Origin of the sequence: Dawidia soli (assembly GCF_018598185.1) — a bacterium.
GTDB lineage: Bacteria > Bacteroidota > Bacteroidia > Cytophagales > Cyclobacteriaceae > Ohtaekwangia > Ohtaekwangia soli.
The window spans coordinates 1-115,343 of sequence record NZ_JAHESC010000021.1 but is presented as its reverse complement, the minus strand read 5'-3'; the positions used below and the strand labels follow the sequence as shown (position 1 = coordinate 115,343).

Below are 115,343 nucleotides of genomic sequence, written 5' to 3'. Positions count from 1 at the left end.
ACCAGACGCCACACGGGCTTATCAAACAATATAGATTGCGGAAAGCAGCGGATCTCTTGAAGGATGGAAGTATGAGCGTGTCGGAAGTGATCTATGAGACCGGTTTTAACAGCCGGTCGTATTTCTATAAGTCGTTCAATGAGATGTTTCATTGTCATCCCAAGGATTTTGGCAGGACGACGTCGGCTTGATGTTTTGAGGAGAAGAGTGAGAGTGAGAACGAAGAAAAAACAGAGCGAGTGTGTTCGCACCCGCTCTGTTTTAAAACCGCCCCCCATGCGGGTCAATGCACGTGGGCAGATGCAACTTAATCCTCAACCTAACATGATATGAGGCTCTTAGTTTGTCAGGTAGCCGGAGAAGTAGAACTCGGGGTTTCCCTGACTGAAGAAGCCGCCGGTGAGAGCCTCGGTGCCACCGACAAATTCCACTTTGAAACTGCTGTTGTCGATGTAGGTGAACAGGTCGGCCATGAGCGGGGCAATGGCCTTGGCATTGTCCTCGGCCGCGGTGTTCGTGCCGAAACCGTAGATGCCGTCGGCCGACAAAGTATATTTGTAGTTGTACTGACACCAGAATACATTGTTGTTCTGGATCACCCGTACCACCAGGTACATGGTGTTTGTGCTGACGTCAAAGCCCACGAACATGTCGTACAGCTCGATCGGTACTTCCCACGTCTGCAGCTCGGCGGCGAGCGCCTGGTAGAGCTCCGTAAAGCGTGGCGACTGTCCGCGAAGCGGCTTCTGGGCAGAACCCGGGGGCACCAGCACGGCAAAATAGTCCGCGCCCAGCATGTCCTGGATGGGGATGCTCGGATGGAAGAAGTATAGATCGGGGTTTTGGATGACCGGCGTGGAGGTACTGCCCGTTTTTACATAATAGCGCTTGCCGGTGTCATCCCACAACAGCTCCTGGATGGTCTGGCCATAGGCGCGAATGGGGGTGTTCAGCAAGATACCTTGCATCGACACCGAGTATGCCCGAGGCGTTACTTCTACCCGGGTGCCATCGTCGGAGATGTATTGGGCGGTAAGCCTCTTCGCGTCGGGGTTCAGGGCGAAGGTAATGGTGCGATCGTCACCGAGGGTCAGCTGCAGGCCGTCACCGCTGAGGCCATACGCGAGGATGTCTTTGATCCGCCCCTTGAGCACGAGCTCCTGCTCTTCGGCGGTAGCCTGTACCAGCGTCATCCGCGCACCGCGTTGCAGCCCCTCCAGCAGAATGCTGTCGGCGGTGGTCCGGGCAAAGGCAAATTCAAAATCCGACTGTTGCCCCACGCCGTCGGGGCCTCCGTTTACGCCACCTTTGGGATCGGCCGGCAGGTGAATATACGAGTATGTGGGAAAGCTCAGCGTAGCGGTCTGCAAAGCCTTCAGCTCCCACGTGGCGCTTTGTACGGTACCCGCGGTGCCGGGGTTGAAGTCCGACAGCATGCTGACACGGCCGTCGGCAGCAAAGTCGAGGTAATAGAAATACTCGATGCCCGAGCCGGTGATCAGCGACGCCTTCCAGCCGTGCGGCGCGCTCTGGAGCTGGGCGTTGTATTCGTCGAGTGCTTTTTGCAGACGCGCTTCGGCGGTCTCGCTAAAAACGCGGTCGTAGTCCTTCTCGCAGGAGAAGAGTGCCGCGGCCGTTACCAGCAGCGACAAGGTATATTTTTTAAATATAGTGAAGTTCATACGTTCGGCTACGGGGTTAGGGTTTTAATACACCGAGGCAATATGCGTTCGGTGCGTAGACGGGGTACAGGGCGGCATAGCGATAACCGGCGCAGGTCTCGGCCCAGTCGAAGAAGAATGGACCGACGAAATAACCCGGCACCCAGACGACACCATACTTCTCGACCAGCTCCCTGGCAGCGGCGTCCATGATCGGGCCCGACAGGCCGTATTCCCCCACGGCGTCGTCTACCGGATCTTCTACAAGCTCGTAGATAAAGTTGGCGGCTTTGTATTCCCGCACTTCGGTGTTGGTGTTATAATAATACAAGGTCAGCATGACTTTGTTTGCTTCGAAGAACGTGAGGCGGTAGTTGTAGTCCAGCGCCATGTCGTACGCGTGCAGCGTATTGTTATCGGCGGCATAGCGGCTGGTGACTTCCGACGACTCGATCATCGTCATAAGGTCGATGGAAAAGGTCTGGTACTGCTTACCATAACCCCACACGTCCAACAACGGCGGCGGTTGCTCGCCCCCACCGTTGCCGTTGTCGGGCGCCATGGCGGTGATGGCTTCCTGTACTTTTGCCTGCAGCGCGTAGAAGTCGATCTTAAAGGCCTTCTGAAAATATTCCACCACCAGCTTCTCTTTGCGGCGCAGCGCCTCATATGACGCCGCCGTTGTTTCGCAGCTCAGGATGTCTTCGTAAGCGGCACGACCTTCGATGAGCATCATGGAGGTCATCTCGGCAAAGTCTTCGTCGGGCGATGCCATGGCATAACTCGTGATAAAGCCCGCGGCGCGGGCGTCGGCCAGCGGGATCGTCGTCCACGCGGCGGTATAGGCGCCAGGGGTAACTTCCTTAAACTCCGGCTGGAACGAGACGTTCTGGTTGAGAATGTGCGTAAACTCGTGCTCGATGGTGTGCATCATCTGTTTCACTTCAAAGGCATCGGTCTTTACGAAGTCGTTGATGACGTAGAGTACCACTTTGCGACCTCCTTCCGCCGTACCCAGCGTGATCGACCCATCGAAGTTATACCGGGCGCTGCCCACCAGCACAAATTGCTTAGGGCAGAGCTTCTTGATGAAGTTGGCGCCGGCGATGTCCACAAAGGGATCGATCCATACCTTGTCCACTACCTCCATCACTTCCTGCACTTTGCTCTCGCGCGGGGGTACGAGGGTTTTATAGATATCGGACTCGGATGCATCCCATTTATATTTTACTTCAATATTGTATGGGCCTGTAAAGTTATCGAACAGCCAGTGGTCGAGCGCAGTCTTATCGGCAGGGTCGCCGTCGACCAGCTCAGGCTCGCGCAGCTGATCGTTGTAGGGATCGTTGCAGGACACTGCCGTGAGCAGGGCGACGATGGCGGTGAAAATGATTTTTGTATAGCGCATAAGCGTATTGTCTGTCGTGAATAATGTTTACCGGGCGTTGGGCGGCAGGCCACCCGTGGTGACGGCTTCGCGCGGCAGCTGCAGCACGCGGCGCGGGTCGTTGGGTTTAAGCTCCAGCACCTCGCCCTGGTAGGTATTGTGCTTCACCGGCAGGTTGTGGCGTAGGATATCGAACCACCGCATGCCTTCGTGCAGGAACTCTACCCGGCGGAATGCCAGGATGGCTTTGACGACAGCATCCTGGTTGCTGGTGGCATAGCCGTAGTAATAGTCGGCGATCCACTCCGGTGCCATCTGGTTGCGGGCGCTGTAGTCTACGATGCGCGTGCTGGCCCAGATATCGAGCTCTTGCACGGCCGTGCCCAGGTTCTTTTGCATGGCATAGGCCTCGGCGCGGTTGAACAATACTTCCTCGGCGGTGAACAACGGCATGATGGTATACACATAGCCGGTGTTGGCGTTGAGGCCCACCTGCACGAAGTGCTCGCGGAACTTGTTGACGAAGTATACATTGAAGGAACGATAGAACACCGAGTACGCAAACTCGCCGCCGGCGGGGTTCTCGTTGAAGATCTCCTGGTACCGCAAGGCTCCGGTGGCATAGCGCTGGGCCGAGAATGTACGTGTCCAGTCGGACAGCGTCTCGCACAACAGGATATTGGCGGTTTCGGTAGCCTTGGTGTAGTGGATCAACAGTTCGGTAGCGGAATAGCTTTTATAGGTCGTATTCCAGGGACGCAGGTACCCACGGATCTCGCCGGAAGGAATGGCGGCGTTGCAGTGCTCAAGCACCTTGGCATAGTCCCGCTTGAACAGGTAGAAGCGCGAGGCAAAGGTGTGCGCCGCCATCTGTGTGAAGTGATATTTCACCACTCCCGTGGAACTCTCGCCTTTCATGTAGGCCTTGTCGTCGATAAGCGGCAGGCCTTCGGTAAGGTCTTGCTCGATCATGCTGTATACATACTCGACCGTTTTGCGCTCGTAGTTTTTAAACGATTGCTCTTCAGGGTCGGTAACGTACGGTATGCCGGGATCGGCCCCGGCCGTGTTAGGATTATAGGTTTTGGCAAACAGCGTTACCAGCATGAAGTGCGCGTACGCACGGGCGACGAGAGCTTCTCCTTTCTGTGGCGCGAATAGCTCGGGCGTACCGCTGTTGTTGATGTACTCCAGCGCGTGGTTGGCGGCCGCAATGGCCTTGTAGCAGCCGTTCCAATAATCTTCAGGTGTATCTTGCGCGGTAGAGGTGCCGTCGCGCCAAAAGTACGGGTCCGCGTTACGCGGGTCTTGCGGCGCCGCAGGGTTGTCTTCGACGTTGTCGGACATCGCCTCGCAGAACATGGCGTAGTTCGTTTCGGGATAGGCGGTGACAAGCAGCTCCGCCAGTTTCTCCTGGGAATCGAGCGTGGCGCGGTTATCGGGCGACTCGGACAGGAAATCGCCGCAGCCGCTGAGCAGGCCCAACACGACGAGCCATGCAGCCGGCCGGAGAATAATAGTATAGTTCATGATGTTCATGGCAAAGATTTAAAAACTCAGTTTGACAGAGGCGGTGATCTGTTTGGCTACGGGCATGGCCACACCGCCGGAGCCAAAGAACTCGGGGTCTTGCCCGTACAGGTCACGATCGGCATAGAGCAGCCAGAGGTTGGTGCCCGTAAGCGTGAGCGAGGCCGTTTCAAAGCCGGTGCCGGTAAGCATACGCGACGGCAGGTTGTACCCCAGCAACACCGTGCGCAGGCGTACGAAAGAGCCGTCCGCTACACGCGCCGTGGAGTAATTGTAGCTGTTATAGGGATAAACCGAGCCGAGTGAGCCCAGCGTGATCCCGTCCGGTATCGAGGGAATGTCGGTATACCGCTCGTCGCCGCGCATCACCCAACGGTCGAGGAACTCGCGGGGCATGGCGTCGAGGTCGCTGTAGGAGCTCTGGAAGGCCGGGTTGAGACGGATCTTGTTCCCGGCCTGGTACGTCAGGAAGACGTTCAGCGTAAAATTCTTATACCGTACGGCATTCGACCAGCCGCCGGTTATGGTCGGATCGATCGATCCCTCGTACTTCAGGTGTTTTGTCTCCAGGCTCTGCATGTATACATCGGAGCTGACTTCGCCGTCGTGGTTGATAAACAGCGGCACGCCCGTTTTGGGATCGAGCCCCTGAAAGTCGATGGAGAAGAGGCCCCGCACGGGGTATCCCTCCAGCGCACCACCGTCAGGAAACACCAGGTCGATGATGCGCGGCTGGTTCTTGAGGTTGGTGATCTCGCTCTTGTTGTGACTGAAGATAAACGAAGTTGACCAGTTCCAGTTGCCGCGGATGTATACCGGCGCTCCCAACGAGAGGTCTATACCGTGTGACTTCATGTCGGCATAGTTCACGGCTTTGTAAGCCTCGCCGCCGACGCCGGGCGTTTTGATGACGCCGATCAGGTCGAAGTGGTTCCGACGGTAATAATCCAGCGTGACGGTGTATTTGTTCAGGAAGCCGGTATTTACGCCGACGTTCACCTCATACTGTTTCTCCCAGGTGAGGTCAGAGTTCTCGAGTCCCTCGATGATGATCTGCGACTCGTTCTCGTCCAGGGACGGCCGCGGCGTGGTGCCACTGCGGTACACCACCGACGAGTTGGTGGCATTGCCCGCGTTGGCCGTAAGGCCATAACCCGCGCGCAGCGTGAGGAAGTCTATAAAGCGTGTGGTTTCCATAAAACGCTCGGAGTCGATGTTCCAGGCGCCGCTCACGTTCCAGGTAGGCAGCCAGCGCGCCGTGGTGGATTCGCCCAGGCGATTGGAACCGTCCATGCGGCCCGTAGCATTGAAGATGTATTTACCTTTGTAAGCGTAGTTGCCGGAAGCATAGAAGCTGGCGTAGCGATCGTGCGTATTGCCCATGCCGAAGTAGCTGAAGTTACCTTCCAGCAGCTGTTTAATGATGCGGTAGTCGGTAAACGCCACACCGCCCTTGCTGAACTGGTAGCCATAGCCGTTGTTAAACGAGTTCTGCCGGTCTACCTGGCGCACCTCCTGGCCGGCCACGGCGTGGATGACGTGGTTGGTGTTGAGCGTATAGTTCCAGCTCAGCTGGTTCTTGAAGTAGTAGCTCACCATCTGATCGTCGGAGCGGTTGTAGAAACCGCCTTCCGGCAGCACGATGACCGGGTCCGCATTGGGGAAGTCGGGGTTGTAGTACAGGAACTTGTTGCCCTGGCGTACAACCTGGGAGTTGGCGGCGCGGTAGGCTTCCGCCATGTTCGACCCTTCGGCCACGTTGTGCTCCGTGCTCGTGCGCACCTGCCGGTACGCGCCGGTGAAGTCATACTTGAGGTTGGACAGGATGGCGTAGCTGGCCTCGCCCTGTAGCTTGAGGTCGAGCTGTTTGAGGTTGATGTAGTTGTTGTCGATCTCGTTGAGGATGTTGAAGGGCGCGTAGTTGCGTGTGAAATATTCACGGCGGCCCTGCTCGTCGAACGCGGTCAGCGTGCGGCTGGTGTTGAGCGCATAGCTGAACGGGTTGATGTCGAAGTCGCGGTTAAAGCTGCCCTGCACGGCGTCGGTTTGCCGCGCAATGGTGCCGGGTACACGCTGGTCGCGCACCGCACCGGCCGCCTGGATGCCCAGGCTGAGCTTGTCGGAGAGCTTGAAGGTGCCGCGGGCGTTGACGGTATAGCGTTTAACGTTGTCGGCAAGCGTCCAGCCGTTGTCGTTGTAAAAGCTCGTGGACACGTACAGCTGCGACGTTTCGGTACCGGAAGATACACCGACCGAGTGCTCTTGCACAAAGGAGTTCTTAAACAGCAGGTCGAACCAGTCGGTATTGGCCATGGCATACCGGCGCAGGAATGCATTGCGTGCTTCGGGCGTATTGGGCAGCGCGAACGTGCCGTCGTCTTCGTCGAAGTCGGTGTTGATCATATCATACATCTTGCGAAAGACACCGCCGTTAGCGCCGCGGGAGGCATCGGAGTGGTTGAGCAGGCCCTTGCGGTCGAGCTCGCGATAGACCGCCATCTGATCGGACGAGTTCAGGATGTTATACGAATCGTACGTCGGCTTGAGATACGTGGAGAAATTGCCGGTATAGGTCACGACAGGTTTGCCCACCCTACCCTTCTTGGTCTTGATCACAATGACACCGTCTTTGGCACGAGCGCCGTACAACGCCGTGGCAGAAGCATCCTTGAGGATGGTAAAGCTCTCGATGTCGTCGCTGTTGAGGCCGGCCACCGAGGAACCGATAAGGGTGTTCGGGTCGCCGGTGGTCAGTTGATCGGCAGAGACGTTTACGACGTCTTCGAGCACCGCCCCATCGACCACCCAAAGGGGCTTGTTGTCGCCCGTGATCGACGTGGCGCCGCGGACACGGATCTTCGGTGCTGCCCCAAAGGTGCCGGACACGTTTTGCACCGATACCCCGGCCGCTTTTCCTTGCAGCATGCGGCTGACGTCCGTGGTGCCGTCGGTCTTCACATCGTTGGCAGACAGGTTCACCACCGAGCCGGTGAACAGCCGTTTGTCCACTTCCTGGTAGCCGGTAGAGACGACCGTCACTTCGTTGAGATGCGTAATGTCTTCTTCTAACGTAATGTCGATGGCGCTGCGATTGGACGCCGGTACTTCCAGGGGTTTATAGCCGATGAAAGAGAACACGAGGATCGCGTCGGGCGCGGCTTGCAGCTGATACTTGCCGTCGACGTCGGTAATGGTGCCGACGGTCGTGCCCTTGACGGATACACTTACGCCGGGCAACCCTTGTTTGTCGGTGCCGGAGGTCACCCGCCCCTTGATGGGCGTGCCTTGTACCAGGGGGTGACTATATACGGCTGCCTGTGTGCCTGGGGTCACGGCGAGGGACAAGAGCCCAAGTACAAACGTTCCCCGGACGGCACCCTGGGCCAGGCGCCAAAAGGCCTGCCCGCATGCTGTTTTTTTCATGTTGTAAAAAGATTTGATAATAGGGTAATGAGTACTTCCCCTGCACGTGGCAGGGGAAGCGGTGAGTGGTTACAGAATATAGTCGCGTGGATTAATCGGCCTTGAGCACAAAGACCCACGGGCCTTCGGCCGATCCTGTTTTAGCGTTGTCTTTGTCGCACGTGGCGCACGTAAACGTCAGCGTAAGGGTGCTGCCGTCGAGACTATAGGCCACGTTGACGCCGTCGTCGCGCACCAGTGTTTTCGTGGCGTCAGGGCCGAAGCTCCACGTGCCGCTGGCGGCCCAGGGCCTGAGGCCCGGCTGCGTGCCCGCCACGGTATACGTGTACGGCCCCGCGGGATTGTCGGCGCGAAAGGCTCCGCCCAGGGTGAGCGTGAAATCGGGGTTCTGGAACTCCGCGGTGCGGTTGTCGTCTTGCGTGACGCGCTCGACAGTCCAGGTATGCGTGAGCAGCTCGAGCTTTCCCTTTTCCACAGCGCCGGCATCACCGGAGTCGTCACCGCCACAGGCGCCGAGAATGGCGGCTGCCAGCAGGGTCAGGATATATACGTTATTAAGAAGTTTCATGATGTTTCGTTTTGAGGGTTGGTGTTATTGACGCACGACACGCGTCTTTACCGAGCTGCCGTTTTTCAGCACAACGTCCACGATGTATACGCCGGCCGGGCTGGCGGTCAGGTCAAGCTGACCGTCCTCCCCTGCTACAGCAGCGTGCCGTACGGCAATGCCCTGTGCGTTGTATACCTTCACCTGTTGTACCTCTTGCGGATGCAGGCCGTGCAACGTGATGCGGCCGGTGGTCGGGTTGGGATAGGCCCGCACCTTACCCGCCAGCTCGCCGGGCTCGAGGCCCGTGATCGCTGAAGAGTACGGCGGCGAAGTGCGGGTACACGCGGTGGGGTTGGTGATCTCTACCACGAGGGTGTGATCGCCGGGCGGCAGGGCACCTTTATAAATGAACGCCTGCTGTCCTTCGGGAATAGTATACAGTTCGTCGTCTACAAACCAGCGAATGTCATAGATCTCGCCGGCAAAGCCTTCGACACCGGGCAGGTAAGCCGTATCGGTCTCGATCACGTGGGGCGCAGGCATCGTGCGGATCCGCGCCGGGGTGCCGGAGTTGTAGCCGATAGTAGGACACTCTTCGGGGAAACCGGTAACATTATATCCACCCGGCTCTTTTACCCAGATGGTGTCGTTGTCGGAGTTCGGCACCAGCTCACCGTCTCTGTACCATTCATAACGCACCCAGTTGCCCTGAAAGGCATTGGCCAGCCATACAGAATCGCCTTCGGCACAGAACTCGCCGTTGCCCTGCTCGGCTACGGCCGGAGAAGCATGGGTATAAGTATCGATGAGCAGCGGCACGGAATAGCCCACACAGCCGTGGGCATCTACCACGCGCGCGGTAAGCCAGTTGACAACCGGCAGATAGCTGATCTTGTTAGTGGTTTCGCCGGCCACTTCCTCGCCCAGCACATAGTTACCGCTGCCGTCGTACGGACCTCTGAACCACCTGTAGGAAGTATACCCAGCGGGGGCGGTGACGGTGATGTCGGAATTACCGCAGAAAATTACATCGGCGATCGAATCATACGGTGCCAACACCCAACGGTGGATATTCATGGTGGGCGTTACGGTAAGCTTTGGATTCACCGTCGGCTTGATCTGGATCGGAGCGCTGACGGCTTTCACCCCCGTTGTACACGACTCGTGATGCGCGCGTACCTGATACGTGGTGAACCTGGTCACTTGCACCGTGAGGGTAGATCCCGCACCGGAGAGCGGCACGTATACTTCGTGATGGCCGGTGGGGCCCGAGTTGGCAATGGTCTTCTCAAACCACTGGACGTTGCGCCACTCGCCGGAGATCGAGAGTGTCGCCTTTTCGCCTTCACAGAGGGTATTCTTATCGGTTTCGACAAGCAGCGCGCGGGATGAGCCGTCGCGGATCTCTACCGGGAACGACTCTATATACAGGTTGGCATCGTCGCAGGCGATGGGATGCGCCCGGAGCACATAGGTACCGGCCGCGTTGACGGTAATGCGTTGATTGGTCTTGCCGCTCAGGGATTTATAGACACCGTTGGTGACCGTATACCACTGGAAATGGTCGTGGGTCTCGCGCATATCTTCATACGGGTAGATCTCCTGGGTTTGCCCGCCGCAGAGATATTCTATGGATTCGTTGCCCAGCGCCAGCGGGAACTGCTGGCCGGCATAAGACTGCAGGTATACCCGGGTGGTGGACTCGCAGCCGAGGGCTTCGGCTTTTACCACGATCTCCATTTCGCCTTCGAACGAAAAGTTATAGGTAAACCCTTCGGGTGTCACCGTTACCGGCTCGTGTCCGAAGACATGCTTGGTCCAGGTATAGGGATACCCCTCGTCGGTGATCGTGAGCGACAGCGGTTCGCCCGGGCAATGAGAAGAGTACGGCGCTACACCGGTGAGCACGGGCGTGATCGGTGCAAAAAAGAACACGTCCTGTGTGTCAGACGCGCGCCAGATCTCGGGCCATTCGGGAATGGACACTTCTACATAATACGTCTTGGTTTCGGTGACATGGATCTCGTTCGGACCTTCATACCAGAATTCTCCGTCGGAATACCATTTGTAACCGGCATACTTGTCTCCGGCCGTCAGCCTGACCGATGCTCCCAGACAGATAACGTCGTTGTCATTCTCCAGTTCTTCGGCGTTGCTCGTCAGCACGGGTGCCGCGAAGATGGCTGTACTGGCGGGGCGGGCGGCAGACTGCACCGTGCAACCCGCTTGTACGGCGCGCACGGCATAGTATGTTTTCGCGGCATTTACCGTTACCTGCTGGCTGCGGCTCGTCGCCGCGCCAAGCGGCGTCAGCGCGGCTTCGCTGGTGCCGCTCAGCCACTGATAGGAAGTCATGCCCTCTGTTGCGGTCATGGTCAGCTTGCTGCCGGCCAGCACACCGGTGACGGCGACAGCGGCTTCGCGTACGCGCACGGAATTCGAGAAGACCAGGTTGCCGTTTAACGGCACCTGTACTTTATATTGTCCGGGATCATCAGCGTCATAGCTGGCGCTCGTGGCGTTGGGGATGGCTTCGCCGTCGCGGTACCACTGGTAGCTGGCGTACGTGCCGGTGATCTGCAACCGCTCAGTGCTGGCCACCTCGGGACACACCCAGCCGTCGGCGGCGGTGATCGTTACGCCGGAAGCAATTTCCAGGTGGTAAACCGGGGAATAATGCCAGTACAAGAAGCCGCTGCCACCGCCGGTGGAGTAGCCGCCCCACACATACAGAGGCTTGTCTACTTTGATCTTAAAGTCGTAAGAGCCATCGCCGTTGGGCGTGGACGGCGGATTGTAGGATGTCCACTCGGGGTTGGGTTGGAAGTTCCATTCTCCAAAATCGGGTTCCTGGGCAAAGCTGAAGAATTTGAGGGGCGCATCCTGGGTTGGAGTCGACCACCGCAGGGTCACCTCCGTACCCACCGGCACCTCGTAGGGCGGCTCGATCAGCCCCGACGGCGACACAATGGAAAGGTTCGGCTGGGCCTGCAACAGCGATAAGCCGGATAGGCTTACCAGGACCATCAGTAGAAGTTTCTTCATTAGGTTTTCGGTTAAAGTGATAAACTAGGATTTGACTTAGGCTCTTGGCCAAAAGTACCCTATGATCCCCCAAACCGGTGGAAAAGGGGCGTGACAAAGAGTGACACACGCCATAAAAAACAATAATCGGGAGGTTCCCCGGGCGATTTCGGGAAGATTGTGCGGTTTGATGCGTGACGAAGGTAATTTTCTACCGTTCCTGACTGAAAAACGAAATTGGATGGCAGTCCCTTTGCCAGCCCGTGCAATAAGCACGGAGTCATTTTACCGGGCATTGCCCGCCCTGCTCGGTTCTTACTGCTTTTTGTACCGGCTCAGCAAGATCTTAATATCCTCCTCCTTTTCAAGATTGAGCTTTTCGCGGAGGCGTTGCTTTTTCTTTCGCACGGACTCGGGCGAGATGTTGAAAATCTGCGCGATCTCTTTGGAGTTCAGGTCGATCAATAAATACGCGCTAAGGCGCAGGTCGTTGGCGGACAGATCCGGATAGGCCTCCAGCAGCTGATGAAAGAATTGGGGGTGCACCTCTTCAAAGTGAAGCTTGAAGGCCTCCCATTCCTGGTCGCTGTTGTCGTTGCCGCGGATGATCTTTTTGGCCTTGTCGAGTTGGGTCTTCGCTCCCGGGGCATCTTTGAGGTCGATGGTGGCGAGCAGCTTGTGGATGGAAGCGAAGGTTTCGTTCTTGTTCACCAGGTGCAGGGCTTTGGTGGCAAGCTCGCGGTCCTTAAAGGTGAGCTCCTGGCGGAGACGTTCCTGTTCCAGGGCATTGAGGCGCTCGGTGGCAATCATGTCACGCTCCAACTGATCGCGCTCGACGCGATTCTTTTCAAGGGTAAGACGGTCGACTTCCTGCTCCTGTTGTAAGATCACGTTGCGCTGCTGGAGGTTGATGTATTTGGTTCGTAAAATACTGATGACCAACACCCCGATGACGATGCCGATCAACGTTACGCCAATCCAGAACTGGCGTTGGCGGCTGGCTTCCTGCTGGAGAAGCTCTACCGCCGTCTCCATTTTACCATACTCGTATTTCATCTGCGCTTCCGAGGTCCACTTGGTGGTCTTCTCTTCCGACAGCGTGTCTTTCCAGGCCAGCGTGAGGTTAGAGAAATGCAAAGCACGCTCCATGTTGCCGCGGGCGGCATATATTTTCGAAAGCCACCGGTAGCTATCGATGGTGTTCTCGGTGTCTTTCATGCGCTCGAAGCCTTCGATGCTCCGTGCTACATAAGCCGCGGCGGAATCGTACTGGCCGAAGTGATAGTAGGTCCGGCCGAGCGACAGCAAGTAACCCGACTGGTAGAACTGGTTGCGAATGCCGACGGACATGTCGTGGGCTTGCCGGTAACGCAGCAGCGCACTGTCGTAGTTTTTGGCCGTGTAGGCTATGTCGCCGATGTTATTGACGGTAACCGCTACGTTGGCCGTGTCGCGGTTTTCGCGGAACATTTGCTCGGCTTTATGCAGATTTTGCAATGCGCCGCGGTCGTCGCCGAGCTTGTGCATTTCTGTGCCGAGGTTGAGCGAGTTCAGGGCGATGCGGTGGCGGTTGCCCTGCTTTTCGCTGATGGCCAGCGCCTTCTTATAATATTCAACGGCTTGCGCCGTGGCATCGTTGGTGGAGTAGACCACGCCTATGTCATTGTAGATCGTGTTGAGGATCTCTTCGCGTTTGTATTGCCGGGCGAGCTCCAACGATTGAAAGAGGTAGCGCAGGGCTTCGTCGTGCTCGTTGTACTTTAAATACAGGATGCCCATGTTGATGAGGGCCTGTATTTCTTTGAGCTGGTCGTGGCGTTCGCGCGCCAGGGCCATCAGCTCGGTCAGCTCGGCGTGCGCCGTTTCAAACTTGAGCTCTTCTGTTTTTCGGACGGCGTCGATCAACAGCGAATCGAGGTTCACGTCCGCGGATGCTTGATCGGCCGAAGGTGTACAACGGGCCAGGGAGATGCACAGCCCGAGCACGGCCAGTACACGTCCGAGGGACAAACGATTGCAGTTCATTCCTGTTATGTGATGATACGCATCACAAACGTTTTTTTATCAGTACGTATGGGTGGCTCCGGGAATGTCTACAGCACAACAGTGGCGCAATCTAATCAATTTATAGGAATTGTATGGACTATACTTTTTGTGGTATCGTTTCAAAGATTTCAAACGTTCTACGCATCTTTGCTGCCTCTTTATACGTACCTCTATGGCAAAGACCCCCAATGCCCTGTAGGTAACTATAACAAAAACAAACACCGCGAAGAACGGTGAGGAGGAGAACTGTGTATGCGATATTTTTATGGTGGGGTTTTGGCACTCCTGTTTGCCGGGTGCGACCTTTTTGAATACCACCCCTATGAAGTCAGGATCCCTGACGACGAAACGGATCTGAACGCAAAGGCCATTGCACGGCTGCAGCAAACCACCCCGACGACAGACACGCTCACGCTCATCCTGATGGGCGACACACAGCGTTTTTATGACGACGTGGAGGACTTTGTGTCGAGCGCGAACAAGCAGCGCGCCGACTTTGTAATGCTGGACGGCGACATCACCGACTTTGGTATCCGCGACGAGTTCGAGTGGATCCACGACATCATGCGCAAGCTGAACAAACCCTACCTGACGGTGATCGGCAACCACGACTTGTCAGGCAACGGCGAGAAGGTATACCGCGAGATGTATGGCGACCTCAATCTGTCATTCTTATACCGCGGCTTTAAGTTCGTGCTGTTGAACACCAACTCGCGCGAGTATGCGTTCAGCGGCAAAGTGCCCGACCTGGACTGGCTGCGCACTCAGCTACAGGGCGACGACTTCGACCGGGCTGTGGTGGTTTCGCACGTACCGCCGTTTGACGGCGACTTTGACGTTAAACTGGCCGCCGCCTACAATGAAACGTTGTACAGCTCGGGAAAAGTGAACTTGTCCCTGCACGGCCATCAGCATGCATTCCGCGATACGACGTACAACGAGGGGCATATCCGTTATCTGGTATCGACCAGCATGAACGAGCGCATGTACCTGCTGGTAAAATTGTGGGACGACCGGGTGGATTTTAAGAAGATATTCTATTAATGACGCGCTTTTTCACATTATGCTTTGCCGTATTCATCCTGGTGGTGGGGCCGGCGGCTTCCGCGCAGGACAGCACACAACAATCTTCCCGTAAGTGGTATGTGCCCGATGTGGCCGTGGCGCAGTATGCCGGGAGTATCGGCTTTCTTTCGGTAGGCGCGGGGTACTCGGTGTTTCAGGACAAGGCGTATGTAGACCTGCTCTTTGGGTATGTGCTGCCTTCGCAGGCGGGCGGCGAAAGTCTCGAAACACTCACGCTTAAATTTACGGCCGCCCCGTGGAAGGTGCGGTTGAACGACCGCACAGAAGTGCGTCCACTCACGATCGGGACCTTCTTTAACTATACGATGGGACGGCAATATTCATCAGACCTGCCCGGCTGGTACCCCAGCGGCTATTACTGGTGGAGCGAGGCGGTACGGGTGAACATCTTTATCGGCGGCAACATCAGCCGCACCACACCCAAGTGGAAGAACATCAAGCGGGCAGCGATCTACTACGAGCTTGGCACGAACGAAATCAAGCTGGTAAGCTACGTACAGAACACAGGCTACCTCAACATCTGGCAAATTCTGCACGCCGGCATCGGGGTACGAGCGCATTTTTAAACCAGTGTGCGTGTGGAGTGTGAGAGCGATGAGTGACGCCTACGCTGTTTTCCTTCGCTCTCACACTCCACACGCACACTGTCTCTACGCTGCCGCTTCCTTCTTGCGCATAGCCAGATAGTAAACCGGAATGCCCAGGAGGATTACGAGTAGCCCCGGCAGGGTATATTGGCTTTCAAACAGCAGCAGCAAGACAGCGAGCGCAGAGGCGATGACAATGTAGATCGCCGGCAACACCGGATAGCCAAAGGCCTTGTACGGCCGGGGCATATCCGGGCGGCGGTGACGTAGGATGTAGATCCCCAGAATTGTCAACACATAAAAGATCAAGACGCCAAAGATCACCAAAGCAAGCAAATCATTGTATTTACCGGTAAGACACAACAGCGACGCCCACGTGCACTGCATCCAGAGACTGTTGGCCGGGACGCTGGCTTTGTTGAGTACGCCTGCCTTCTTAAAGAATAATTGGTCGGTCGCCATGGTGTAGAATACACGGGCGCCCGACAGGATCAGGCCGTTGTTACAGCCGAAGGTCGAGATCATGATCATCACGGCGATAATACTGGTGCCGGCGGTGCCAAAGATATACTCCGCGGCCACCACCCCTACCCGATCGCTTTTGGCGAACGCAATATCCTGTAACGGTATTACGGCCAGGTACATCAGGTTGGTCAGCACATAGATCACGGTGACGATAAGCGTTCCGAGCAGCAGGCTGAGGCCGATGTTCCGTTGCGGATTTTTTACTTCACCGGCAATAGACGTAATAGAGTGCCAGGAGTCGCTGGAGAACAGGGCTCCTTTCATCGCCACGGCCATAGCGCCAAAGAAAGCCAGGCCGCCGAGGGCCGTTGTCACGAGTTGGCCCGAGTCGCCAAGGGTCAGGCTGTTCAGCGACCAGGCATCTTGCCAGTTGGCGTTCCACACGGCGCTGTCGGCGCCCCAGACCAAACCGCAAATGATCAGGCCGGCCAGGGACAGGATCTTGACCAGGGTGAGGAAGGTTTGGAGAAAGGCACCTTCTTTTACGCCACGGCTATTGATATAGGTAAGGAGTACGATCACACCGATGGCCACGAGTTGCGAGGCTTTTAGCTGGAAGTCACCGAGCGTGAACAGTATGTTCTCCTCGCCCACCAGGGGCAACAGATAGGCGGTGAACTTGGCGAACGCTACGCCAACGGCTGCGATAGTGCCGGTGTGGATGATCGTGAAGAATGTCCATCCGTATAAAAAGCCGATGAGGGGGCCGTAAGCTTCGCGCAGGTATACATACATGCCACCGGCGCGGGGGAACATGGCCGACAGCTCGCCATAGCTGACGGCGGCGATGACGGTGATCACACCGGTGAGCACCCACATCCCGACCAGGTAGCCGGCCCCGCCGACGCTGCGGGCGATCTCTGAGCTTACAATAAAAATACCCGAGCCGATCATCGACCCGGCCACGATCATCGTGGCATCCAATAACCCCAGGCGGGGCTTGAACTCCTGTTTTGTTTCTTCCATGCGGTTAGGTTCGGTAAACTGGAGACGCCAGCCCGCGCACTGACGGTGCCCGGCATTTCCTTCCCTAATAATAAGATGGTTTGACCGCTCAACCAAATACCTGTTCGGGAAAACCGTGTAAGCGGTACTTTTACTATATTAACCCCATGATGAGACCTTACTATATTGTATGCCTGCTGTTGCTGCTTTCGTGCGGCAAAAAGGAGGCGGAGGTGATCACCCCGGCCACCGTGCGGGAGGTGCTGACGCGCTACGGCAAGGAGAACCCCGAGACGGAAGTCCTGATCGAAACGAAGTATGGCAACATGCGCCTGAAGCTGTATGAGGACACCCCCCTGCACCGCGCGAATTTCATCAAGCTGATCAAGGAGGGGTATTATGAGGACGCGGACTTTTACCGCATCGCATATGAATTTATGATCCAGGGCGGCGACCTGAAAAAGAGCCTGGGCTACCGCATCCCGTCGGAGTTCAACCCGAAGTATATCCACAAGAAGGGCGCACTATCGATGGCCCGCGTGGACGAGAACAACCCCAACCTGGAGTCATCGGCGGCGGAATTCTTTATCGTACACGGCGGCCGTTACCTGCCGGAGGACGTAGACATGGAGGCCCGCAACCTGGGGCTTACGCTCACCGACCAGCAAAAGGAAACCTATGCCGCCAACGGCGGCTACATGACATTGGACCAGAAGTACACGGTGTTCGGTGAGCTGACCGAGGGCATCGAAGTGGTGGACAAGATCGCAAGCGAAAAAGTGTACAGTACCGACAAGCCGCTGCGCGAGATCCCCTTCAAGATCAGCGTCGTCCGGTAGACAATGCAAAGATTTTAGAAGAAAAACAATAATCGGGTGAGTGTGGCGTTGGCACACGCGCCCAGTGACCGGTTTTCTGTTTTATCGACCCTGTTTAGCGTTAAACGACCGGATTTACAGCTTAAAAAAATGTAGTAGCAAAAAAAAGACGAGTGTTGTATGTTGCGCCTCGATCAACCGAAAAGACCGCTTATGAAAAATTTTGTAGCCCTGGTAGCGTGCGTGCTGGCCTTGCAGTGTGCTTTTGCGCAGGACACTCCTGCCACCACCGAACAAACTCCGCCGGCCACCACCACCCCGGCCCAACAAACCCCTGCCCAACAAACCCCGGCTCCCGCCACGACGGCCGCCCCCAAAGTGACCAAGCCTCGCCAGGCTCCTGTAGTGGAACCTACCGAGGACGAGCAGGCCAGCTACACGCTGCGCGAGCGCTTCAATATTATGAAGTCGAAGTCGCAATCCTACCGCGAATACAAGGTCGTAAAGGAAAGTGTGCTGGACGGCGTATGGAAGATCATTCGTGACTCGATCGCCGCAAAGGACGCCGCCCTTCGCAAAGCGAAACAAGACATCGCGGCCCTGAACGGTCAGTTAGGGGGCGTACAAAATAACCTGAAGCAAAAAGAGGCTTCGATGACGGAGATCCTCTATGACAGTACCCACATCAGCGTGCTGGGCATCGATATGGAGAAGGGTACTTTCCTGACGGTAATTGCGGTGCTGCTCGGCGCCCTGGCCGCTGTGGTCGCCACGGTGATCGGCCGGATGAAGCTCATGACGAAAACCCTACAGGAAAAGAAGCTGGCCGTGAACATGGTCACCAACGAGTACGAAGAATACAAACGCAAGGCGATGGACAAACAAACCAAGCTTTCACGTGAATTGCAGGACGAGCGGAACAAGCTCGCGGCGATCAACCGTTCTTAATTCTATACAACATCGTATATAAAAAGAGCCAGGTTTCCCTGGCTCTTTTTTTTGGGTATTGGGTTATTAATAGGTGATTAATGAGAGGCTTGTTGTTCTCCATGGGTTGCCTGCTTCGCTTCCAGGCCACGCTGTGCCCGTTGCTCGGGTTCGGATTGGTAGACCCGAACGTAATCGACTTCCATGCGTTGGGGCCAGATCGTCGTATCGATGCCATGCTTGCCGCCCCAGTTGCCACCTACGGCCAGGTTGAGCAGCAGGTGGAATTTCTGGTCGAACGGCCAGCCTTTGAAGTCTTCTTTCGGATCGCGCGCGATGGTGTGGTACAACGAGTCGTCTACGTAGAACTCCATCTTGTCCGCCTGCCAGTCGATGGCATAGCGATGAAAGGCTTCCTGCGCATCGGCTACGGTGATCAACGCCTCCTTCTGTGTTTGCTTGGCGTGGTTGTACGTCTCGGTGTGGATCGTACCGTGCACGATGCCGGGGTCATACCCTACGTGCTCCATGATATCGATCTCGCCACTGGCAGGCCACCCGCCGTACGCCCAGTCGGTGGACAACATCCAGATGGCGGGCCAGGTGCCGCGGCCGCGGGGCAGGCGGGCGCTGACCTCGATGCGGCCATACCGCCAGTCGCCCTTCTTTTTCGAAATGACCCGTGCCGACGAGTACGGCTGGCCACCGATGGAGTCCTGGTGGGCTTCGATGATGAGCTTGCCGTTCTCTACCCGCACATTGCGGGCATCGTGCGTATAATATTGCTTTTCGTTGTTGCCCCAGCCGTTGTTATTGCCCAGGTCGTAGCCCCATCGGGCGGTGTCGGGTACGCCGGCGGTGTCGAACTCGTCCGACCACACCAGGGACCGGGTTGTTTTCTCCCTGCACGCGCCTGCTAACAGCAGGGTGCAGAGCATGATCCTCCAGGTAAAATACATAGTCTTTTTTACAGGTTATGCCCCACGCGGGGCGTCAGGGCTTTTGTTGAAATACACGCACGTAATCTACGATCATGCGCTGCGGAAAAATGGTTGTACCGTCGGGGCTACCGGGCCAACGCCCGCCAACCGCCACGTTGAAGATAAGAAAGAACTCTTGTTGGAATTCGCTCAGGCCTTCGGGTGTCGTATCGATCACGTTGAACTGCTTATCGTCTACGTACCACGTGATCGCCTGCGGTGTCCACACCAGCGAGTACACATGAAACTCGTCGGCATACGTACCGTTTGCCAGGGTCGTATGACCGGTGTGGCTGGCGTAGTTGCCGTTGGCGCCTTCCCAATGCACGGTGCCGTGTACGGTATTCTCACGGCCGCTGCCGCCGACCATTTCCATAATGTCGATCTCGCCGCACTTCGGCCAGATGTCAGTCTGGTAGTTTGCACCGAGCATCCACAGGGCCGGCCAGAGTCCCTGCCCTTTCGGCAATACGGCGCGAATGTCTACACGCCCGTAGCGGAACTGGTGCTTGCCGGCAGTGATGATCCGCGACGAGGTATACTGGCTGCCCTGGTAGGCTTCTTTCCGGGCGGTGATGATAAGCTTGCCGTCTGTCAGCGACGTGTTTTCAGAGCGATAGAACTGCAACTCGTTGTTACCCCAGCCGTCCTGCCCGGTGCCGGTCTCGAAGGTCCAGTCGGCTGCGTTCAGCGCGGTGCCGGCGAACTCGTCCTGCCACACCAGGTCCATGCCTGCATAGCTTGTCGGCGTTTCATAGCCGGCGGTGGGAATGACCAGGTCGCCGCTGAGGGTGACGGATACACCCCTGGTTTCGGTCGTAAACGCCTGATCGGTTGTATGAGCCTGCACTTTTATCGTATAGGTACCCGATTTTGCATAGGTATGTGTAGCCTTTCCGTCGGTACTTCTGACAGGACTTTCATTGGCTGTTTCACCAAAATAGATGTTGTAAAAATTGACGGCGGAGGCTTTGGCCAGCACGCTTACCTCGGCAGGATTTGTCTGGCTTATGGTGACGTCTACCGACAGGATCTCCGGATACACGACGCAACAATCCTTACCGTTGTCGCTGCAACCCAGTATGCCGAGCAGGGCCAGGTATATACACGCAAAAAACATGGTGTGCTTATTCTTCATACAAATTAGGTATTTAAATCAAAACTACGCCGGAGGATGTTTATGGCCAACACCCCCCGGTGTAGTTTGTGCTATCGTCTATTGAGCGGCCGGTAACAGTTCTAAATCGTCGATAAAGAAGATGCCGCCGGTATAGATACCCTCCCCGCCAAGCTGGATGACGATGGTATTATAGGTCTCGTTAGCCGCCGCGCTGCTGAAATCGAAGGTCAGCTCGACCCATTCGTTCAGCGGCAGATCCTTGTGCAGCACTTCGGTTTGAGTTCTGAACGGTTCTGCCTCGTCGCGGTTCTGCAGTTTCAGCGATGCATAGCGCTGCAGTGTTTTATACGTCTGCCACGACTCGCCGCCTTCGGTGGTATAGTCGTTGTAGCTGGGGATAAACACTTTCATCTTGAACACGTGGCGCTCACGCAAGTCCATTTTATAGGGCAGCTGGATCTGTACGTTTGAAAAGGCACCGCCGCCTCCGGGAGCTTTTACATACTTGCCTACTTTGGCCGACGTGTTGATCGGCACCGGCGCCGGGTTATCGTAAGAAGCGATCGAGCCATTCGAGTTGGGGGTGAAGGTCACGTTGCCGGCACCGTCGAAGTCCGTATAAATGTCTTCGATCTTATACGGCGGCGGGGGTGGCGGATTGCGCACAAAGCCCTTGCGAATAAAGCGCTGATACCAGGCATTACCGGCCTCTCCTTCCTGTATCGAACGTATATAGAGCTCATCCGGTGTGATCGACAGGATCTCGTATACAGGAGCCCTGCCGGAGTAGTAGCCGATAAACCCACCGTTGCCGATGGTCAGGTACCACTTGCCATTGCTCTCCGACAATGACCACGTCTGCGGCGCCGGAGCGTACGGTGCGATGAAGTCGTTGCCATTCGGTTCCTTCACGGCGCCGGCAAAGGCAGACCCAAAGGCCGCGTTGACATATACGTCGCCGTTGGTATGATAGATCAACTGCGAACCCTGGAGCTTGAACGTGATCGAGTCGTCGTACATACCGAGACCCTCTTTGGCATTGGCCGGTGCCGAATACCACTCGGGCCAGGTACCGGCGGCAGGACCGATGCCCATGTGGCCGGCGGTGCCTTTGTCCATCACCCAGGTTTTGCCGTCGATGTCGTTAACACCGCCGGTCAGAAAGTTATACTGGTCGAGGTCCAGTAAGGTCGGATCATCTTGTGCGATGTCGATCGTTTGTGTTGTCGTATAGCTTCCGCCTCCGACATACGCCGTCATGGTCACTTCATAGGTTCCCTTGAAGGGATAGCTGGCGGTGGGCGCATCGCCTTCTGCCGTAGCGCCGTTGCCGAAGTTCCAGCGTTTCAGGAAAGCCGACGATTCGCTTGAAAAGTTGATGACATTGGGCTTGTCAGCCTTTGGCGTATAGGTAAAAGTAGCGTCCTCTACCGTGGCGACTCCACCCAGTTCGGGGTCGTCGTCTTCACACGCACTGAGTATCACCGCCAGGCTGAAGCACAGCCAGGCGAAGGGTAAAAATCTCTTGAGCATATCCATAGTTGTCAGGATGTAGATGATTTAATATTTGGGATTTTGCTGCCAATCGGCACCGGCCAGGTCGATCTCGTCCTGAGGAATCGGAAACACCTCGTGTTTGCCTGCTTCAAAACCGTCGATCTCTTCTGCCGCTTTCCCTGTGCGAACCAGGTCGAAGAAGCGCAGGCCTTCACCGGCCAGCTCGACGCGACGCTCGCGGTAGATCGCCTCCGTCAACGCCGTGCCGGTGAGATTCAACGCCGCCATGCCGACGCTGGGGCGCGTGCGCACACGGTTGAGGTATTGCAGGGCCAGGTTGTCATTAGCCGACGGCTTGCGGTTGTGTGCTTCGGCAGCCATCAACAGCACGTCGGCAAAGCGTATAACCTTGTGGTTGACGGGACTGGTCAGGTCGTTGTCGCCCAGGCCCAGCTCATCGGAACGCTTGAGGTACTTTTTGTTGTAGTACCCGGTGTGGCCTCCGGCGCCTGTTACATATTTGATCTTGCCAGGCTCTTCCTGCGCGGCGATGAAGGCCTCGATGTCCAGGATGGATGCATCGCGACGAGGGTCGCCCGACTCGAAGGCGTCGTACAGGTCTTTTGTGGGCAGGTTGTAGCTGTTGCCGTCGGCGTATACCGGACCATCGTAGCCGCGGATGCCGTGGAACCCTACCGCTGCAAAACCTTCCAGACACACAAAGCATCCGTAACTCCCGCCTTCCACGCCGACATACTCGATATCAAACACGGTCTCTTTGCTCCCTTCGTTGACGACACGAAACATAGTTTCGAAATTATTGAACAGGTCGTAGCCTCCTTCGTTAATGACCTGGTCCAGCACAGTGGCGGCTTCGGTAAACTTGTTTTGATAGAGGTATGCTTTTCCCAGCAGGGCCAGGGCGGCACCCTTGGTGATGCGGCCCTTTACCGGCGTGGTCCACTCGAGTGCATCCGCGGCTGCCTGCAGATCTTTTTCGATCTGGGCATATACTTCCGTAGCCGGGGTGCGCACCTGCGACGACACTTCGCCGGGGGGCAGCTGCCGGTCTACGATCAGCGGCACGGCGCCAAAGAATTTTACCAGTTCGAAGTAATAGTATCCCCGCAGGAACGATGCCTCGCCCATGATGCGGGCCTTGTCGTCGAACTCGAGCTTGTCGCGATTCTCGAAGATGTAGTTAGTGCGGGTTACACCGGCGTACATCCAGCGCCACAGACTGCGCAACTCGTTGTTGACACCACCGTGGGTCATGGCGTCGATCTGGTGGAGACCTTCGGTGTCGGTCACGCCTTCGCCGCCGGCGATGGAGTTGTCGGATGCGATCTCGCCGATCCACAGGTCGAGATACGACGTTTGCATGGGGTCATAGGCACCGGTCAGCGCCTGCTGATAGTCGGTGGGCGTGCGAAAGAAATTATCGGCACTCCGGGTATATAAAGGGTCTACGTTTACGAAGTCGTCGCAGCTTACGGCCGCCATCAACCCGCAGATAAACAGTGTCCCTGCTTTCAGTGTCTTCTTCATACAATTAAAAGGTTAGGTTTAGGCCACCCATGATGCTCTTCGCCTGCGGATAAAATCCATAGTCGATGCCACTCACGTTGGGGTCGTAATTCGAGAAGTCGGGGTCGAAGCCTTTGTACTTGGTGAATGTCAACAAATTATTAGCCGCTACATAGATGCGCAGGCGGCTGGCGCCGATGCGATTGACGATCGCCCGCGGCAGCGTGTAGCCCAGTTGAACATTCTTCAGACGTACGAACGAGCCGTCTTCGATATAGAAGTCAGACAACACGTTGTTGCGTGTAGCCTCGGTGGTTAGGCGTGGATATTCGTCGGTGCTGCCGGGTCCGGTCCAGCGGCCGCGGTTGTACGTAAGCATGTTCGACATCGGCAACTGACGCTCGTAGTTGCGCAGAATTTCGTTGCCCACCGATGCATAGAACGTAGCCGAGAAATCGATGCCTTTGAAGTTCATGCCTACGTTGAGGCCCATGATGGCGTCAGGTATCGGCGAGCCGATGCGGGTCTTGTCGGTGTCGCCGCTGAAGTCGATGGTCTTCGAACCGTCCTGGTCTACAAACCGCAGATCGCCCGGAGAAGTGGTAGCGGGATCCTGGGTCACACCGCGTTCGTCGATCTCGGCCTGGGTTTGATAGATGCCGTCGGTCTCGTAGCCCAGGAAATAGCCCATGGGATGGCCTACCTGCATGCGGGTGGCGGTACCACCGCCTACACTGAACGAGCCGAACTCGAAGAAGTCTACGCCCGGCGGTAACGCGATCACCTCGTTGTGGATGGTGGTGATGTTATAGCCGATGTTGACGCGCAGGTTTTCTGCCAGCTGCGTATGGTAATCGATGCGGAGCTCGAGACCGCGGTTGCGCACGGTGCCCCCGTTGATGATGGGCGTCGAGCTGCCGGCGCCGTAAGCACCGACGATGGCGGAAATGTCGGGCTGGAAGAGCAGGTCTTTGGTGGTCTTGACGTAATAGTCGGCGGTGATGCTGACTTTATCTTGCAGGATGTTGAGGTCTACGCCGAAGTTGGCCTGACGTGTTGTTTCCCACTTCAGGTCGGGGTTACCGATCCGGCCAATGGCTACGCCGTTGGCAAGTATGTTGTCAAAGGGGTATACGCCTTCGCCGTCGAGCAGCGACAGGAAGCCGTTGGGCCTGATCTTGTCGTTACCCGACACGCCATAGCTGGCACGCAATTTCATGAACTGTATGGCGCTGGTCTGGAAGAAGGATTCTTCTGACAGTACCCAGGCGCCCGATACGGCGGGGAAATACCCGAAGCGATTGTTGGCCCCAAAGGCGGTCGAACCGTCGCGACGGACAGACGCCGACAGCATGTACTTGCTGCCGTAGCCGTACTCGGCCCGCACGAACTGCGACAACAGGCGCGTACGATCCTGCCAGGACGACGTGTTGTTGAGGTAGTTGTTGCTTTCGGTGGCCGAGATATCGGCGAAGTCGTTGGAGTTATAGGGCACATTGTAACCGGTGCCGGTCAGGCTGCGGTTGTCATACCCCAGCATCGAAGTACCCAGCGTAGCTTTGATCTTGTGCACGCCGAAGGTGCGGTTGTAGTTCAGGAACGCTTCGAAGTTGTAGTTGAAATACGTCGTGCGCGTCTCGCGGATGTTATTATATACCGGAATGGACAGGTCGTCCGAGACCTTTGTCAGGTTCGGCTCCAGCGCGGCGTTGGCGGCAGTGTTCTGCGCTTTGTTCGCACCATAGTACACCAGCGGATTGAATTGCTTTTCGTCTACCAGCGCGTAGTTATAGCCCGCGCGGCCGGTCACTTCGAAGTTGTCGTTGATCTTATAGTTGATCTCCTGCTTACCGACGACTTTGTTGACCGTGTTGCGATTGAACGTGTTGGCCATCTGCGCCAGCGGGTTGATGACTTCCGATACGTCTTCGAGGAAGGCATAGCTGCCGTCTTCCTTCCACGGGCTGGCCGCCGGGTTGGCGTTGATGGTATTGAAGAGCACGGAACCGATGCCCATTTCCGGCAGCATGTCGCGGCGCTCGTTGGTATACAACAGCACGTTTTCCCAGGTAAGCTTGGGCAGGATGTCTACGGTAAAGTTTACGCGCGCATTGTACCGGCGGTAGCCGGACTTGTCGCCGCCCACGATGCCTTGCTGGTTCATGTATGAACCGCCGATGGCGTAGCGGCTTTTTTCCGAGCCACCGGAAATCGTGATATTATAGTTTTGGATAGGCGCGTCTTCAAACACTTCGTCTTGCCAGTCAGTGCCCTTGCCCAGGTTGGGATTGGCAAAGGGTGGTGTACCACCACCGGAGGCGTAAGTTTCGTTTTTCAATACAGCGTACTCATGGGCATCGAGCAGGTCCATTCTTTTGGTGGTTTGCTGCACACCATAGTAGCCTGAAAAATCGATCGTAGGTTTTGCGTTCTTCTTGCCTTTCTTGGTCGTGATCAGGATGACGCCGTTGGCCGCGCGGACACCGTAGATGCCGGCGGTACCGTCTTTCAGGACGTTAATGGTCTCAATATCCGACGGATTGAGTGCCGCCAGGCCATCCTCGTCATACGGTACGTCGTCCACCAGGATCAGCGGAGTGTTGTCGCCGTTGGTGGTAAAGCCACGGATGCGGATGTTGAGACCCGCACCGGGCGAGCCCGACGCAGCAGAGATCTGTACGCCGGCAGCTTGTCCCTGCAGGGCCTGCTCCACCCGCACGGGGTTGAGGGCCGTGAGATCATTGCCGTTCACAACGGCAACCGAGCCGGTGAGCTCCTTGACGGTGGTGGTACCATAACCGATGACGACAACCTCGTCAAGGCTGGTGACATCGGGCAGGAGCTTTACCGCAACGTTCGACTGACCGTTGACAGCAAGCTCCTGGGACGTGTACCCGATAAAGCTTATTTGCAGCGTGGCATCGGCCGGGACATTGTCGATGCGAAATTCGCCGCTTGCGTCCGTGACCGTACCCAGGGTCGTACCCTTAATAAGGACGTTTACGCCGGGCAGGGGCTGGTCGTTTTCATCTGTCACCCGGCCTCGTACGGGGCTCTGCCCGTATCCGACCAGCGACAGCATCAGTAAGATCGCCAGTAATTTTGCTTTCATGCGTTAATTGTTGTTTGGTTTAGACTAGGTGCACCGCCGCCGGCTGGTATGGACCGGAAACGTTTGAGTGCGCGATACAAACATTGGAAAAACAACCGTTTGCGCGCTACTCCGCCACCCCAACATAACTACATCACAAGCTCTTTTCGACTACATCAAAACTACATCAAGACGTTAGAAACATTAATTTTTGATGGATTTCAAACGTTTTTGGAAGTAGCTTTGACCACTACACCTATGAGCTCCTACCTCATCAGCACGGAAAAACGTACCGCAATGGCCTGCTGGAAAGCCGTCGTCGCGCTGCTCCTGATAGTGTCGGTACACACAGCACATCCGCAGGCGCAGTCACCGTTCTCGGGACTGCCGTTTACCCGCAATTTTCAGCCGGGGGATTATAAAGGGGGAATCCAGAACTGGGCGATTGCCCAAAACCGGCTGGGCCTCATCTACATTGCCAACAACTTCGGCCTTTTGGAATTTGACGGCGACCAATGGCAGACCTATGGCGTGCGCAACGGCACCAAGGTCCGAAGCGTGGCGATCGACGCCCGCGGCCGCATCTATGTGGGCGGTCAAGGCGACTTTGGCTTTTTCTTTCCCGACCAGCAGGGCCGGCTGGTATACACATCCCTGGCGGACAGCCTGGCGCCGGAGTACCGCAATTTTGACGAGGCGTGGAGCGTGTATCTGGACAACGAAAAAGTTTACTTCTGCACCTTCTCAAACATCTATTGTTACGATCAGCACACCTTTCAGGTGATCCGTCCCGGTGGCCGGGCGGGGATGGACCATTCCTTCCTGCTCAACCGACAGCTCTATGTCAATCAGCCGGACATTGGTCTGGGCATGCTGGAAAACAAGAGCATCCGGATGGTGAAGGGCGGCGAGTTCTTTCGCGACAAGAGTGTTGCCGCGGTGCTGCCGCTGCACGACAGCCATGTGCTGGTCACGACGTTTCAGCACGGCATCTACCGGCTGGCCGATGGGATCGTCACGCCCTGGAATACGCCGTTGCAGGCATACCTGCGGGAGTCGATCGTCAACTGCATGATCCGGCTCCGCAACGGCAATTTTGCAGTCGGTACACAAAACAATGGGTTGCTGGTGCTGGATGCTGACGGCGACCTGATCATGCAGCTCACCACGGGGCGGGGCATTGAAAATCCAACGGTACTCAGCATCTACGAAGACGATCTGAGCAACTTGTGGATCGGCCAGAACAACGGGCTGGCGTATGTGGAGCTGGGATCACCCTTTACGCTCATTAACAACCAAACAGGTTTACCCGGTTCGGGCTATGCCGCATACCTGCACGACAACGCGCTGTATGCGGGTACCAGCACCGGTGTGTACCAACGCGGGCCGGAGAAAGGCAGCGGCTTTCGGTTAGTCGGTGGCTCGCGTGGGCAGGTATACCACCTGGGCGAATACGGCGGGGAGCTGCTGGTCGGCCACCACAACGGGGCTATGCGCATTAGCGGCAACCGCTGTACGCCGCTGTCCGGCGAGCCGGGATCGTGGGTGTTCCTGGGGATGAAAGAGCATCCTACGACGCTGATCGAAGGAGTCTACGCGGGCTTACAGGTATACGACCGCACAAACGGCCACTGGGCATGGCGGAAAAAAATTCCAGGCTTCGGAGAATCGTCGCGGGTGATGGCCGAAGACCCGTCCGGAGACCTGTGGGTGACGCACGGATATAAAGGTGCTTACCGCATCACCTTCTCCCCTTCCCTGGACAGCATCCGCCGCGTGGCCTTTTACGGTGCCGACAAAGGGTTTCCTTCCAATCTGCTGATCAACGTATACAACGTGCGCAACGAGCTGTTGTTTACGAGCACCCGGGGCGTATACCGGTTTGACGCCAGTGCTGACCGGTTTGTGCCGGACGACTTTTTTTCCAGCCGGCTGGGTGATACCGACCAGTTGTGGTTTGTACGCGAGGACGCACTCGGCAATATATACTTTGTGAGCCGAGACCACATCGGCGTGTTTCGCAAGAATTCGTTGGGCGAGTATACGTTGGAGGAAAACCTCTTTCGCAAGATCCGTAAATACCTGAACGACGACCTGGTCAACATCGCCATTCTCCGAAACAACGAAGTATTGTTCGGCGCAAAAGACGGTTTTATTCACTACGACCCCACCATGAAGCCGGCAAAGGCACCCGTGTTCCAGACGCTGATCCGCCAGGTGTCGGCTACGACAGCGCATGGCGACTCGGTGCTCTTCTTTGGCAATCACAGCGTGCGCGACTCGATATCGGATCAGCAGCAAAAAGCCTGGTGGCCAGAGCTGCCCTACCGCAGTAACGCACTGCATTTTACATATGCCGCTACTTCGTACGAGGGCAATGCAAACCTGGTCTTTCAATATTACCTGGAGAACTTTGAAAAGGATTGGTCGGAATGGAGCACCAAAACACAAAAGGAATATACTAACCTGAAGGAAGGCAGCTATACGTTTCACGTGCGGGCGCGTAATGTGAACGGGGAGCTGAGCCGCGAGGCCCTTTATACCTTTGTGATCCGGCCGCCGTGGTACCGTTCGGTGTGGGCATACTCGATCTACGGAGTGTCCGTGCTGGCATTGTTGTTTACGGGCTTTAATATACTCGACCGGAAGTATCAGCGGGAGCAACAGCGCATGGCGCGGGAGCAGGAAAAAGAGTTGAGCGCGCGGGATAACGAGCTGGTGAAACTGTCGCGGCAGTCGCAGGAGGAGATCAACCGCCTACAGCACGAGAAGCTGGAGTCTGAATTGCGCCACATGAACAATGAGTTGGGTACGGCCACAATGCACCTGCTGAATAAAAATGAGTTTATTACTTCCATCAAGAGCAACCTCACGTCTATTATCAAAAAGAACCCGCAGGACGATGTGAAGAAGGAGCTGGTACAGATCACGCGCGACATCGAGCAGAATATTTCGGCAGACAGCGACTGGGAGCATTTCCAATTCCACTTTGACCGGGTGCACGGAGATTTTACAACGCGGTTCAAAGCCGCTTTCCCAGGATTAAGTCCCCAGGAGATAAAACTGAGTGCATACCTACGCATGAATTTATCCACGAAGGAGATTGCCCAACTGCTGAACATTTCCGTCCGGGGGGTAGAGATCAGCCGGTACAGGCTGCGAAAGAAGCTGCTGTTAGACAGGAACCAGAACTTACAGGATTTCATTTTGAATTTTTAGGTTTTACGTCCGGCACGAGGCACTGTCATAAACACCAAAGCCTGCCATAAACCATCAACTGCCATCGCTGGCTGGCGTCCGCCACCGCACATCCCGCCCCTTCCCCATTTCACACTTTTTGTAGAATTTTAAGAAACTTTCCACCGACGTGTAACCATTGCAGCGAGGGTGGGTTATCCTTTTCAGAAAACGCTTATCCGGATTTGAATGCATTAACCGACAATGCCCTGATGTCGAAAGTCAGGGACGGCGATCTTGACAAGATGAGCCTGCTGTTCGAGCGGTATAAGAGGCCCTTGTATGGCTTCTTTTACCACCTTACAAAGGACCAGGACCTGAGCGAGGACCTGGTGCAGACCGTCTTTTACCGGATCCTGAAGTATCGCGCGCGGTTTCGCGGCGATGGGGATTTTCGAAGCTGGATGTTTCACATTGCGCGCAATGTGCGCCATGACCACTACCGGAAAAACAAGCTGAAGAAGGACGACCCGCTGGAGGCCTGGCAGGATCGTCTGGAAGACAGCGACAACCCGTCCGCGGCATGGCATCTGCACGAAGAAAAGGAGCTGCTGTCCAGGGCCCTGGATCAGCTGCCCGAAGACAAGCGCGAGGTGCTGCTGCTGAGCAAGTTTCAGGAAAAGAAGTATAAAGAGATCGGCGATATCCTGGGCTGTACCGAAGGGGCTGTAAAAGTAAAAGTGTTCCGGGCATTACAAGAATTGAAGGAAGTGTATCAAAAACTGGAGATGCGTTATTGATTTTGCGTATGACACGAGCGGAAATAGACGATTTACTCGCACGGCATAATGCCGGCACGACGACACCGGCCGAGCAACGGCAACTGGAGGGGTTGCTGGAGAGCGGTGCCATTGGACTGGAGGACCTCGAGACCCTGCACCCGTGGCAGGAGGCCCTCGACCAACTGCCCGCGCCCACTCCTTCCATGAACCTGGACGATGCGTTCTACCAGCTACTGACGGAAGAAAAGCGCAACGCCCGCCCGGCTGCCTCCGATTCATTTACCTGGTCCTGGTTGTGGCCGCGATTGGCGTTTACGGCGGCGGTATTGGTGGCCGGGATGGCGGCAGGCTACTTCCTGCGGACACCCCCGCCGGGACCGGCTTCGTCGGACCAGCTGGCGGCGCTTAGCCAGGAGGTGACCGACCTGCGCGAAACGATGATGCTGACGCTGCTGGAAAAGGAGTCCGCGGCAGAACGCCTGAAGGCCGTGAGCCTGACGCAGGAAATGGACCAGGCAAGCCAGAAGGTAACGCAGGCACTGCTGCAAACGCTGAACACGGACGACAACGTAAACGTGCGCCTGGCAGCGCTCGACGCGCTGCGGCCGTATGCGGGACAGCCGTCGGTACGCGAAGCGTTGATCCACGCCATCGCAAAGCAGGATTCGCCGCTGGTACAGGTGGCACTGGCCGAGCTGATGCAGTCTATTCAGGCAAAGTCGTCGGTCAGGGAGCTGCAAAAGCTGCTGGACAGCGACAAAACGCCGGGCGATGTCAAAAAGAAGATCGAGGAGACTATTCAGATATTGATCTGATCATTATCAACCAAACAAAAAACATCATGCATAAGATATTCATCACGCTGCTCCTGCTGCTGCCCGGCACGCTGTTACAGGCGCAGGCGTTTACCGAAAAGATCACCCGCGAGCTGACGTTTGAAAAACAAAGCGCGGCCAACACGCTGATCGTCGACAACATCAACGGGTCGATACACGTCGAAGCCTATACTGGTGACAAGATCCTCGTAACCGTTACCAGGTCCATTCGGGCCAAGACCGCTGAGCGGCTGGAAGAAGGTAAGAAAAAGATCCAGTTAGGCGTCATCAACGACGTGGATACACTCATTCTCTACACCGATGGCACCTGCGCCGGCTACGGACGCACGGCCAACAATCACACCGAGGCGTCCGGCTCCTGGGGTTACACCACGTGCCGCGAATGTAACGAACGATATGAATATCAGCTCGACTTCAGCCTTCGCGTGCCCGCAGGCATCCACGTCGCAGTGAGCACGGTCAACAACGGCGACATCGTCATCGAAAACATCGGCAACGCCCTGGCGGCCAACAACGTAAACGGCAGCATCCGGCTGGTCAACCTGACCCGCGAGGCCCGCGCCCACACGATCAACGGCAACGTCGATATTACCTATGCCCGTAATCCCGATCGCGAGTGTCGCTTTTATACACTCAACGGCGACATCCACGCGAGCTTTCAGAAAGGATTGGCAGCCAATATGAGCTTTGAGAGCTTTAACGGCGAGCTGTTCACCAACATCGATAAGATCGAGGCCCTGCCGGCCGCCGTGCAGCAGGTAGCGCGCAAGGACGGCATGAAGTTCAAGGTAGGCGACAACTTCTATAAGATTGGCGCCGGCGGCTCGCTGCTTGCTTTTGAAACCTTTAACGGGAACGTATATATCAAAGAACAGTAACATTCCTCTTACATCCGTATTTACATCTTATTTCTATTGACTTGACTACCATGAAAAAGTATATCCAGACTTTTGCACTCACACTCGTTTACGTCACCGTAAGCCTACTGGCGCATGCGCAGAACGAGTTCACCATACCGCTGAGCGACCCGGGCAAGCGCGGGAAGTTGAAGGTCCACATCAACTATGGTTCTATTACGGTAAAGGGCACGGCGCGCAAGGACGTACTGGTGAAGTATACCAGCGAAACCGACGGCGAGGATGAAGGCGACAACCGCAAGAACGCCGACGGTATGCGCCGCGTGGGCGGCGGGGGCACGAGCATTGAAGCCACGGAAACCAACAACCAGGTAAAAGTTCAGTCGGATTCGTGGAGCCACAAGCAAAACTTTTCGATCGAAGTGCCGAGCGGGTTTGATCTCGATCTACATACGTACAACGACGGCGACCTGATCGTAAACAACATTCAGGGCGAGCTGGAGCTTACCAATTACAACGGCCCGATCACGGCGCTGAATGTGGCCGGCTCTGCGATTGCGACGACGTATAACGGTGAGATCAAGGTGACGTTCGACAAGGTCAACGAAGGTGTGCCGATGTCGTTTACGACGTACAACGGCGACATCGATATTTCCTTTCCGGCCACGATAAAGGGTAGCATGAAAGTTAGGACCGATCAGGGTGAGATCCTGACTAACTTCGACATAACGTTCAAGACCAGCGGACCGGTGCAGAAAAAAGATAGTCAGTCGGGTGTATACAAGGTGATCGTAGATGAATGGAAACGCTGCGATATCAACGGAGGCGGGCCCGAGTTTACGATGCGTAACTATCACGGTGACATCTTTATCCGTAAAAAATAAACGCTCATTACGGTCGGTCGTCCCGGCCGGGGGTTGACTCATCTCCCGTTGCAGCTCCTGCGGCGGGAGATGAGATCCATCTTACGGGGCTATGTCGTATGTTGTGTGAACGATCTACCACTATGCCACTCGCCGCCGGCCAAAAGGCCCCCGATTTTATCCTCCCTTCCACATCCGGCAGGGACTTTTCACTTTACCAGACTATGAAAGGCAAGCCCTGTATCCTGTACTTCTACCCAAAGGATTTCTCCATGGGATGTACCAACGAGGCGTGCAGCTTTCGCGATACGTTTGAAGTATTCCTGGAGTTAAAGATCACCCTGCTGGGCATCAGCCGCGACTCGATCGAGAGTCACCAGCGGTTTAAGAAAACACTGGGATTGCCTTTCGACCTGCTTTCAGACGACGGCGGTAAGGTGTGCGCCTTGTATGAAACACAACTGCCCTTTGTGCCGCTGTTCACCAAACGCACTACGTACCTGCTGGACAAAGACCAAAAGATCATGGCAGTATACGAGAATATCTTCTCATCGCGCAAGCATATCAAAACGATGGTCGAAGAGGTTACAGTAAAACGGGCGGGCGCGCTGTGAGGCGACCCGATAACCATCGGGTGTGTTCGCTTTCGCGCTCAAGCTCGCGCTGTTTTTACCCGCCGCTGTCTTCGATCTCCAGGGTACGCAGGGCGGCGCTGTCGCGTGCCTGGCTGGCCTGACGCATTTTGAGCTTGCGTTTGTAGAGCTTTTCCATGTAACTCTCTTTGGGGCCCTGGTTGAGCGTGTCGGCCGCGCGCAGCGAGTCTTGCTTAAACGTTAGCTGTTCTAATTGCGTCCATAAGTTGTCGTCGAGCTCGTACAGGTCGCAGGACAGCTTTTGTTGGGCCGCACGCGACGGCGCCGGGAAGGTGGCCTTGGATATGCTTTTAAATGCCGGATCTTCGTTTACCTGCTGCAGGAAGTAGCCTACCATGGGCAAGGCGGTGTTCGACCCCTGCCCCAGCTCGGTGCTGCGGAAGTGGATGCGCGGGTCGTCAGCCCCTACCCATGAGCCCATCACCAGTTCGGGTGTCATGCCCATGAACCAGCCATCGGCATTCGCTTGGGTGGTGCCGGTTTTGCCGGCTACGTCGTTGTTGTGCGCGAAGTACTTCCAGCGCAGACGCGAAGCGGTTCCTTCGTGTACCACGGTGCGCAGCAGACCGACGATCAGCTCGGCGGTCTCGGACTTCAGCACGCGTTTGCCTTTCTCTTTGGGTTGGAAGTCGGTATAGCGGGTGCCGGTGCGGTCCTGGATGCCGGCAATGTAATACGGCTGCACAGCCACGCCGTTGTTGGCAAAACAGGAATAGGCAGTGGTCATTTCCATGAGCGAGATCGACGATGAGCCGAGCGCGATAGAGGGCACATCGGGCAGCTCGCTGGTGATGCCCATGTTGCGGGCTGTCTCCATGGTGTTGAGTACGCCGGCTTGCTGGATCATTTTGACGGCTACGGTATTGATGGAGTATGCCAGCGCGCCGCGCATGGTATATTTCACCTGGTAGTCGTTCTGCATGTTGCGAGGGGTCCACTTCTCGCCTTCTTTGTCGATGTAGGTCTCCTGCGCGGCAGAGATGAGGTCGCACGGCTGTGCACCGCGCTCGATGGCCGTAGCGTAGACGATGGGTTTAAAGATCGAGCCCACTTGCCGTTTGGTGGAAACTTTCACGTGGTCGTATTGGTAGAAGTCGTGTTCGATCCCCCCTACCCACGCGCGCACACGGCCGGTCTTCGGCTCGATGGCCAGAAAGCCTGCATTGAGGAACTGAATGTGGTGCTTAATGGAATCGATCGGACTCATCTTGACCACTTTCTCGCCGTCCCACGAGAACATGCGCATGGGCAATGGCTTTTGCAGCTCGTCGAGGATCTCTTCTTCAGACTTGCCTTTCTCGGCCAGCGCCTTGTAGCGCGAGCAGCGACGTATCGCGTCCTGGATGACCTCTTCATGATCCTGCCAGGGGTTCTCTTTACGCCAGTGGTCGGTGAACTGCTTTTGTACTTCCTTCATCTGCCGCGCGACGGCATTCTCGGCGTATTCCTGCAGGTGCGAGTCGAGCGTGGTATAGATCTTCAGCCCGTCTGTGTAGAGGTTGTAGGGTGTGCCGTCGGGGCGGGTGTTGTTGCGGCACCACTCCAGCAGCTCTCCTTTGAGATACTCGCGGAAGTAGGGCGCCAGGCCCTGGTGGTGTGACACCATGTTGTATTTCAATTCCAGCGGTTTGGCCTGCAACGAATCGAGCGCGCCTTTCGTCAGGAATTTATATTTCTCCATCTGCGCCAATACGACGTTGCGTCGCGTGCGCGCCCGCTCCGGGAACAGTCGCGGGTTATAGGAGTGCGTGGCTTTGAGCATGCCGATGAGCACCGCCGCCTGGTCGGCGGTGAGGTCTTTTGCGCGGACCGAAAAGAACCGCTTGGCGGCGGCTTCGATGCCAAAGCTCTGGTCCCCAAAGGGGATCGTATTGAGGTACAGCCGGATCAGCTCTTTCTTGCTGTAGAGGTCTTCAAGGCGCTGCGCTGTAATGAGCTCACGCATTTTGTTGATCAGCATGGACAATACCCAATAGCGCTTGCGCGGGTATAGATTCTTGGAGAGCTGTTGCGACAGGGTACTGCCGCCTCCGGCAGACTCTTCCTGCAACAGGATGGATTTGATAAACACACGGCCCAGACTTTCGTAGTCTACGCCGCCGTGCTCGTAAAAGCGGACGTCTTCGGTGGCGATCAGCGCATCGATGACGACCGGAGCGATCTCTTCATACCGTATTTCGGTGCGGTCTTGCAGGTAATAGCGGCCCAGCAGCACGCTGTCGGCACTGTAGACTTCCGACGCCACCTGGTTCTGGATGTTGCGCAAAGCGCGTTTGCCGGGTACTTCGATCCATACGACAAGCAGGAGCAGCAGCGGGGGGCCCATGACGATAAGCCCGGCGAGGGTCCATTTGCGTGCTTTGGGGTGCGTGCGGTAATACTCCCGCACCCGGGCATAGCGCACGGCCAGGTAGTGCAGCAGGGGGCGGGCTTTGCGATACGCCCAGACATAACCATATCGGACCTGCCGTTTAACTCTCTTCAAAAACTCTTGCATAGGACAATAATAGACCCCTCACTCGCGGTAAGTTAACACCCCGGAAATTATGGAACAAAAGCCCCGAAAATGGGATGATGTAATAAAATCGGGCCAATGGTGCTCCCTTTGCGGCGTCTCCCCACAGGTGTTTCACACCGGGCAAACCGCCGGGCGAAACATTCCGCGTATAAACGGCGGGTTGTAATCTTCGCGTTCAGCATGTTGATCTGTACCGGCCACCATAACCATGTAGGGAAGATGTATACCTATGCTCTTTGCACACGTACACGAGACACCTATGACACGGTTTTTTCTCCTTCCTTCCGGTAAAAAGATCGCACGAAAGAAAAAACGCACGATGCGTTAGGTAAGCCTCCGGGAAAAGGCTATTTTTAGAATGAAATACGGAAATAGTCCAAAGGAACAATGCCTCCCCTTACGCAAACGAAAGATGAACAGATTCGCGCCGAAGTCGTAACGGCGGCGCGGGGTCTTTTTCAGCGTTTTGGTCTTTTCAAGACCACGATGGAGGACATCGCCAAGGCGACCGGGAAAGGCAAAAGTACCTTGTATTATTACTACGCCAGCAAAGACGAGATCTTTGATGCCGTGATCAAGGAAGACATGGAAGAGGTGATGAGCCAGGTGAAAGCTGCCGTGAGCAAAGCCGGCACCGCCGAAGAAAAGCTCAAAACGTTCAGTCTTACCAAGCTGAAGATCCTGGCGCAGAAAGCCACGCTCAACAGCGTCGTTTTTGGTGAGATCTCGGAAAACCCGCAGCTCATTAAAAAGCTCAAGAAAGACTACGAAGCGCAGGAATTAGAACTGTTGAAGAATATCCTCGCGTTTGGCGTGGCCGAAGGAGAATTTAAGAAGGTTAGCGATGAAGACCTGGATAGCATGAGCTATATCATGCTGAGTGCGTCCCGCGGGATCGAGCTGGCCACGTTGGAAGATTGCCGGATCAAAAAGATGGGCGACAGGCTCGATTTTATTCTGCATTTGTTGTGTCACGGGATTAAGAATTAACACCCTCCTACCGATTTTACAGGCCTTCGGCGGGCAGACACGACTCAAGCCGATTTCCGAAAACTATACTATTCAGCCGCAGGCGCCCTGATAAGACCAGGCCATAACGCTTTTCACTATAGGCGCCTCGTACGTCACGAGATCAGCTGTGTGTAACGCTGAACGAAGCTGCGGAAGTAAGGTTGTTTTTGCAGGAGCTGCTGGAAAAGAGTGATGCCGGCGGCGGCAGTAGCGATGCCGGCCAGGACATCGAGGATGTAGTGGTGGCTGGTGTAAACGGCGGCGAACCAGATGCCGACAGTGATAATGCCAAACACGACAGTACCGGCGCGCAGGCGGGCCTTCCAGGCAGTATAAAACACGATCAGCGGATAAGCAGAGTGCAGCGAGGGCATCGCGGCAAACACGTTGGAGCCCTTTTGATACAGCGACTGGAAGATGGTGACGCCAAAGAACTGGTCGAACCGGATCAGCCCGGCAGTATTGCCACGGGTACCGGCGATGAAATCAAAGCCGTGCAGCTGTACGTACCACGGCGGGGCTGCGGGATACAAATAATATACCACAAAGCCCAGGAGGTTCACCAGGAGGAACGTCAGTAAGAACTGCAGGAAACGAGGCCGGTCTTTGAAGAACAGATAAGCGGCAAAGCCGAGCGGCACGGGAATCCAGCACAGGTAGAAGAAACCCGCCAGCACATCCGCCCACGCGGCGCTGTGCAACTGAAAGTACTCGTTGGGTGTGACCCGTTTACCGTCTTGTACCAGGCCGAAAATGCCACGTTCGGCTTCGTAGAGATCCTGGATGTGGACGGCATTGTATACGTAGTTGGGGAAAGCCTTCATATAGTCGTACAAGATCCAGAAGACGATGAAGACGGAGAAGCCCAGGATAAATTTGCGCGTGATGCGCGACGCCAGGTACAACGTGTCGAATATCAGCACCAGGAAAAGTTGGTCGGTTTTAAAACCGATGAGCAACGCGGACACCACCAGGTATGTGACGGACACTGCGGCGGCGATGAGCACGTCGCGCCAGGAGATCCAGCGGGCCGCGGGAAGCACAGGCAGGTCTAAGCTATTTTTCAAAGTCGGAACGGAATATTTTGTCCCACAGGGCGGAGCTTACACCATAACCTTTCGTAGGGTCGGCGTAGTGGTGCTGCATGTGGTGGTGTTTCAGCTGTTTCCAGAAGCGGTTGTTAAACTTGCTATGGTGTAGTGCATAGTGCGATATGTCGTACACGAGGTAGCCTGCGAGAAAAGTTGCAAAGAACCCATCCATGTAGGCCGCGGGAAGCAACGCATGGAACAGGAAGTAAAAACCAGTGGCAAGGGGAATGCTGACAGAAGGCGGCAATACCAGGCGCATGGCGTCGTTGGGATAATCGTGGTGTACACCGTGGAAGAGGAAGTGTAATCTTTTTCCCACGGCCGATTTGGGTTCAAAATGAAAAACGAACCGGTGCATCACATACTCTGTCAGCGTCCAGACCAGCAGGCCGGCGATACAGCTCGCGATAAAGGTGAACACATTTGTATACGTAACGGTCAACGCCCGGTATACAAACCAGGTTATGATCGGAATAAAGATTATCAACGGCACGCTATAATGCACCTTTGAAAGGCTCTCCAGAAATCCATTTTTAAAGATACGCGTCGATTCAGTACTGTTTGAAACAAAGTTCTTTTTCATAACACTACGGTTTAAAATTCTGTATTACCTCCTGCCCGGTCACCGGATCCGTTCCCTTTACTTCTGCACACACGACGTTCGGAAGCCAGAAGCTCCCCCCTTCGATCTGTAAGAACACGCGCGATACATGGATGCTGCGACCGTTGATCGTTGCCAGCACATGATACCGGCTGTCGGCTGCCTTTACGAGATAAAACGGCAACTTTTTATACGACACGAAGCGCAGCTCGTATTTGTCAGCAGAAAGTTTTTTGGTCTTCAGTCCATACGCGTAATTGCGCTGAATGAACGACAAGTCCTCTTGCTGGCCTTCTTCCTGGTAGCGGATCCAATAGGCATGCACCGGATCTTCTTCATCCGGAACACCTTTATCCAGGTTCAAATCGTACAGGATGGTATTGGTGTTGGGTGTGCGCTGAATGTAAAACAACGTGGACTTGCTGGCCGGTGGCACGGGGAATGTCTCCTGTCCCTTGCATGTACAAGGTTGCTCCGCTCCCGCGTCGCCGGTAGTGAAACCGGCTGTCAGCCAGACCAGGAAGTGCAACATGATCGTCATGACTCCTTAGGATTGTTTTTCCAGTTCTTTCTTAGACTCCCGCAGGCGGTTGATGGCGGTGATATTGGTCAGCACAGCCATGACCGTCAGCGGTATGGTAAAGATGGAGATGGTCTCGAATACCTGGAACGGTATGCCCGGTATAAAGAGCTTGTAGTCTCCACCGATGTAATGCGCGGTGATGCCACAGAGTATGGCCGCCACGCCTACCGTCACGACGCGCTCCGGTCGTTGCATCAACCCTCCTTTGCAGTCGATGCCCAAGCCTTCGGCGCGCGCCCGTACGTAGCTCACCATCATCGAGCCGATCAGCGCAATGAAAGCGAACAATGAGCTGAGGAAATAATGATGCCCGATGAGGTAATAACAAATGCCGAAGAACATGATCAGCTCGCTGTAGCGATCCAATACAGAGTCGTATAACGCGCCGAATTTCGAGCTCATGTTGCCCAGGCGGGCCACCTGACCGTCGAGCATATCGAACAACCCCGCAAACAACACCAGCGCGCCGGCCCATCCCACGTAGCGCAGGTCACCACGATTACCTTCTTCCGCCCCCATGACAAAGATGACGGCCACGCCGACGTTTAATAGCAGGCCGGTAGTGGTGACCGCATTGGGTGTGAACCCGATCTTGATCAGGAACTTTACAAAGGGATTGATGATCTTGTAAATGAGCTGCTGCAGCACGATCCGCAGGGGCGTCTTTTCCATGGCCCGGTTGTTTAAAGGTTTTTCGATAACACTATTCATACGTCAGAAATCAAATTTAAAGCGTGCGCGAATGCCCCATTGCGATACTTCGGGATGGTCCAGGTAGGAAAGGCGCTTTACTACGTCAACCCGGATCAGCTTAAAAATGTTCGCGATCCCGGCACTGGCCTCCATGTACGGCTCGGGACGCAACGAATATGTCGTCTCGACACCCTGATCGTTTGTCGGGAAAGCGAACACGGCAGAATTATAGCGCGGGTCGTTCTCCTGACGGATGCTGCCATAGAGCAACTTGAAGGTAGCCACTTCGCGCCACTTGAGCTTTTTCAAGAGGGGGATCTTGTTGAAGATAAACCCATTGAAATAATGATCGAAGCTCAGACTTACATACTTATCGCTGACAAACTCGAGGAAGTTCATCAGGTTATACGACTGTAATTGATACGAATACGTTTGGTTGGCGCGGTGGATGGCCAGCAACGGGAACGGTACAGTACCAAAGATGTAGCCGCCCTCCAGCACCACGTCCGTATAGCCGAACTGCGACAGGTACACACGTTTGTAGATGTTCAACGCCACGTTTTGATAGTTATACTGGCTATTGAACAAATTCTTTATACCGCCCACGAAGCGCGCCGTAAAGATGGGATAACGGTTCGGTATCGGTATCCGATAGAGCTTGCCCTGGTAAAACTGTTCACCGGGTGCCCAGCGGAACTCCAGGTTTATTTCAGAGGTAACGACATTGGGCACGGGCTGCAGCAGATCTTCGCTTTCGCGCTCATAGCGCAAGCCACCGGCAGGCATCTGTTTCCAATTCTTAAAGCCTACGCGATAGGAAATGTGATTATCGAACTCGTGCAGGTAGTCTACGACCCAGATGTCGTTGTAGAGCCACTTGTCGTTTACACCGCGCTTGAATGAAAGCAGGAAGTTGTCTTCTTGTATGAACTGCAGCTCCTGGCCGGGGATCTTCATGTCGTGCTGATAGCTGACCCGCAACGTACGCACGGGAAACTGCCAGATAGACTTGCCGGTAAACGAGTACGTGGCGCTGAGGAAGTATTTCCATTTTTCGTCTTTGAAGCCGTAGGCGCCGTAGGTCTCGAAATACAGGCGTTCATTGAACTTAGGGGTGGTCCGCCCCCCTACCCGCAGGCGAAAGCCCTCGACAGGGTTGAAGCTATAGAATGTATTGACGGGGCCCAGCTCCCACCAGCCAAAGCTTTTGTACCCCGCCAGCAGCAGCGTGGCAATGTCCATGGTGCGCCGGAAGGACGGTACTTTTTGCAGGCTGTCGATATTCTGATATACTTTCGATTCGGCATGGCTGAGGGAGTCGTGCCGGTTGGCGAGCCAGTATTCTTCGGTATGTCCTTCGGCCTCCTTCTCCTGCTGCTTTTTCTCGCCGTCAAAAAAGCCCTCCGGGCGGGGTTGGTTGATAACAAAGTTCTTATACGACACCACGCGTTCGCCATACAGGCCCCCGCGACCCTGCGTTATGCCGAAGTCGGCGCGCATGCGGCTCTTCACGACCTGGAACTTGCCGTCTTCCATCTGCTCGAACTCCTGGTTGATGAAAAGCTCGCGCACCCAGTTGAGGTTGATATTTTTGTTTACCGTCATGTCCACCCGCTGCACGGCATAGTTGCTGTCGAGCGTGACGTAAAGCCTGCCCTGAAAGAGGAAGCCCCCGGCATCGCGCGGGGCAAAAGACAGTTCGACGAGCTTGGGCGTTTGGTCTTTGAGGGTGTCTGTTATATAAAACTTATAGAACGTCGGCGCGCTGTTGGCAATGGGGCTGAGGAACTGGTTTGTCAGCAGCGTGATGTTGTTCTCGTAGATGTCGATGTCGTTGTAAAGGTAGTTCAGATAAGTACTGACACCCTGGTTATCGATGTAATCGTCGAAACTCACCTTCTGGTGGGCCTTCACAACCGATTTGTTTTGTTCGGGCGAACGTTGGTAGTATTTATCCGTCAGGTTTTCCTGCAGGTAAATGGGTAACAGCGCTTTGCCTTTGATGGTGGTGGTGTCGACATTCTCGAACATCCACTTGTACTTGCGGAACAGCTTGCGTTCCTTGAATTTATCAGACAGGTTGCTGAGCGACATTTGCAGTTTTTCATACTGCTCGTATTCGACATAGTCGTAATGCGTCATGCGGTTCTGCTCCTTGTGCTCGATCATTTCGCGCACAAGATCTACGGCCGGGTTGTTTTTATTGCGATAGCGCTCGCGACCCTGCGTAGTGACAGTCACCTCCTGCAGCACTTGTGCGTCGGACGTGAGCCGAACGTTCATTTCTTGGGTCTCGCCGACCTTTACTTTACGGATGACGGTTTTATAACCCAGAAAGGAAAAATGCAGTTCTTCGTTGGTGGTATGGGTGGTGATGGTATACCGGCCGTTTATATCGGTCGTGCTCCCGATGGTAGTTCCCTTGAAGACTATATTCACAAAGGGCAAGGGTTCTTTTGTATCGGCGTCGGCGACGACGCCGCGCACGGTGGTCTGCGCGGATGCCTGCCAGGCTCCGGTCAACACGCCGATCACTATCCATATTCCGTAAACAACCGCTCTCACGCAAATATCTATTTAAATACAAATCTTTTCTGCAACACGTAGTTATAGCTGACACTTAACACGATCGCAACCCCTATCTTGACCACAACATAATGAACCTCCACATAGCGCGTAGTACTCACGAACAGCGCAAAGCTCAGCGCGATATAGCCCAGCCATACAACGCCATAGCGCCACAGCTGGTGACCCTGCGGCACATGCGTTGCCGCGAATACCCAGTGACGGCTGACCGTAAAGTTCACCACGGCCCCCACGACATTGCCCAACACGCTGCCAAAAGCATCCCACACGTGAAACACCTGCACAAGCAGAATGGTGGCGCCGAAGTCGGCACCGGTGGCGATGAGCGAGGCTGCTTGTGATTTGACGAAGGTGAACATGGCGGTCAGAAAGGAAAAAGCCGTACAGCTACCTGCAGGATAACGTTAGCATAGATCCCGGCGAGCAGATCGTCGGCCATGACACCCCAGCCCCCGGATATGCTCTCCGCCCGGCGTATATAGAGCGGCTTGGCGATATCGAAGAACCGGAACAACACGAACGCCGCCAGCACGGTTGCCGGCGTGACCGGCAGGAACAGCAAACTGATGCACATGCCTGCGATCTCGTCTATCACAACGCGTGGACTGTCTTCGCCCCACAGCGGCTCGACGCCGTCGGCAGCCCACACGCCCAGGTCTGTAATGATGATCGTGACCAGCAGGGCCACGAGCGGATCTACTCCGCCGGAAAATGCCAGGTACCAGCCCAGGCAGCAGGCAGCGGCGGCCACTGTGCCGCCGCCCCTGCCGATATAGCCTATGCTGAGCCCTGTAGCAATGATCCGATGCATAATCTTACAGTACCTCTACCAGATCCTGGTAATAATCCAGGCCCAGGTGTGTGATCAGGTCTTCACCCATCATGTGGCGCAGCGTGTTCTGCAGCTTGATGAGTTGTTTGAAGATGTCGTGCTCGGGACGCAGGCCCGGTGCTGTCTGCGGCGACTTGAAGTAGAACGACAGCCACTCCTGGATACCGCTCATGTTCGCGCGCTTGGCAAGGTCCATGAACAACGCCAGGTCGAGTACGATAGGCGCTGCCAGGATCGAGTCGCGGCACAGGAAATTGATCTTGATCTGCATGGGGTAACCCAGCCAACCGAAAATGTCGATGTTGTCCCAGCTCTCTTTGTTATCGCCGTGGGGCGGGTAATAGTTGATGCGGATCTTGTGGTACAGCTCGCCGTACAGTTCGGGATTCTTCTCGGGTTGTAAGATGTCTTCGAGTACGCCGAGCTTCGATACTTCCTTGGTTTTGAAGTTATCGGGATCGTCCAGCACCCATCCGTCGCGGTTACCGAGGATGTTGGTGGAGAACCAACCGCGGATACCCAGTGAGCGGGCATGCAGACCGGGTGCCAGGATGGTCTTCATCAGGGTCTGGCCGGTCTTGAAGTCTTTACCGCCTACGGGTACGCCGTGCTCGCGCGCCAGCTCTACCAGCGCGGGAATGTCGCACGTGAGGTTGGGGGCGCCGTTGGCATACGGTACGCCTTTCTTGATCGCGGCATAGGCATAGATCATGCTGGGCGAGATCATCGGGTCGTTGTTGCGCAGGCCGGCCTCGAAAGCGTAGATGTTCTGGTGTACGTCGGTCTCTTCGATATACTTCTCGGTAGAGCCGCACCACACCATGACAAGACGGTCGCAGTGGTTGGCTTCTTTGAAATTGTCGATGTCTTCCATCACCGCCAGGGCAAGGTCATACTTCGTAGCAGCCTGCTTGACGTTGGTGCCGTCGAGGTTTTTAATGTAGTCCTTATCGAACACCGCCTTCATGGGCTTGATCTTCTCAAGCTCCGCTTTAATGGGCTCGAGCAGAGAAGTCTCCAACACCTTGGCGTGCACGGCCGCCTGATACACGTTGTCTTCGTATACGTCCCAACCACCGAACACAATATCTTCCAGCGTCGCCAGGGGCACAAAGTCTTTAATTTTCGGGAAACGGTTTTCCGTGCGTTTACCCAAGCGTATATTTCCAGTCTGTGTAAGCGAACCTACCGGCTGTGCCAACCCTTTCTTCACTGCTTCCACACCCGCGATCATGGTCGTGGCCACGGCACCGAGTCCGGGAATGAGGATCCCCAGCTTGCCATTGGCTTGTTCAATTTGTTCTTTCATAAAGGTTATAGTTATGTATGTACAGGTTTTGTGTTTATAGCCAGCGGTTCTCCTGATACCACTGTATGGTTTCGGCAAGGCCGGTCTCTAACGTATATTTCGGTACATAGCCCAGCTCGCGTTGCAGGCGCGTCACGTTGCAGGTCCAGTTGGTCGCCGTCAGCTCGGCGAGCTTGTCGCGGTTGAGTGCGGGCGCCTGGCCCCGGATAGTGCCCAGTGTTTCCTGGACAAATGCGAGCGCTTTGACCACGCCCAACGGCAGGTGTACGCGTATGGTTTTTCGGTTTAGGATGCGCTTGGTTATATCGGCCAGCGCATAGCGGCCGTAGTCCTTGCCGTCGGCAACCAGGTAGGTACCGGTAACACCGTCAGCGAGCGCGGCGATGGTGGCTGCCGCCAGGTCCTTGACATATATAAAGCTCAGTTGCTGGTCCCCGCGGCCGATGTACGGCTCGAGGCCCTGGGCAAACGTCTTGATCAATATAAAAATGTCGCGGTCGCGCGGTCCATACACGGCGGTGGGTCGCAGCGTGACCACCGGCAGGCCGGGTATGGCCCCAAGGTATTGCTCAGCCAGCAATTTACTCTTGCCGTAGGGCGACACCGGGTGGGCGACATCGTCTTCGCGGATGGATTCGCCGTTGGCTCCGGGCCCCTGCGCGGCAAGGCTGCTGAGGAAGACCAGCTTCCGGAAAGGCAGCGTTGCCTGGGTAATGGCCACGGCGAGGTTACGCGTTATGTCGGCATTTGCAGCGGTATAGGCCCGTTCGTCTTTGGCCTTTACCGTGCCCGCGGCGTGTATGACGTATTGATACTGTCCCGCCTCCAGCGCGGCGCGCAACGACGCTACGCTCGTGAAGTCCGGCGTAATGAACTGTACAGGCCACTGCCGCAGGTGGTCGATCTTACTGGAAGACCGCACGGCCGCGGTTACTTCCAGGCCTTTGGCCAGCGCGGCTTCAATGAGGTGATATCCCACAAAGCCGCTCGCGCCTGTGATCAGTACCCGTTCTTTCATAACGCCTTCTCGAATATTCTGTACTTCTTGTACGGAACACCCTTGATATTCAGCAATGCGTTGTTCATCGCGGCGTTGTCTTCCAGCACCCACGACGCCTCCGCCCGCGTCAGTTTCTTTTTTCGATAGGCCTCGATGATGCTGGCATAAAAACAGGCTTCGATGCCGAGCTTACGAAAGCCTTCCTCCACCCCCAGTGTAATGACCCGGATGCCTTTCACTTTCTTCAACCCGAACAGCAACTTGAAGAGCCCCAGGGGCAGCAGACGGCCTCTTTTTACGTTGATCAACACTTCGTTGATGTCGGGTATGGCCAGGGCAAAGCCGATGGCCCGACCGTCTTTTTCGGCTACCAGGCAGAAGTCCGTGTCGAGGATCATTTTCATGTCCTTGGCCATGTAGTCGAACTCGGCTTCCGTCATCGGCACAAACCCGAGATTTTTGTCCCACGCGTTGTTGTATACATTCCGGATCTGTCGCACCTCTTCTTTGAAGTTTTTGACATTGACCGGGCGGATCGTGATACCTTTTTGTTTGAGACGACTCAGCATCGTGTCTTTTACCCGCACCGAACGGTCGTCGTAACCGTCGGCGCCAAAGCGATAGGCGAGGATATCAACCTTTTTGCCAAACCCCGCCGCTTCGATAAGCGCGCTGTAATAAGGTTTATTATAGGTCATCATCGCCGCGGGCGGCGTGTCGAACCCTTCCACTAGCAGGCCGCACGTTTCATTGGTAGAGAAGTTTGCGGGGCCAATAGCCGCCGTAACGCCTTGCTGGCGCAGCCAGCCGTCGGCTTGCTCGAACAGCATGCGCGCTACCTCGGCGTCGTTTATGACATCGAAAAAGCCGAAGAAACCGTCGCGGGTATTGTTGAAGGTATTGTGATTTTTATTGAGGATGGCGGCAATCCGTCCGACAATCTTGTTGCCGTCGTACGCCAGGTACAACTGTATGGTAGAGTGCTCGTGAAAGGGGTGCTTACCCGGGGTGAGCAGGTCGCGCTGGGCGATGAACAGCTCGGGAACATAACACGGATCGTCTTTATACAGGTCGTGCGGGAAGTCAATGAACGCCTTCAGCTGGTCTTTGCCGCTGACGTTTACGATACGTTTCATTTAATGCGTTCTTTTAGTTCCAGCACGCCCACCTGACGGAATACGCGTGCTATTTTTTCAACCGCCTCTTCGATCTGACTGAAGCTGTGGGTGGCCATGAGCGAAAAACGCAGCAAGGAAGAATCAGACGGTACCGCCGGCGATACGACCGGGTTTACAAAGACTCCTTCTTGTTGCAGCAGGCTGGTGACGGCAAATGTCTTGGCATTGTCCCGCACATAAATAGGCAGGATGGGACTTTCGGTGGCACCGATATCGAAACCTTCTTCTTGTAAAAGATTCATCGCGTACCGTGTGTTCCGCCATAAGTTTTCCATATGCTCGGGCTCCGTCTCGATAATGTCGAGTGCTGCGAGTGTACTGGCAGCCGAGGCAGGTGTCATGCTGGCGCTAAAGATGAGCGAGCGCGCATGGTGCTTGAGATAGTCTATGGTGTCCGCATCGCTGGCCACAAAGCCGCCGAGAGAGGCGAGCGATTTGCTGAAGGTGCCGGTAATGATGTCTACTTTGTCATCGAGGCCAAAATGTGAGGCGGTGCCGGCCCCCTTCACACCTATTACGCCCAGGCTGTGCGCATCGTCTACGACGACGGTGGCACCAAACTGGTCGGCGATGGCAATGATCTCGGGAAGCTTGGCAATGTCGCCCTCCATACTGAAGATCCCGTCTACAGCGATGACCTTGATAGACTCCTCGGGCAGAACGCTGAGGCGTCGCGCAAGGTCGGCCATGTCGTTGTGTGCGTACTTAATGACCCGCGAAAAGGAAAGGCGTGTGCCGTCGTAGATCGATGCGTGGTCGTATTCGTCGAGTATGAGATAATCGTTGCGGCCTGTAAAACTGGACATTACGCCCAGGTTCACCTGAAAGCCGGTGCTGAAAATAAGGGCGGCTTGTTTGCCCGTGAAGGCAGCGATGCGCTCTTCGAGCTCGACGTGTATGTCGAGCGTGCCGTTGAGGAACCGCGAACCGGCACAGCCTGTTCCATACTTTTCGACAGCTTTATAGGCAGCTTCTTTGATCCGGGGATGATTGGTAAGGCCCAGGTACGAATTGGACCCGAACATCAGCACGCGCTTGCCTTGGATCACCACCTCTGTATCCTGGGCTGACTCGATGGGCCTGAAATAGGGATATATGCCCTGCGCCCGGGCTTCCTTTGCCGCAGTATAGGCCGCAATTCGCGCTTGTAGTGGTTTACTCATAGTGTCGCAATCAAGGATGGTTCCTGCATGTGAGGAGTTGGTTGATGCCTATTGGATGATAGTCGAAATAATATCACGTTTAGTGTAAACTTATTCGAATAAATTTCTGTTTTGTTCCCTAGCCGACCCCGCAAGCCACCCCGGATTTATCTGGTTTACTCGAACAAAACCGTTTTCTAGTCCAATCTCTTTAGAACGATTTCGTTTTTCGGTCTAAAAGTAGCGTATCTTTTCATAATTTTGATTTAAAGCAGTTAAAAAAAAATTAATACCCGGAAGGCCACTGAAGACGTTTATCAATACGAAAAGCGCATCCTTTTGGTTCGGCATAACGTTTATTTAATATTGTTTAAAACACAAACAATCGTTTGATCTGCTCTCAATAACATTGTTTTCATTCCTTTCTTTTTCGCGTTTAAAACAGACGGTCACCGTCTGTCTCCTTCCATGTGACGTTTAACAGGCGAAGTATACCGCTCATGTCCGAGGTATAGCACGACGATATATACTCCATTTCGTCGCAGCCATACAATCTATACCGTCCACGGCCGTACCGCTGCATTATGTTAAACATGTCATAATCCTGGCAGGCTGCCTTCGCACGGCGTATACTCACAGCCATGCTGGTGCCGCTCCTCCCCGATCATATGCCCGGACAGATAAACCACATGCATAGTCACAGCCCCGGTGGGCCTTTTTGCTACAGGTGTGGCTAGGACAACTCAAAGGCTCGTTACCCTTGCTTTTACCCCGATTTTTTTTTAAACTTTGTATAAATCAAACAAATACTTATATGAGCGTTATCACTGATGTAGAAAGTTGGGGTAACAATCACCGCCCTGGCTTTCTGGATGTGTTTCGCATCCTCCTCGGACTATTTCTGACCTATAAGGGTCTTTATTTCATCACGCATATGAATGAACTGCTGCAAACGACGGCTGGCTTAAGCGTCTATTTCGCCGGCCTGGCAGTAGGTCATTACGTTGCCTTTGCTCACATTCTGGGCGGGCCGCTGATCGCTGTCGGGCTGTTTACGCGCATCGTCAGCGTCATCCAGATGCCCATACTGCTCGGAGCCGTATTCCTGGTGAACTATCCCAAGGGCTTTCTGTCTGTGGCACAACATATGGAACTATGGGCATCCCTCGTCGTATTGGTTGGCTTGGTTGTGTTTATGGTATTCGGTGCAGGGCGTTATTCCATCGATGCTAAACGTAGAAAAGAAATGATGGCAGCAAATCCTTGACTCTACCGGTATTTTTTTTCTTTCTACCTCCACCTGAACCTGGGGCATTCGTTACGGAACGGATGCCCTTTTTTATGTTCATATCCCGTAGGATTATGTACTTTGGGGGATCGATCCATTTGCACATGACCTACATCCTTGGCATTGACATCGGCACCGGCAGCACAAAAGCCGTGGCCATAGACCCAACGGGCGACGTACTGCACGCCGAACAGGTGGCATACCCAACGCATCACCCTCAGCCCGATGCCAGCGAACAAGACCCCGACGTGATCTGGCAGGCGTGTGTTCAAAGCATCCGGCAAACCCTGACCCATCTGAAACAGGCCCCGGCCGGCGTAAGCTTTAGCAGTGCCATGCACAGCGTACTGCCCGTCGACGCCGGGGGCAGGCCGCTGCGGCCGCTGATGACGTGGGCCGACAACCGCAGCGCAACCGTAGCCACACGCATCCATCACAGCGCAGCCGCGCAGGATCTATACCGCCACACCGGCACGCCGATACATGCCATGTCGCCCCTGGCCAAGATCGCCTGGCTGCAGGCCCACGAACCGGACATCATGGCCAGGGCCGCCCGTTTTATTTCCATCAAAGAATATATCTGGTACAACCTTTTTGGCGTATACGAGATCGACTATTCGCTGGCCTCGGCCTGCGGCCTGTTCGACATCATCGCGCACCACTGGTACGCGCCCGCGCTGGCGTTGGCGGGCATCACCGCCGACCACCTGTCTACGCCCGTGCCGACGCAATACGTTCGTACCGCGCTCTTACCAGCCGCCGCGCAGCAGACGGGCCTGCCGGCAGCCACCCCCTGTTGTATCGGCGCGAGCGACGGCTGCCTGGCCAACCTGGGCAGCTTTGCGATCACCCCGGGGGTTGCTGCATTGACGATCGGCACCAGTGGCGCCATTCGCGTGGCGAGCCACCAGCCCGTGTACAACTTCGAGGCCATGACGTTTAATTACATTCTCACGAACGATATTTTTATTTCGGGCGGGCCGGTAAACAATGGTGGCGCCGCGTTGAAGTGGTACGCGCAAGATCTGTTGAAGCTCGACCTGTCATCGCCCCAAAGCTATGAAACGTTGCTGGGCGAGATCGGGCGCATCCCCGCGGGTGCGGAAGGGCTCGTATTCCTCCCCTACCTCGCCGGCGAGCGTGCACCCCTGTGGAACAGCGATGCCTGCGGCGTATTCTTTGGCTTAACCGGCCGGCACACACAGGCCCACTTCACACGCGCCGTGCTGGAAGGTATTTCGATGGCACTGTATCACATCGCCACCAGGCTGGAAGAGTCCGGCCTGTCCATTGCGCAGGTGAATGTAAGCGGGGGTTTTGTGCGTTCGGAAGAATGGCTGCAGCTGATGGCCGATATCTTTGGCAAACCCATCGGCCTGGTAAATGTGCAGGATGCTTCCGCCATCGGCGCGGCATACCTGGCGCTACATGCCCTGAAGATGATACCGGCCCTGGACACGTTGAAGCCCAGGACGTTTCACACATACTTCCCACGGCCGGCGCATCACGCCGTATACCGCGACCGGGCGTTTCCACTGTTTCGCAGCCTGACGCGCAATCTCGCGCTCGACATGGCAGTACACGCCGAGCTTATGGCGCCGGCACCGACTAAGCCCGTGGCGGATAGCCTGCCCGGAGCGTCAACACGGTAAGCTCGGGAGCCATGCCCAACCGCCCCGGATAGCCGATGCAGCCAAAGCCACGGTTGACGTAAATATATTGCTGCCCTTCCTGGTACAGATCCGCCCACTGACGATAGCGATACTGGGCGGGGCTCCACCGGAAACCGCCAACCTCCACACCGCACTGATAACCGTGCGTATGACCCGAGAACGTTACGTCGATCATGGGGTATTGCTGCCGTACAACGGCATCCCAGTGCGTGGGGTCGTGGGCCAACAGCAGACGAAGATCCGCGTCTTGTGTGCCTTGCAGCGCTTTGGCCACATCGCCATATTTCTGATTACGCCGTAAACTCCAATTTTCGGTGCCCAGAATGGCCAACGGTTCACGGCCTACGGTTATCACACGGCTTTCGTTCAGCAGCAGTTGGTAGCCCATCGCGCGGTGTGCCGCTTGCAGTGACCGGAAGTTCGCTCGCTTGGCCTCGTCGCCCGGCCACCAGTTGTAATCGCCATAGTCATGATTGCCGGTAACAGAGAATACCCCCAGCGGTGCGCGCAACCGGCCGAAGAGGGATATATAGGGTTGTATTTCACGTGAATAATAGTTCACCAGGTCACCCGTGAAAAAGATGAGGTCGGTTCTTTCGGCCATGAGCAGGTCAACGCCCCCTTGCACCGCGGTGCGATTGAACAACGTGCCGGCATGGATATCTGAGATCTGACCGATGCGCAGACCGTCAAAAGCTTTGGGCAGGTTGGGCAGGTATATAGCGCGACGTACTACGCGGTAGTCGTGCGCGCCGGAGATGATCCCCAGGGTGAGCGTCGTGAGCGGCACGGAGGCGGCGATAACTGCGGCTTTGTTCAGAAACTCCGAGCGTGCCATATCCGTGCCGGATGTTTCCATAGCGACTGGCCGCAGCCTGTTACGTATACGCGCCGCCAGGCGACGTATGTCATCGAGAAGCAATATGCCCAATGCCGTGATCTTGGAGAGATATACGGTGGAAAAGATACCGACGATCCACTCGCGGGTGATGGAATAAAAATTCAGGGGGTCGGCTACATAATACCAGGCCGCCGCAGCAATGGCGGCCGTCATGATCGCCCAGTGCAGCGTGTAGCCCATGATTCGTATCGCGCGCGAGGCAAACTGCGATACACCCCGCAGGGCGCGGAAGATGTATACATCGACGATAACGATGATGAGGGTCGCGACCAGCGCGGTATCTAACCTGAAAAGTGCCAATCCATCCATCGCTTACCAGACAATGTAAGCCGGAAGGTACTACTTTCTTTGGTTTATGCGCGTTTCAATTGCACGATCGTGAGCTCGGGCGGCATGCCGATACGCCCGGGATAACCGAGGTAGCCGAAACCGCGGTTTACATACAGGTACTGCGAACCTTCCTGGTAAAGCCCGCCCCACTGCTTGTAGATATACTGCGAGGGACTCCACCGTATGTTGCCGATCTCTACGCCCATTTGAAAGCCGTGCGTATGGCCGGCGAAGGCCATGTTGATGTCAGGATACAACGGACGCACCTGTGCATCCCAGTGGCTGGGGTCGTGCGAGAGCAGTAATTTGACCGCGGCTTCTTCCGTGCCTTGATAGGCTTTGTCCAATTTACCATAGCGCGTGAAGCGGCCGGCGCCCCAGTTCTCGATACCCAGCACGGCCATGCGCTCGCCGTTCAGTTCGATAAAGCGATGTTCATTCATAAGCAGGTTAAAGCCCATGAGCCGGTGCGCTTCGAGCAAATCCTGGAAATTGCGTTGTTTATCTTTTGCCGACGCCCACGCCTTGTAGTCGCCATAGTCGTGGTTGCCGGTAACGGAGTAGACACCCAGCGGCGCCTTAAACTTGTTGAAAATATCGATGTAGTCCTTTACCTCGGAAGATTCGTTGTTTACCAGGTCGCCGGTAAAAAAGATCACATCCGGCTTTTCGCCGAGCATCATATCGACTCCGCCCTGCACGGCGGTTTTGTTGAAAAAGCTCCCCGAATGGATGTCCGATACTTGCCCGATCCTGATACCGTCAAAAGCCTTCGGCAGGTTAGGCAGGTACACCGTGGTGCGCTTGACGCGATAGTCGTGTGCACCCGATATAATGCCGTACGCAATACCCGCAAACGGCAGCGTGCCTGCTACCAGGGCCGTTTTGGCAAGAAACTCCGAGCGCGTGATGCCCTCGCCGGGTGCGGCGCTGGCATGATCTCCCTTCTGAAAATAAGCCACCGCCCAGCGCACACCGCGTTGTATGTCGTCCATGAACAGCACCAGCACCGCGAATAGCTTGGAGATATACGCGCCGGCAAGGCCCGTGAAGATCAGCGTACGCACGGTAGCGCTGTATTGATACGGATCCGCGAACAGCCACCACACCAGCGCGATGCCCGCGAGCACCGTCGGCACCCAGAATCCGTAGCGGATACCGTTTTTCCACAACGGCGTCCAGTCACGGCTCACCGTCACGACCGCCTGAAACACATAGTAATCGATCAGGAGGAAAAGCGTAAAGAACAATATCAGCGTCATAATGCGTTGCTTCATAAATGCAAAAGTCGTCCCACGGTATGTAAGACGACTTTTGCGGAAAAATAGTTTATTGACGGAAGCTTATATGCTCGGCAGCGGTGAAGGGGCGTTGCCTTCTTCGTGCGCAGTGTTTTGATGCGTATCGGCTACGTGCACTTTTTTGGGTGCGGAAAGCAGGTAAAGCACCGGCACAAAGATCAGTGTCAGGAACGTACCGAAGATCAGACCGAAGATCATTGTCCAGGACAGCGGGCCCCAGAACGACACGTTGTCACCGCCAAAGAAGATGTGCGGGTTGAGCTCGGTGAACATCGTCACAAAGTCGATGTTAAAACCGACCGCGAGCGGAATAAGACCCAGGGTAGCAGCCATCGCGGTCAACAACACGGGCGTCATACGGGTCTGTGCAGCTTCGATAACGGCGGCTTTGACCTCCATCCCTTGTGAAATGAGCAGATCGGTAAATTCGACCAGCAGGATACCGTTTCGTACGACGATACCGGCAAGTGCCAGAACCCCTACACCAGTCATAACGATCGAGATCTCCATGCGGAACAACGAGAAGCCGAGCAACACACCGATGATACTCAGGAAGATCTCCGACATAATGATCAAAGGTTTCGCTACCGAGTTGAACTGGATCACGAGGATCATAAAGATCAACCCCAGGGCTACGAACAACGCCACCACGAGGAATGTACCGGTTTCGGCCTGGTCTTCCTGTTCACCCGTCATGCGTACATCCACGCCGTCGGGTTTGGGGAAGTCTGCCAGGGCCGCCTGGATCGATGCCACTACTTCGTTGGCGTTGTAGTCGCTCAATACGTTTGACGACAACGTAACCACCCGCTTCTGGTCGATGCGGCGAATGCCGGCGTAGCTGTTGGAATACTCTGCCGTAGCAATCGCCGACAGCGGTATTTCTCGCACAGCGCCACCACTTGCCATGTCCCGATAGGTGATCGGCAGGTTCATGAGTGTATTCAGGTCGTTGCGCTGGCTGCGACGAATGCGCAGCTGAATAGGATAGTCATCGTTCTCATCGCGGAATTTAGACACTTCCACACCGTAGATCGCCGTACGCAGGGCCATACCGATCTGGCCGGTCGAGATGCCTTCGCGGTTTGCCTTCTCCCGATCGATCTTGATCACAACTTCCGGCTTGTCGGCCTGGAAGTCGGATTTTAATTCTTCTACACCGGGTATCTGCAGACCGTCGAGGTAACGCTTTGCTTTGATGGAAGTCTCTACGAGCGCGTCGAAGTCGTCGGCGGAAAACTCGATGTTGATGGGTTTGCCCGTAGGCGGACCGTTCTGCTCCTGGTCCACCGATACTTCCGCACCTTTGATACCTTTCACCACCTCGCGGATCTTTTGCAGGTACACACGCGTGCTGCGGCTGTCGCGCTTCGCAAAATCGACGAACGCGATCGTTACTTTACCCAGGTGCGGGCTCGCTTGCTGGCCGCTTTCAAACGGATCTTCGCTGGCACCGATGGCGACGTTGGAGATGATCGACTTTACGAGTGCCGAGTCCTCCTGCACTACTTTCGTGATGCGTTGTTCCACCACACGTGTAACAGAGTCGGTCACATCCTGGTGCGTGCCGATGGGCATGCGGATGTACGCAAAGATAAAGTTCGGATCGCCCTGCGGGAAGAACACCACCGGAGGATTCCGCACGCCGGTGAACCAGAACGAGAAGACGAACAGGAAGAGCACGAAGCCTACCACTCCCCAGGGACGTCTGCCCTGCAGCAGCCAGCTGATACGGGCTTTATACCACGATTGCACGCCGGGCCAGGCATTTGTCTGGAAAGAACTAATGACACGTACCAGCAGGAAGTGATACGAGCAGTACAGCAGGTACATGAAAACGGTGAAGTTACCCAACCCGATAATACCGGTTATGTATGACACAAGCGCGATCGAACCCATCACGATGGAGGTGATCTTAAAGCCACGTGTAAATTTAGAGTCGCTGTGGTCGTGCTCGTGCTCGCCCATGAAGTCCACGGCAAATACCGGGTTCATGATATAGGCCACCAGCAGCGATGCCAACAACGCAATGATCAGGGTTACGGGCAGGTAGAACATGAAACTGCCGATCACACCCGGCCAGAACATCAGCGGCACGAACGGAGCCAGTACCACCATGGTACCCGTCAAGACGGGCAGGAACACTTCGCCGGCAGCGATCTTTGCAGCGCGCTTGATAGGCACTCTACCGTTGTCGAAAATACGGTGCGTATTTTCAATGACCACGATGGCGTCGTCCACCACGATACCCAGGGCCAGCAGGAACGAGAACAGCGTCATCATGTTCAGCGTAAAGCCGAGGGTCGGCATGATGATGAAGGCAATGAAGCTGGAGATCGGCACGGAAAGGCCTACGAAAATAGCGTTGGTCACACCCATGAAGAACATGAGGATGAGGGTTACAAGCACAAAACCGATGATGATCGTGTTGATCAGGTCGTGCAGCGTCATGCGCGTGTTTTCCGACTGGTCTGCCGTGATGGTGATGTCTACACCTTTGGGCAGAATGTTGTCTTCGAAATCTTTGACGATCTCGTTGATCTTATCCGACGCGTTGATCAGGTTTTCACCACCGCGTTTGATGACGTTCAGCGTGATTACGTTTTTTCCATCCAGACGGGCAAAGCTCTCCTGCTCTTCGTTCGAGTCGATCACTTCCGCCAGATCCTTGAGGTACACTTTGCCACCTTTGACAGAGGTGATCACCGTGTTGCCGATCTGATCGGCCGCATCGTATTCACCGTTTACTGTCAGCGAGCGTTTTACACCATCCATGGAAAGCTCACCCCCCGAGATGATGCGGTTCTCGCCGGAGATCGCTTGCTCGATGTCGGAAAATGCCACGCCGGCCAGCGAAAGCTTGTACATGTCGACGTTGATCTGGATCTCACGCTCCAGCGCACCGATGATATCCACGCGACGGATCTCGCTCACCGACTCGATCTTGTCTTGCATGTCCTCGGCATATTCGCGCAGCGTCTCCAGGTCATAGTCACCGGCGATGTTTACGTTCATGATCGGCACTTCGGAAATGTCGATATCAATTACCTGCGGATCGTCTTCCAGGTCGTTGGGCAGGTCTTGCTTGGCGCGGTCCACGGCATCCTTTACATCCTGCTTGGCCTTGTCGAGCGAAACGTCCGTCTGGAACTCGATGATGACGTTCGAAAAGTTCTGCAGCGAGTTGCTGGTCATTTTCTTCACACCCGAAATGGACTTCATTTCCTTTTCGAGCTGCTTGGTGATGAGGTTCTCCACATCCGACGGAGCACCCGGGTATACCGTGGCCACATAGATCTGCGGGAACACGACTTCAGGGAACTGTTCCTTTGGCAGGGCCAGGTAGGTCATAATACCTGCCAGACAGATAAACACGGTAGCAATATAAATGCTCACCTTGTTATCGATCGACCAACTGGTGGGTTTGAATTCTTTTTCTAAATCTTGCATATCAGCTTCGGGTTGAGATAGGTCTTCACGATTACAGTTTTACCGGCTCGCCGTCGTTGAGGCCCTGGTAGCCGGTCGTGATGACTTTGTCACCCGGCTTAAGGCCTTCTACCTGGGCGAGATTGTCGAACACACCGGCCACTTTCACAACCTTGCGACGTGCCACGGTGTCTTTACCGGCCGCCTCGGCGATATATACCACTTTCTCATCATTGATCGACTGCACAATGTTGGCCGGGATCACGAGTGTGGACGCTTCTGTGTGGTAGATCACTTTGATTACGGCGGTCATATTGGGACGCAGGTCGGCTTGCGGCTTCAGTTTCACTTCCACCGGGAAGGTACGCGACAGCGGATCGATGTTCTTGCCCACAAAAGTGACAGTGGCTTCGATCTCACGGTTGTTGAGGTCCGGCAGCACCACGCGCACTTTATTGTTTTTCTTGATGGCCGTTACATACGCCTCTGACACGTTGGCCTTTACTTTAAGGTCCGACGCGTTTACCACGCGCACGGCCGGCATGCCGGGGGCGATGTTCTCGCCTACCTTTACGGTAACCTCATCGACAGTACCGCTGATGGGCGCCTTGATGCGGCTCATGTCGAGCTGCTCCTGAAGGGATGCGATCTGACGCTCCAGCCCTTCTTTCTTAGTTTTGGCCTGCAAATACTGCACCTCGGTGCCGATCTTTTGATCCCATAGATTTTTCTGACGTTCGTACATCGTAACAGCCAGGTCGAGTTCCGAGCGTTGCGCCTCGATGTTGCGCTGTATGACCGAATTTTCGATCTGGGCGAGCACCTGCCCTTTCGATACCTGCTGACCTTCTTTTACAAATACCTGTGTTACTACGCCGGCGGATTTGGCGCTGACCAGAATATTATCCTCGGCTTCGATCTGCCCTTGTGTTTTCACATAGTGCTCGAACGCGCGCGGCGCGAGTTCCTTCACCTCGATGTCTTTCGCCTTCACTTTGGAGGAATCGGGGCTCAGCTTCGCGATTTCGGCTTCCAGATCCTTGATCTCTTTTGTCAGCTCGACCTGTTGGGCTTTTTTCTTCTTCAGCTCGTCTTGCTTTTTGGTGAGGTCCTTGGTACCGCCACCGCCACCACAAGCTGCCATAAACGCGGCGATTGTAAGGGCTCCCAGGGAAGTATATACATTCGGTTTCATAGTACGGATATTTTTCATACGGATTGGTTCTTACTTTTGGTTGGTTGTAGTGGTATAGTTGGCCGGATCAATCTTGCCATAGGTTCTTTCCATATCGATCTTGGCTACGATAGCGTCGAACAGCGCATTATAGTAATTTACCTGCGATTCGCGGAGGCTACTCTCTGCGTCGGTCACCTCGATGTTCGAGCCCACACCTTGCTCATATTTGATCTTCGTTACACGCGCTACCTTTGCGGCTAACCGCATATTCTCCTCCTGCGCCTTAAGTGATTCCAGCGAATTACGGAACGTGATACTATTCTGCTCAATGTCTCGCTCGATAGTGCGGTTCAATTTCGTAAAGTTGTTTTCGATCTTCAACATTGAAAGTTTCGCTTGTTGCACCTGGTAAGTGCGTTGCAGACCGCTGAAGATGGGTACATTTAACGTTACGCCAAACATGCTGTAACTATACCATTTATCCGGCCCTAATATACCGTTGTCTTTCAGGTTTGTTTCTGTCTTAAACAATCCGCCAATGTTGGGTGACTGTGTCGAGTACCCTAAGTTGGCAAAGGCCGACAACTTGGGCATGCCCGCGGCATACTTGTTCTTGATATCCAGGCGTTGCAGCTCACGTTGCACTTCAAGCACCTTGTAATCTATGCGATTCTTGGGATCAAAGCCCTCCTGAAGACCGGCCAAAACACTGTCATCGATCTTCACCGATTGGATGCTGCCCTTCACCTGTAGCGGTTCAGCCATGGGGTAATTCATTTGAAATTTCAACAATGCCAAACTTAGCGCCTGAGCATTGAGTCCCTTGATCCGGTCGATTTTCAGGTTGTTGAGTTGCACCCGAATGCGGTCTACATCGATCTCTTCCGAAAAACCGTTCTTATTCATGGCACTCGTGCTGCGCAGCAACGAGTCTACGCGCGCGATGTTGTTATCAAATAAAGCGATGCGTTCATTGGCAATCAGCACTGAGTAATAAGCCTTCGTTACGGCTTGAATCAACTCGATTTCCGTTTGCTCTGTAGTTTTATATGCCAGTTCCTTATAGGTAGATGCCGCCTTTAATCCCACTAGGTACGAGCCACTGAACAGCAGTTGCGTAATCGTGAGCTTCGCGTCACCCGTGCTCTTCAACTGAAAAGGGCTGTTCATGGCCACGATATCAGTGCCTTCAACGCCCGGAACATTTAACAGCGGCAGCCCCGTTTCTGGGTCGACGCCGGCAAATCCCTGCACCACGGAATACTGATTAAAGAATCGTTGCAGCTTTTGATTGTGTGCCAGTTGCACATCGCCGCTGATCTGTGGTAGTCCTTGCCCTACAGTCTCCTTAACTTTCGCCTCCGCGATCCGCTCATCTACGCGAACGTTCTTAGCGTCTACAGCGTTTTCTAGCGCGTACTTGATACAATCGTCTAGCGATAGGCCAGAAGTCGTATCCTGTTGTTGCGCGTGCGTCCACAACGGTATGACAAGTGTGAGTAAAAGTGTTTGATACAAGCGTTTCATAGCGGTTATTAAGGGTTTGATATTTCTACGGTTTTCTCTTTGTATTGCTGGTATAGCGTACGGCCTTTGTCGGTCAGGACTCCCTGGACGAAATGTTCAAAGAGCTGTACCTGTACATCGGGCAGGCTATACTTATCGCGCGGGAAGATGCTTTGGTCGAAGCCCATCTGCACCGCTTCCAGCCGCATGTTGGCGATAGTGTCTATATGCAGGTCTGCACGGAAATAGCCTTCGGCCATGCCCGACCGGAGATTGCGGACAATGCTCTCGCGGATCACCTTGTTCTTAAAAGCCAGCCACTCACCCCACGCCCGCGGATGGTACTTCTGCATGTCGTACAGCACGGTCGGGTTTGTTTCCCGCATACTCTCTTTCAAACAGTATGACAGGCGAACCATCTCGTCCACGGCGTCTTTCGCTACACGCGTGATCTCATCGAACTGCTGTTGCTGTCGCTCCATGTGTGTCTTCACCACGGTGGCTACCATATCGTCCTTATCGGTAAAATATTGGTAGATCGTCTTTTTCGATACCCCCAGCTGCCGCGCAATGTCGTCCATGGAGACACTCCGCAAGCCGTAGCGCATAAAAAGCTCCGTGGCCCCTTTCAGCAGTTTTTCCCGTTGTTCAGATTCTTCCATGCAACAAAACTACGGAAACGTTATTACTAAAAAAAGTTTCCATTGTTTCCTTCAACGCCTGAAAGGCGTCCAGGTTCAAGTTTTTGAGATATTTTTTCATGAAATCCGGGTGATGCGCCTGTTATCTCGGCAGAAGCGCCTTTTATAACCTCTGAGTCGGTAAGCATGCCGGAATATTGCCCGGACCGGGCGCTTTTTCTTTGTTTATTCGTCTGTTTGAACATGTTTTAAGGCTCAGCAAGGTGTTTTAACAACGGTAAGCCTTAAAACAAAACCGGCCCGGACTTACGCCCGAGCCGGTACCCCTCCCCTGCAAATCAACTTCTCTAAATTCTAGATTCGAGTACTTCCCCGATGGATACAAAGCCAGGAAACTTTTGTTTCATCTGGGGTTTCCTTGGTTTTCATTCATAAACGAAAAACTAGCTGGACAGTTCCATAGTCTATGATTCTTTTTCCTAAAAATTCAAGGAAAGCTACTTCAATCGTTTGAACGGGTATGTTCGCCTTCTGCTGGGTTCTGTTCCCAGCGGCACCACTTCTCCTTCATTTTTTGTTTAAAGGCTTCGCGGTCTTCCGGCTTCATCGTAGAAAACTTTTCGTAGAAGCGTTGCTTCCAGTACGGTGCCCCGTTCGAAGGCTTGCACTCGTCGGCATAGCGCTTGCCACCGATACCTGAAAACAGGATCTTGCTAAGCACCAGCAGACCCAACGCCTGGGCGTAGGTAATAAACGGTCCGTGGAACAGCACCGGCACCAGCCAGTTCCAAAGTATCTGTACCACCCACCCTACCACCAATACCAGTAGTAGCATGCCCACCGCACATTTCAAAAAATAGGCTCCCTTGTTCATAGCGTCTGTCCCTTAAATATCGTCATACAATCGCTGCAGTTTTTTTCGCAGCGCTAAGATCGCATAGCGTTTGCGTGATAGCAACGTGTTGATGGAAACACCCGTTTGCTCGGCTATCTCACGGAAGCTTCGTTCTTCGATCTCGTTTTGAATAAATATCTCACGCTGTTCGCGAGGTAACTCGTCGAGTGCTTCCATGATGGCCTCCCAGATCGCTTCACGCAGGTAGGAGTCTTCCGGGGTGTTGCCCAGATCGGGCAGGATTTCCTGTAACGTAAGGGGGGCGTCTTCTTCGACACCTGCCTGGCCCCGGAGGTCGGCACGCTGCGGTCGGGCCGCGTCGCGCCGGTAGCGGTCAATGATCTTGTTGCGGGCAACCGAAAACAGCCAGGAAGTAACGCGGTCGATGGACTCGATGGTCTCATAACCGGCCACAAACTGGTAGAACACGTCCTGGAGAATATCCTCGGCTTCTTCCAGAGAAGAAACCCGGTTCCGGATAAAACTCAATAGCCGGTCCTTTTCCTTGAGAAAGGTCTGTTCTTTTACTTGTTCCATCGCCAGGTCCATCGCGCTTCCCTAATTTGGATTCTTACCGGGAGAGACGCGGCATCAATAGTAATTATTTTACGAAAATAGAAATAAAGCCCTGGGGCAGACTGCATATATCTGTGGCCAGAGGCTGGCATTTTTGTGCCGAACAGCGTTTTTGGGGCAAAGAACAATGCTCCACAGCCAGCCGCTTCGTTATCTTTGTTCCCTAACACCCCGGCCGGCACCCATGTTCATTCGCTACAATGGTTCTACCCTTTTTTACACCCGCCAGGGACACGGCCCCGAAAACATGCTGCTTTTCCACGGTTTTGGCCAGGACCATCGTGCCTTTGATACCTGGGTGGCCGCACTCGCCAATACCCACACACTCTATATAGTAGACCTGTATTATCATGGTCAGAGCACCTGGCCCACCGCTGACAGCCCCATCGAAAAGGCCGACTGGCGTGCCATCCTGGAATTGCTCCTGGCCGGGCACGCGCTGGAGCATTTTTCACTGGCCGGCTACAGCATTGGCGCCCGCTTTGCGCTGGCCACCGCCGAAGCCTTTCCCGAGCGCACTACCACGGTGTTTTTGATCGCCCCCGACGGCATCACAGGCAACACCTGGTATGCGTTGGCAACCGGCACTGTCCCCGCCCGCCGGATCTTTCACGGTATGATCGCACACCACGGCCGTTTCCTGTCGGCAGCACAGGCGCTGCAGTCGTTGCGGCTGGTAACACCCAACCAGGTGAAGTTCGCCAGCTACCACATGAGCACGGAAGAACGCCGCCGCCGGGTATACGCTGCCTGGGTGGTATTTCGGCGACTCACGTTTTCGCGCCGGGCACTGGCAGCAGCGTTAAACATGCACCGCGTCGGCGTCGTGATGATCGTGGGCAAGCATGACCCGGTGATTCGCGCTGAAGGCATGCCCCGATTTTTACGGCTGGTGCAACGTCATCACCTCGCGACGCTCGATGCCGGTCATTCCGGGCTCATCGCACACAGCCTGCCCCTGCTGCAACAGCCGCCTATTGCGCCTCCACCAACTTCTTGATCTCCACGAGGATCGGGTTCCAACCCTCGCCGCCGTTAAAGGCCTCCTGGTAACGCCGTTCGCCTTCGGCCACGGTGGCATAGTCACCCTGTTCTACGTGTAGCACGGTATGGCCATCCTCCGGGGTTAATTCATACGTCACGCGCAGGTAATTTTCAGAGGTATCGTCAATATTCGAATTTGGATCGATGGTGGTGTAAACCAGGCGTTTGCCCGGCTGGATCTCGAGGATCTCACCCTTGACGGCGATCAGTTCCTTGCCGTCGAATACGCCCTTCCACAACAGCGGGCTGCCTGCTTTCCAGTCCGAAACAGTCTCACAACCAAACATATACTGCCTGGTTTTAGCAGGATTCACGAGTGCGTCCCATACCTCGGCGGCCGGCGCCTGGATGGTGATGGTGTTTTTAACGATGAGCGGTGCTTTCATGTGTTGATGATTAAAGGGTTGAGAATCATCCAAAGTAAAACGCGGGTACTGACAAAGGTATGTCAGCAGCCCATCGTCCACCCCGGGCTTTTCCCTATACCACGGCGGGACCACCCCTATACCACCCCTATACCAGTGCTATCAGCGTGTAGTTTTGGGGAAACTTTTGGAAAAAAATGCCCTCCGCAGGATGCGGCCCCTGCGCTGAAATTTCCGGGCAAAAGGCTTCCTGCCCTGCTCTATCCATCCAACGGGATGGGGATTTAGTTTGCTCCTGACAGCCGGGTTCCGTAATTTTGCGGCTCAAATCTCAAACATCCGCAATGATCTTATTCTTCCGTACGAAGGCCGACACGCGTTACGCGGTGGGCACGGCGCAGCCTTTGCAAAAAACTGATGTTCAGAAACTTACGTGGCTTTTTGGCGGTGCCGAACCCATGGCGGAGCAAGTTCTCGAGGGACGCTTTCTCGGCCCCCGCAAAGAAATGATCACCCCCTGGAGCACCAACGCCGTGGAGATCACGCAAACCATGGGCATCGTCGGCATTCAACGGATCGAGGAGTTTGGCGTGGTGACCGAAGCCACACCGGCGTACGACCGCATGCTGCAGGTACTCTACCCCCGGCTTGACCAGGACCTGTTCACCATTCATCATACCCCCGAGGCCGTCCAGGAAGTACACGACATCCGTGCCTACAGTGAGCGCGAAGGCCTGGCCCTGAGTGCCGAAGAAATCGAATACCTGGAAGGCGTACGCCGCGAGCTTGGCCGACCGCTGACCGACAGCGAAGTGTTCGGTTTCTCACAGGTGAACTCCGAGCACTGCCGCCACAAGATCTTCAACGGTACCTTTATTATCGACGGCCAGGAAAAGCCCTCGACCCTTTTTCAACTCATCAAAAAAACATCACAAGCCCACCCGAACTATATCGTGTCGGCGTACAAGGATAACGTGGCCTTTATTCAAGGCCCGACCATCGAGCAGTTTGCCCCGGCACGTCACGATGTGGCAGACTTCTTTGCTGTAGAAGATATCAAATCAGTGATCTCCCTCAAGGCGGAGACGCACAACTTCCCCACTACTGTCGAACCGTTTAACGGTGCGGCTACCGGGGCGGGCGGCGAGATCCGCGACCGCCTGGCCGGTGGCAAAGGTGCCCTGCCCCTGGCCGGCACGGCGGTATATATCACTTCCTACCCGCGCCTGCAGAACGGCCGGCCGTGGGAGAAAAAATTCCAGGCTCGCCCCTGGTTGTATCAAACACCCGAAGAGATCCTCATCAAAGCCTCGGACGGCGCATCCGACTTTGGTAACAAGTTTGGCCAGCCGCTCATCGTAGGCAGCGTATTGACCTTCGAGCACTTCGAGGGCGACAAAAAATTCGGTTTCGACAAAGTGATCATGCTGGCGGGCGGCGTCGGCTTTGGCAAAGAGAAAGACAGCAAGAAAGAACACCTCGCCGCGGGCGACAAGATCGTATTGTTGGGCGGTGACAATTACCGCATCGGCATGGGCGGCAGCGCAGTGTCGTCAGTCGCGACGGGTGAGTATGGCAACGCCATCGAGCTGAACGCTATTCAGCGTTCAAACCCCGAAATGCAGAAGCGTGTGATGAACGCCATTCGCGCGATGGTGGAATCGAATATCAACCCGGTGGTGTCCATTCACGACCACGGTGCCGGCGGACATTTCAACTGTCTGTCCGAGCTGCTGGAGGAAACCGGGGGCACCATTCACATCGACAAATTGCCCATCGGCGACCCTACCCTTTCCGACAAAGAGATCATCAGCAACGAATCGCAGGAACGTATGGGCCTGGCCATGAAGGCGGCCGACATCGACCTGCTGCAACGCGTAGCCGAGCGTGAGCGCTCGCCGATGTATGTTATCGGAGAGGCTACGGGCGACAACCGCCTGCACTTCGAAAAGAACGGCCAGGCACAAAAGCCGATCGACTTTGCCGTGAAGCACCTGCTCGGCTCATCGCCGAAAACCATTCTGCGCGACGAGACACAAACGACGCAGTATGCACCGGTGCAGTACGACGCCGCACGCGTGCGCGAATACCTGGAGCAGGTACTGCAACTGGAAGCCGTTGCCTGCAAAGACTGGTTGACCAACAAAGTCGACCGCTCTGTTACCGGCAAGGTAGCGACACAGCAAACCTGTGGCCCGATCCAGCTGCCGTTGAACAACCTGGGCGTCATGGCGCTCGATTATCAGAATAACAGAGGCATAGCCACGGCCATCGGCCACGCGCCCGGTGCCGCCCTGGTAGACGCCGCGGCCGGCAGCAAGCTGGCGATCGCCGAGTCGTTGACGAACATCGTGTGGGCTCCGCTTACATACGGACTGAAGGGCGTTTCCCTCAGCGCCAACTGGATGTGGCCCGCCAAACAAGCGGGTGAAAACGCGCGCCTCTACGAAGCGGTAGAAGCGGTGAGCGCGTTTGCCATCAACCTGGGAATCAACATCCCGACCGGTAAAGACTCGCTGTCGATGACACAGAAATATCCCGATGGCGATGTCGTGTACTCGCCGGGCACAGTGATCATTTCGGCCACGGCCGAGGTCTCTGACATTACCCGTACGGTCACGCCGGCGCTGCAACCGCTGGCGGGTACATCGCTTCTTCACATCGACTTCTCGTCGAGCGCCCGCACCCTCGGCGGCAGCAGCCTGGCACAGGTGCTGAACCTGCTCGGTAACGACGCCCCTACCGTCGGCGACGACACCTACTTCGCCCGTGCATTCGAGGCGGTGCAACAACTGATCGCCCAGGGGCTCATCCTCGCCGGGCACGACATCTCGGAAGGTGGTTTGATCACCGCCGCCCTGGAGATGTGTTTCCCGGTGCCGCAGACGGGCCTCGCGCTCACGCTGGGCACGGGCGACGACCTCGTAAAAACATTATTTGCCGAAAATCCCGGTATACTGGTACAAGTGGCCAGCAACGGGCAGGCAACAGCCGCCCTGGACAAGCTGGGCGTCCGGTACGTTGTCTTGGGTCAGATCACACACACACGCACGATTACGCTGACCCACGGCGCCGCTACGCTGGAATGGCCTATCGATGCGCTGCGCGACGTTTGGTTTAAAACGTCATACCTGCTCGATAGCAAACAGCGCCCGGCCAACTTTGCAGAGCAGCGCTTTACACGGTATAAAGATCAACCCCTGTACTATACCTTCCCGGAGCAGTTCGATGGACTGTACAAAACGTATGGCATCGATCCGAAGCGCCGTAAGCCGACCGGACTCAAAGCCGCCATTATGCGTGAGAAAGGTGGCAACGGCGACCGCGAAATGGCCTACGCACTCTACCTCGCGGGATTTGACGTGAAGGACATCCACATGACCGACCTCATTTCGGGCCGTGAAGACCTGACGGATGTCAACATGATCGCCTTTATCGGTGGCTTCTCCAACTCAGACGTACTGGGCTCTGCCAAAGGTTGGGCGGGAGCCTTTCTATACAATCCCAAAGCCAAACAGGTACTGGATAACTTCTTTGCACGCCCCGACACGCTCAGCCTGGGCGTCTGTAACGGCTGCCAGCTGGTAATGGAATTGGGCCTGCTGTACCCTTCGCTCGGCGCAGAACATCCCAAAATGCATCACAACAGCTCAGGCCGGTTCGAGTCGACGTTTGTGAACGTGACCATTCCGGAGAATAACTCCGTGATGCTAAAATCGTTTGCAGGCCATCGGTTGGGGATCTGGGTGGCACACGGTGAAGGCCGCTTTGTATTACCGGGCGACCGCTCATCCTATCATGTTGCCGCCGCCTACTCGTACGCCGAGTACCCGGGTAACCCCAACGGGTCAGACAACGCCGTGGCGGCCCTCTGCTCGGCCGACGGGCGCCACCTGGCGATCATGCCCCACCTGGAACGTACGCTGTTCCCCTGGAACTGGCCGCACTATCCGGCGGAACGTAAAGCTGACCAGATTTCTCCCTGGATTGAGGCATTCACCAACGCCCGTACGTGGGTGGAAAAAAATAATATAAAGTGAACCTAAAAGGTTAAAGCCATCTGTTGTTCTGACGCTTGTTTAGCCTTATATTCAACGTCACGAATAATGGATGGCTTTATGAAGAAAAATTTCGCTCCGCTACTGTTGGTGCTGTTTCTTTCATCCTGTCTGGGATACAAAGAACTTCCCGTAGAATACGATTACAGCTACAAAGGTAATTTCAAACGCTATCGCACGTTTGACATTATGAAGCCCGCGGGTCCCACCGACTCGACGATGATGAACGAGATCATCGAAAAGTCGATCGTCGCCCGCATGAAATTCCTGGGCTATCGACAGTCTGCCAGCAAGCCCCATCTCATCATCGGTTTCAAAATGTTCAATGACAGTCTGCGCTTCAATGGGTATAACCAACCCGACATAGAAGAGTGGGTAAAATCGCAGAACGATAACATCGACTATAATCCGCAGAAGTTCAATCTCAATACCGGCACGTTGCTGATCCAGTTTTACGATCGCCGGCAGAACCGCTCCATCTGGCAAGGCTATGCTACAACCATGTATGGAAGCATCGACTTTAACAACAGCCGCCACCTGCGAAACGCCGTGATTTCCATCCTGGATAAATACCGTTTCTGGGCCGAAGGCTTCATCGAAGGTACGACCGCCTCGAATCAGGAAAATGATCTCTAATTTTTTCGCTCAGGAGTTACATTTGTCAAAAATAATTCTACCTTTGCAATCCCAAATTCAAGGGGCTGAAGCTTACGGAAGTGGTTTCGGTGAGGATTGTCCGATGGTGTAACTGGCAACACGCCTGATTTTGATTCAGGAAAGTCCAGGTTCGAGCCCTGGTCGGACAACGACAAAAAAGGATCCCGCACTGGCGGGATTCTTTTTTAAGTTTAAGTGTTGCCTAAGTCCCCTGTGGCAACCAGAAGGTGGAACGGTTAACGAAAAATGGCATAGCCCATGGCAGTTAAAATTTTCAGTGGAAGAGCCACTATCTACCTGGCCGAGAAGATCGCCAGCGCCTACGGCGAACGCCTGGGTGAAGTCAACTACCAGCAGTTCAGCGATGGCGAGATGTCGCCGTTCATTACCGAGTCGGTACGTGGACATGAAGTCTTCCTGATCCAGTCAACCTTTCCCCCGGCCGACAACCTCATGGAGCTTCTCCTGATGGTCGACGCCGCCAAGCGCGCCAGCGCCTCCAGCGTAAACGTGGTGATCCCCTACTTTGGCTACGCACGCCAGGACCGGAAAGACAAACCCCGGGTGGCCATTGCCGCCAAGCTGCACGCCAACCTGATCTCCGCTGCCGGTGCCACCCGCATCATGACGTGCGACCTGCACGCCGACCAGATCCAGGGATTCTTTGACATCCCGGTAGACCACCTGGATGGTTCCTATATCTTCGTTCCCTACCTCAAGTCGCTGAACTTGCCGAACATCATGTTCGCATCGCCTGACGTAGGCGGTATAAAACGTGCCCGCAGCTTTGCCAAGTTCTTTGACGCCGACCTGGCCGTCTGCGACAAGCACCGGAAAGAAGCCAACAAAGTAGACTCCATGCGCCTGATCGGTGAAGTGGAAGGTAAAGACGTGATCCTGGTGGACGACCTGGTAGACACTGCCGGTACCATTTGTAAGGCCGCGGCGCTGCTGAAAGAAAAAGGCGCCAGCTCTGTACGGGCGGTATGTACGCACGGCGTGCTGTCGGGCAAGGCATACGCAAACATCGACGGTTCCCTGCTGGAAGAGCTGGTGGTAACCGATACCATTCCGCTGAAGCAAGAGAGCAAGAAGATCAAAGTATTGTCGGTATCGACCCTGTTTGCCAAGGCAATCCGCAAGATCCACGATAACGAGTCGATCAGCTCGCTCTTTATCAAACTGTAAAACGAATTTTCAATTAAACTATATAACTATTATGAAAACTGTTGAGATTATAGGGTATCGAAGAGCAAATCTCGGCAAGACGGACTCTCAGCGTCTGCGCGATGAGGGTAGCGTGCCGTGTGTATTGTACGGAGGCGACAACCAAATTCACTTCTACTCACCGATGATCCTGTTCCGCGACCTGGTATATACACAGGACGCGCACTTTGTACACGTGAACATCGAAGGCGAAGAGTGTCAGGCGATCCTCCAGGAGGTTCAATTCCACCCGGTGAGCGAAGTGATCCTGCATGCTGACTTCCTGCGCATCTCAGAAGATCGCAAGATCAAGATGAATATTCCGGTTCGTCTGGTTGGTCAGGCCCCCGGCGTATCAAAAGGTGGTACACTGGTTCGCAAGCGCGCTGCCCTGAAAGTATACGGCTTCCCGAAAGATATGCCTGATCACATCGACGTAGATGTTTCAGGTCTTGACTTCCACCACGCTGTCAAGATCGGCGACATGGCCGTAGAAGGTCTTGAGTTCCTCGATCCGCACCAGGCTACCATCGCGGCCGTAGAAGTACCGCGCGCGGCTAAAATGGCTGCTGACGAAGCTGCCGCAGCTCCTGCTGCCGGCGCTGCCGATGCGAAGAAAGCGGAAGCTCCCAAGAAAGAAGAAGGCAAGAAGTAATTCACTTCAAAGCCAGGCAATACAAAATCCCTCCGACTTCGTCGGAGGGATTTTTGTTTGTATCCACGCACAGGCCTAACCGGTCCCTTCATTGTTTGTTGATCATGGGATTATTATTTAATCCTGCTTCACTAGCTTTAGGACTCAGTAGCTTTAAGACGCATGAAATACCTTATCGCCGGACTCGGCAACCCCGGACCAGAATATGAGCTGACACGCCACAATATTGGTTTCCTCGTACTCGATCAGTTGGCCGATGCACATCAGACTGACTTTACCATAGGCCGCCTGGCCGAGAAGGCCGAGTTCAGACACAAAGGTAAAACGATCCACCTCATCAAGCCCACCACGTTCATGAACCTCAGCGGCAAGGCTATTGCATATTGGCTGCAGGAGCTGAAGATTCCCAAGGAGAATCTTCTGGTCATTGTCGACGATCTGGCGCTGCCGTTTGGTAGCCTGCGCATGCGCACGCAGGGCAGTTCAGCCGGTCATAACGGCCTCAAGAATATCGAGCTGTTATTAAATGGTCAGGATTATTCGCGCCTGCGGTTCGGTATCGGCAGTGACTTTGGTAAGGGTCAGCAGGTAGATTTTGTGCTCAGCAACTTCGCCCCGGAAGAGATGACGCAGCTGCCCGAGGTCATGAAGAAGGCCAACGATATGGTCCTCTCGTTCTGTCTGATCGGCGCAGCCAAAACCATGAGTCAATTCAACAACTAACACTTCGTCCATGAAACACCAGGTACACGTAGCCATACAGATCGTCCCCATCGGCGGCGGTCACCCCTACCCCATTATCGACAAGGCATTGGATGTGATTGCACAGTCGGGTATAGACCATCGCGTCGGCGCGATGGAAACGGTCATGCAAGGCCCGTATGACGTATTGATGGACGTAGCCAAACGTGCACAGGAAGCCTGCCTGGCGGCGGGTGCCGATGACGTTGTAGTGACCATGAAGGTGCATGCGCGCCGCCAGGGCGACATCACCTGGGAGGAAAAGGAATAAATAAACGCGGGGCGCTAGCTCACGGTAGAGCCAGGCGCCACGTCCTCGGTGGGGCGGATCAGACGCAGCTTGCCGTCATTGTCCTCGGCCATCAGGATCATGCCCTGCGACTCGGTACCCATCATTTTACGCGGGGCCAGGTTCGCGATAAACGTCACCTGCCGGCCGACCATTTCTTCAGCGCTGTAGTGTTTGGCTATGCCGCTCAGGATCGTGCGACGGCCCAGGCCATCGTCCACGGTAAGCTTGAGCAACTTATCGGACTTCTCCATTTTTTCAGCCGCTACCACTTCGCCGATGCGAATGTCGAGCTTGGCAAAGTCGTCAAAGGCGATCTCGGGTTTAAGGGGCTTCGTCGCCGTCACGGCAGCGGCACCGGCTCCTTCTGGTGCGACTGCCGGCGTCTTGCGCAGGCGCTCCATTTGTTTTTCGATGTCGGCATCCTCTACCTTCTTATACATCAGCTCCGGCGTGCCTAAGGCCGCCCCCTGGCGCACGACGTGTACCAGTTCTTCCTTCTGCCAGAACTGCTTGCGCGCGGTGTCAAACAGGTCGCTGTTGAGCTGACGGCGAATCGACGCGGCACCGTCCGGCAGGAACGGCTCGCACGCCAGGCCAATGTTGCCGACGATCGTCAGGGCATAGTTCAGGATGGCCGCAACGGCCTCCATATCCTCTTTTGCCAACTTCCAGGGCTCGGTGTCCGCCAGGAATTTATTGCCGATGCGCGCCAGGTTCATCATCTGGAACTGTGCCTCGCGGAAGCGGAAATCTTTCAGGCAGGCAGCCATTTCTTTTACAGCCTGGTTCAGGTCGTTATGCGCCTGGTGGTAGTGAGCGACTATTTTCTTGCGACGGTCGTCCGTACCCGGCAGCTCTTGTTCGGCCGGCACCTTGCCGTCGAAGTATTTACCTGTCAGCACCATCACGCGGTTTACGAAGTTACCCAGGATCGACACCATCTCGCTGTCGACCTTTTGCTGATAATCCTTCCACGTAAAATCAGCGTCCTTCGTCTCGGGTGATATCGACGTGAGCACATACCGCAGCTCGTCGCGACGACCGGGGAAGTCGAGCAGATATTCATGCAACCATACCGCGTGATTACGCGAGGTTGACAGCTTCTCGCCCTCCAGGTTCAGGAACTCATTAGCCGGTACGTTGTCGGGCAAAATAAAGTCGCCCGCGGCCTTCAGCATCGAGGGGAAGATAATGCAGTGAAACACGATGTTGTCCTTTCCAATGAAGTGGATCAGGCGGGTTTCAGGATCCTTCCAGTATTTTTCCCAATCGTTAGGCTTTAATTCTTTGGTCGCCGATATATAGCCGATGGGGGCATCGAACCACACATACAGCACTTTCCCTTTGGCATCGGGCAGCGGCACCGGGATCCCCCACTCCAGATCGCGTGTAATGGACCGCGGCTGCAGCCCCTGGTCGAGCCACGACTTGCACTGCCCGTACACGTTGGTCTTCCAGTCCTGATGGCCTTCCACGAGCCACTCGCGCAGCCAGTTTTCAAACTTGTCCAGCGGGAAGTACCAGTGCCGCGTCGGCTTCAGCACCGGTGTATTGCCCGACACCGTAGAGCGTGGATTGATCAGCTGGCGCGGACTAAGGCTCGTACCGCATTTTTCGCACTGATCGCCGTAGGCGTTCGGATTGCCGCAGTTCGGACAGGTACCGATGATGTAGCGGTCGGCCAGGAAGATCCCTTCCTGCTCGTCATAGTATTGGTCGGAGGTCTCTTCGATGAAGAGGTTCTGGTCATAGATCTTCTTGAAGAACTCCTGGGCGGTCTCATAATGCACCGGGTTGGACGTGCGGGAGTATATGTCAAAGCCTATACCGAAGTCTTCAAACGCCTTTTTCATCAGGTGGTGGTACTTGTCGACAAAGACACGCGGTGACACCCCTTCTTTCTTGGCGCCGAGGGTAATCGCCACGCCGTGCTCGTCAGAACCACAGATAAAGACCACGTCTTCACCCCGCAGGCGCAGGTAGCGCACGTAGGTGTCGGCCGGCAGGTAGGCGCCGGCAATATGGCCGATATGAAGGGGGCCGTTTGCGTAAGGCAACGCGGCCGTGATGGTATGACGTTTGAATTGACTCATGGCGTGCAAAGATGATAATAGTAAAGGACGTAAAAAAATTCCCGGAGGGGGTATCAGATCGACGGCTTTTCAATGCCTTCGTCCAGATTGGGCGGATAGGCCGGGAAGATCACGTAGAACTCTGTGTATCCCTCTGGTGTCGTTTGCAACCCTACCCTGCCTCCGAGCTTGGCGGTAGCCGTTTTCACAATGTACAAGCCGATGCCCCCCGTCTCCGAACGCTCGGACGCCCGGAAGAACATCCGGAACAGCTTGCCGGGATTTTCTTCACTGATGCCGATCCCATTGTCCACCACGCGCATCTTTACATACCCTTTGTCCATGGGCAGGATATATATCTCCACAAACGACTCGACAGTGGCTGCCTCGTTGTAAAATTTGATGGCGTTGTCGATCAGGTTTTCCAATACAATGCGGATCAGCTCGCGGTCGGAGCGGATCACGGCACGCTCGTCGATCTGCTTGCGGATCACCAGCTTTTGTGGCAGTCCCTTTTTCTTTTCCAGCATGAGCACGTCGTTGACGATCGACTCGAAGTCGACCTGGCTGATCGACAACTTTGAGTTGTTGATCTGGTTGATGATCAACAACCGCGTCAGGATAGTGTTGAGCCGCTCCGCCGTCGTGTCAAGCTTGCGCAGGTAGTCGAGCGCCACAGGATCTTTTACATCCAGCAGCGCTACGTTGCACATACCTTTGAGACTGGCCAGCGGCCCGCGAATGTCGTGCGAGGTCTTGTAAATGAAATTATCGAGCTCGTCGTTCACCTGTTTCAGCGACTGGTTGGCACGCTCGAGATCGATGGTCTTGGCCTCCACCTCTTTGTCGAGGTATTTATTTTTACTCTCCAGCAGCTCGTTCTGCGCCTGAATGGTTTCCTTCGCCTCCGAGAGCTGGGCGTTGACACGCTTAATGGTACGGTTGCTTCGCTGAAGCACCAACACCAGCATACCGGCCAGCATGGCGATGATGGCAATGGCGAAGTTGAGGTCGCTTTGTTGTTTGATGACCTGCTCCTTTGCGGCAATGATACTGATGTTCTCGCGCTCCTCGTAATCGGTCTGGATCTTGGCCACGTTCTTGACGAGCTCTTCGCTGATGACGCTGTCTTTCAACTGAATGTATCGGGACTGGTAAAAAGACGCATTCTGAAAATCGTTCCTGCTCGTATACAGCACCGCAAATTGTCTGTAGGTATCCATGAGCAGCTGGCCATATCCCAATTCGGAAGAGAGCGCTTCGGCGCGTCGCAGATACAGCTCTGCACCCTTGATATCGTTCTCTTCGCGCGCTACCTGCCCCAGGTACACCATGTTTTCGCACTGAAAGCGTTTGTCGTTGTCCTGTCGGGCGATTTCCAGCGAGCGTTCAAAATGCCGGCGAGCCTCGCTAAGCTCACCCAAATGAATGTTGGACACTCCTAATCCAAAATGAGCTTCGATGAGGATGCTGGGGCTGCAATTGTCGGCACAGGTCTTTAACGCCTCGCTGATGTATTTTTGCGCCTGGTTAAAATCGTCGGCGTCTGCGCCCGCTATCTGGTTATAACACAAGCCGAGATTGATGAGAAGCCGGTCGAGATCGTACGTGTCGTTGGATTCACGCTTGAGATTCAATGCCTTGGTATAAAACTCAATTGCCTTCGAATAGTGCCTCATCTTGAAATACACCAGGCCAATGTTGTTGAGCGCAATGCTGATCTCGCTTTTGACGCCGTCCTTCTCACGCGCGATGAGCGTCTCGAAATTATACTCCAGTGCCTTTCCGTAATCCGCCTTCAAGGTATATATCAGGGCAATGGAGTTTAGCAGGATCTTATTCTCGGCAGCATAGCCGTTTCTGCGGGCGATGCCCAGCACCTGCTCCGACTTCTTCAGTGCTTCGTCGAGTCGCTCCAGGCGCCGCAGCGCCGAAGCTTCGAGCATCGTGGCTTTGATGATGCGAAGGCTGTCACCCTGGTCCCAGCCGATGCGCGCAGCCTCTGTCGCATACGACAACGCTTCACGCTGCCGTGAGTCCAGGATAAGCGCACGAGACAAGTCGAATAGTATATTAAATTTCTCACTATCACTCTTGCCCGGTAACAGATTTTTCAGCGAGTCGATCGTCGTTGATCGTTGCTCTTGTCCACTCACATTTCCCGCTACAATCAGAAGAAGAACAATGGCGGCTAGCTTACGAAAGTTTAAAAAATTTAGGTACACGGGTGCGGTTACAAATTTTAATACGGGAAAAGTTTCAACTAAACCAGCCAATTTTGAGGTATCAATTTAATTCTAATAAACCTATTACAAAAACATAAACCCGACAAACTCATGAAAAAGTAGCCTGCCACACACGGCTTCTTGCATGGTCGGCGACCCCGCCACACAGACGCTACGGTCTCGCAAGCGACCGCCGCATAAATCAGGGTCTCCCGGGCTGAACAAAAGGAAACTATTATCGAACATATCTAAAACTACCTACTATGAGAAAAGCCATTTATATACTGTTGTTTGCCTTCGTTTCAAGCATGGCCATTTCAGCCTGTACCGAAGAAGAGATCACACCGGCTTGCGACGACAACGGTGGGGGCCGTGGATCGGCTGATGGCCCGTACTAATCCCCTAAAGTAAACCTACTGACCTATTTCTAAACGAATTATCCCTATGAAAAAAATTATCTACGTACTCCTTTTCTCGCTGGTTTCAAGCCTGACCATCACCGCCTGCACCGAAGACGAAGTAACACCCCAGCAGGGCTTTAACGGCGGCGGTCGCGGATCGGCAGACGGCCCCTACTAATCCCCCCTTAAACAACCCTATTGAACCTATACCCAAACGATCTACTCCCATGAAAAAAATCATCTATATCCTCCTTTTTGCCCTGGTTTCAAGCGTAACCATCACCGCCTGCACCGAAGACGAAGTAACACCCCAGCAGGGCCTCAATGGTGGCGGCCGCGGATCGGCAGACGGCCCGTACTAGCCCACCCCTATCTTTAAAACAGTCCTCAATATTTTGATTATCAACACTATGAAAACTAAAATTATAATCCTCCTCGCCGTTTCAGCTGTTATTACCCTTTCTTTCACCTTCGTGACTGTGCGCGGCAAGGAAGCCCCTCAGACTGTCAAAACCGAAACGCACACAAGAGCTGCTGGCTTAGCTCCCGCAGGCGGCTTTGCAATGGAAGACCAGGCATACTAATGGGTTTTAAGCGCTTAAAATCCATATCCGTTATGCCTATCTGTATTCCAGCAACCCCCAAGCTACGCTATTGTCTCAGCCCGCATTCACCCCTTTGCTGAGCCTCCTGAAGGACTCGTGAAGAGGTGAATGCCCGCTGATCCGTTGGTCGCTATCTAACCGGCATTCCCGCCATCTCCTGCATTTTCCGTCGATATCTGGTTCCACCTTTTTGAATTCATCCTCCCTATCCGGCCCTTTTCAGGACTCCGGTCACTTATTTTTTCTTTTTTCGGCAACCAACCAGCCGGGCATCCGTGTAATAGGAGATACTTAAACTAATACTTTAACACCGTCTTTTGTAAAAAACAGGCCATTTATTACATGACTAAATCGTAATATTACAATGGTTTTAGTGTCTTTTTAACGCTCAATAATCCCTGTTTTCACCCTATCCAGCGGGGTTGTTTTGGTAACCGGAAATTTTGCAGGGAAACAACACATCTCCAGATTTTAAGCGTAAATCAGTGCATTCGGCGAGCATTGTGGGGAGTTTTTGCCACAGTTGCCGGCAAGCTGCCGGAATCGCCGTCAGACGTGCGCAGCCTGAAAAAAGCCCTTGTCAGGCCCGACCGGTGCCCGTAGCGTTGTAAAAAGAAAACGCGGGAGGCCGGTTCCGTAGAACTAGCCTCCCGCGTGATTAACGGCGGGTAGACCTACCGGTTTATACCAGCTGCTCCTTGTACGCCTGACGCGGCCGTAACTGAAGCATCTGAAACATTTCCTGATCTTTGATATAGCCCGGGTTCGGCGTGGTCAGCAACTTGTCACCCGCAAAGATGCTGTTGGCACCGGCCATAAAGCAAAGCGCTTGCTCTTCCAGGTTCATACGCACACGGCCGGCCGACAGGCGCACCATGGCATGCGGCATGATGATCCGTGCGGTGGCGATCATCCGTACCATCTCCCACACAGACACTTTCGGTTGATCTTCCAGCGGTGTGCCCTCTACGGGCACCAGCGCGTTGACCGGCACCGATTCTGGGTGCTGCGGCAATGTGGCAAGCGTATGGAGCATGCCGATGCGATCTTCTTCGCCTTCACCCATGCCGATGATACCCCCTGAGCAAACCGAGATGTTTGCCTTGCGGACGTTCTCAAGTGTGTCGAGGCGGTCCTGGTATGTGCGCGTGGTGATGATGTCGTCGTAGAAGTTCTCGCTTGTATCGAGGTTGTGGTTGTAGGCATACAACCCGGCATCCTTCAGCTTCTGTGCCTGCTCCGGGCTGAGCATTCCCAGCGTACAGCACACTTCCAGGCCCAGGGTATTCACACCCTTCACCATTTCGATGACCTTGTCAAAGTCGCGGTTGTCGCGCACCTCACGCCACGCAGCGCCCATACAAAAACGTGTGCTGCCGGCTTCCCTGGCCTCTACGGCTTTCTGCAATACTTCGCCCACTTCCATGAGCTTGTGCGCCGTCACGCCGGTGTTATACCGGGCCGCCTGCGGGCAGTAGGCACAATCTTCCGGACAGCCACCGGTCTTTACCGACAGCAGTGTACACACTTGCACCTCGCCGGCCTGGTGATACTGCCGGTGCACTGTCGCCGCTTCGTACATCAGGTCGAGTACGGGCTTGTTGTAAATGGCGGCGATCTCTTCCCGCGTCCAGTTATTGCGTATCGTCATGTTTTCTCAGTTAGAGGATAAATGAATAGACAAAAATAGGTTAGTGAAGGCGAAGTTCAAACGGCATGCGCGCCTGTACGCCCTGATAGCTTTTAAGGTTGTGTACTTGCTGATACCAGCCGTACAGATCGCCCAGCTCGGCCTTCAGCGCTTCGGCACGGGCGTCTTCTTCCCATTGCGACATCAATTGCTCGAAGACGCTCAGCTCCTGTTCCGGGTAATAACGAAGCTTGTAGTCTGCAGCGATACCCGCCTTGGCAGCAGCGATGTGAATAGCATCGTCAAAGCCGCCCAGTACGTCCACGAGCTTATGATCGAGGGCCTGCGCGCCGGACCACACGCGGCCGGAAGCTACTTTCTCAATTTCCGCCACAGGCATGTTCCGACCCTCGGCCGCCTTGCGTGTAAACGAAGCGTAGTGATCATTCAGGTTGGTTTGCCAGAAGTTGCGTTCGGCCTCCGTCAGCGGCCGTGACAAGGTATACATGTCGCCAAACTCGCCCGTACGCACCTCGTCAAAGGTGATGCCCACTTTATTTGACAGGAACTGGCTCATGTCGAACATCATTCCGAAGATACCGATGGAACCGGTAATAGTATGTGGTTGTGCTACAATGGTGTCGCAGGCCATCGCCAGATAATAACCACCCGATGCCGCATAGTCCGACATGGAAGCGATAACCGGTTTCTGCGCACGGGCCAATGTGATTTCACGCCACATCATATCCGATGCGCGGAACTCGCCGCCGGGTGAATTAATGCGCAGCACGATAGCTTTTACATCATCGTCTTCGCGGGCACGGCGAATGGCCTCGACAAAGGTATCCGCGCCAATGATGCGTTGTTCTGCCTCCGCTTTTCCCGGCATGATGGAACCGTCGGCAACGATCACTGCGATCTCGTGCGAAGCTTTTTTATAATCAGAGAAGCTGCGGCGGTATTTGCTGTACTTCACAAATGTTACCGAATCACTTGCGCCCAAACCCAGACGTGTTTTAAGATGGTCACGGAACTGGTCGCGGTATAACAAGCTGTCCACCAGGCCAAGCTCACGGGCCAGCGTTGCATTGCGCACTAACATTTTATCGGAGATCTCTTTCAGACGCGCTACTGGCATGTGACGTGCATCCGCCATGCGGTTCAGCATATGGCCATATACCGAGTTCATCAGCTCCGTCAGCTGTAGTTTGTTCTCGGGACTCATCTTCTCGAGAATGAACGGCTCGACAGCACTTTTGAATGCGCCCACACGGAAGATCTCGGGGCGTATTTCCAGTTTATCAAACAGCTTCTTGAAAAACATGATCTCTACCGTCAGGCCGTTGAACTCGATCTCCCCTTCCGGATTAAGGTATATCTTGTCGGCCGCAGACGCCAGGTAATACGCTCCTTCCGTCATGGTCTCGGTATAGGCAACCACCCACTTGCCGCTTTCGCGGAACTCGAGCAACGACTGCCGTATCTCTTCCAGTGACGAGAACCCGGCGCGGGGATGGCTGATGTCGAGATAAATGCCTTGTATGTTATCATCCTCCTGCGCGTGGCGGATAGTCTCCTTTAATTCGATCAGGCCGATCCGGGGCACGTCAGCCTGCCCCACGATCGGTACACCGGCCAGCGGGTTGCTATATTCTTTTTCCGTGATCTCTGCATCGAGCTTGAGGTGCAGCACGGTATGGGGATGAATAACGACCTCGTCACCACCCGACAAACCGGCCAGTACGGCGATAAAAAGAATAAACGACAAAAACGAGAAAATGACGAGCGCCAGAAAGGCGGCCAACAGGCTTTTCCAAAAGTTCATACCATTCCTTTAAGGCCCGAAATTAAGCAATACCCCTCCGAATAAAAAAGTATGTTTGCGGGGGCCTTTGCGCCCCATCCTGCATGACACACGATATTTTCCTTTTGTTGGGCACTAACCTGGGAGACCGTGCCGGCTACCTCGCCGCGGCCCGTACAGCACTGGCTGCCAGGGCCGGACACGTAGTCAACGCCTCGGCGCTATACGAGACCGAGGCCTGGGGGCGCACCGGCCAGCCCGCCTTTTTAAACCAGGCCATCGCGTTATCGTCAGCCCCGGAGGCACAAACACTGCTAAAAATCATACTGGAAATTGAGCTGTCGCTGGGCCGCGAACGCCGCGAACACTGGGGGCCGCGCGTAATCGACATCGACCTGCTATTATATAACGACCTGATTATCGATACCCCTTCCCTGCAGGTACCACATCCCCGCATGCCCGTGCGGCGTTTTGCGCTCATGCCGCTGGCGGAGATCGCCGGCGACGTGGTGCACCCGGTACTCCATAAAACAATCAGCGAGCTGCTCACGGAATGCCCGGACCAGCTCGCTGTTAAAAAACTGTAGCGTAAACGCCGGGCCTAGAGGCTCCGTGCTTCCACGCCGGGGTTGATCTTTTTTACCAGCCCTTGCAGTACTTTCTTCGGGCCGCATTCGATAAAGCTTGTCGCACCGTCCTTCACCATGTGCTGCACCGATTGGGTCCAGCGAACAGGAGCCGTCAGTTGGGCGATCAGATTCTTTTTAATCTCGGCGATCTCGATGGCGGGCGCCGCGGTGGCATTCTGGTATACCGGGCAAATAGGCTTGTTGAAGGTCGTCGCTTCGATCGCGGCTGCCAGCTCTTCGCGGGCAGGCTCCATCAACGGCGAGTGGAACGCCCCGCCTACCTGCAGGTGCATGGCGTGCTTCGCACCGGCAGCGCGAAGTTTCTCGCACGCCAGGTCGATGCCTTTAGACGAACCGGAAATGACCAGCTGTCCGGGGCAGTTATAGTTGGCGGCGACGACGATCTCTCCTTCGATCGACGCACAGATGTCTTCCACTACCTTGTCTTCCAGGGCGAGAATAGCAGCCATCGTGGAAGGCTTCAGCTCGCAAGCATGCTGCATCGCAGCAGCGCGTTTTGACACCAGTTGTAAGCCATCTTCGAACGACAGCGCCTTGTTGGCCACCAGGGCTGAAAACTCGCCCAGCGAATGGCCGGCCACCATGTCGGGGTGAAAGGCGTCGCTCGTTAACGCGATCGCTACTGAATGCAGAAAGATCGCAGGTTGTGTTACGTTCGTTTGCTTTTGCTCGTCGGCCGTTCCTTCGAACATGACCTGCGAAAGTTTGAAGCCGAGGATTTCATCGGCGCGGTCAAACAGGGCTTTGGCCGCCGGGTTGGTCTCATATAGATCCTTGCCCATGCCGGTGAATTGCGCGCCCTGTCCGGGGAATACGTATGCCTTCATGTTGTGTTTTTTAGCGGGAAACCAGCACAATCGTGTCAAAACAACGATTGCAACGGGATACCCCTGGTTAATCAGCCGCCAAAAATAGTGAAAAAGTAAACAGATGAAAGAGGGGCCGTTTCCACGGCCCGGATGGCTTGCCCCACGACCGGCCTATTGCCGGTCGTTGAGCAGGTGTACCCACCCTTTAAAGGTCTTTACCGCATCGTTGGGATTTAGCACATCAAAGGTCACTTCAGCGACATAGTAATAGACGGCGGGGTCAAGCATGCGACCATTTTTATCTTTTCCATCCCAATTGATTAAGATTGACTCATCATTTGATACACTGGCCGTATAGGTATATACCTCACGTCCCCAGCGGTTGTATACATTAAACCGAACGCTCTTCACAAACCGTGCACACTGCTCAAGAACATAATCGGGGCACGTCAGGCCGCCTTCTCCTCCCCCTTCTCCTCCTTCACAGTCTTCATAGCTAAACGCCTTAAATACAGGATTGAACTCGTCGCCGTTCGGGCTGAAGACGTTTGGTAAGCCATACGCCGGGCAGTTGTCGTTACAGACTGCATCACTCATCTCGCTTTCATTGCCTGAGAAGTCAACTGCCGATATGCGGTAACAATATGCAAGCGACGATAAACCCTTGTCCTCAAACTTGATGGCTGTCGCATCCAACGTGTCGATTCGGACATAATTACCCTTATAGTCACCTCGGTACACATAATAACGTACAACGTCTGTTTGACATTCTCCTGCATTGCTGCTGGACAAATAAACGGTATTTAAAAAGCCTCCGACCGAGGGTCTACACAAATTTGACGCTTGCAGACTATCACAGTTGGTTCTTGCAATCGTCAGTATCGGTTTGCACGGCGGAATACTGTCACCCGGTTGCACGCAGATGCGTTGGGAAAAGTTCTCCAACGGCTCGGGTATCTTAGTCGGGTTACCATATCCTCCATTGGTCAGGATCCGGTAACAATAGGTGGTGCCCGTCTCTAACCCGGCATCTACATATTGAAATCCGCTCGCCGTTACCTGGACGGAATCTATGAGCACCAGTTGGTCTTCGGCATCGTCTTCATCTCCGCGGTAAATATAATGATAAGGATGCGCCTCGATCTGGTTTGACCAGGGAACCTCTGCTGTCCAATCGAGCGTAATCTGATCTTTTTGCGACGACGACCCCAATCGTACCGACGACGCGACCTCCGAGGCCCCGATAATCGGCGAGCCTGTCGCGTGACCGTTGTAGGCTACGACACTATAGTTATAAACACTAGCCTCTGTATTCATACCTCCGTCAAGGTAGGTTGTATCTCCGTCTAGCAACGACGCAACAAGCGTCGAGTCGGACGCATTATTACCTTCACGGATACGTTCAAACCCGTCCGCGCGATATACTTCATATTTCAGGTCCCCCGGTGGATATACCACCGGATCGAGGTCGAACGGTCGCTTCCAGCTTATCCGAATCAAACCATCCTGCACACTGGTTCTTTCTATCGATACGTTGGTAATGATCGGCACATCGGCCGGTATAGGCCCCACGCAGATGTCCTCGGTCACATAGCTTTCGCCGCCCTGCGGCAGCGGAAACACGGCCACCAGCCGATAGCAGTACATGGCCCCCGGCGCGAGCCCCTTGCCACCATTGTTATCGACAAATTGCCACGTCGCCTGCGAAGGCGGAATACGGGCGGGCACGTCGTCTTTGATTAATTCATACCCGAGCCCCGGTGGCATACCGGTTTGACAGGTATCGGGGCGGAAACTGGTACTGTCTACCTTTCGCCAGACCTGGATAAATTCAGCGTTTTGACATTGGTAGCGCTCCCAGGTAAGCGTAGCCGTTCGGATGGCGGTGTTTAGCTGGGCATCTACCCATACGGGGGCCGGCCCCACCACGGTGATCCGCCACGTTTTATAGTTCACAAGACCTTTCTCGTCCTCTACTTTAAAGTTCACTGTATACGGCTGCTGACGAACGTGCTCACAGTCTGTTACCCAACGGAATGCAACCTGTCCCGGCGAGGGCTGAAATGCACTGGCTGGTGTCAGCGTAGCCGGCGACTGCTGCGCCGGAAAGTCGAACGTTTCGGAAAACGCCGTGATCCTGATCCTGTCGCCATCCGGGTCTGTGCCCTTGATCGTCTCCTCTATCGTTGCTCCCGCCGTGACACAGATGTCCTCGGGGATGATCAATTCCGGTCGTTTGTTATCGCACTCTTCTACGAGGATCTGCATATCCCGTCGCACATACCCCATCTGTCGCCATTGCCCTTTGATCAGACGCCAGTCGATGACGATAAAGGCGATGTTGTATTCACCCGCCGTGCCGGGAGCATTCCAGGTCACGGTACCATCGGCGGGATGGATATTAAACTGCGGAGGACCGGTTGGATCGTTGCCGTTAGGCTCTTGTCCATTATTGAAGTTTGTATAAAATTTTCCGTCGTTAGGCTCTCTGTAGTTCAATACCGTTGTCGCACGGTCGCGGAAAGGAATTACCATCTGATAGCTCAGGCGGTCACCGTCAAGGTCTTTGGCACCGGGGTTATGGAACCACGCCACGGTCGTACAAGCGCGGTCGATGGGCGGCACTTCCAGGATGGCCGGCGAGCTGCAACCGTAAAAAGGATCGATAACAACTTGGGTCTCAAGATAAAACGTGGTATTTACCGATTGATCCATGTTCACCACGCCGGCATTCCGGTTGGGTTCGACATAGCTTACGGTATAGGTGCCGGGTCCGGCAAATGTGTGGTCTATTTCGAAGTAGGCACGGGCCGTACCGGCAGGCAGACCGTCGGTAGAGTACCGCGGGTCACCCGGGCCGATCTCGGGCACCAGGATGCGCCCCGTACGGTCGCCGAAATCCAGGTAATCTTGCTCCCCCCCAAACAGCACGTTGGTGTTTGTCGTATTGGTATAAACCTCCACGCGTATTCTGTAGCGGCGCGTTTCGCAGTCGATCAACGTCATTAAGATATTGCCGGCACGCAGGTGGGTGGCCTGCACAACCTCCGGCAGGAGAAAGACCAACGCAAGCAGGTAGCGTAGGAATCTAATCCGGGAACGTAGAAGAGCCTTCATGGACGTAAATGTATATCCTCGCAGCGTTAATTACTTGAATACAATAATTTAAATATAAAATACCAGTCCGATGATATGAAACGGTAACTATGTTAACGGTAGTTAGCGTTTTTTTATTTCAGAGAAACGGTTTTTTAGCTAAAAAAATATGCCGGCCGGATGAATTACCGACCAACATGCCGGCGGGAAGGCTAAAAAAAGACGGCCGCAGGCTTTTACACTAGCGCATTTTATGTGATCTTCGCCCGACCGACCTAACCTGTCTCTAAAAGACCCATGAACCCTGACCCCAAGGCCTTGCGGGCTTCCTTGCTTAAACGCGAACTGGAGCTCCAGCGACTTATCCGTCAAATGAAACTTGATCAGCTACACCAAAGCACCGTCTATAAAAATCTGGAACAGGAACTGGTGACACTCAAGAAGGAAATTCTCACGTTGGAGGAGACCTTGTATTGACGACAACAGTGTGAGTGCTGGGGCGTTAAACTGTATGCTGTGAATAAAAAAAAGATCATTAACGACCCCATATACGGGTTTGTTCAGCTTCCTTCAGACCTTCTCTTCGACGTCATCTCCCACCCCGCCTTCCAGCGGCTTCGACACATCCGCCAGCTGGGCCTGTCCGACCTGGTGTATCCTGCCGCGCTTCACTCGCGATTTCAACATGCCCTCGGCGCGCAACACCTGATGGGACGCGTGCTGGGCACGCTGCGCCAGAAAGGAACCGACATTTCACCGGAAGAAGAAGAGGCCGCGCGCCTGGCCGTACTCCTGCACGACATGGGCCACGGACCGTTCTCACACGCGCTGGAGCATGTTCTGCTGCCCGGCGTCAAGCACGAAAGTCTCTCCTACCTGTTCATGGAACAGCTCAACAAAGAATTTAACGGCGCCCTGAGCCTGGCCATCCAGATCTTCCGCAATAGCTATGCACGAAAATTCTTTCATCAGCTGGTCTCCAGCCAGCTCGACGTCGACCGGCTGGATTACCTCAAACGCGACTGCTTTTTCACAGGCGTGCAAGAAGGCGCCATCGGCGTCGACCGGATCGTCTCGATGCTGAATGTATACCAGGAGCAGTTGGTCGTGGAGGAGAAAGGCATTCTCAACATCGAGAACTTCCTCAATTCCCGGCGCTTTATGTATTGGCAGGTGTATTTGCACAAAACGGCGGTCAGTGCCGAGCGCATGCTGGTCAACATCGTACGAAGGGCCCAGGCCCTGGTACACGCGGGGCATGACGTTACGGCCAGCGACAGCCTGCGCCGCTTCCTGGCCCATGACTACGCCCTTTCCGATTTTACCGACGACCCTTCGTTGCTGGCCGCCTTCGGCCAGCTCGACGACCACGACCTGTGGGGGGCCATGAAGTTTTGGCGTACCCACCCCGACCCCATCCTGTCGCTGCTCACGGACATGCTATTGACGCGGAAACTGTTCCAGATCCGCCTCAGCCAGGAGCCCATCGGCCGGACGTCGGTAGACCGCATCCGCGAGGCGATCGCCCGCGAGTATAAGACCCTGCGCGCCGAGACGTCTTACCTGTACTCCTATGGCACCGTGACCAACGAGGCCTATGCCGAAGGACAGCACATCAACATTCTCATGCGCAGCGGCAAACTCCTCGACATTGCCGACGCGTCTGATCTTCCTAACATTAAGGCCATTAGCAAAATCGTCAAAAAAAACTACCTCTGCTGGCCTAAAAATGTATCTTTGTGAGATTTTTTAACTGTTAGAATGACGGACTGCTACGGAAGATTTTTTGTCACGAGCCGTTAACAAACAAGCGCCTATGGAATTTACGATCAATCAAATAGCCGCCATGCTAAGCGGTGAAGTGCGGGGAGATGGTCAGGAGAAGATCAACATGTTGGCTAAGATACAGGATGCCAAGAAAGGCCAGCTTGCTTTTTTATCGAATCCGAAGTACGAGCAGTATATCTATACCACGCAGGCGACGGCGGTGATCGTCAAGAAGGACTTCGTGCCGCGCAAGGAAGTAAGCAGCTCGCTGATACTGGTAGACGATCCGTATAGCAGCTTCACGGCATTGCTGGAAGAGTACCACAAAATGGTGAGCTTCCAGAAAACGGGCATCGAGCAACCCAGCTACGTCGGCGAAGGAACGTCCATCGGCCAGAATATATACCGCGGTGCCTTCTCCTACGTGGGCAACGGCGCCAGGATCGGTGACAACGTCAAGATCCATCCCCACGTGTACATTGGCGACAATGTGGTGATCGGCGACAATACCATTCTTCACGCGGGCGTGAAGATCTATGCCGACACCCGCATCGGCAACAACTGTGTGATCCATGCCGGTACCGTCATCGGTAGCGACGGCTTCGGTTTCGCGCCGCAGGAAGACGGCACCTACAAAACTATTCCTCAGCTGGGCAACGTCATTATCGAAGACAACGTGGCCATTGGCGCCAACACCGTGATTGATTGCGCGACTATGTTTGGCGACGCTACTCTGGTGCGACAGGGGGTCAAGCTCGATAATCTCATCCAGATCGCGCACAACGTCGAGATCGGCAAGAACACCGTCATCGCCGCGCAAGCGGGCATCTCGGGATCGACCAGGATCGGCGAGAACTGTATCTTCGCCGGACAGGTGGGCATCGCCGGGCACCTGGTCATCGCCAACAACACCAGTGTCGGGGCACAAGCCGGTATCCCCAAATCTATCACCGAAGAAGGTCAGCGTCTGTTAGGATATCCCGCCATCGATATCAAAGAATATTTCCGCTCGTATGCCGTGTTCAAAAAATTGCCGGACCTGAACTACCGCCTGCGCGAACTGGAAAAAAAGGTTGCGGGCCAGGACCTCCCGGCAGGTGCCTGATACGTATAAAGCACTGATATACAGCACATATTCGCGATAAAAATGCAGAATTGCATAATCTGGATAATGGGCTTAACTTTGCCCACTTTTCCAGACCATGCTTAATATAAAACAGCAAACCATACAAAAGTCCGTGACCCTTTCCGGGGTCGGCCTGCACACAGGGGTTCAAACCAATATGACCTTCCTGCCGGCCAAACCGAACCACGGTATCAAGTTCCAACGCATTGATATTCCGGGGTCGCCCATCATCGACGCTGACTGTGATAACGTAACCGACGTTTCGCGCGGCACAACCATTGAACAAAGCGGTGCCAAGGTGAGCACCATCGAACATACCCTGGCGGCACTGACCGGTCTGGAGATCGACAACGTCCTGATCCAGCTCGACGGCCCCGAATGCGCTATTATGGACGGCAGCTCCATCCAGTTTGTGGAGATCCTCAAGGAAGCCGGCATGGAAGAGCAGAACGCGCTGCGCGATTTCTTTGAAGTGCAAGCCCCCCTCTTCTACCGTGAGACCGCCCGCAACGTAGAGATCGCGGCGTTGCCGCTCGACGACTACCGCGTAACGGTCATGGTAGACTACAACTCGCCGGTACTGGGCAGCCAGCATGCATCGATTACCGACATTCGTCAGTTCGAGAAAGAGATTGCGTCCTGCCGTACGTTCTGCTTTCTGCATGAGCTGGAAATGCTCTACAAAAACAACCTCATCCGTGGTGGCGACCTGAACAACGCCATCGTGATCGTAGACCGCGTCGTACAAGACGATGAGCTCGACAACATCGCCAAAATGCTGGGCAAGCCGAAAGTCGCGGTGAAGCAGGAGGGCATCCTCAATAACATCGAGCTGCGCTACAAGAACGAGCCGGCCCGCCACAAACTGCTGGACATTGTCGGTGACCTGACACTGGCCGGCCGCCCGCTGAAGGCGCAGATCCTGGCCGCACGCCCGGGCCATGCCGCCAACGTAGCGTTTGCCAAGAAGCTGAAGAAAGCCATGGAGCAGGCCGATAAGTCGGGCCGCCCGAAATACAACCCCTCACTGCCGCCGGTGATGGATATCAACAAGATCGCCAGCATTCTGCCGCACCGCTACCCGTTCCTGATGATCGACAAGGTCATCTACCTCGACAACGAAAGCGTAGCGTGCGTAAAGAACGTGACCATGAACGAGCCTCACTTCCAGGGACACTTCCCTGGCAACCCGGTCATGCCCGGTGTTATGCAGGTAGAGGCCATGGTACAGACCGGTGGCATCCTGGTGCTGAACACGGTACCCGACCCCGAAAACTATTGGACCTATTTCATGGGAATTGAAAACTTCAGATTCCGTAAAATGGTATTGCCAGGCGACACGCTGGTCATCCAGTGTGACCTGCTGGCCCCCATTAAAAGAGGTATCGCCAAGATGACCGGCCGCGCCTATGTCGGCAACACGCTCGTCTGCGAAGGAACAATGACCGCTAGTATAGTCCGTAAAGATTCATGAGCCGCTTCCCCCTAGCCAACGTACACCCCGAGGCACAGATTGGTAATAATGTTACCATCGAGCCATTTGCCACCGTACAGCAAGACGTCGTCATCGGCGACAACTGCTGGATCGGCCCTAACGCGGTCATCATGGATGGCGCACGCATCGGCAAAGATTGCAAGATCTTCCCCGGTGCCGTGATCTCCGGTATTCCGCAAGACCTGAAATTCAAAGGCGAAAAGACGACCACGGAAATCGGCGACCGCAGCACCATCCGCGAGTGCGTCACGATCAACCGGGGTACGGTCGACAAGTATAAAACGGTAGTCGGTACCGACTGCCTCATCATGGCGTATGCCCACCTGGGGCACGATTGCATTGTCGGTAACCACTGCATCCTGGGCAACTCGGTGCAGCTGGCGGGCCACGTGCTCATAGACGACTACGCCATCTTCGGCGGCGCCTGCGCCGTGCAGCAATTCTCCAAGATCGGTTCCCACGCCTACATCGGCGGCGGGTCGCTGGTGCGCAAAGATGTGCCGCCTTTTACCAAAGCCGCCCGCGAGCCACTGTCGTATGCCGGTATCAACACCGTGGGTCTGCGACGCCGGGGCTTTACATCCGAGAAGATCAACGAGATCCAGGAAATATACCGCTTCATCTTTTTGAAGGGCCTCAACAACTCGAAGGCCATCGACCTGATCGAGAAGGAAATTTCGGGTAGCCAGGAGCGTGATTACATCCTGGATTTCATCCGTAACTCCGAGCGCGGTATCATGAAAGGCTACGGCGGAATCGACTGATCGCACGGGTGAGCACTCCTTCCTCCGCTACCGGCATTACGATCACCACCGAAGGACTGGGCAAGCGTTTTAACCGCGAGTGGATCTTCCGCAACCTGGACACTACGTTCATTCCGGGAGCGATCTACGCCGTCACAGGACCCAACGGGTCGGGAAAATCCACCTTGCTGCAAGTACTGTGGGGCCAGATGCCGCCTAGCAAAGGCGTTGTTACTTATGCCCGTGGCGGCACAGCGTTATCCGGCGAGGACGTATACCGCCATGTGGCCGTTGCGACCCCATACATGGACCTCATCGAAGAGTTTACCCTCGAAGAACAGCTCCGATTCCATTTTTCCCTTAAAAAGGCCCGTTATGGCCTCAGCCCCGCCGATATGCTCGAGCGTATGTACCTGGCCGATGCGCGCCACAAGGTCATCGGCAATTTCTCGTCGGGCATGCGCCAACGGGTCAAACTAGCCCTGGCCTTTTATACGCAGGCCGACCTGGTATTCCTGGATGAACCCGGCACCAATCTGGACGACCGCGCCTTCACCTGGTACCTGGACGGGTTGCGCCAGCTGCTCACCACCGGCTGTACCGTATGGGTGGCCAGCAATGAACCGGCAGAATATCCGGCCGAAGCCCATAAAGTCGATATAATGCGCTATAAATAGCGGTTACTTGATGTCGTAACGCCGTAATTAACAGAATGATAATTACGGCCGGAGATGGCAGGAATTTGATTTTTGAATATTTACTTTCATATTCGTATCCTATAATTTTAGTTTAAACATGAAACATTCAGCAAGATTTTTATCTCTCCTGTTGCTCATAACTGCGGGTTTTGTGGCATCCAACTGTGGAAGCGATGACGGCGGAGGCACATCTGTACAGCAAACGCAGTTTACAAAACTTCAGGCCGATTGGACTGTATCCAGCGTAACCGGTACACCCGGCGGCCCGGATTGGAACGATGAATTCAGCGGCGGGGTATTGAGCCTGGCTGCCGGAAATAGCTTCTCGGAAAACGGAGAGTTCGCATACACGTTCACTGTACCGGATGGTGTAGTGACAAGCCCCTGGCCCGCAAACGGCCTCTGGAAATTTGGCTCCAGCGCCACCAGCAGCGTTACCCGCCTGGATTCGAAACTCAGTGGTGGAGGCAGCAACAACGCAGACGTTCCGATGTCCTACTCGCTGGAAAGCGGCGATAAAACCCTGATCCTCGAATTCGACCTGCCGGAAGGAGTCAACTACAGCATCGGCGGCAGAACAGGTTCTGTATCCGGCCACTGGAAATTCACCTTCACACGCCCGTAGTCGAATAGTCGATAGTATAAAAAGAACGGCTGTCCCGATCCTATCGCGACAGCCGTTCTTTTATTGTTCCAGGCCTGGCGTTGCGCGCAGCCGTCGTTACTTCAGTACGACAACGGTAATGCCGTCGCCTCCACGCTCAACGTGCTCGTCGTTCATCGACGCCACTTCTTTATACCGTTTCAGGTGGTCACGGACTACCTTGCGTAGCACTCCCTCGCCCTTGCCGTGCAGTACTTTCAGTTCGCCCTGTCCCAGCAAAATAGCCGTATCCATAAACTGATCCAGCAGCGGGATCACTTCTTCCACCCGCTTGCCGCGTATGTCCAGTGTATCGTTAAAGGTCGATCGCTTCTGAAATACGTCCACACCCACCGAACGCAAACGCGTGGCAATTTCCTTTTCTACCGCCGCCGTGATCTTTTCCAGCTTATCGATTTTCGTAACAGACTTCAGCTCGCCGAACTGCACCGTGGCATTTTTACCCTGAATGGATAACACCCGGCCGTTGCCGTCCTGGCCGATGATGCGTACGCGGTCACCTTCCTTCAACTCTTCGGGCGCACGCTTCTGCGGTTTTACCTCCGGCTCGACGCGTTGCGTGATGTCCTGCAGGTTCTTGCGCACCTTTTGTGTCTCCCGTTTGTGCGCCTGGTTCTCGCGGATGTGGCGGATCGTCTTTTCGATCTCACGGTTCGTGTCGCGCAATAAGCTCGACGCCTCTTCTTTTGCCTTGTTGATGATTTCCTTGCGTCGGTTTTCCAGCTCGCTCGACAGGGTTTGATATTTCGCCAGCGATTGCTTGAGGTCACTCTCCTGACGTTCCGTTTTCTTCAGTCGCTCGCTCAGCTCCTGACGTTCGCGCTCCAACGAACGCACCAGCTTCTCAAACCCGGCCAGGTCTTTCCCGACAAGTTTTTCCGCCTCCTGCAAGGTCTCTTGCGGCAGTCCGATCTTGCGGGCAATCTCCAGCGCAAACGAGCTACCCGGCTTGCCGATGTCGAGCACATAGAGGGGCATGAGATGCTGGTCATCAAAGCGCATGGCCGCATTGCGTATACCCTGCCGTTGGCCCGCAAAGAGCTTCAGGTTATAGTAGTGCGTCGTGGCCACGCCCCATACACGCTTCCGGAGCAGCGCCTCGAGGATCGCTTGCGCGATGGCGCCGCCAAAATCGGGGTCGGTGCCCGAGCCAAGCTCGTCCATCAGCACCAACGACTTATCCGAAGCCGAACGAATGAAGGTATCCATGTTGCGCAGGTGGCTGCTATAGGTGCTCAAGTCGTTCTCGATCGACTGCTGGTCGCCGATGTCGAGCAGGATATCGTTGAAGATCCCCACCCGCGACCGGTCCGACACCGGTATGAGCAACCCGCATTGCAGCATGTACTGCAGCAAGCCCACGGTCTTGAGACAAACCGATTTACCCCCCGCGTTGGGTCCCGACACCAGCAGCAACCGGTCCTGCCGGTCCAGCTCGATATTCAGCGGCACAATATCGCGTTTGCCTTTCAGGCTGAGGTATAATAGCGGATGGCGGGCGTTATACCACACCAGCTCCGGTTGCTTTTCAAGCAGGGGCAGGTCGGCGCCGATCTCTACCGAAAAACGGGCCTTGGCCCGTATAAAGTCTATTTGTGAAAGGAACTGATAGGCTACGCGCAACACCGGCAGCTGCTGCCGGAACTCGTCTGTCAGCTCGCGCAGGATACGTACTACCTCGCGCTTCTCGGCGTGCTCCAGATCGCGTATCTCGTTGTTGGCGTCGAGCATCTCGGTCGGCTCGAGGAACACCGTGTGACCGGTGGCCGACTCGTCGAGAATAAAGCCCTTCAGCTTGCGTTTGTGTTCGGCCTGGATGGGGATCACCACCCGCCCCTCGCGAATCGTGGGCAGCGCGCCTTCGGGCACCCATTTCTGCTCCACCGCCGTGCGGTATATCTGGTCCGCCAGCTTGCGCAGACGCCCTTGCTCATCGCGCAGGCGCTTGCGGATCCGGCCCAGCTCGGGGCTGGCGCTGTCGCGTACCACGGCCTTGTCGTCGATGCGGCTGGTAATGGACTGTACCAACGTGCCCGTGATCATCACGGGCTGTGCCAGCCGGTATAGCTCCGGGTAAATATCGTGCGCCTTGCTCAGGAACTGGCGGGCCGCCATGACCGTCTCCAGCGAATAGGCCAGGTTTAAAAACTCATCGGCTTCCAGCCAGTTGCCCTCCAGGGCGATCTTCTGCAGCCACTCGGTCGGGTCAAAAAAATAGCGGGACGGGAACGCCTCGCTTTTCTCCAGTATCTGACGAAACTCCAGGTTCTGTTTCAGCTGCGTGCGGATCACCTCCACCTCGCGGCTAAAGCGCATATCGTCCACCCAGGCTGCCCCGGCCGCCGACAGGCAGTAGCCTTTTAGCTTCTGACGTATCTGACCAAATCCAAGTTTATCTTCAAATGTCTCAGGGTAAATCATTTCTTTTCAGCGGCCACCGAGGCACGCTGCTCACGTAAATTCAGGGAGTCAACGAGGATCGTATAGATTTGTTGCATCTCCTTCGGATGTTCAATATAGTAGTTCATAGACTGTCGGAAGAGCGAGTCCGTCATACCTTCCTTTTCAAAGAGCCGCGCCCGGAACAGGTCCGACACTTTATAGGCCGAATCACTGGCGACGCCCAGCTTGCTGACTTTGTCTTCCGTGATCAGGATCTCGGCGAGCACCTTCACCATTTCATCCCGGTTCAGCACCCCGGGCGGCACCTCCTGCCGGCCACCACACGAGAGCAGCACAAGGACGGCTACCGCCGGGCACCATTTCCGCATCATTTCATTCATAACCACCGGCAAAATAATCATAATTGTTCTATTTTTGGCGTTGACCCCTGGCAAACCATCCGGGATCAAGCAAACCGCAGGCCTGATTTTTCAGCGTCTGTGTACGCCGCCCAGGCTGGGTATTAACGGCGATTTTTAACGAACGGCTACCGTATATATGAAGGATCTTCTAAAAAAGTTACGGAGGTACGAGATACAGATACGCAAGGCGATCAACAGCCAGATGAAGGGTGACTTCCACTCCGTCTTTAAAGGATCAGGGCTGGAATTTGACGATGTGCGCCCTTACCAGTATGGCGACGACATTCGAACCATCGACTGGAGCGTATCGGCCAAAGGCCACGGCACCTTCGTCAAAACCTTCAAGGAAGAAAAAGAGCAAACCGTATTCTTCATCCTCGACGTATCGGCTTCCGAAGACATTGGAAGCCCCGGACGCACCAAGGTAGACATCGGTAAAGAGATCTGCGGCGTATTGGCGCTGTCGGCCGTAAAAGAGTCCGGCCACGTGGGATTGATCTGCTACTCCGACATCAAGGAGCGTTTCATCAAGCCCACCAAAGGCCAGTCGCAAGCCTACGAGATCATCTCGGCCCTGTCCAACCTCAAGCCGCTCTCCACCGGTACCAACTTGTCGAAAGCCATCTCGTTTGCGCTGAACGCCATCCGCCGCCGCAGCGTGGTCATACTCATCTCCGACTTCATCGACGAAGGATATGAAGACAACCTCAAGGCACTGGCCCGCCGTCACGACCTGGTCGTGATCCACATCAGCGACAAACGCGAAACCGGCCTGCCCAAACTGGGCATCATCCCCGTGCTGGACAAAGAGACACAACGTACCGTGTGGATCAATACATCGTTTGGCGACTTCCGCGAAAAGATCATCCGCCACCACACCGAGCGGAAAGCCACCCTGGAGAAGTTCAGCCGCAAACACGAGATCAATTTCATCACGCTCGATACGGACGAAGACTATGTGCCTAAATTGCTGCGTTTATTCAAAGTGCGGAACAAATCGATGAAGACGACATGAGGATGAAAACGATCGGTGTAGCCGCCTGTATACTAGTACTCCTCCCGTTCGCCGCCCACGCGCAGGACACCAACGTTACCGTGCGCGCCGGCTTTATCGAAGACAGCCTGCGTGTAGGCGACCCCGTACGCTTTTACCTGACGGCGCGCTATGCCCAGGGCCAGCAGGTGCTGTTCCCCGACTCCACCTTTGCCTATGCTCCCTTCGAGCTCGACCATCGTAGCTACACGCCCACCGACACCCGCGACGGCATGAGCTACGACAGCGTGGTGTATCATGTCACAACCTTCGAGCTCGACGAACATCCGTCGCTCAGTCTGCCGGTATATTTATTGACCCCGCAGGATTGTACGGTCTTCGAGTCGCCGCGCGACAGTATCCGGCTGGCCTTGTCACCCATGCCCGGCCTGGACAGCATTACCATCGACAAATTACCCCTGCGCGAAAACGTCGCATACCACGACGTCCCCCAGGCATTTAATTACGTCATCGCCCTGATCATACTCGGGGTCGTCCTGCTGATCGTCGTCCTGGCATGGATCTTCTTTGGCCGGCGGATCCGCCGGTACTTCCGCGTCCGTCGCATGCTGAAGATGCACCAGCAATTCATGGCGTCGTACGGCGGCGCGGTGGCGGCGATCCGCGATAATTTCTCGGCCGCCAATGCCGAACACGTTTTGGCCCAATGGAAGCGTTATATGGAACAGTTGGAGATCCGCCCGTATACAAAAATGACAACGCGCGAAATACAAGCCGCTTTGAAAGACGACGCCGTCACACGTACCCTCAAGGCCATCGACGGCGCGATCTATGGCCATAGCACACAGGCGGCAACCGAGCAGCTCGCCAACCTGCGCGACATGGCCGACCAGCGCTTCGCGTTAAAACTACAGGAGGTGAAAAATGGATAAGGATCTCACACCGTGGTACTCACCGGAGTGGTTCTTCCCCTCCACCCTTCGTTCCTTCACGTGGGAGAACAGTTGGATGCTCTGGCTCCTGCTGGCCGTGCCCGTCGTATTCGTAGCGCGCTGGTTCATCCGGCAAACCACCAACCAGAAGCTCTCCGTGGCGGTAACGCGGCAGGACCTGCATGCCTCGCCCCTCGCGCTGCTGCGCCTGATACCCGACGTGCTCATGTTCCTCACGCTGGTATTGCTCGTGACCGCGCTGGCACGCCCGCAAAAAAGTAACGAGAAGGTAGAGCAATGGACCGAAGGCATCGACATCATGATCGCCCTCGACATCTCGCAGTCCATGCTGATCGAAGACTTTGTTCCGAACCGGCTCGAAGCCGCCAAGGAGGTAGCCAAGAACTTCATCGACGGCCGTGTACAAGACCGCATCGGTCTGGTCGTCTTCTCCGGCGACGCCTTCTCCATGGCGCCGCTCACCACCGACTACGACCTGCTGCGCGCATACCTCAAGGACATTACCTACGAGATGATCGAAAGCAAAGGCACGGCCATCGGCAGCGCCATGGCCGTGGTGACAAACCGCATGAGCGAGTCGAGCGCGAAATCCAAAGTATGTATCCTCCTGAGCGACGGCGACAACACCGCCGGCAACATCGATCCTATCACGGCCGCCGAGCTGGCGACAGCTTATGGCATTAAGATCTATACCATTGTCGTGGGAAAAGAAGGGCTTGTGCCGTACGGTAAAGATTTCTTTGGCCGGCCTAACATGGTAGAGAATACCATCGACGAAAGCACCATGCGCAAGATGGCGAGCATCGGCGGAGGCGAGTTCTTCCGCGCGACCGACAACCGCGCCCTGGAACAGGTCTTTGCCCGGATCAACCAATACGAAAAGGCAGAGATCAAAGAGACCCGCTTCAAAGACACCTCAGACTATTATTTCGTCTACGTGAGCTGGGCGGTGGCGTTCTTCCTGCTGTGGCTGCTGCTGAAGTCGACCTTTATCAGCAACATCCTGCAGGACTAGCTCCCTGCGCGCTGCTAATGCGGCAGGTTGTCGGGAAAGAAGATCAGGCGGCCGGCAAAGATCACCAGCACAACGCCGAGGATCATATTCATGATCTGTATCACCCGCGGCGTCATCAGCAGGCGCAACCGGTCGGCCAGTTTCGCCTTGATCACATCGGTCAGGAATACGGTGCTCACGATCGAAGCAAAGAAAACGAACACCTGCTGGTTGGAGTGATAGGCCAGCTGGGTAGTGGCTACCCCTACCGTGGCGATCCAGAAGAACAGCACCATCGGACTCAGTCCGTTGATAATAAAACCTTTGGCCACCAGGCTCAGCCAGCCGCGTGAGCGGATATGACCACCCTCGGCGCGAACCAGCTTGCGGCTTTTAATAAGCAGATAGTACAATCCAAAAAGCAGCAGCACAATGCCCCCCGCATAGGAAAGGTAGTGCCGGAACTTCTCTGCTTCCATAAACTGCACCAGGCCCAGGTACGAGAAGAAAATATAGCAGGCGTCGCTGAACGATACCCCTACGGCCACCAGCACACCGCTGCTAAACCCGCGCTCGATACTGGTTTGAATGATAGTAAAAAATACAGGACCGATCAGAAATGCCAGCACGATGCCGGACACGACTCCATTAATGACGATTTCCATTCACCTGGGTTTGGAGGAACATTTTCCAATCATCGAGCTGTGCATTTTTCATCACCCTCGGAAATTTATTCTGCCCTCCTACTTTCCCTTTTGATTCCATCCAGTCGTAAAATGTCTTTACAGGCAAGACATCGACAATGATCTCTTTCAATGCGGCGCTGCGCTCGACGGCATAGTCGTCGTTCAGTTCTTTCAAGTGCAGGTCGATCTTCTCTTTTAAAGCTTTTGTATCCACGTGGTCGTCGGTCCCCACGAACCAGTGGTGCGCAAAGAGCGACCCGTGCGGTATACCCGCCACGGTAAACTCGGGGATCACGATATTAAAATCATCAGACACCAGCTCGATCGCCTTGTTCATGTTGTCTACCGACAAGTGCTCGCCGCACAAGCTCAGGAAGTGTTTGGTGCGGCCGGTAATGACGATCTCGGCTTCTTCCAGCGACGTAAACTTGATCACATCGCCGATCAGGTAACGCCAGGCCCCTGCGCACGAAGACAACAGGATGGCATACTCCTTGCCTTCCTCCACCTCGTCGATCATGAACGTCTCGGCGTCGGGCGAGATCTCGCCGTTCGCATCGAAGTTACGCGCTTCAAACGGCACGAACTCGTAGAAGATCCCGTTGTTCAATACCAGACGCATCGTGCGCCGGTTCGGGAACGCCTGGAACGCCAGAAAACCTTCCGACGCGAGGTATGTCTCGATGTAATAGATCGGACGCTCCAGCAGTTTCTCAAAACCCTTGCGATAGGGGTCGAACGAAACACCGCCGTGCACATATACCATCAGGTTGGGCCATATCTCGTGTATGTTCTGCAACCGGTGATACTTGATGATCTTTTCCATCAGGATCTGGATCCACGCCGGTACCCCCACGATGATGCCGATGTCCCAGTCCTTCGCCTTGCGGGCGATCTCATACAGCTTGGCATCCCAGTCGCGGGTCTTGGCGATCTGTTTGCCCGGTTTGTAAAAATGCTGGAACCAGAAAGGGATCTTCGCGGCTTGAATGCCACTCAGGTCGCCTTCGAAATAGCTGCCCTTGTGGTTCAGGTGCGTGCTGCCCCCGAGCATGAGAATGCCCGACTCGAAGATCGCCGGCGGCAGATCGTATTTCGATAACGTCAGGATCTGCCGGATGCTCGTCTTTTGCATCGCCTTGGTCATATCCTTCGTCACGGGTATGTATTTCGACGAGGCTTCGGACGTGCCCGAGCTCAACGCAAAATATTTCACACGGCCGGGCCAGCATACGTTCTTGACACCTTTCAGCGCCAGCTTCCACCAGTCGCCGTGTATTTTGTTATAGCTATGGATCGGCACGTGTGCCTTGTAGCGCCGGTAAAACTCCTTGTCCCCCTTGCGGAAGCTGTTCAGCGTATCGGCAAAGTTGTAATATTTACCAAACTCGGTCTGGCTGGCGGCGATCAGCAGCTCTTTGAGCTCTTTCTTTTGCAAGTCGAACGGAGACGTATATTCCTGTTCAAGCATTTCCCGAATGCGTATTCCTTTTTTCAGCAAGGTTCCCAGGATCGCCATATTTTTGCTTTAGCTTTGATGGATCTAACGGGCAAAAATAGGCATGAATATCAAGAATAACATCACGAATCTCCGGCAAACTTTACCGCCGGGCTGTCGTTTGGTGGCGGTCAGCAAAACCCAACCCCTGGACAAGATCCAGGAGGCGTACGCTTCCGGACAACGGGACTTTGGCGAGAACCGCGTGCAAGAACTGACCAGCAAGTATGAACAGCTGCCGCAGGACATCACCTGGCACATGATCGGCCACCTGCAAACCAACAAGGTAAAATACATAGCCCCCTTCGTATCGCTTATACACTCCGTAGACAGCCCGCGTCTGCTCGAAGAGATCGATCACCAGGCCGGCAAAACGGGGCGTGTCATCGACTGCCTGTTGCAGCTGCACGTCGCCCAGGAAGAGACCAAGTACGGTCTGACCGAAGAGGAAGCCCGCACACTGATCGCCTCGCCCGCCGTGCGCAACTACCGACATATCCGCATCCAGGGACTCATGGGCATGGGCTCGCTCACCGACAACACCGGGCAGGTACGCCGGGAGTTCCGCTCGCTGAAGGCTTTCTTCGATCGCCTCCAGCAGGAAAACCTGCCTCCCAACACCGCCATGACGATCTTGTCCATGGGCATGAGCAGCGACTATAAAATTGCGATCGAAGAAGGAAGTACCATGATCCGCATTGGCACATCGCTCTTCAAAACAACCTGATGTATCTTTACGCCGGCAACGCGGGCGCTAACCGCCGCGAAGCCGTATACTTTTTACGTTTATCCCTACTGTATATGAACCATCGCACAACGTTACTTGCCGCCGCCCTGCTGGGCGTTGCCGGCGTCAGCCTGGGCGCCTTCGGGGCGCACGCGCTAAAACCCTTTCTGCTCCAGGCCGGCCGCTTCGACACGTTCGAGCTGGCCACGCGCTACCAGTTTTACCATGCACTGGCCCTGCTGGGTGTAGGCATTCTGCAGCTGACCTATCCCGGCAAGAAGCTGCGCCAGGCGGCACTCTTCCTGCTGGTGGGCGTACTGCTCTTCAGCGGCAGCCTGTACATGCTGTGCTTCTCGCAGCTCGGCATGTTCGGCCCCATCACTCCGGTCGGCGGCATCCTGCTCATCACCGGCTGGGTGTTTGTCTTTCTGGCCGTTTACACCCGCGACGGGCAAAACCGCTAAAAACAACAAAGGCTCCCGTCGGGAGCCTTTGTTTTGAATGCTTTTCAGAAACGGCCGCTTATTGAGGCTGTTTCTTTTCCGATACCTGTGCGGTAAAGGAAATCTTCGCTTCATCCGGGTTCGCGGCGTTTGATACAACCGTAACAACCTTGTCCTGGCGGCCGATCTTGCCCGCGCTGTTAAACGCTACGACAATCTCGCCTTTGCCACCCGGTTGGATGGGATCGCGGGGCCAGCCTTTCGGCGTGGTGCAACCGCATGTTACTTGTACGTTTGTAATAAGCAACGGCTCGGTTCCGGTGTTGGTGAACTTAAAGGTTTCTTCCACCTTGTCGCCTTGTACGATCTCGCCGAAATCATGCGTTTTCTTTTCAAACGTGATCACGGGACCGCTTACTTTTTTAGTGCTTGCCTGTTGCGCATAGGCACCGGCGGCAAAGGCCACCATCACTATCAGAAACAGATACTTCTTCATACGCTATTTTTTTTCAAATTTAACGAGTTCATACCAACAATGCTGCCAGAATGATCGAAATTTCTGACTTTCTGCCGCGCATAACCACGCGGTAGCAGAAAACCTTGAGCGAATTGTTATGGACGGAGAAATAGCCCGGGTCTACGGAAACCGGCTACGTGTGCGGGTCTGTGGCCTGTGCTGGCAGGACGACGACCTGCTGGTGGTGCGCCACCGTGCCCTGTCGCCCAACGGCTTCTGGGCTCCGCCCGGGGGCGGCCTCGAAACCGGCGAAACACTGGAAAATGCCCTCGTGCGCGAGTTTCTGGAAGAGACCGGCCTGCACGTGCGCGCCGGCCGTTTCCTCTTCGGTTGCGAGTTCCTGCACCCTCCGCTGCACGCCCTCGAGCTTTTTTTTGAAGCCACCATCACGGGCGGCGTTCTGCAGGCAGGAGACGACCCCGAGCTGCCCCTGCTGACCGACGCGGCTTTCCTGCCCGTGGCAACACTTGCCGCCAAAGCCGAACCGGACGCACACGGCATTTTTCGTCTCGCGTCCACCGCCGCCGAAGTGCGCCAACTGTGTGGTTTTTACAGGATTTAATCGGCGAGCCGCGCGCCCCGACTTGTGATTTCCCCGCTAAAATCTTTATTATTGCAGAGAACCACGCTGTTTGGGCAGGTTTTACCCCTTTGAAAACAGGAAGACATTGCAACCATCCACACTTCACTATAAGCTCATTAAAAAGGTCAGAGACGAGCGTTTCGATGAGGAATATATTCATCAATATCATCTGCTGATCCAACTGGGCACCCGTGACTTTCAGCTCCTGGTGATCGATCCGACCGATAACCGCGCCCTGTTGCTGGAAGACTTTGTCCTCCCCAACCTCACCTCGCACGAGGCACTGCTGCAGCTCCTCGACCAACTCTTCGACTCACACGCGCTGCTCAAGGCGGGGTTCTGGAAAAAGATTAAGATCTCGATCAAGAACCAGAAATTCGTACAAGTACCGCTGGCGTTGTTTGCCGAAGAATCCCTGGAAGATTACCTGAAGTTCAACGCCCACGTCGACCCCGACCGGGAAGACTTTCTGGCAACGCTCAACCCCGCGGCGCAGGCCGTGACCGTCTTCGCCATCAACAAAGATCTGCACCGCTGGCTGCTCAACATGTACCCCAGCAATCCGCCGGAATTCACGCACCAATCGGCCGCCCTCATCGAGGGTACACTCCGGTCGTCACAAGACCGCGCAGATACACCGCTATACATTTACGTAGACCGGTTCAAGCTCCACATCCTCGTCTGCCGCGACGGAAAGCTGCTGTACTACAATCAGTTTGCCATCAAGGAGTTTTCCGACTATATCAAATACATCATGCTGGTCATGAAGTCCCTCAACCTCAACCAGCAGACCAGCCAGGTGATCCTCTGGGGCTACATCGGCAAAAACTCACCGCATTACCACGAGTTCTACAAATATATCAGCAACGTGTGGTTTGGAAGCCGGCCGGCCAACCTGCAGTTCAGCTATATGTTCGACGATATCCAGGACCATCATTTCTTCGATCTTTACAGCGTGCACCTGATGCCGTAATTCCGTTCTTATGAGCAAACGTATTGCGCTTTTCCCGGGCTCTTTCGATCCCTTTACCAAAGGTCACGAAGACATTGTCCTTCGCGGTCTGCAAATGTTCGATGAGATCATCATCGCCATCGGCTACAACAGCCAGAAGAGCAACCGGTATTTCCCGATCGAAAAAATGATCGCCTGCATCGACGAGGCGTTCCGGCACCATTCGAATATCAAGGTACTGACATACTCCGAGCTGACGGCCGAGCTCGCACGCAAGCACGGCGCGCGTTTCCTGCTGCGCGGCCTGCGCAACACCACGGACTTCGAATACGAAAACAGCATTTCGCAGGTGAACCGCAAGCTGTATGAAGAGCTTGAATCGGTGTTCCTCATCACCACGCCGCAGCTGGCATGGATCAGCTCTTCCATCATCCGCGAAGTACACAAGTACGGCGGCGATGTATCGCAGTTCCTTCCCTATAAATTATAATTCTGTTCTGCTGTCGCCCCGCAGATCACCGGGGCGCCGATTTTACCTCGAGCGAGGCATAGTATTGTTCAAAAACGTAGCGGATGGATTTATACGAATGCTCCAGCGCATGGTATACTTCCTTGCTGTTCATCCAGCGCACTTCCTCGATATCCTCATCCATGGCCGGGCGCATACGCGAGTCGTCGACGATGTCCATGACGAACCAACGCGTCTTTTTCAGGTAAGCGTTCTTGTTCATGGTATACGTATGCCACGTGGTGCAGATCTTGGAGCCGAGCTTCACCGATACGTTGCACTCCTCCTCCACTTCGCGCACGGCCGTCGTGCGGTTGCGTTCTCCTTTTTCCTTTTTGCCCTTCGGCAGATCCCACTTTTTCGTGCGGTAGATCATCAGGAACTTCTCTTTTTTCCGGATCAGCCCCCCGGCGGCTTTTACCACTTTAAAGCGGCTGCGCAGGTAATCCTTGATGCCCGGATAGTCGGTCACCGAAAGGACCAGCGAAAGCACGTTGGTCGGGACCTTGGAGTCGAGAAAGCCGATGATCGCGTCAAAGTCGCGGTCGGTCACGTTCTTGATCCATACATGGTGGATCAGGTCGGCTTGCGCCAGGGGTTTGGCGGCAGCATCGACAATGGAGTTGATCCGGCCGGCATCCGGCATTTCGTCGTTTTTGAGTATTCTGACGGGAATGTCGTTAATAAAAATGATCATGGCCGTTTCCTTTTTACACCTTCCATTCAGCGCAAAAGAATAAAATATTCGTAAGGAGACAAGCGGTTGCGGAAAAGATTTTTGGCCGTACCTTCGCGCCCATGCCATCGACCACACTCGTACAAGAGCAGACCGCCGCTTCGGTAGCGTCTATGCTGCTGGAAATCCAGGCCATTAAGCTCAACACCGAAAAACCCTTTACCTGGGCATCGGGGTGGAAATCGCCGATCTATTGTGACAACCGTCTGTCGCTCTCCTTTCCGGCCATCCGCACCGCCATCCGCGACGGCCTTGTACAGGCCATCCGTGCCAACTTTCCCGGCGCCGAATCCGTAGCCGGGGTAGCCACCGCCGGCGTGCCGCAAGGTGCCCTCGTGGCCGATGTGCTGCAACTGCCATTCGTGTATGTGCGTCCCAAACCCAAAGACCACGGCATGGAAAATCTCATTGAAGGGAAAGTGGTCAAAGGCCAACGTGTCGTCGTGATCGAAGACCTGATCTCCACCGGCGGCAGCTCGCTCAAAGCCGTACAAGCCCTCCGCGATGCCGGCTTTGAGGTACTGGGTATGGTGTCCATCTTCACCTACGGGTTTGAAGTGGCCGTACGCAACTTCCAGGATGCCAATGTGCCACTGGTCAGCCTCAGCGACTACAGTAGCCTGATCACCTATGCCTCCTCCCACGATCTCATCTCCGCCGACCAGCTCATCTCCCTGAAGGCCTGGCGCGTAGACCCCGCCAACTGGCGCGCCATTTCCTGAAAACTACAAAGGCTGCTGACACACGGTTGTCACCCCGGGCATGTTATTTGACCTTCGGAATTAAACCCGAAAATCAAGTATCATGGAAACACAGGAAATCGCAAAACGCCTCGTCGACTACTGTCGGAAAGGCGATTGGGACAGCGCCCACAAAGAGCTATACGCCAACAATGCCAAAAGCATCGAGCCTTATGCCACACCTGCTTTTGACCAGGAAACGGTCGGCCTGAAAGCCATCCAGGAGAAGGGCAAAAAGTTTGATGGCATGGTCGACCAGATGCACAAGATCGATGTCTCTGAGCCACTCATCGCGGGCAACACCATTGCCTTTACCCTGGCGATGGATGTCACCATGAAAAACCAGCCGCGCATGACCACCCCTGAATTGTGCGTGTACCAGGTGAAGGATGGAAAGATCGTATCCGAAGAATTCTTTGTATAGTTTCTTCATGGAACAAGAAGCGCTTCCCCCTTCCGCAGATCGGGAAGCGCTTCTGTTTTATCGCAGCCGCGCGAGCCATTCCAGAATATAATCCGCATCCTCCTTCCAGGTAGACTGTCCTAACACAAAGTGATTGCGTCCCGTAAATTCTTTATACTCCGTCACCGACCCGTTTTGCGGATAGCGTTTGAAGTTGCGGTAGTTGAGACGTGCCGGTATGATCCTATCCTCCGAACCCGACGTGAGCAACAACGGTGCATGCGGCTTTTCAAAATCTACTTTTGCCACGCGCGTCAACCCGCCGCGAACCACCGTTTTCGACTCGGGAATAACGTTCTGCTGATACGCCTGCTGTTGCCCGGCCAGCGGCATGCCGTTGACAAAAGCATACTGCCAATCCTTGAATGACATGAAGTACGTCTCGCGCAACGACGTGAACAGCCCGAGCGCCTTCCACCCCGCACGCAAAAAAGAGAGCGCATACGGGATCACACCGAAGGGAGGCACGGAGTGTATCGCGACGCCCGCCGCGGCGAGCCCCCGGTTGACGATCACCTGCGTGATCAGACCGCCCAGCGAATGGCCGATCACGATCGGTCTTTCCTGTAAGCTCTGCACAATCGCGGCATAGTGATCGATCACTTCGCCCAGCGTCAGCGTTGCCAGCTCGAGATCGTGTGGATGTCGCTGCCGCAGCTCATCGGGCGAAGCATCTTTAAAAGGCCACGGTGGGGCCAGGCACATAAAGCCCTTGCTTTCAAAGTGATCTTTCCAGGGGTCCCATCCGAAATGAGAGACAAAAGCACCGGTGATAAAAACAACGGTTCTGGCGTGAGCAAAATTCATAACACGTAGGTTTGCTAGGTTCTGCTAAATGTAAGCAGTTAATCCCTTTCTTTCCTACAGGCTATACCGACAGCAAGATCACCGGTGCATAATTCTTTTTATTCAATCGTTGACAACGATACCGATACCGTATATATCCGGTATCGTATCCGCTCGCTATTTCTCCACGTATTGCTGCAGCAGCTTGCCGATAAGCTCCGTCCATCCACCGGCAAAGCTTTCTTTGGCAAAGTCCGGGTTGGTTTGGGGAAATGTTTCGAGGCCCGCATGTGTCAACTTCACGCGCGTCCGGCCACCCTCTGGAAAAAGCTCGAACGTGACCGTCGAGTACCCCGGGTGGTTCTCGTACGTCCACGTATGCATCAGCTTCTTCTGCGGAATCACTTCCAGGATCTTGCAGCGATGAATATACTGCTCACCTTTATGGCCCTTGCCGGCAAAGGTGAACTCAAACCCTACTACGGGCTTGAACTCGTCTAAGTCGAAATACCATTCCTTCATCTGATCCTTGTCGGTAATGGCCTTCCAGACTTTTTCGACCGGAGCGTTATACGTACGCTCGATCACAAAGGGTTGTGCGGTTTCCATAAGGCACGATGGTTTTGTTCTTCGATCGTGACCCGAATATATAGGAAACTATTCAGTTACGCAAATACCCCACCCTTATCCGCACAGACGCGCGCTGTCCGGCAGGGCATTACGATCGATGGCAATGGACTGCGTGTCGCCGGTGTGGTGTTGTATGGCGGCCAGTAGCCGGCCTATATCGACGGGTTTTTCCAGGTAGCAATCCACCCCCGCGGCCTTCGCGCGCGCCTGACTGTCACTGCCCGAGATCATGATGATCGGTATCCGCCGCCCGCCCGACTTCAACCGCAGGTATTTGCTCACGGCAATGCCGTCGATGACATCCATCGTTTTATCGAGTATAAAAAGATCGGGTTCTTCGTGCAGACCGTCGATAATGGCCGTGGCGCTGGGCAGCCCCAGCACTTCATACCCTTTGTCCTGCAAGACCTTGCATAAGATCGAGAGCATATCCTGGTCGTCGTCGGCAATCAGGATCTTTGTTTTCCGGCTCTTGCCGGCCGGCTCCGGATAGAGGGCCGGTGAGGTTGTTACAGAGAGGTTTCGTTCGCGCATAATCATTTTCGCCGGCGTAACATTGATAAATACCCTGCCATCCGGTCAAACGATCAAAAGACACAGCACGCACGCCCAAAATGGGTAATCTTTGGGACAGAGCTTGCCCGCCGCAGCGGTTAGCGCAACCCCGCCGCTATATACGGCCAGAAAACGATCACCCCCATCACGATGGCCAAGCCCGATGCGACGATCACCGCTCCCGCCGCCAGGTCCTTTACCTTACCCGCCAGCGGATGCCGCTCACGCGTTACGAGATCTACTAAGTTTTCGAGGGATGAATTGACGATCTCCAAACTCAATACAAGCGCCATGTTGAACAATAACACACACCACTCCAGGCGCGTAATCGAAAAATAAAAGCCCGCTGCCAGCACCAGCGACGCCAGGCCGAGCTGAATGCGGAAGTTACGGCCGTCAAAGGCTGCCCGCAGTCCTTGCAGCGCATACTGTACACTTTGTAAGAAGGTCTTCATAATGTCAGTGCTTCATCGATCGCCGGGTGCAGCCATGTATCCTGCGCACCGGCGGCCGGTGTGAAACCCGTATACAGCGGCACGTGCTGCCAGGCAATCTCCAGGTCAAAGTCTTGCTGCGCGGTGCTGTAGGCGATCTTCTTTTCCATCAACCGGGCCGCCAGATATTCCTGTTCCGTCTGGCCGGGTGTGGGAACAAAAATAGCATTCCCGCCCACATGTGCCAGGTCCATCACCGTACTAAAACCACTCCGCGCCAACACACAGCGCGACGCCTCCAGGGCCTCTTGTAAAGCATCGCTGGCCAGGAAGTCGACCACCTCCGCCCGCGTTTCGAGCGGCGCCACCGTCCTTCCACCCGGCAGCCCGCGTACAATCAGTACACGTAGCACACTGCGGTTCACCTGCGCGGTGACCGCCTGCTCCAGCAACGTACGCTGCGGCTCCGGGCCCGAGAATACGCACAGCAAGTCGTATCGTTTTTGCCGGGGCATCGCGGGTGACAATCGCGACAGCGCGCCGATATAGCGATGCGTGCCGCCCGGCGTATGTTCACCACATGCTGCTAGCTTCCCCGCCAGGCTTGCCTCGCCGGGATAATCGGGCAACCAGCAGCGTGTAAAACGTTTCATGCTGCGCCGGTTCATCCGCGCGACCATCGACGCAAGCCAACCGAAACGGCGCGGCATGAGAATGTTACACTGATGCGTAATAAAGATGCAAGGCACCGAAGCCGACCAGCATCCATACCGGTTGTCGGCAATGACCAGGTCTACCGATTGCTCGCGCACGAGGCGTTCCAGCGCAACGTGCTCGCGACGTATCACCGTTAAAAACTTCGGAAGCTGCCGTGCCATGGCCCACACCATCGAAGCGCCTTTCGCAGGATAGCGCGGCTGGTACGCCGGCAGCACCGCATAAAATAAAGAAGGAAATTCCTGCCGCAACAACTGCAGCGAATCGCCGCTGCCCGCCAGCAATATGGTACAACCCCTGGCCTGCAGCGCCCGGAGGATGGGAATACAACGTGTGGCATGCCCCAGCCCCCAATCCAGCGGAGCCACCAGCACACGCTTCATTCGTGCAACGATTTAAAGCGATAACCCTCTCCCGCCAGTTGTTCCAGCACACGTGGCAACGCATACGTCATGTTCTTTTCAGCCTTCAGGCTATCGTGAAAGACCACGATCGAGCCCGGGCGAACCGCCCGCAATGTATTGCGCAGGCAGCGCTCCGCAGGCAGCGACTTGTCATAGTCCACCGACAGGACATCCCACATAATGATGCGATAATCGCGCAGGTGCTGGATCTGGCTGCGGGTAATGCGGCCGTAGGGCGGCCGGAACAAACGCCGCGCGGGTTGTGTATCCGCGGGCGCTGCAATAGCCTCCGCGCAAGCCTGTATGTTCTGCAGGTAGCGATCGGTGGGCGTTTTCCAACCGTTCAGATGATTGAAGGTATGATTGCCTACGGCATGTCCCGCCGTGACCAGGCGTTCATAGACCGATGTATGACGGCGAACATTGTCGCCAATGCAAAAGAATGTAGCCCGGGCCCGGGCCGCCGCCAGCGTCTCCAGCACAAACTCAGTAGGGCCGGGCACGGGGCCGTCGTCAAAGGTGAGGTATATCTCTTTTGTCGCCGTGGGCACACGCCACTCCAGCGAGGGGTATAACATCGGCAGGATAAACGGTGTGCGGTGTATCATGACTACCCCACGCGGCACGACAGGATCGTGATGTCGTCGTGGTATCCTTTATTACCCTTAAACTCGTCCAGCGCTACGATAATGTCTTCGTGGATCTTCTTGAGATCACGCGTGTAGGTATGATCGCTCTGAAAATATTTCAGCAGCGTATCGACGCCGAACTCGCGACCCGCTTCGTTGGTCGTCTCGGTCAGGCCGTCGGTATAGCAGAAGATCAGGAAGTCGTCGATGTCGGTCAGGAACCCTTCGTTCAGGAAGGGAAGCGGGTGCATGGCGCCCAGCACCGTCGACCCGTCTTCCAGCAGGCGAATGCCATGCTGACGATCCCACAGGATCGGCGGGTTGTGCCCGGCGTTGACATACACCATCGTCTTGAGCCGGATGTCATAGATCGCGGCAAAGAACGTGATGAATCTTTCACCCTTGGTGCTTTCCAGTACCTGGTAGTTGAGCGCCTCCACGATGTCGGTCAGGTTGGGCGTCTGCCGCACCAGTGTACGCAGCGATGCCTGAAAGTTCGACATCATCAACGCCGCCGGAATCCCCTTCCCGCTCACATCCGCCACGCAGATCAGGAACTGGTTCTTGTTCATGGGGATGTAGTCGTAGTAGTCACCACCGATGCGGTCGTGCGGCAAATAGCTCGCTTCTACTTTCAACAGGTCGGTGTTGGGCAGCTTCTTGGGGAACAGGAACTGCTGCACGTCTCGTGCGATCTCCAGCTCCTTGCGCAGGGCTTCCTGCTCGAGTTGTTTACGGGCCAGCTTTTTATTTTCGATGGCCACGATAATGATATTGCTCAGCGCCTGGATAAACCGGATGCCGTCTTCGCTTTCATACCGCACGTCGTACTGATCCAGGCCGCCCACAAACACCAGCGCAAGCGTTGTGGTCTTGTGCGCCACGGGCACGATGATATCGAACTCGGTAAACTCGCATTTCTCGAACTCACGCAGGTGCGTAATGTCCTGAATGGTCTTGAACTCCGGCAACAGCTTGATCTTGTGATAGGGATGTTTGGTACCGAAGTGGGCCTTGCATTGCCAGTCTTCGTCGAACACGAACAATGCCAGCTTGGTGATGTTGAGGTTCGACCGGAGGGTGAAGTTGTAGATCTTGTAAAGCGATTCTTCGGGCAGGTTGCTGTTGATGGCCTGCGTAATCTCGAGCAAAGCATTCAGCTCCAGCTCCTTGATCTCAAATTGCTTCCGTATCTCGAGTTCCTCCATAACGTGTTGTACAGGTAAAGGTAAAAAATCCCTTCAGCAATGCCTGTAAAAACTTTACATCTTTCTGCCCTTCCAGTTGTTCGGTAGGACGTTCGACAGCAAGCCTGTGGCCATCACATACAAGGGATACAATACCTGCAACAATAAAAACGCCGGCCAGTGCCAACGTACTCCCACGAACCGGGCTACCGGCCAGAGGAACCATGCATCCGCCAGCGCCTTGCCTGCCAGAAAGATAGCGGCAATACCTTGCAGCGTTCCACCGGCCAGCGCCAACACCAGGCTGATACACGTCGCCACCTGAATGATCCATACATACAGCGCGACCAGCACCGTATACACCGACGTGTTGTGCCGCCACTTGCTTGCCCACCGCAACCGCTGACGCGCAAATGCGCCGAGCGTCCGCGCTGCCCGCGTAGTTACAACTGATTGAGGATGAGTAACAAAGTAAAGCGCTCCGGGATATTGTGCCGCAATCTTGCGCAACAGGAATTCGTCGTCGCCCGAAGCCACGTGAACGTTGTCGGCATAGCCACCCACCTCCTGAAAGGCGTTCTTGCGAAAGGCGAGGTTGGCGCCGTTGCACATCAACGGGAAGCCCAGCGCCATGGCCGCCCCCGCCGAACCGATCAGGCTCAGGAACTCCAGCGACTGCAGGGTGGCAAAAAAAGTATCGGCCTGTATGGCTACACCGCCAAACACCAGTTGTGTATGCGAGTCGGCAAAGCGCGCCGTCAGCGTCTGCAACCAGCCCGGCTGCACCCGACAGTCGGCATCGGTGGTCACAATGATGCTGCCCGTGGCATGCAGAATGCCGGTCGTCAGGGCCGACTTCTTCCCCTCTCCCGCCGCCGGAATGCACCGGAAGCGGCTGTCGGCCTGCGCCACACTGTCGGCAATGGCGGCCGTGGCATCGTCGGAATGATCGTCGACCACAATCACCTCAAAGTTCGTGGCCGTCTGGCGGGTCAGGTCCTGCAGCAGCATTTCCAGGCAGCCCTGCTCGTTGCGGGCGGCAATGACCACCGACACCCGGTGCATCCGCGGCCGGTCGGGACCCGGAGGGATCGAAAACAGCCGCCGCCACCCGAGGCTGAGCCCCAGGATAAAGCTGACATAGCTTCCCGCGAGGAATGCCAGTAGGTAAACCATGATGCAATTTCAATAATTTCCAGATGCTGCCTATCTTGCTCCCGTGGGAAATATTATCACCGACAAGGTCATTTTGGGTGTCGACCCCGGCACTACCGTTATGGGATATGGCCTGGTCGCCGTGCGCCGCCCCAAAGTCGAGCTCATCCAGTTCGGCGTCATCCACCTGAGCAAATACAACGACCACGCCCTCAAGCTCCAGAAGATCTTCGAGCGCGTGTCGGGCCTCATCGACGAATACAACCCCGACGAGGTCGCCCTCGAGGCCCCCTTCTTCGGCAAGAACGTGCAGTCCATGCTCAAGCTCGGCCGTGCGCAGGGCGTTGCGATGGCCGCCGCGTTGTCGCGGTCCATTCCCATTGCCGAATATGCACCCCGCAAGATCAAACAATCGGTGACCGGCAACGGTAATGCGTCCAAAGAGCAAGTCGCTAAAATGCTCATGAGCCTGTTTGCCATCCAGGAACTCCCCAAACTGCTGGACGCCACCGATGCGCTGGCCGTCGCGGTATGCCATCATTTTCAAGCCGGCAAAGCCGAGCTCACCGCCGGAAGCGCCTCGGCCCAACGCCCCCAGACAAAACCACGCCGTGCCGCCAGCTCCTGGGAGTCCTTTCTAAAAGAGAACCCCGACCGAATCAAGCCTGCCTGATCTCAGGCCGGCCGCTTCGCATAGTGTAACGCCAGGGCTATGCCTACGCGGGAATGCTGCGGTATACCGTCAGCAACGTCTCGTTCTCCTTCTCCCAATGATATTTGTTGAAGATCAGCGCCTGACCGCGTTGCCCCATCGCCTCGGCTTCTGCCGGATGCGTGAACAGCCAGACAATGGCATCCGCCACTTCCTGCACATTGAGCGGATCGACGAGGATACCCGCGTCAGCTTCTTTGATAAACGCCGCGGACTCTCCTGCCGACGACGCGATCACCGGCAAGCCCGCCGCCATGAACTCAAACATCTTTACCGGATAGTTCGTTTTATAGCGTTCGATAGGATTGGGAATGATGATCCCGACGCGCGAAGCGAACAACACCTCTACCATCGCATCAAACGAGAGCCACTCCAGAAAGCGTACCGTATACTTCTTCAGCACCTCTTCCTGCAACGACGCCGGGGCAAACTTACCGCCCAGCACAAACTCGAACGATGCACGCGGTGCTGCGAGCCGCGCGCCCTCCAGCATCTCGATCAGCCCCCGCACCTTGCTCAGCGTACCTACCGACGTTAATGCCTGGGGCCGGGTAGCATAGGGCACCGGCACATGCGTACGAAAAGCATGCGCCAGGGGAAAGTTGCGCACCAGGTAAGTCTTACGTTTCGGAAAGTATTGCGCAATGACCGGCTCTGCTACGATGATCGCATCGAACGACCAGCCGCAGATCTTCTCGAGCAGGTAATAGAACATCGCATACGGCCCGCGCAGCCAGCGGGGCAACCAATGCTGATAGCTGATCTGCAGTGGAGTATCTTCGTGCGCATCGTATACCACCTTGCGCCCGAACAATTTAAGGATCAGTCCCACCCCCAGGATGTCGGAGTCGTGGATACAGAACACCGACCGGGCAGGTTGCTTCAGGGCTTTGCCCAGGATGCGCCACGGGCTGACAAAGAGCTTATCGAATCCACCTCCGAGCGGCTTTACCGCATACAGGTGCACGCCGTCTTTTTCGGTGTCCTGCGTGTGCGGCAGGATCATCGACACGGTGTAGCCGGCCTGCACCAGCGACCGCGCTTCTTTTATAAAGATCCGGGTATCAAAAGGAGGATGGCCGTTGGCCAGCATCACGATGGGTCTTTTTTCCTGTTCAGCCGATCTGCTCTTCACAAAGTTTACGTTTGACCGTATTAGGGTTATGATAATGCCGCCTAAGTTTACGAATGGGCTACAAAATGCTTTTCTTTGTTCCAGCCAAAGCAGCCAGGCAAACCCTGCAGCACCGGTTTCCGGCAAAAGTAAAAATACGGGTGCAACATTCCGCACGCGCGTTTAGAGTGGCCGATAAAAACAACGACGTTATGTTCGGATTACTGATCAACTGCCTCACAGCCTTCGGCTGGCGCGGCCTTATCATCTACTGGAAGGTCCGGACCCGCATGACCCGCAGCGTCTCGCTGCCGGGCATTAAACATCCCTTCCGGCTGCGCCCGCAGCGCGCCGACGGCATCTCCTTTCGCGAGATCTTTCTGCGTCGCCTGTACGATCTGCCGCTCCCCAAAACGCTGCAGCCCCAGGTCATCATCGACGGCGGCGCCAACATCGGCCTGACCAGCATCTTCTTTGCCAACCGCTATCCCAACGCCCGCATCATCAGCGTAGAGCCCGACGAGAACAACTTCGCCGTCCTGTCCGACAACGTGCGCCCCTACCCCCGGATCACGCCCGTAAAGAGCGCGATCTGGCATAAAAAAGAGCAGATCCACGTCGTGGACAAAGGCTATGGCGACCGCGGCTTCATGATCGAAAAGAACGCCACCGGCACCGTGCTGGAGGCCCAATCCCTCTCCGACCTGCTCCAAGCCCACAACATCACCCAGATCGACATCCTCAAGCTCGACATCGAAGGCAGCGAAAAAGAGGTCTTCAGCGAAAACTATGACACCTGGCTGCCCTACACCCGCTGCCTCATCATCGAGCTGCACGACCGCATGAAGCACGGCTGTTCCCACGCCGTTTTCAAAGCCCTCCTGGACTACGACTTCTCCCTCACCATCCAGGGCGATAACCTCCTGTTTATCAATGAATCTCCCGTAAGAGCTACGCCCAGCACCCAAAAAGCCCACCTTACAGCGACAATATAGCGACCTTACAGTGACCTTATAGCGACCTTATAGCGATATTCAGCCATACCAAAGCCATACTTGAGCCAGGGATAAGCCATCCCAAAGTTATTCCAATACGATCCCACCCCTGAAGCGCCAGCCAAAAAGAAAAAAGGGCTTGCCAACGCAAGCCCTGCAAAACCATTCAAGCACAAAGCAAGCATTACTCTTTCTTATCCTTCGCGGCACCGTCCTTACCGCCCTTGCCTTCCTTTCCGTCTTTTCCCTTCTTTCCATCTTTTCTGGCCTCCTTCGCATCTTTTTTCTCCTGCTTGAGTGCTTCCCATTTTGTCCACTGCTCGGCTGTCAGGGCACCTTTCAGGTTTGCATCGCGGTCATCGCGTAGCTTCTTCATTTTGGTGTGTTCCTGGCCTTTGGTTAACGAGGTGTCGCGACGCAGAGTGGCCTGATCCTGCTCGTATTGTTCGTAGATGGCCTTCACTTTTGTATACTGTGTATCGTTCAGCGTCAGGTCGGCCTTCAGCTTGTCAGCGTGTTTGGCCGCGGCAGCTTTCGGGTCGCGGGGGCCTTTCTGTCCTTTGTCTTTGCGGTCGCCACCATGTTGGGCGAACACCAGTGTACAGGCCAGCAACCATACAAATGTCATTGCATACTTTTTCATGATCGTCGTGTTTTTGTTTCTGCGAGGATGTAAAGCCAAGTACGGGCCAGAATGCAAAAGCTCCGGGGAATTTCGACATTTCGGCCAAAATGCTATACTGTACCACACTTCCGGCAGACAGAAGGCACAGTTTTTTACCTATTTTTAGTCCCGGTAACGCATCTAAACCCCTGAAACGATATGCCCTTCACTGCCAAAGAGACCGAAATCAATGGAAATAAAGTAAGCTATTTTGACGAGGGGCACAGCGACCTGCCCGTGGTATTCCTGCACGGCTTCCCCTTCGACAAGCACATGTGGGAACCCCAGCTTGAAACCCTTAAAGAATCCTACCGCGTGATCGCCTACGACGTACGGGGCCATGGCAGCTCCGGCGCCGGCACGGCCGAGTTTACGATCTCCCAGTTCGCCAACGATTTTATACTCTTCCTCGACGCTCTGCGTATACCCCAGGCCGTGGTGTGTGGATTGTCCATGGGCGGATATATAGCCCTGCACGCCATCGAAAAAGCCCCCGAACGTTTTGCCGCGCTGATCCTGAGCGACACACAGTGTTTTGCCGATACCGACGCCGCCCGTGAGAAACGCAAGAAAGCCATCGACGCTATACGCGAGAAAGGTCTGGCACCGTATGCCGAAGAGTCCGTTAAAAACCTCTTCGCCCCGGCATCCCATATCGACAGACCGGAAGCCGTCGACCACATCCGGCACACCATCGCCCGCGGGTCTGACGACAACGTCACCAAGACCCTCATGGCCCTGGCCGGCCGCAAGGACACCTGCCACGTGCTGCCCTCCGTCACCTGCCCGGTGTTGATCCTGGTGGGC

At 55.1% G+C, this 115,343-nt stretch carries 103 protein-coding genes and 1 tRNA gene (1 of these 104 running past the window's edge); 47 read left to right on the top strand and 57 right to left on the bottom strand.

What is annotated here, in order from left to right; genetic code table 11:
• Window positions 1-191, top strand: the 3' portion of a protein-coding gene (locus tag KK078_RS15545) for a hybrid sensor histidine kinase/response regulator transcription factor (protein ID WP_254091210.1). Its footprint begins 3,931 nt before the window's first position; only the last 191 of its 4,122 coding nucleotides appear in the window; the start codon falls outside the window, past its left edge; it ends in the stop codon at window positions 189-191.
• Between the two features lie 147 nt (window positions 192-338).
• Here KK078_RS15545 and KK078_RS15540 read toward each other — a convergent pair whose 3' ends face one another.
• The 7 genes from KK078_RS15540 to KK078_RS15510 form a co-directional block, all read right to left on the bottom strand.
• Entirely contained in the window at window positions 339-1,682 is a 1,344-nt protein-coding gene (locus KK078_RS15540; RefSeq protein WP_254091209.1) for a DUF4302 domain-containing protein, read from the bottom strand.
• 16 nt (window positions 1,683-1,698) lie between these two features.
• Entirely contained in the window at window positions 1,699-3,069 is a 1,371-nt protein-coding gene (locus tag KK078_RS15535) for a zinc-binding metallopeptidase (RefSeq protein ID WP_254091208.1), read from the bottom strand.
• Between the two features lie 27 nt (window positions 3,070-3,096).
• Complete coding sequence (locus KK078_RS15530; protein WP_254091207.1) at window positions 3,097-4,587, bottom strand: RagB/SusD family nutrient uptake outer membrane protein; 1,491 nt, start codon at window positions 4,585-4,587, stop codon at window positions 3,097-3,099.
• A gap of 9 nt (window positions 4,588-4,596) precedes the next feature.
• The gene (locus KK078_RS15525) at window positions 4,597-8,001 is read right to left on the bottom strand and encodes a SusC/RagA family TonB-linked outer membrane protein (RefSeq protein WP_254091206.1); all 3,405 of its coding nucleotides are present in this window, start codon (window positions 7,999-8,001) and stop codon (window positions 4,597-4,599) included.
• A 91-nt stretch (window positions 8,002-8,092) separates the two neighbouring features.
• The gene (locus tag KK078_RS15520) at window positions 8,093-8,569 is read right to left on the bottom strand and encodes a hypothetical protein (RefSeq protein WP_254091205.1); all 477 of its coding nucleotides are present in this window, start codon (window positions 8,567-8,569) and stop codon (window positions 8,093-8,095) included.
• Between the two features lie 24 nt (window positions 8,570-8,593).
• Complete coding sequence (locus tag KK078_RS15515) at window positions 8,594-11,596, bottom strand: T9SS type A sorting domain-containing protein (RefSeq protein WP_254091204.1); 3,003 nt, start codon at window positions 11,594-11,596, stop codon at window positions 8,594-8,596.
• Between the two features lie 294 nt (window positions 11,597-11,890).
• Entirely contained in the window at window positions 11,891-13,600 is a 1,710-nt protein-coding gene (locus KK078_RS15510) for a tetratricopeptide repeat protein (RefSeq protein WP_254091203.1), read from the bottom strand.
• 297 nt (window positions 13,601-13,897) lie between these two features.
• Between KK078_RS15510 and KK078_RS15505 the strand changes: the two genes are divergently transcribed.
• Window positions 13,898-14,665: a metallophosphoesterase family protein gene (locus KK078_RS15505; protein ID WP_254091202.1), complete on the top strand. Its 768-nt coding sequence runs from the start codon at window positions 13,898-13,900 to the stop codon at window positions 14,663-14,665.
• Entirely contained in the window at window positions 14,665-15,273 is a 609-nt protein-coding gene (locus KK078_RS15500; RefSeq protein WP_254091201.1) for an invasion associated locus B family protein, read from the top strand. Before KK078_RS15505 ends, KK078_RS15500 begins: the two co-directional genes overlap by 1 nt.
• 84 nt (window positions 15,274-15,357) lie before the next feature.
• On the opposite strand, the gene KK078_RS15495 is transcribed toward KK078_RS15500, so the two are convergent.
• Window positions 15,358-16,785, bottom strand: coding sequence for an APC family permease (locus tag KK078_RS15495; protein WP_254091200.1), 1,428 nt, complete (start codon window positions 16,783-16,785; stop codon window positions 15,358-15,360).
• A 146-nt stretch (window positions 16,786-16,931) separates the two neighbouring features.
• On the opposite strand from KK078_RS15495, the gene KK078_RS15490 reads away from it, so the two are divergent.
• A complete protein-coding gene (locus KK078_RS15490) occupies window positions 16,932-17,603 on the top strand; it encodes a peptidylprolyl isomerase (protein ID WP_254091199.1) in 672 nt (223 codons plus the stop codon).
• A 192-nt stretch (window positions 17,604-17,795) separates the two neighbouring features.
• Entirely contained in the window at window positions 17,796-18,530 is a 735-nt protein-coding gene (locus tag KK078_RS15485) for a hypothetical protein (RefSeq protein ID WP_254091198.1), read from the top strand.
• Between the two features lie 77 nt (window positions 18,531-18,607).
• Here KK078_RS15485 and KK078_RS15480 read toward each other — a convergent pair whose 3' ends face one another.
• From KK078_RS15480 to KK078_RS15460, 5 genes are all read right to left on the bottom strand, one after another.
• Window positions 18,608-19,468 carry a glycoside hydrolase family 16 protein gene (locus KK078_RS15480; protein ID WP_254091197.1) on the bottom strand — a complete coding sequence of 287 codons (861 nt, stop codon included), beginning with the start codon at window positions 19,466-19,468 and terminating at the stop codon, window positions 18,608-18,610.
• A 34-nt stretch (window positions 19,469-19,502) separates the two neighbouring features.
• Complete coding sequence (locus KK078_RS15475) at window positions 19,503-20,627, bottom strand: glycoside hydrolase family 16 protein (RefSeq protein WP_254091196.1); 1,125 nt, start codon at window positions 20,625-20,627, stop codon at window positions 19,503-19,505.
• Between the two features lie 78 nt (window positions 20,628-20,705).
• Window positions 20,706-22,142, bottom strand: a complete 1,437-nt coding sequence (locus KK078_RS15470; protein WP_254091195.1) for a PKD domain-containing protein — start codon at window positions 22,140-22,142, stop codon at window positions 20,706-20,708.
• Between the two features lie 27 nt (window positions 22,143-22,169).
• Window positions 22,170-23,654 carry a RagB/SusD family nutrient uptake outer membrane protein gene (locus KK078_RS15465; protein WP_254091194.1) on the bottom strand — a complete coding sequence of 495 codons (1,485 nt, stop codon included), beginning with the start codon at window positions 23,652-23,654 and terminating at the stop codon, window positions 22,170-22,172.
• A gap of 4 nt (window positions 23,655-23,658) precedes the next feature.
• A complete protein-coding gene (locus tag KK078_RS15460; protein ID WP_254091193.1) occupies window positions 23,659-26,745 on the bottom strand; it encodes a SusC/RagA family TonB-linked outer membrane protein in 3,087 nt (1,028 codons plus the stop codon).
• 237 nt (window positions 26,746-26,982) lie between these two features.
• Between KK078_RS15460 and KK078_RS15455 the strand changes: the two genes are divergently transcribed.
• The 6 genes from KK078_RS15455 (at window position 26,983) to KK078_RS15430 (ending at window position 33,853) form a co-directional block, all read left to right on the top strand.
• On the top strand, window positions 26,983-29,943 hold the full coding sequence (locus KK078_RS15455) for a ligand-binding sensor domain-containing protein (RefSeq protein WP_254091192.1): 2,961 nt from the start codon (window positions 26,983-26,985) through the stop codon (window positions 29,941-29,943).
• Window positions 29,944-30,173: 230 nt separating this feature from the next.
• Window positions 30,174-30,701, top strand: coding sequence for an RNA polymerase sigma factor (locus KK078_RS15450; protein WP_254091191.1), 528 nt, complete (start codon window positions 30,174-30,176; stop codon window positions 30,699-30,701).
• A gap of 8 nt (window positions 30,702-30,709) precedes the next feature.
• On the top strand, window positions 30,710-31,498 hold the full coding sequence (locus tag KK078_RS15445) for a HEAT repeat domain-containing protein (protein WP_254091190.1): 789 nt from the start codon (window positions 30,710-30,712) through the stop codon (window positions 31,496-31,498).
• A 26-nt stretch (window positions 31,499-31,524) separates the two neighbouring features.
• Window positions 31,525-32,397 carry a DUF4097 family beta strand repeat-containing protein gene (locus KK078_RS15440; RefSeq protein ID WP_254091189.1) on the top strand — a complete coding sequence of 291 codons (873 nt, stop codon included), beginning with the start codon at window positions 31,525-31,527 and terminating at the stop codon, window positions 32,395-32,397.
• A 50-nt stretch (window positions 32,398-32,447) separates the two neighbouring features.
• Window positions 32,448-33,260 carry a DUF4097 domain-containing protein gene (locus KK078_RS15435; protein WP_254091188.1) on the top strand — a complete coding sequence of 271 codons (813 nt, stop codon included), beginning with the start codon at window positions 32,448-32,450 and terminating at the stop codon, window positions 33,258-33,260.
• A gap of 98 nt (window positions 33,261-33,358) precedes the next feature.
• Window positions 33,359-33,853, top strand: a complete 495-nt coding sequence (locus tag KK078_RS15430; protein WP_317195919.1) for a peroxiredoxin — start codon at window positions 33,359-33,361, stop codon at window positions 33,851-33,853.
• A gap of 55 nt (window positions 33,854-33,908) precedes the next feature.
• On the opposite strand, the gene KK078_RS15425 is transcribed toward KK078_RS15430, so the two are convergent.
• Complete coding sequence (locus KK078_RS15425; RefSeq protein WP_254091186.1) at window positions 33,909-36,377, bottom strand: transglycosylase domain-containing protein; 2,469 nt, start codon at window positions 36,375-36,377, stop codon at window positions 33,909-33,911.
• 420 nt (window positions 36,378-36,797) lie between these two features.
• Here KK078_RS15425 and KK078_RS15420 point away from each other — a divergent pair, with 420 nt between their 5' ends.
• Window positions 36,798-37,400: a TetR/AcrR family transcriptional regulator gene (locus KK078_RS15420; RefSeq protein ID WP_254091185.1), complete on the top strand. Its 603-nt coding sequence runs from the start codon at window positions 36,798-36,800 to the stop codon at window positions 37,398-37,400.
• 134 nt (window positions 37,401-37,534) lie between these two features.
• On the opposite strand, the gene KK078_RS15415 is transcribed toward KK078_RS15420, so the two are convergent.
• The 11 genes from KK078_RS15415 to spt are packed head-to-tail and all read right to left on the bottom strand — an operon-like array spanning window position 37,535 to window position 48,457.
• Window positions 37,535-38,488 (bottom strand): phosphatase PAP2 family protein, encoded by a 954-nt coding sequence (locus tag KK078_RS15415; protein WP_254091184.1) that lies wholly within the window; start codon window positions 38,486-38,488, stop codon window positions 37,535-37,537.
• Window positions 38,478-39,095, bottom strand: a complete 618-nt coding sequence (locus KK078_RS15410) for a sterol desaturase family protein (RefSeq protein ID WP_254091183.1) — start codon at window positions 39,093-39,095, stop codon at window positions 38,478-38,480. The genes KK078_RS15415 and KK078_RS15410 overlap by 11 nt, the downstream gene beginning before the upstream one ends.
• 4 nt (window positions 39,096-39,099) lie before the next feature.
• A complete protein-coding gene (locus KK078_RS15405) occupies window positions 39,100-39,654 on the bottom strand; it encodes a DUF4833 domain-containing protein (RefSeq protein ID WP_254091182.1) in 555 nt (184 codons plus the stop codon).
• Window positions 39,655-39,660: 6 nt separating this feature from the next.
• Window positions 39,661-40,368, bottom strand: a complete 708-nt coding sequence (locus KK078_RS15400; protein WP_254091181.1) for a CDP-alcohol phosphatidyltransferase family protein — start codon at window positions 40,366-40,368, stop codon at window positions 39,661-39,663.
• A 42-nt stretch (window positions 40,369-40,410) separates the two neighbouring features.
• Complete coding sequence (locus tag KK078_RS15395) at window positions 40,411-42,954, bottom strand: DUF5686 and carboxypeptidase-like regulatory domain-containing protein (protein WP_254091180.1); 2,544 nt, start codon at window positions 42,952-42,954, stop codon at window positions 40,411-40,413.
• An 8-nt stretch (window positions 42,955-42,962) separates the two neighbouring features.
• Complete coding sequence (locus tag KK078_RS15390; protein WP_254091179.1) at window positions 42,963-43,334, bottom strand: GtrA family protein; 372 nt, start codon at window positions 43,332-43,334, stop codon at window positions 42,963-42,965.
• A gap of 5 nt (window positions 43,335-43,339) precedes the next feature.
• Window positions 43,340-43,786, bottom strand: a complete 447-nt coding sequence (locus KK078_RS15385) for a phosphatidylglycerophosphatase A family protein (protein ID WP_254091178.1) — start codon at window positions 43,784-43,786, stop codon at window positions 43,340-43,342.
• A gap of 4 nt (window positions 43,787-43,790) precedes the next feature.
• Window positions 43,791-45,116 (bottom strand): inositol-3-phosphate synthase, encoded by a 1,326-nt coding sequence (locus KK078_RS15380; protein WP_254091177.1) that lies wholly within the window; start codon window positions 45,114-45,116, stop codon window positions 43,791-43,793.
• A gap of 34 nt (window positions 45,117-45,150) precedes the next feature.
• Window positions 45,151-46,134: an NAD-dependent epimerase/dehydratase family protein gene (locus KK078_RS15375; RefSeq protein WP_254091176.1), complete on the bottom strand. Its 984-nt coding sequence runs from the start codon at window positions 46,132-46,134 to the stop codon at window positions 45,151-45,153.
• Window positions 46,131-47,252 (bottom strand): GNAT family N-acetyltransferase, encoded by a 1,122-nt coding sequence (locus KK078_RS15370; RefSeq protein ID WP_254091175.1) that lies wholly within the window; start codon window positions 47,250-47,252, stop codon window positions 46,131-46,133. The genes KK078_RS15375 and KK078_RS15370 overlap by 4 nt, the downstream gene beginning before the upstream one ends.
• Window positions 47,249-48,457 (bottom strand): serine palmitoyltransferase, encoded by a 1,209-nt coding sequence (gene spt / locus KK078_RS15365; RefSeq protein WP_254091174.1) that lies wholly within the window; start codon window positions 48,455-48,457, stop codon window positions 47,249-47,251. Before spt ends, KK078_RS15370 begins: the two co-directional genes overlap by 4 nt.
• A gap of 793 nt (window positions 48,458-49,250) precedes the next feature.
• On the opposite strand from spt, the gene KK078_RS15360 reads away from it, so the two are divergent.
• A complete protein-coding gene (locus KK078_RS15360) occupies window positions 49,251-49,703 on the top strand; it encodes a DoxX family protein (RefSeq protein WP_254091173.1) in 453 nt (150 codons plus the stop codon).
• 125 nt (window positions 49,704-49,828) lie between these two features.
• On the top strand, window positions 49,829-51,376 hold the full coding sequence (locus KK078_RS15355) for a gluconokinase (protein WP_254091172.1): 1,548 nt from the start codon (window positions 49,829-49,831) through the stop codon (window positions 51,374-51,376).
• Here the strand turns inward: KK078_RS15355 and KK078_RS15350 are convergent.
• The 9 genes from KK078_RS15350 to KK078_RS15310 form a co-directional block, all read right to left on the bottom strand.
• The gene (locus KK078_RS15350; RefSeq protein ID WP_254091171.1) at window positions 51,333-52,607 is read right to left on the bottom strand and encodes a metallophosphoesterase; all 1,275 of its coding nucleotides are present in this window, start codon (window positions 52,605-52,607) and stop codon (window positions 51,333-51,335) included. The genes KK078_RS15355 and KK078_RS15350 overlap by 44 nt on opposite strands.
• A gap of 44 nt (window positions 52,608-52,651) precedes the next feature.
• Window positions 52,652-53,905 carry a metallophosphoesterase gene (locus KK078_RS15345; protein ID WP_254091170.1) on the bottom strand — a complete coding sequence of 418 codons (1,254 nt, stop codon included), beginning with the start codon at window positions 53,903-53,905 and terminating at the stop codon, window positions 52,652-52,654.
• Window positions 53,906-53,971: 66 nt separating this feature from the next.
• Window positions 53,972-57,379 (bottom strand): efflux RND transporter permease subunit, encoded by a 3,408-nt coding sequence (locus KK078_RS15340; protein ID WP_254091169.1) that lies wholly within the window; start codon window positions 57,377-57,379, stop codon window positions 53,972-53,974.
• A 31-nt stretch (window positions 57,380-57,410) separates the two neighbouring features.
• Entirely contained in the window at window positions 57,411-58,553 is a 1,143-nt protein-coding gene (locus tag KK078_RS15335) for an efflux RND transporter periplasmic adaptor subunit (protein ID WP_254091168.1), read from the bottom strand.
• Between the two features lie 30 nt (window positions 58,554-58,583).
• Window positions 58,584-60,062, bottom strand: a complete 1,479-nt coding sequence (locus KK078_RS15330) for a TolC family protein (protein ID WP_254091167.1) — start codon at window positions 60,060-60,062, stop codon at window positions 58,584-58,586.
• Window positions 60,063-60,070: 8 nt separating this feature from the next.
• The gene (locus KK078_RS15325; RefSeq protein WP_254091166.1) at window positions 60,071-60,703 is read right to left on the bottom strand and encodes a TetR/AcrR family transcriptional regulator; all 633 of its coding nucleotides are present in this window, start codon (window positions 60,701-60,703) and stop codon (window positions 60,071-60,073) included.
• Between the two features lie 26 nt (window positions 60,704-60,729).
• On the bottom strand, window positions 60,730-60,927 hold the full coding sequence (locus KK078_RS15320) for a hypothetical protein (RefSeq protein ID WP_254091165.1): 198 nt from the start codon (window positions 60,925-60,927) through the stop codon (window positions 60,730-60,732).
• Window positions 60,928-61,184: 257 nt separating this feature from the next.
• Entirely contained in the window at window positions 61,185-61,556 is a 372-nt protein-coding gene (locus KK078_RS15315; protein WP_254091164.1) for a hypothetical protein, read from the bottom strand.
• A gap of 12 nt (window positions 61,557-61,568) precedes the next feature.
• On the bottom strand, window positions 61,569-62,126 hold the full coding sequence (locus KK078_RS15310) for an RNA polymerase sigma factor (RefSeq protein ID WP_254091163.1): 558 nt from the start codon (window positions 62,124-62,126) through the stop codon (window positions 61,569-61,571).
• A gap of 211 nt (window positions 62,127-62,337) precedes the next feature.
• Here KK078_RS15310 and KK078_RS15305 point away from each other — a divergent pair, with 211 nt between their 5' ends.
• Window positions 62,338-63,153, top strand: coding sequence for an alpha/beta fold hydrolase (locus tag KK078_RS15305; protein WP_254091162.1), 816 nt, complete (start codon window positions 62,338-62,340; stop codon window positions 63,151-63,153).
• On the opposite strand, the gene KK078_RS15300 is transcribed toward KK078_RS15305, so the two are convergent.
• Entirely contained in the window at window positions 63,128-63,583 is a 456-nt protein-coding gene (locus tag KK078_RS15300; protein WP_254091161.1) for an SRPBCC domain-containing protein, read from the bottom strand. The genes KK078_RS15305 and KK078_RS15300 overlap by 26 nt on opposite strands.
• A 323-nt stretch (window positions 63,584-63,906) precedes the next feature.
• On the opposite strand from KK078_RS15300, the gene purL reads away from it, so the two are divergent.
• The 7 genes from purL to KK078_RS15265 all read left to right on the top strand — a co-directional run bounded on the left by purL (window position 63,907) and on the right by KK078_RS15265 (window position 71,150).
• Complete coding sequence (gene purL / locus KK078_RS15295; protein WP_254091160.1) at window positions 63,907-67,602, top strand: phosphoribosylformylglycinamidine synthase; 3,696 nt, start codon at window positions 63,907-63,909, stop codon at window positions 67,600-67,602.
• A 78-nt stretch (window positions 67,603-67,680) separates the two neighbouring features.
• A complete protein-coding gene (locus KK078_RS15290) occupies window positions 67,681-68,256 on the top strand; it encodes a DUF4136 domain-containing protein (protein ID WP_254091159.1) in 576 nt (191 codons plus the stop codon).
• Window positions 68,257-68,353: 97 nt separating this feature from the next.
• Window positions 68,354-68,426: transfer RNA gene (locus KK078_RS15285), tRNA-Gln, on the top strand.
• A gap of 109 nt (window positions 68,427-68,535) precedes the next feature.
• On the top strand, window positions 68,536-69,465 hold the full coding sequence (locus KK078_RS15280) for a ribose-phosphate pyrophosphokinase (RefSeq protein WP_254091158.1): 930 nt from the start codon (window positions 68,536-68,538) through the stop codon (window positions 69,463-69,465).
• Between the two features lie 31 nt (window positions 69,466-69,496).
• The gene (locus KK078_RS15275; protein ID WP_254091157.1) at window positions 69,497-70,138 is read left to right on the top strand and encodes a 50S ribosomal protein L25/general stress protein Ctc; all 642 of its coding nucleotides are present in this window, start codon (window positions 69,497-69,499) and stop codon (window positions 70,136-70,138) included.
• A gap of 162 nt (window positions 70,139-70,300) precedes the next feature.
• On the top strand, window positions 70,301-70,861 hold the full coding sequence (gene pth, locus KK078_RS15270; RefSeq protein WP_254091156.1) for an aminoacyl-tRNA hydrolase: 561 nt from the start codon (window positions 70,301-70,303) through the stop codon (window positions 70,859-70,861).
• Window positions 70,862-70,871: 10 nt separating this feature from the next.
• Entirely contained in the window at window positions 70,872-71,150 is a 279-nt protein-coding gene (locus KK078_RS15265; protein ID WP_254091155.1) for a thiamine-binding protein, read from the top strand.
• Window positions 71,151-71,164: 14 nt separating this feature from the next.
• Here the strand turns inward: KK078_RS15265 and metG are convergent, their stop codons facing one another.
• Window positions 71,165-73,264: a methionine--tRNA ligase gene (metG, locus tag KK078_RS15260; protein WP_254091154.1), complete on the bottom strand. Its 2,100-nt coding sequence runs from the start codon at window positions 73,262-73,264 to the stop codon at window positions 71,165-71,167.
• A 53-nt stretch (window positions 73,265-73,317) separates the two neighbouring features.
• Window positions 73,318-75,399 carry a tetratricopeptide repeat protein gene (locus KK078_RS15255; RefSeq protein ID WP_254091153.1) on the bottom strand — a complete coding sequence of 694 codons (2,082 nt, stop codon included), beginning with the start codon at window positions 75,397-75,399 and terminating at the stop codon, window positions 73,318-73,320.
• Window positions 75,400-75,731: 332 nt separating this feature from the next.
• Here KK078_RS15255 and KK078_RS30485 point away from each other — a divergent pair, with 332 nt between their 5' ends.
• Genes KK078_RS30485 through KK078_RS15250 form a run of 4 tightly spaced genes read left to right on the top strand, consistent with a single transcriptional unit; the run spans window position 75,732 to window position 76,453 of the window.
• Window positions 75,732-75,866, top strand: coding sequence for a hypothetical protein (locus KK078_RS30485; RefSeq protein WP_262898692.1), 135 nt, complete (start codon window positions 75,732-75,734; stop codon window positions 75,864-75,866).
• Window positions 75,867-75,912: 46 nt separating this feature from the next.
• On the top strand, window positions 75,913-76,047 hold the full coding sequence (locus KK078_RS30480) for a hypothetical protein (protein WP_262898691.1): 135 nt from the start codon (window positions 75,913-75,915) through the stop codon (window positions 76,045-76,047).
• A gap of 49 nt (window positions 76,048-76,096) precedes the next feature.
• The gene (locus KK078_RS30475; protein ID WP_262898690.1) at window positions 76,097-76,231 is read left to right on the top strand and encodes a hypothetical protein; all 135 of its coding nucleotides are present in this window, start codon (window positions 76,097-76,099) and stop codon (window positions 76,229-76,231) included.
• Window positions 76,232-76,279: 48 nt separating this feature from the next.
• Complete coding sequence (locus KK078_RS15250; protein WP_254091152.1) at window positions 76,280-76,453, top strand: hypothetical protein; 174 nt, start codon at window positions 76,280-76,282, stop codon at window positions 76,451-76,453.
• Window positions 76,454-77,156: 703 nt separating this feature from the next.
• Here the strand turns inward: KK078_RS15250 and bioB are convergent.
• Both bioB and sppA read right to left on the bottom strand, forming a co-directional pair.
• Window positions 77,157-78,125, bottom strand: coding sequence for a biotin synthase BioB (gene bioB, locus KK078_RS15245; RefSeq protein ID WP_254091151.1), 969 nt, complete (start codon window positions 78,123-78,125; stop codon window positions 77,157-77,159).
• A 40-nt stretch (window positions 78,126-78,165) separates the two neighbouring features.
• Window positions 78,166-79,929 (bottom strand): signal peptide peptidase SppA, encoded by a 1,764-nt coding sequence (gene sppA / locus KK078_RS15240; RefSeq protein WP_254091150.1) that lies wholly within the window; start codon window positions 79,927-79,929, stop codon window positions 78,166-78,168.
• Between the two features lie 83 nt (window positions 79,930-80,012).
• Between sppA and folK the strand changes: the two genes are divergently transcribed.
• The gene (folK, locus tag KK078_RS15235; RefSeq protein WP_254091149.1) at window positions 80,013-80,495 is read left to right on the top strand and encodes a 2-amino-4-hydroxy-6-hydroxymethyldihydropteridine diphosphokinase; all 483 of its coding nucleotides are present in this window, start codon (window positions 80,013-80,015) and stop codon (window positions 80,493-80,495) included.
• A 14-nt stretch (window positions 80,496-80,509) separates the two neighbouring features.
• Here folK and fabD read toward each other — a convergent pair whose 3' ends face one another.
• Window positions 80,510-81,385 carry an ACP S-malonyltransferase gene (gene fabD, locus KK078_RS15230; RefSeq protein ID WP_254091148.1) on the bottom strand — a complete coding sequence of 292 codons (876 nt, stop codon included), beginning with the start codon at window positions 81,383-81,385 and terminating at the stop codon, window positions 80,510-80,512.
• A gap of 153 nt (window positions 81,386-81,538) precedes the next feature.
• Window positions 81,539-84,484 (bottom strand): T9SS type B sorting domain-containing protein, encoded by a 2,946-nt coding sequence (locus KK078_RS15225; RefSeq protein ID WP_254091147.1) that lies wholly within the window; start codon window positions 84,482-84,484, stop codon window positions 81,539-81,541.
• A 276-nt stretch (window positions 84,485-84,760) separates the two neighbouring features.
• On the opposite strand from KK078_RS15225, the gene KK078_RS15220 reads away from it, so the two are divergent.
• The 7 genes from KK078_RS15220 (at window position 84,761) to KK078_RS15190 (ending at window position 90,917) form a co-directional block, all read left to right on the top strand.
• The gene (locus tag KK078_RS15220) at window positions 84,761-84,940 is read left to right on the top strand and encodes a hypothetical protein (RefSeq protein ID WP_254091146.1); all 180 of its coding nucleotides are present in this window, start codon (window positions 84,761-84,763) and stop codon (window positions 84,938-84,940) included.
• Between the two features lie 39 nt (window positions 84,941-84,979).
• Window positions 84,980-86,206 (top strand): HD domain-containing protein, encoded by a 1,227-nt coding sequence (locus tag KK078_RS15215; RefSeq protein ID WP_254091145.1) that lies wholly within the window; start codon window positions 84,980-84,982, stop codon window positions 86,204-86,206.
• A 73-nt stretch (window positions 86,207-86,279) separates the two neighbouring features.
• Window positions 86,280-87,335 carry a UDP-3-O-(3-hydroxymyristoyl)glucosamine N-acyltransferase gene (lpxD, locus tag KK078_RS15210; RefSeq protein WP_254091144.1) on the top strand — a complete coding sequence of 352 codons (1,056 nt, stop codon included), beginning with the start codon at window positions 86,280-86,282 and terminating at the stop codon, window positions 87,333-87,335.
• A gap of 97 nt (window positions 87,336-87,432) precedes the next feature.
• Window positions 87,433-88,830 (top strand): bifunctional UDP-3-O-[3-hydroxymyristoyl] N-acetylglucosamine deacetylase/3-hydroxyacyl-ACP dehydratase, encoded by a 1,398-nt coding sequence (locus KK078_RS15205; protein WP_254087163.1) that lies wholly within the window; start codon window positions 87,433-87,435, stop codon window positions 88,828-88,830.
• Complete coding sequence (gene lpxA, locus KK078_RS15200) at window positions 88,827-89,615, top strand: acyl-ACP--UDP-N-acetylglucosamine O-acyltransferase (protein ID WP_254091143.1); 789 nt, start codon at window positions 88,827-88,829, stop codon at window positions 89,613-89,615. The genes KK078_RS15205 and lpxA overlap by 4 nt, the downstream gene beginning before the upstream one ends.
• Window positions 89,616-89,623: 8 nt before the next feature.
• Window positions 89,624-90,271, top strand: a complete 648-nt coding sequence (locus KK078_RS15195; RefSeq protein WP_254091142.1) for an ABC transporter ATP-binding protein — start codon at window positions 89,624-89,626, stop codon at window positions 90,269-90,271.
• Window positions 90,272-90,443: 172 nt separating this feature from the next.
• On the top strand, window positions 90,444-90,917 hold the full coding sequence (locus tag KK078_RS15190; protein ID WP_254091141.1) for a hypothetical protein: 474 nt from the start codon (window positions 90,444-90,446) through the stop codon (window positions 90,915-90,917).
• A 96-nt stretch (window positions 90,918-91,013) separates the two neighbouring features.
• On the opposite strand, the gene KK078_RS15185 is transcribed toward KK078_RS15190, so the two are convergent.
• Both KK078_RS15185 and KK078_RS15180 read right to left on the bottom strand, forming a co-directional pair.
• The gene (locus KK078_RS15185; protein WP_254091140.1) at window positions 91,014-93,377 is read right to left on the bottom strand and encodes an endonuclease MutS2; all 2,364 of its coding nucleotides are present in this window, start codon (window positions 93,375-93,377) and stop codon (window positions 91,014-91,016) included.
• Window positions 93,374-93,760, bottom strand: coding sequence for a DUF4296 domain-containing protein (locus KK078_RS15180; RefSeq protein WP_254091139.1), 387 nt, complete (start codon window positions 93,758-93,760; stop codon window positions 93,374-93,376). The genes KK078_RS15185 and KK078_RS15180 overlap by 4 nt, the downstream gene beginning before the upstream one ends.
• 136 nt (window positions 93,761-93,896) lie before the next feature.
• Here KK078_RS15180 and KK078_RS15175 point away from each other — a divergent pair, with 136 nt between their 5' ends.
• Genes KK078_RS15175 through KK078_RS15165 form a run of 3 tightly spaced genes read left to right on the top strand, consistent with a single transcriptional unit; the run spans window position 93,897 to window position 96,722 of the window.
• Window positions 93,897-94,775: a DUF58 domain-containing protein gene (locus tag KK078_RS15175; RefSeq protein WP_254091138.1), complete on the top strand. Its 879-nt coding sequence runs from the start codon at window positions 93,897-93,899 to the stop codon at window positions 94,773-94,775.
• Window positions 94,772-95,686 (top strand): hypothetical protein, encoded by a 915-nt coding sequence (locus KK078_RS15170; RefSeq protein WP_254091137.1) that lies wholly within the window; start codon window positions 94,772-94,774, stop codon window positions 95,684-95,686. The genes KK078_RS15175 and KK078_RS15170 overlap by 4 nt, the downstream gene beginning before the upstream one ends.
• The gene (locus KK078_RS15165) at window positions 95,679-96,722 is read left to right on the top strand and encodes a vWA domain-containing protein (RefSeq protein ID WP_254091136.1); all 1,044 of its coding nucleotides are present in this window, start codon (window positions 95,679-95,681) and stop codon (window positions 96,720-96,722) included. Before KK078_RS15170 ends, KK078_RS15165 begins: the two co-directional genes overlap by 8 nt.
• Before the next feature lie 14 nt (window positions 96,723-96,736).
• On the opposite strand, the gene KK078_RS15160 is transcribed toward KK078_RS15165, so the two are convergent.
• The gene (locus tag KK078_RS15160; RefSeq protein WP_254091135.1) at window positions 96,737-97,366 is read right to left on the bottom strand and encodes a LysE family translocator; all 630 of its coding nucleotides are present in this window, start codon (window positions 97,364-97,366) and stop codon (window positions 96,737-96,739) included.
• Window positions 97,350-98,906: a GH3 family domain-containing protein gene (locus KK078_RS15155; protein ID WP_254091134.1), complete on the bottom strand. Its 1,557-nt coding sequence runs from the start codon at window positions 98,904-98,906 to the stop codon at window positions 97,350-97,352. The genes KK078_RS15160 and KK078_RS15155 overlap by 17 nt, the downstream gene beginning before the upstream one ends.
• A 43-nt stretch (window positions 98,907-98,949) precedes the next feature.
• Between KK078_RS15155 and KK078_RS15150 the strand changes: the two genes are divergently transcribed.
• Together KK078_RS15150 and KK078_RS15145 are read left to right on the top strand one after the other, a co-directional pair.
• A complete protein-coding gene (locus tag KK078_RS15150; RefSeq protein ID WP_254091133.1) occupies window positions 98,950-99,612 on the top strand; it encodes a YggS family pyridoxal phosphate-dependent enzyme in 663 nt (220 codons plus the stop codon).
• A 74-nt stretch (window positions 99,613-99,686) separates the two neighbouring features.
• The gene (locus tag KK078_RS15145) at window positions 99,687-100,076 is read left to right on the top strand and encodes a DUF423 domain-containing protein (protein ID WP_254091132.1); all 390 of its coding nucleotides are present in this window, start codon (window positions 99,687-99,689) and stop codon (window positions 100,074-100,076) included.
• A 58-nt stretch (window positions 100,077-100,134) separates the two neighbouring features.
• On the opposite strand, the gene KK078_RS15140 is transcribed toward KK078_RS15145, so the two are convergent.
• Complete coding sequence (locus tag KK078_RS15140; RefSeq protein ID WP_254091131.1) at window positions 100,135-100,551, bottom strand: DUF1573 domain-containing protein; 417 nt, start codon at window positions 100,549-100,551, stop codon at window positions 100,135-100,137.
• A gap of 118 nt (window positions 100,552-100,669) precedes the next feature.
• Between KK078_RS15140 and KK078_RS15135 the strand changes: the two genes are divergently transcribed.
• From KK078_RS15135 to coaD, 3 genes are all read left to right on the top strand, one after another.
• Entirely contained in the window at window positions 100,670-101,134 is a 465-nt protein-coding gene (locus tag KK078_RS15135; RefSeq protein WP_254091130.1) for an NUDIX domain-containing protein, read from the top strand.
• A 106-nt stretch (window positions 101,135-101,240) separates the two neighbouring features.
• The gene (locus KK078_RS15130) at window positions 101,241-102,128 is read left to right on the top strand and encodes a DUF3822 family protein (RefSeq protein ID WP_254091129.1); all 888 of its coding nucleotides are present in this window, start codon (window positions 101,241-101,243) and stop codon (window positions 102,126-102,128) included.
• A gap of 10 nt (window positions 102,129-102,138) precedes the next feature.
• A complete protein-coding gene (gene coaD / locus KK078_RS15125; protein ID WP_254091128.1) occupies window positions 102,139-102,597 on the top strand; it encodes a pantetheine-phosphate adenylyltransferase in 459 nt (152 codons plus the stop codon).
• Between the two features lie 25 nt (window positions 102,598-102,622).
• On the opposite strand, the gene KK078_RS15120 is transcribed toward coaD, so the two are convergent.
• Window positions 102,623-103,312 carry an NUDIX hydrolase gene (locus tag KK078_RS15120; RefSeq protein WP_254091127.1) on the bottom strand — a complete coding sequence of 230 codons (690 nt, stop codon included), beginning with the start codon at window positions 103,310-103,312 and terminating at the stop codon, window positions 102,623-102,625.
• A 101-nt stretch (window positions 103,313-103,413) separates the two neighbouring features.
• Here KK078_RS15120 and pyrE point away from each other — a divergent pair, with 101 nt between their 5' ends.
• Window positions 103,414-104,073, top strand: a complete 660-nt coding sequence (gene pyrE, locus KK078_RS15115) for an orotate phosphoribosyltransferase (RefSeq protein ID WP_254091126.1) — start codon at window positions 103,414-103,416, stop codon at window positions 104,071-104,073.
• 82 nt (window positions 104,074-104,155) lie between these two features.
• The gene (locus tag KK078_RS15110) at window positions 104,156-104,515 is read left to right on the top strand and encodes a nuclear transport factor 2 family protein (protein ID WP_254091125.1); all 360 of its coding nucleotides are present in this window, start codon (window positions 104,156-104,158) and stop codon (window positions 104,513-104,515) included.
• 57 nt (window positions 104,516-104,572) lie between these two features.
• Here KK078_RS15110 and KK078_RS15105 read toward each other — a convergent pair whose 3' ends face one another.
• From KK078_RS15105 to KK078_RS15070, 8 genes are all read right to left on the bottom strand, one after another.
• Entirely contained in the window at window positions 104,573-105,361 is a 789-nt protein-coding gene (locus KK078_RS15105; protein WP_254091124.1) for an alpha/beta hydrolase, read from the bottom strand.
• A 156-nt stretch (window positions 105,362-105,517) separates the two neighbouring features.
• On the bottom strand, window positions 105,518-105,949 hold the full coding sequence (locus tag KK078_RS15100) for an SRPBCC family protein (protein ID WP_254091123.1): 432 nt from the start codon (window positions 105,947-105,949) through the stop codon (window positions 105,518-105,520).
• 75 nt (window positions 105,950-106,024) lie between these two features.
• Window positions 106,025-106,504, bottom strand: a complete 480-nt coding sequence (locus KK078_RS15095; RefSeq protein ID WP_254091122.1) for a response regulator — start codon at window positions 106,502-106,504, stop codon at window positions 106,025-106,027.
• A 119-nt stretch (window positions 106,505-106,623) separates the two neighbouring features.
• Window positions 106,624-106,980: a diacylglycerol kinase family protein gene (locus KK078_RS15090; protein ID WP_254091121.1), complete on the bottom strand. Its 357-nt coding sequence runs from the start codon at window positions 106,978-106,980 to the stop codon at window positions 106,624-106,626.
• Window positions 106,977-108,059 carry a glycosyltransferase gene (locus KK078_RS15085; RefSeq protein WP_254091120.1) on the bottom strand — a complete coding sequence of 361 codons (1,083 nt, stop codon included), beginning with the start codon at window positions 108,057-108,059 and terminating at the stop codon, window positions 106,977-106,979. Before KK078_RS15085 ends, KK078_RS15090 begins: the two co-directional genes overlap by 4 nt.
• A complete protein-coding gene (locus KK078_RS15080) occupies window positions 108,056-108,688 on the bottom strand; it encodes a polysaccharide deacetylase family protein (RefSeq protein ID WP_254091119.1) in 633 nt (210 codons plus the stop codon). Before KK078_RS15080 ends, KK078_RS15085 begins: the two co-directional genes overlap by 4 nt.
• Window positions 108,689-108,690: 2 nt before the next feature.
• A complete protein-coding gene (locus KK078_RS15075; RefSeq protein ID WP_254091118.1) occupies window positions 108,691-109,917 on the bottom strand; it encodes a GAF domain-containing SpoIIE family protein phosphatase in 1,227 nt (408 codons plus the stop codon).
• 54 nt (window positions 109,918-109,971) lie between these two features.
• Complete coding sequence (locus KK078_RS15070) at window positions 109,972-111,072, bottom strand: glycosyltransferase (protein ID WP_254091117.1); 1,101 nt, start codon at window positions 111,070-111,072, stop codon at window positions 109,972-109,974.
• A 100-nt stretch (window positions 111,073-111,172) separates the two neighbouring features.
• Between KK078_RS15070 and ruvC the strand changes: the two genes are divergently transcribed.
• Window positions 111,173-111,724, top strand: a complete 552-nt coding sequence (ruvC, locus tag KK078_RS15065; RefSeq protein ID WP_254091216.1) for a crossover junction endodeoxyribonuclease RuvC — start codon at window positions 111,173-111,175, stop codon at window positions 111,722-111,724.
• 43 nt (window positions 111,725-111,767) lie between these two features.
• Here the strand turns inward: ruvC and KK078_RS30670 are convergent, their stop codons facing one another.
• The gene (locus tag KK078_RS30670; protein WP_254091116.1) at window positions 111,768-112,898 is read right to left on the bottom strand and encodes a glycosyltransferase; all 1,131 of its coding nucleotides are present in this window, start codon (window positions 112,896-112,898) and stop codon (window positions 111,768-111,770) included.
• A gap of 191 nt (window positions 112,899-113,089) precedes the next feature.
• Between KK078_RS30670 and KK078_RS15055 the strand changes: the two genes are divergently transcribed.
• Window positions 113,090-113,872: an FkbM family methyltransferase gene (locus tag KK078_RS15055; RefSeq protein ID WP_254091115.1), complete on the top strand. Its 783-nt coding sequence runs from the start codon at window positions 113,090-113,092 to the stop codon at window positions 113,870-113,872.
• A 184-nt stretch (window positions 113,873-114,056) separates the two neighbouring features.
• Here KK078_RS15055 and KK078_RS15050 read toward each other — a convergent pair whose 3' ends face one another.
• Window positions 114,057-114,515, bottom strand: coding sequence for a hypothetical protein (locus KK078_RS15050; RefSeq protein ID WP_254091114.1), 459 nt, complete (start codon window positions 114,513-114,515; stop codon window positions 114,057-114,059).
• Between the two features lie 180 nt (window positions 114,516-114,695).
• On the opposite strand from KK078_RS15050, the gene KK078_RS15045 reads away from it, so the two are divergent.
• Window positions 114,696-115,343: alpha/beta fold hydrolase (locus tag KK078_RS15045; protein ID WP_254091113.1), on the top strand; the 648-nt coding region annotated here is incomplete at its 3' end.

What these genes read in the sequence shown, in the direction of transcription:
- spt (WP_254091174.1), bottom strand. Translation starts at nt 48,457, where the DNA reads ATGAGTAAACCACTACAAGCGCGAATTGCGGCCTATACTGCGGCAAAG.
- KK078_RS15265 (WP_254091155.1), top strand. Translation starts at nt 70,872, where the DNA reads ATGAAACACCAGGTACACGTAGCCATACAGATCGTCCCCATCGGCGGC.
- sppA (WP_254091150.1), bottom strand. Translation starts at nt 79,929, where the DNA reads ATGAACTTTTGGAAAAGCCTGTTGGCCGCCTTTCTGGCGCTCGTCATT.
- KK078_RS15330 (WP_254091167.1), bottom strand. Translation starts at nt 60,062, where the DNA reads ATGAAACGCTTGTATCAAACACTTTTACTCACACTTGTCATACCGTTG.
- KK078_RS15480 (WP_254091197.1), bottom strand. Translation starts at nt 19,468, where the DNA reads ATGTATTTTACCTGGAGGATCATGCTCTGCACCCTGCTGTTAGCAGGC.
- KK078_RS15485 (WP_254091198.1), top strand. Translation starts at nt 17,796, where the DNA reads ATGAAAAATTTTGTAGCCCTGGTAGCGTGCGTGCTGGCCTTGCAGTGT.
- KK078_RS15315 (WP_254091164.1), bottom strand. Translation starts at nt 61,556, where the DNA reads ATGAACAAGGGAGCCTATTTTTTGAAATGTGCGGTGGGCATGCTACTA.
- KK078_RS15500 (WP_254091201.1), top strand. Translation starts at nt 14,665, where the DNA reads ATGACGCGCTTTTTCACATTATGCTTTGCCGTATTCATCCTGGTGGTG.
- KK078_RS15335 (WP_254091168.1), bottom strand. Translation starts at nt 58,553, where the DNA reads ATGAAACCGAATGTATATACTTCCCTGGGAGCCCTTACAATCGCCGCG.
- lpxD (WP_254091144.1), top strand. Translation starts at nt 86,280, where the DNA reads ATGGAATTTACGATCAATCAAATAGCCGCCATGCTAAGCGGTGAAGTG.
- KK078_RS15220 (WP_254091146.1), top strand. Translation starts at nt 84,761, where the DNA reads ATGAACCCTGACCCCAAGGCCTTGCGGGCTTCCTTGCTTAAACGCGAA.
- KK078_RS15405 (WP_254091182.1), bottom strand. Translation starts at nt 39,654, where the DNA reads ATGACGATCATGTTGCACTTCCTGGTCTGGCTGACAGCCGGTTTCACT.
- KK078_RS15385 (WP_254091178.1), bottom strand. Translation starts at nt 43,786, where the DNA reads ATGCATCGGATCATTGCTACAGGGCTCAGCATAGGCTATATCGGCAGG.
- KK078_RS15325 (WP_254091166.1), bottom strand. Translation starts at nt 60,703, where the DNA reads ATGGAAGAATCTGAACAACGGGAAAAACTGCTGAAAGGGGCCACGGAG.
- KK078_RS15050 (WP_254091114.1), bottom strand. Translation starts at nt 114,515, where the DNA reads ATGAAAAAGTATGCAATGACATTTGTATGGTTGCTGGCCTGTACACTG.
- KK078_RS15175 (WP_254091138.1), top strand. Translation starts at nt 93,897, where the DNA reads ATGAAGGATCTTCTAAAAAAGTTACGGAGGTACGAGATACAGATACGC.
- KK078_RS15410 (WP_254091183.1), bottom strand. Translation starts at nt 39,095, where the DNA reads ATGAAAAAGAACTTTGTTTCAAACAGTACTGAATCGACGCGTATCTTT.
- KK078_RS15320 (WP_254091165.1), bottom strand. Translation starts at nt 60,927, where the DNA reads ATGTTCAAACAGACGAATAAACAAAGAAAAAGCGCCCGGTCCGGGCAA.
- KK078_RS15095 (WP_254091122.1), bottom strand. Translation starts at nt 106,504, where the DNA reads ATGCGCGAACGAAACCTCTCTGTAACAACCTCACCGGCCCTCTATCCG.
- KK078_RS15140 (WP_254091131.1), bottom strand. Translation starts at nt 100,551, where the DNA reads ATGAAGAAGTATCTGTTTCTGATAGTGATGGTGGCCTTTGCCGCCGGT.
- KK078_RS15495 (WP_254091200.1), bottom strand. Translation starts at nt 16,785, where the DNA reads ATGGAAGAAACAAAACAGGAGTTCAAGCCCCGCCTGGGGTTATTGGAT.
- KK078_RS15475 (WP_254091196.1), bottom strand. Translation starts at nt 20,627, where the DNA reads ATGAAGAATAAGCACACCATGTTTTTTGCGTGTATATACCTGGCCCTG.
- KK078_RS15345 (WP_254091170.1), bottom strand. Translation starts at nt 53,905, where the DNA reads ATGAAGCAACGCATTATGACGCTGATATTGTTCTTTACGCTTTTCCTC.
- pyrE (WP_254091126.1), top strand. Translation starts at nt 103,414, where the DNA reads ATGCCATCGACCACACTCGTACAAGAGCAGACCGCCGCTTCGGTAGCG.
- KK078_RS15540 (WP_254091209.1), bottom strand. Translation starts at nt 1,682, where the DNA reads ATGAACTTCACTATATTTAAAAAATATACCTTGTCGCTGCTGGTAACG.
- folK (WP_254091149.1), top strand. Translation starts at nt 80,013, where the DNA reads ATGACACACGATATTTTCCTTTTGTTGGGCACTAACCTGGGAGACCGT.
- KK078_RS15300 (WP_254091161.1), bottom strand. Translation starts at nt 63,583, where the DNA reads ATGAAAGCACCGCTCATCGTTAAAAACACCATCACCATCCAGGCGCCG.
- KK078_RS15435 (WP_254091188.1), top strand. Translation starts at nt 32,448, where the DNA reads ATGAAAAAGTATATCCAGACTTTTGCACTCACACTCGTTTACGTCACC.
- KK078_RS15380 (WP_254091177.1), bottom strand. Translation starts at nt 45,116, where the DNA reads ATGAAAGAACAAATTGAACAAGCCAATGGCAAGCTGGGGATCCTCATT.
- KK078_RS15225 (WP_254091147.1), bottom strand. Translation starts at nt 84,484, where the DNA reads ATGAAGGCTCTTCTACGTTCCCGGATTAGATTCCTACGCTACCTGCTT.
- KK078_RS15275 (WP_254091157.1), top strand. Translation starts at nt 69,497, where the DNA reads ATGAAAACTGTTGAGATTATAGGGTATCGAAGAGCAAATCTCGGCAAG.
- KK078_RS15075 (WP_254091118.1), bottom strand. Translation starts at nt 109,917, where the DNA reads ATGGAGGAACTCGAGATACGGAAGCAATTTGAGATCAAGGAGCTGGAG.
- KK078_RS15080 (WP_254091119.1), bottom strand. Translation starts at nt 108,688, where the DNA reads ATGATACACCGCACACCGTTTATCCTGCCGATGTTATACCCCTCGCTG.
- KK078_RS15490 (WP_254091199.1), top strand. Translation starts at nt 16,932, where the DNA reads ATGATGAGACCTTACTATATTGTATGCCTGCTGTTGCTGCTTTCGTGC.
- KK078_RS15185 (WP_254091140.1), bottom strand. Translation starts at nt 93,377, where the DNA reads ATGATTTACCCTGAGACATTTGAAGATAAACTTGGATTTGGTCAGATA.
- KK078_RS15460 (WP_254091193.1), bottom strand. Translation starts at nt 26,745, where the DNA reads ATGAAAGCAAAATTACTGGCGATCTTACTGATGCTGTCGCTGGTCGGA.
- KK078_RS15535 (WP_254091208.1), bottom strand. Translation starts at nt 3,069, where the DNA reads ATGCGCTATACAAAAATCATTTTCACCGCCATCGTCGCCCTGCTCACG.
- KK078_RS15100 (WP_254091123.1), bottom strand. Translation starts at nt 105,949, where the DNA reads ATGGAAACCGCACAACCCTTTGTGATCGAGCGTACGTATAACGCTCCG.
- KK078_RS15370 (WP_254091175.1), bottom strand. Translation starts at nt 47,252, where the DNA reads ATGAAACGTATCGTAAACGTCAGCGGCAAAGACCAGCTGAAGGCGTTC.
- KK078_RS15070 (WP_254091117.1), bottom strand. Translation starts at nt 111,072, where the DNA reads ATGGTTTACCTACTGGCATTCCTCGCGGGAAGCTATGTCAGCTTTATC.
- KK078_RS15470 (WP_254091195.1), bottom strand. Translation starts at nt 22,142, where the DNA reads ATGCTCAAGAGATTTTTACCCTTCGCCTGGCTGTGCTTCAGCCTGGCG.
- KK078_RS15430 (WP_317195919.1), top strand. Translation starts at nt 33,359, where the DNA reads ATGTTGTGTGAACGATCTACCACTATGCCACTCGCCGCCGGCCAAAAG.
- KK078_RS15205 (WP_254087163.1), top strand. Translation starts at nt 87,433, where the DNA reads ATGCTTAATATAAAACAGCAAACCATACAAAAGTCCGTGACCCTTTCC.
- KK078_RS15390 (WP_254091179.1), bottom strand. Translation starts at nt 43,334, where the DNA reads ATGTTCACCTTCGTCAAATCACAAGCAGCCTCGCTCATCGCCACCGGT.
- KK078_RS15355 (WP_254091172.1), top strand. Translation starts at nt 49,829, where the DNA reads ATGACCTACATCCTTGGCATTGACATCGGCACCGGCAGCACAAAAGCC.
- KK078_RS15055 (WP_254091115.1), top strand. Translation starts at nt 113,090, where the DNA reads ATGTTCGGATTACTGATCAACTGCCTCACAGCCTTCGGCTGGCGCGGC.
- KK078_RS30480 (WP_262898691.1), top strand. Translation starts at nt 75,913, where the DNA reads ATGAAAAAAATTATCTACGTACTCCTTTTCTCGCTGGTTTCAAGCCTG.
- lpxA (WP_254091143.1), top strand. Translation starts at nt 88,827, where the DNA reads ATGAGCCGCTTCCCCCTAGCCAACGTACACCCCGAGGCACAGATTGGT.
- KK078_RS15105 (WP_254091124.1), bottom strand. Translation starts at nt 105,361, where the DNA reads ATGAATTTTGCTCACGCCAGAACCGTTGTTTTTATCACCGGTGCTTTT.
- KK078_RS15400 (WP_254091181.1), bottom strand. Translation starts at nt 40,368, where the DNA reads ATGGAAAAGACGCCCCTGCGGATCGTGCTGCAGCAGCTCATTTACAAG.
- KK078_RS15250 (WP_254091152.1), top strand. Translation starts at nt 76,280, where the DNA reads ATGAAAACTAAAATTATAATCCTCCTCGCCGTTTCAGCTGTTATTACC.
- KK078_RS15375 (WP_254091176.1), bottom strand. Translation starts at nt 46,134, where the DNA reads ATGAAAGAACGGGTACTGATCACAGGCGCGAGCGGCTTTGTGGGATAT.
- KK078_RS30485 (WP_262898692.1), top strand. Translation starts at nt 75,732, where the DNA reads ATGAGAAAAGCCATTTATATACTGTTGTTTGCCTTCGTTTCAAGCATG.
- KK078_RS15455 (WP_254091192.1), top strand. Translation starts at nt 26,983, where the DNA reads ATGAGCTCCTACCTCATCAGCACGGAAAAACGTACCGCAATGGCCTGC.
- KK078_RS15120 (WP_254091127.1), bottom strand. Translation starts at nt 103,312, where the DNA reads ATGATCATTTTTATTAACGACATTCCCGTCAGAATACTCAAAAACGAC.
- KK078_RS15090 (WP_254091121.1), bottom strand. Translation starts at nt 106,980, where the DNA reads ATGAAGACCTTCTTACAAAGTGTACAGTATGCGCTGCAAGGACTGCGG.
- purL (WP_254091160.1), top strand. Translation starts at nt 63,907, where the DNA reads ATGATCTTATTCTTCCGTACGAAGGCCGACACGCGTTACGCGGTGGGC.
- KK078_RS15150 (WP_254091133.1), top strand. Translation starts at nt 98,950, where the DNA reads ATGAATATCAAGAATAACATCACGAATCTCCGGCAAACTTTACCGCCG.
- KK078_RS30475 (WP_262898690.1), top strand. Translation starts at nt 76,097, where the DNA reads ATGAAAAAAATCATCTATATCCTCCTTTTTGCCCTGGTTTCAAGCGTA.
- KK078_RS15340 (WP_254091169.1), bottom strand. Translation starts at nt 57,379, where the DNA reads ATGCAAGATTTAGAAAAAGAATTCAAACCCACCAGTTGGTCGATCGAT.
- KK078_RS15145 (WP_254091132.1), top strand. Translation starts at nt 99,687, where the DNA reads ATGAACCATCGCACAACGTTACTTGCCGCCGCCCTGCTGGGCGTTGCC.
- KK078_RS15165 (WP_254091136.1), top strand. Translation starts at nt 95,679, where the DNA reads ATGGATAAGGATCTCACACCGTGGTACTCACCGGAGTGGTTCTTCCCC.
- KK078_RS15420 (WP_254091185.1), top strand. Translation starts at nt 36,798, where the DNA reads ATGCCTCCCCTTACGCAAACGAAAGATGAACAGATTCGCGCCGAAGTC.
- pth (WP_254091156.1), top strand. Translation starts at nt 70,301, where the DNA reads ATGAAATACCTTATCGCCGGACTCGGCAACCCCGGACCAGAATATGAG.
- KK078_RS15445 (WP_254091190.1), top strand. Translation starts at nt 30,710, where the DNA reads ATGACACGAGCGGAAATAGACGATTTACTCGCACGGCATAATGCCGGC.
- KK078_RS15360 (WP_254091173.1), top strand. Translation starts at nt 49,251, where the DNA reads ATGAGCGTTATCACTGATGTAGAAAGTTGGGGTAACAATCACCGCCCT.
- coaD (WP_254091128.1), top strand. Translation starts at nt 102,139, where the DNA reads ATGAGCAAACGTATTGCGCTTTTCCCGGGCTCTTTCGATCCCTTTACC.
- metG (WP_254091154.1), bottom strand. Translation starts at nt 73,264, where the DNA reads ATGAGTCAATTCAAACGTCATACCATCACGGCCGCGTTGCCTTACGCA.
- KK078_RS15110 (WP_254091125.1), top strand. Translation starts at nt 104,156, where the DNA reads ATGGAAACACAGGAAATCGCAAAACGCCTCGTCGACTACTGTCGGAAA.
- ruvC (WP_254091216.1), top strand. Translation starts at nt 111,173, where the DNA reads ATGGGATATGGCCTGGTCGCCGTGCGCCGCCCCAAAGTCGAGCTCATC.
- KK078_RS15350 (WP_254091171.1), bottom strand. Translation starts at nt 52,607, where the DNA reads ATGGATGGATTGGCACTTTTCAGGTTAGATACCGCGCTGGTCGCGACC.
- KK078_RS15305 (WP_254091162.1), top strand. Translation starts at nt 62,338, where the DNA reads ATGTTCATTCGCTACAATGGTTCTACCCTTTTTTACACCCGCCAGGGA.
- KK078_RS15510 (WP_254091203.1), bottom strand. Translation starts at nt 13,600, where the DNA reads ATGAACTGCAATCGTTTGTCCCTCGGACGTGTACTGGCCGTGCTCGGG.
- fabD (WP_254091148.1), bottom strand. Translation starts at nt 81,385, where the DNA reads ATGAAGGCATACGTATTCCCCGGACAGGGCGCGCAATTCACCGGCATG.
- KK078_RS15515 (WP_254091204.1), bottom strand. Translation starts at nt 11,596, where the DNA reads ATGAAGAAACTTCTACTGATGGTCCTGGTAAGCCTATCCGGCTTATCG.
- KK078_RS15280 (WP_254091158.1), top strand. Translation starts at nt 68,536, where the DNA reads ATGGCAGTTAAAATTTTCAGTGGAAGAGCCACTATCTACCTGGCCGAG.
- bioB (WP_254091151.1), bottom strand. Translation starts at nt 78,125, where the DNA reads ATGACGATACGCAATAACTGGACGCGGGAAGAGATCGCCGCCATTTAC.
- KK078_RS15450 (WP_254091191.1), top strand. Translation starts at nt 30,174, where the DNA reads ATGTCGAAAGTCAGGGACGGCGATCTTGACAAGATGAGCCTGCTGTTC.
- KK078_RS15180 (WP_254091139.1), bottom strand. Translation starts at nt 93,760, where the DNA reads ATGATTATTTTGCCGGTGGTTATGAATGAAATGATGCGGAAATGGTGC.
- KK078_RS15155 (WP_254091134.1), bottom strand. Translation starts at nt 98,906, where the DNA reads ATGGCGATCCTGGGAACCTTGCTGAAAAAAGGAATACGCATTCGGGAA.
- KK078_RS15525 (WP_254091206.1), bottom strand. Translation starts at nt 8,001, where the DNA reads ATGAAAAAAACAGCATGCGGGCAGGCCTTTTGGCGCCTGGCCCAGGGT.
- KK078_RS15530 (WP_254091207.1), bottom strand. Translation starts at nt 4,587, where the DNA reads ATGAACATCATGAACTATACTATTATTCTCCGGCCGGCTGCATGGCTC.
- KK078_RS15440 (WP_254091189.1), top strand. Translation starts at nt 31,525, where the DNA reads ATGCATAAGATATTCATCACGCTGCTCCTGCTGCTGCCCGGCACGCTG.
- KK078_RS15085 (WP_254091120.1), bottom strand. Translation starts at nt 108,059, where the DNA reads ATGAAGCGTGTGCTGGTGGCTCCGCTGGATTGGGGGCTGGGGCATGCC.
- KK078_RS15465 (WP_254091194.1), bottom strand. Translation starts at nt 23,654, where the DNA reads ATGAAGAAGACACTGAAAGCAGGGACACTGTTTATCTGCGGGTTGATG.
- KK078_RS15290 (WP_254091159.1), top strand. Translation starts at nt 67,681, where the DNA reads ATGAAGAAAAATTTCGCTCCGCTACTGTTGGTGCTGTTTCTTTCATCC.
- KK078_RS15160 (WP_254091135.1), bottom strand. Translation starts at nt 97,366, where the DNA reads ATGGAAATCGTCATTAATGGAGTCGTGTCCGGCATCGTGCTGGCATTT.
- KK078_RS15310 (WP_254091163.1), bottom strand. Translation starts at nt 62,126, where the DNA reads ATGGACCTGGCGATGGAACAAGTAAAAGAACAGACCTTTCTCAAGGAA.
- KK078_RS15135 (WP_254091130.1), top strand. Translation starts at nt 100,670, where the DNA reads ATGGACGGAGAAATAGCCCGGGTCTACGGAAACCGGCTACGTGTGCGG.
- KK078_RS15520 (WP_254091205.1), bottom strand. Translation starts at nt 8,569, where the DNA reads ATGAAACTTCTTAATAACGTATATATCCTGACCCTGCTGGCAGCCGCC.
- KK078_RS15170 (WP_254091137.1), top strand. Translation starts at nt 94,772, where the DNA reads ATGAGGATGAAAACGATCGGTGTAGCCGCCTGTATACTAGTACTCCTC.